The following is a 115,343-nucleotide window of genomic DNA, read 5'->3' as shown; positions in this document are numbered from 1 at the left end:
GAGAGTTTCATTTATGATTCACACATTTAATATTATTTTAATGTAAAATAATAAAAGTGAAGTATTGTACAATTAAATTTAAGGAGGATATTAATGTCTGAAGAAAAAAATTCAAAAGATAATACATTGAATGAAATTAAAAATTCAGAAAATGTAAGTTCTAAACAAGATGATGTGTCAGGTGAAAAAAATACTGATAACAAAATCAAAAAAAGAGAAATAAAATTAAGTAGTAAAAAGCTTAAAGCAATTGTAGCAATTGTTGCAGTAGGGGCAATTTGCTTGGGTGGAGGCTATGTCTCTGGAAAAGAAGCTGGAAGAAAATTACCAGCCACTTCAAAGCGTTATAATAGTAATGAAGTAGTAGCTACTATTGGGGATAAAAAAATTACAGGGGAAATGTTAAGAAAAAGAATGGAGCCATTATTTTATTTAAATGCAAAAAATACTATGAGTGATGATGAAATACGTTCATATGAATCAAATATGATTGAGACTATGATTACATCAGATATATTATCTTCAGAAGCAGCAAAAGAAAAGATAAGCATAACTAATGACGAATTAAATTCTCAATATGATAATCTAATGTCTAGCATAGAATCTGCAATGGGAATGACAAAAGAAGAGTTTCTAAAGCAATTTGACCTGACTGAGAAATATATAAAAGACGATATGAAAAAAGAACTAATAGCATCAAAATACTTAAATGAAGCATCAAAAGTAACAGATAAAGATGCACAAAGTTATTATGACAAAAACAAGAGCAATTATTTACAAGTTAGAGCTTCACATATTTTAATAAAAACTGTTGATGATAAAGGTAAACAAGTCAGTGATAGTAAAAAAGCTGAACTTAAAAAACAAGCAGAAGAAATACTTAAAAAAGCTGAAGCTGGAGAAGATTTTGCTACTCTAGCTAAAAAGTATTCTGAAGATAGTAGTGCAGAATCAGGTGGAGATTTAGGATTTTTTGGAAAAGGTCAAATGGTAGAATCTTTTGAAAAAGCTGCATTTGCTTTGAAAAAAGGAGAAATATCTAGTAAGCTTGTAGAAAGTGATTATGGATACCATATAATTAAGAAAACAGATGAAAAATATCAACCATTTGAAGAAGTAAAATCAGATTTAGTAAGTACTTTAACATCAGAAAAGCAAAACTTACTTATAAATGATTTAAAGGAAAAATACAATGTAAAAATTACAGATAAATATCAAATGAAAGCAAAGCAATAGATTAAATCAATTTATTAAAAGAAGAAAATATTAATATATATATCTAAAAGCTGTTTTTGTTCTTAAATAGAGAACTTAAACAGCTTTTATTATTTTATCATAAAATTAATTCGCCTAAAAATGAAATTATAAAAAAATAACATGCATAAATTAACAATGAAAACGTATTTTGAATTTAAATTATTTCATTGAAAATCTATATAAAATATAAAAAAAATAAATAAAAAAATTTAAAAGCTAAAAAAATACTATTCAAATATATATACTAAAGTTATTCTTTAAAAATACTTAAAAAAGAATATTTTTCATAATTTTAAAAATAATAATAAAAAAATGAAAATATTAACAATAATCTATTGAGTAATATAAAAAAAGATGCTATTATAAGTATGTGTTAAAATGATTAAGCTAATCTTAGTACTGAATTTAACTATAAAAATAATAAGGGGGCGTTTTTTTATGTCAAATACTGAAAGCGTATCTAAAAAAGCTAGTCATCCGAAGAGTTTTTGGCTTGTTTGTATGACAATTTTATGGGAAAGATTTAGTTATTATGGATTAACAGCTTTGTTGGTATTATTTTTTACAGCGAGTGTAACTCAAGGTGGTCTAGGACTTTCTACTCAAGAAGCAACTTCAATGTTTGGTTTGTTTACAGGTCTTATATATCTTACACCATTAATTGGTGGCTGGTTGGCAGATAAAGTTTTAGGTCAACAAAAATGTATATCTATAGGTGCACTTTTAATAGCAATAGGTGACTTTGTTTTGTTTGCATCATCTACATCTATTAATATGGTTTGGGTAGGTCTATCAATAATCATTTTAGGAAATGGTTTTTTTAAATCAAGTTGTTCCAATATAGTTGGTGATATATATCCTAAAACCGAGGTATCAAGAAAAGACGCAGCATATAGTTTATTCTATATGGCAGTAAATGTAGGTGCATTCATAGCTCCAATCATATGTGGACTGCTTTCTGATAATGTATTTGCAGTAAGAGGCGTAAACGGAGATATAGTGTCTTATGGATATAAGATGGCATTCTTAGTTTGTGGTATAGGTATGATGCTTGGTATGATTATATTTACACTTTTTGCGCCAAAGCTACTAAAAGAAGTTGGAAAACATCCAGTTACTAAGGGAAATAAAGGTGAAAAAATTGAGTATGGACCACTTACTAAATTAGAGAAAAATAGAATCATAGCAATGGTTGTATTATTCTTATTTGTAGTTTTATTTTGGACAGCATACTATCAAACACAAAGTTCATTTATGATTTATGTAAGAGACAATGTAAATAGAACTCTATTTGGATTTGAAATGCCAGTGGCATGGCTTACATCGTTAAATGCTATATTATGTGTAGCTTTATGCCCTGTATTAGCTGCTTTGTGGGTTAAATTATCTAACACTAAAAGAGGCGACTTTTCTATTCCAGTTAAAATGGGGTTGGGAATGATAATAATGGGTCTTGGTTTTATAGTTATGGTATTGGCCACATTAGCCAATGGTTCAGATGGGACAATAAAGGCTAGCATACTTTTTATAGTAGTAACCTATATATTTACAACTGTAGGGGAGTTATTTTTGTCTCCTATAGGTCTTGCAATGTTTAATAAATTAGCTCCAGCTAAATACGCTACATTATCTATGGGTGCATGGTATCTGACAAGTTTTTTTGCTAGTTTGTTATCAGGAAAAATTGCTGGATTTACAGCTACATTAGGTTTTTTGCAAATCTTTGGAGGAATAGCAGGAGTCTTAATAATCTTTGGTTTAATATTACTTGGATTAAGAAATATATTGACAAAATTAATGGCAATGGATTTGTTAACAGAAACAAAATAATCCACACTTAATTAGTGAAAATAAAGGAAATTACATTTGAATATAAAATCAAACGTAATTTCCTCTTTAATTATGAAAAAAAGCTTTACATAGATAGATATTGTAATTAAAATTATAATTGTGATAATTAGAGTGTATAAGATTTATATAAATTATATAAAAGGAAAATTTATGTAATAAACTTTACATACTTATATATTTAGTTATTCAAACTATTATTTTGAGGAGGTCTTGTTGTGAATATAAAAGACAGAGTAAATGAATTAAGAAGACTTATGGAAGAAAAAAATATTGATGCTTATATGATTCCGTCTTCTGACAATCATCAAAGTGAATATGTAGGAGATTACTTCAAATCAAGAGAATTTATATCAGGATTCAATGGTTCAGCTGGAACAGTTATTGTGACTAAAGATGAAGCTGGATTATGGACAGATGGAAGATACTTTATACAAGCAGAATCTCAATTAGAAGGAAGTACAATAAAATTATTTAAAATGGGACAAGAAGGTTGCCCAACTACTGATGAATATTTATATACAAATATTCCAGAAGGTGGAACTTTAGGTTTTGATGGTAAAGTTATATGTGCTAAAGAAGGAGCTACATTAGCTGAAAAATTATCTAAAAAAGGTATAAAAGTAGAATACCAATATGATTTAATAGATAGCATATGGTCAGATAGACCAGCTTTATCAGATAGTAAAGCATTTTTATTAGATGTTAAATACTGTGGAGAAAGTTTTAGTTCAAAGTTAGCTAGATTGAGAGAAAAAATGAGTGAAAAAGGTACTTCTACTCATGTAATAACAACTCTTGATGACATAGCATGGTTATTTAATATAAGAGGTGGAGATGTTAAATACAATCCAGTTGTACTTTCTTATGCAGTGATAACTTTAAAAGAAGTTTATTTATTTGTTGATGAAAGTAAATTAAATGAAGAGATATTAAATGAATTGGCTAAAGAAAATGTAAAAATAAAACCATATAATGATGTATATGATTTTGTAAAACATATAGATAAAGATGAAAAAGTTTTAGTTGATGGAACTAAGATTAACTATGCAATTTACAATAATATACCTTGTGGAGTTGAAAAAGTTGATGAGTTTAATCCAGTAATGTTCTTTAAGGCCCAAAAAAATGAGGTAGAATTAGAGAACATAAGAAATTCACATGTTAAAGATGGTGTAGCTTTCACTAAATTTATGTACTGGTTAAAGAATAATGTAGGTAAGATAGAAATAACTGAAATAAGTGCTACTGAAAAATTAGAGGGACTAAGAAGAGAACAAGAAGGATTCTTTGAACCAAGTTTCAATACAATTGCTGCATATAAAGAGCATGCTGCTATGATGCACTATAGTGCAACTCCAGAATCAAACTATAAGTTGGAAGCTGAAGGTTTATTCTTAGTAGATTCAGGTGGACAATATTATGATGGAACTACTGATATAACTAGAACTACAGTATTAGGATCTATAAGTGATGAATTAAAATTACATTTCACTTCTGTAGCAAGAGGTATGATAAATCTTTCTAAGGTTAAATTCTTACATGGTTGTAGAGGATACAACCTAGATATATTATCTAGAAGTTGTATGTGGAATATGGGAATAGATTATCAATGTGGAACTGGACATGGTATAGGATTTGTATTAAATGTTCATGAAGCTCCAAATGGATTTAGATGGAGAGTAGTTCCTGAAAGATTTGATAGTGCAGTTCTTGAAGAAGGAATGGTAACTACTAATGAACCAGGTATATATATAGAAGGTTCTCATGGTATAAGAACAGAAAATGAAATAGTAGTTAGAAAAGCTGAAAAGAATTTTTATGGTCAATTTATGGAATTTGAAGTTGTTACATTAGCTCCTATTGATTTAGATGGTATAGTTCCAGAATTAATGAATCAAGATGAAAAAGATTATTTAAACTGGTATCATAAATTAGTTTATGATAAGATATCTCCTTTCCTAACTGGTGAAGAAAGAGAATGGTTAAAAGTTTATACTAGAGCTATATAGTTTTGTAATTGAATACTATAAATAAATCGAGGCATTTTAATGCCTCGATTTTTGATATATTATCTATTAAACTTAAACATAGTTTTTACTTTGATAATTCTACAAGTTTTTTATTCATTATAAGTAATATAATTCCAAATAGCAATAAAAATGAAGGGATTACTATAAATACTTGTAACATACCAAGGTGGTCTATAATAGCCTGTGTATAACCAGATAATTTATTTGCTGCAAATTTACCTAAGAACCAAACACCCATTAAGAATGAAATATATTTTTCTGGTGAAAGTTTATTTACCATACCATATCCAACTGGAGAAAAACAAATCTCTCCTATACTTTGGAATGTTAAAAATCCAATTACCCAAAATACACTTGCTTTCTGAATTGAATTAGGGTTAGTTCCTGTTTGTATAACTGCGACTATCATGAATAAAAATGCTATAGCTAATAGTATAAACCCTAGACTCATTTTTGAAGGTACACTTAAATCGCCTTTTTTAGTCTGAGATAATTTTACCCAGACTAGAGCAGATATAGGGCCAAGGATGACACATAGAAGACCATTATATGAATCTATCCATGAGGTTGGTATTTGAAAATTACCAACAGTCAGATTTATGTGTTCTTTTGTATACAAAGCTATAGACATAGAAGCTTGATTATATGCTATCCAAAAAAATACTGTAAAAAAAGCTAATATTAATATTACTATTATTCTTTTTTTCTCAACTGAAGTTAATGGTTTTGAAGCAAGTAATTTTTTATATTCTAATGATTTCTTTATAGTTTCTTTTTGACTACTAAATTCATTACTTGAAGATTTATAAAATCTTTTGTGACCAAATATAAAGAATAATAAGCCTATTAAAACAGTAATTGAAGCAAATAAAAATACATATCTGTAACCATACATATTTATAGAAGTACCATTTTTCATAGCGAACCATTCATTAGCGACCAAACCACAGATTAAAGGACCGAATAATGTTCCCAGATTAGTAGCCATATATGTAATAGAAAAAGCGCCATCCTTTCTTGGGTCATCATTAGTATATAAGTTTCCAACTAAGGTATGTAAGTTTCCCTTATAAAAACCTATTCCTAATCCAGACAAGAATATCATGATGTTTACATCCATTTTGCTATTTGCCAGATATCCTAAAAAGTAGCCAATTGAAACCATTATCATTCCAAGCATAATACAATTTTTCGGACCTAAAAATCTATCACTAACCCATCCACCAATAACTGGAGAAAAATAAGTCCATGCTAAAAAAGATGCAAGCATTGATGCAGATTCTGCTGGTGTTAATCCCAAACCACCTTTAGATACTTGCTCAGCTAGAAATAACAATAGCACTAATTTCATACCATAGTATGCAAGTCCTACAAATGTAAATATTGAACAACAAAAATATAAATCCTTAGGCTGTTTAAGCTTTTCTTGAGTTTTTAAAATTGACATATGTCGAGAACCTCCAGACCAATAATTTAACAAAATTTTTCCACACTATATGAGTATATGTTTTTTTTATAAAGACGTCAACTTATGGCATAAGAAAACAAAGTGTTAATAATCTATAAAAATAGTATTATTTTATAGATTCAGTAATATTTTTTTACAAGAATATATGTTATTATTATATTAAAATACAACATATTATGGAAAGGATATGCCAATTTAGTAGTTAGATTGATTGTTTGGCAGGTGGGATGAGCTATGATAAGAAAGAAATCTGAATTACAAGTAGAAGTAAAAGAAAATTTAACTGGTGGGGTTGGAAAAGTTAAGCTTGAAAATATATTACAAATTGATGAGCTTAAAGGAAAAGGAAGATTATTTAAAAGAATAACTTTACCAGTAGGAAGTTCAATTGGTGTACATGACCATACAACTGATTTTGAGGTATATTATATATTAAAGGGAAAAGGTAAAGTTTTTGATAATGGGGAATTTGTAGAAGTAAATGAGGGTGATGTAATATACACTGCTGATGGTGAAGAACATTCTATAGAGAATATAGGAGAAGAAGAACTTGAATTTGTAGCAGTAGTCTTATATGTGTAAAATATGGAGGAGGAGTCATGACAAGCAAGATAGAAGAAATTAAAGACAAGATAAATAGATTTTGCAACTCCAATCTAAATCAAGAATATAAAGATATAAGTTTTAAAATCTTGCAAGACATTTTAGATAATAATAAAGAGATAATTCATTCTTCTAGAGCTGATATATGGTCTTCAGCTATACTAAACATAGTTTTGGAGCAAAATCTCTTATATAATAAGAAGCATCCATTACATATAACCAAAAAGGAATTTTCAAAAAAAATAGGTGTTTCTTTAAACACTATAAACAATAAATCATCATTGATAAAAGACGTTTGTAATATTGATTTCTTAAATCAAGATACTATTGCTATCTCTAATATTGAGTTTTGGGTAAGAGAGAGTAACTCTAAATCCAAAGCCATAGATTTAGAGTTAGAAAAGAAAAAAATACTTTATAAAAGATATATTAAACTATCACAAGAAGCTAAAAATCATATTGAGTCAATTAGGTATATGGAAGAAGCTGTAAACATTGGAAAAAGCATGATTACTAAAGAAGATAGACAACTTGGATTTTGGAAAGGTGTATCTACTAGAGCTTATATGGTAGCACTTGAGTCTCTTGCTAGGAAGTTAGAGAGTATTGATAATTTAAAGGAAGCTAGAAAGGTATTAGAGTATTTAATAGAAATCAATCCTGATGATGAGCAAGGAATAAGGTATAAATTACTCAATGTATTAATTAGGTTAAATGATAGAATAGCAATAAATAATTTATTTGAAATGTATAAAGAAGAAAAGTCTGCTACATGGATGTATAGCAAAGCTCTTTATTATTTTAAAAACAAAAATATGTTTTTAGCAAGTGATGCTATTAAAAGTGCTAAAAATAAAAATAAATATATTGGATTATATTTAATAGATTGGCGAAATGCCTTTGGTAGAGAGTTTGTTACAGCGGAAGAAAAGGGAGAAGCTGTCTATTACTATGATGAAAATATAGTACTTTGGAATGAAGTTAAAGGTTCTATGGATTGGTTACTGAAAAAAATGTTGGAATTTTCATAAAAAAAACTACTCCTTATTACTTATAAAAAAGTAAGGAGTAGTTTTTTTATTTATACATCTAATTTTAAATCTCCTGGTTTTATCATACCTTTTTTTCTCATAAATTCTGATATTATTAGAGTTACAATAGCAGGAAGTACAAAGTTAAGTAAAAGTATACCAATCCACATAGTTATTCCACCTTTTCCAGCACTTTGCATGGCAGTTACTGTTCCAAATTGTCCAACTAATCCACAAGTTCCCATACCAGAGCCAATAGGTATATTTTCCATTTTAAATATTGTTGTAGATAATGGGCCAAGTATTATTGAAGCTATTGTAGGTGGTATCCAAATTTTCCAGTTTTTTATTATATTGGGAACTTGGAGCATGGATGTACCAAGTCCTTGAGCTACAAGACCTCCTACTCCATTTTCTCTAAAACTCATAACAGCAAAACCTATCATTTGGCAACAACAACCAACAGTTGCTGCTCCACCAGCAAGACCTCCTAAACTAAGCATCATACAAATAGCTGCACTACTTATAGGTAATGTAAGAGCTATTCCAACCAGTGCAGAGACTAGAGCTCCCATTATGATGGGTTGCATAGTTGTAGCTTGCATTATTATGTTTCCAAATGAAGTCATAAATGCAGAAACAGCTGGTCCAATAAGTTCTGCCACAAGTACTCCAATTAGTATTGTTACAGCAGGTGTAACTAATATATCTACTTTTGTTTCTTTTGAAACTAATTTTCCAATCTCTACAGCAAAAAGTGTAGCGACAAATGCCCCAACAGGACCCCCTAATTCGTTACCACAAGCTCCAACAAGTGCACAAGAAAATAGCACAAGTGGAGGCGCTTGAAGTCCATACGCAATAGCCACTGCTATAGCTGGACCTGTAACTTGTTTAGCAAGAGGGCTTATAACTTCAGTAAAAAGAGAAATATTGAAGTTGTCTCCTAATGTGTTAAAAATTGTTCCAATTAAAAGGGAAGAAAAAAGACCGAGTGCCATGTAACTTAACGCATCAATAAGATACCTTTGAACAGAAATTTCAATGTTTTTTCTTTTAGCAAATGATTTGAAATCTTTTTTTTTGTAATTGATTTCCAATTTAAAGCCCTCCTTATATAATACAAGTATAAATTTCTTTTGAATTAATTATATAACTTTTTAGCTGACAAGACAAATGTTATTTCACTAAAATAAGACTATTGTAATAGTAAGAAATTAACACTAATTTTAGTTTTAAATTTTAAATTTATGGTTTATAATTAGTATAGGGATATTCTGAAATATAATACTTTTCCAGTTTATCCCAATATTTAACTTAGGTAGATTGCTTACAAAACAAATGATTATATATTAGGCTAAAGGAAGTGGATAGATGAGATTTGTAGAAAATAAGAAATACAGAAAAATTGCCATAATTATATCTATTCCTATATTGCTTGTTGCGCAGTACTACCTTTTTAAATTTGGAATACTTAGACCAATGGTAAAGGGAGTGGAAATCGAAATTGTAGATGGGGAATATGTTAAAGATTTAGATAAATATGTAGTAAAACTAAATGAAACAGTTACTTTGTCTACTGGCGAATATATCAAGGTTCCTTCATATGCTAAAGACCCAAATATTTGGTTTAATGTGTTGGATAATTCAGGGACTTTAAAAATAGATGGAAATAAGATGACAGCATTAAAGGTTGGGTATTCTTCTGTGGGTATTATGAAGAATTCAAGAGTGTTGAAAAAGGCTACTATAAAGGTAGTAGACCCAGAAGTAGAATCACTAGATATGGAGATTAATGGGGATTTAAAACATGTTGGTGATAGTGCTACTATAGAAAGTACAATAGAGGTTGATTATGACAAATTTAAAAAGTCATATAAACCTATCTATAAGAGTAGTAATGATGATGTGCTAAAAATTAAAGGAAATACAGTAAGTGCAGTTGGAGTTGGAAAAGCCACAATATATGCTAAGTGTGGAAATAAAGAAGTAGAGAGAACCTTTAGAATTCAAGCTAGAGTTGCCGAAATAAATATGAATGATGTAAAAATAGAAGTTGACCAAAATGAGAAATTAAAACCAGATATAATAACTTCTCCACCAGGTTTAGAACCACCAAAAATACACTATGAGTTGGCCGATTCAAAATTACCTGTGGAAAGAGCTATAAGTCTAAGCGGTGATGGAAGTGTAGTAGGTCTTAGAGAAGGTAAAGAAAGAGTAAGGATAACTTGTGGAGATAAGTCTAAAATAATAACTGTAACAGTAGTCAAAGAAACTATAACTAATGATTATATACAGAATTTAGTAGGTTCACATAAAATAGTAAATAACAAAGTTATTATTAAACTTGAATGGGATTATATGAAAGATGTTTTTGACTATGATATATATCTTAAAGACAAGTTGTCAGAAGAATCATTTAAGAAAATCAAATCTATAACTGTAAATGAAAGTGATTTAGGAAAATCACAAAAAGTATATGCTACTATAGAAATTGATGTAAAAGATAATCAGAGTATAGATTATGATATTTATGTTCTAGGTAAGAAAGACTCAGATACAACCAAGCCAAGTAATATAATAAACATTACTAATATGAATGGTAATGGCAACTCAGATAATAATGATAACATACAAAACATGAAGGTTGAAAATATATCCGCTAATGTTGACAGAGATAACAATGTTATTAGAGTTAACTGGAGCAGTGTATCTCATAAAGAATGTACCTATAGTATATATATAAAAAATAATACTAATGGAGATGGTGAGTTTACTTTGTATCAAAGTGATATAAAAGGGAATGAACATACTATAAGTATCCCTGAAGGAGATTTAAATTTAGATATATATGTAGTGGCAAATTACAATGGACAAAATTCTAAAAATAGTGATGTTATAAATGTAAGATAAATTTATACAAAAATTTAGAAGTGTTAGATTTATGATTTATTAATAAATCAAATCATTATAAGAAGAGGATAGTATGGGAGTAATCATACTATCCTTTCTATTTTATTGAAACATACTGGTGTTAAATTTTTAGTGTGAAAATTATTGTAAAAATGAAAACATAAAAGGCATATATATCATACCAGATTATCATAATCCAACAACGCATTCTATGTCTAACTTATCATGTAAGAAAATAGCAGAGATAGCAAAAAAGTATAATATCATAATTATTGAAGAAAGAAAAGATGAGATTATAAAAAGAAATGAAGCTACTAATAAGATTTTATCTGAGTATAATTTAATTAAATAAATAAAAATGCGGAGAAATTTATTATAATAAACCTCCGCTTTTATTATTTAATGAAATACTTTACTTTCTATTAAAATTTTAACTTTAATCATCTTGAAAATATAATCGTTTTATGGTAAAATAATTCTTAAAAATAGAAATAATTAATCATTTGTTAAAAAAAATGCATAATAAATTGTAATTTATTGACTATAGTGGGAAAATATTCACAAATGTATAAAATAACAGAAAAAATGCAAAAATAAAATCAATTTCATATGTTATAAAATCTATATGGCAAAATTAAATTTGCCTATCAGAATGATATAAACACATCAGAAAGGAGGATGCTATCAATAATGGAAATTAATTAATTTTGGTAGCTAAAAATTATGAATGAACAAACTAGAATATCCTTAGAGAGAGCTGCTGAACTAAAATCAAAAATTGATGATTATATTCAGGCTAGGAAAACAATTAACAGAGGTCTTGAAAAAGAAGAAGAGATAAATAAACGAAAACAAAACATATTAAGCATATTAAATGGAACAGAAGAAGACTGGAATAATTACAAATGGCAATTATCAAATAGAATCACAGATGTAGATACTTTATCAAAGATTATCAATCTAACTAAAAAAGAAAAAGAATATATAAAAGAAGTTGGTACTCAATTTAGATGGGCAATATCTCCATATTATTTGAGCTTGATAGACCCAGATGATATATGTGACCCTATAAAATTACTTTCTATACCGACACATATAGAATTGGAAGATGAACAAGATGATTTAGACCCAATGGGAGAAGAGTATACAAATCCAGCAGGATGTATAACTAGAAGATATCCAGATAGATTAATAATAAATGTAACAAATGAATGTGCTATGTATTGTAGACATTGCCAAAGAAGAAGAAATATTGGTCAACAAGATTCTCATAAGTCGAAAGCTGTTATACAAGAATCTATAGACTATATTAGAGAAAATGAAGAAATAAGAGATGTATTAGTAACTGGTGGAGATGCTCTTACATTAAAAGATGATTATTTGGAATGGATTCTTAGCCAACTTAAAGAAATACCACATGTTGATTATGTTAGATTAGGAACTAGAACTCTTGTTACCATGCCACAAAGAGTTACAGATGATTTTTGTAATATGCTAAAAAAATATCATCCTATATATATAAATACACATTTTAATCATCCGATGGAAATAACTAAAGAATCTAAAGAGGCTTGTGAAAAATTAGCAAATGCAGGTATACCATTAGGAAATCAAGCCGTGTTATTAAATGGTATAAATAATGATAAATTTGTAATGAGATGTTTAAATCAAGAATTACTTAAAATAAGAGTAAAACCATACTATATATTCCAAAGCAAACATGTAAAAGGAACAAAACATTTTAATACATCAGTAGATGATGGTCTTGAAATAATGGAATATCTAAGAGGATATACATCAGGAATGGCAATACCAACATATATAGTTAATGCTCCAAAAGGAGGCGGTAAGACTCCATTACTTCCACAATACCTTGTATCAAAAGGAACAGATTATGTTATGCTTAGAACATGGGAAGGCAAAGTTATAAAAATGGAAGATGAACCAGCTGTAGATATAAAGAAACTTATAAAAGAGCAAGCACAGGATTAATAAAATATTTAAATATATAAAAAGAAACAACTTTAAAATAAAAATAAAATGGATGCTAAATTTATATCAATTTGCATCCATTTTTATATTAGTTAATTATTTTATTTATTATTTTGTTGTTGATTAACCAATTCAAGGTATCCACTTGGATGGAAGTAATATATCTCAGAAGTATTTTCATTTACAAAATAACCAATGTCACCATCTGCATCTGGTAAAAATACATATCCATTAAGATTTTTAGCTTTTAATGCTTCAAAATCGCTAGCATTTCCTTGATATATGTAATCAACTTTATTGTTGTATTTTACTAAAAGTTCTTTGGCTTGCTCTTGAGTCAATTTAGTACTTTGACTTACAGGAACATTCTTTTGAGAATCAGCATAAGAAGATTCATTTACTGGTGCAGTTAATAATAAACAAGATAAAACTAATAAAGATATAAGTGCTTTTTTCATACTAAAACCCTCTTTCGTAATTAATTATATAAGATTCATTTCTTAATAATATTATATGTTTTCTATAATTAAATATTACCATTAAAGAGGATAATATTACAGTTACACAGCTGTAACCTTTGATTACAAAATCGTAATTAAATTGTATTTTTATTCCATTTGTATTTTATCATGTCTACGATTAACAAATTCACAAAAGTATATTTTTATTACACCCATAACAGGAGCAGATAGAATCATACCAGGTATACCAAAAAATCCTCCACCAACAGTAACTGCTAGTATTGTAAAGAATGGGCTAAGCCCTAGCTGTCCACCTACAATTTTTGGTTCTATAAATGCAACTTCTACTTGTTGAATTATTATTAAGTAAATTAAACAAGTTAATGCAGTTGTCGGATTGTAGAATAAGTTGATTACTACAACTGGTGCCATACCTATTACTGGGCCAAAATATGGAACCATATTCATAATACCCATTAATGTACCAAACAATAGGGCATATTCAGACTTTAAAAAGTATAGACCAATTCCAGAAAGTACTCCAACTACAAATGAATCTAAAATTTTGCCTGTAAAGTATTTACCAATATTTAAATTTAAGCTTTGACACAATTCTATTATAAAGTCTCCATATTTTTTACCTAAAGAAATATAAACAATTTTCTTTGTAAATTCTAAGAATCTTTCTTTTTCTAATAATATATAGAAACAAATTATAAAACCTAAAACAAGTTGTACTATAAATTTTCCAACAGAGAAGGTAGTACTAAAGATTCCTCCAAGTGAACCAATAAGCAAGTTACTAAACTTGGGCATTACGCTCATAATTTTATCACCATATTCTTTTAATGTATTAGGGTCTACTGATTGTAAGCTTTTTCCTAAATCAAATAAAAATTGTTCTGTCTTGTCTATATACATAGGAACTTGAGTTACCAAATCAGCCAAACTATTTACTATGGATGGAACTGTAAATAGTATAAAAGATATTAATATAACTATTAATACACCATAAGTAAGAAGCAAAGAATATATCCTTTTAAAATTAAGTTTATTTTCTAAAAACTTTACTAATGGATTAAATACATATGCTAATACAAAGGCTATTATAAATGGAGTTAGTAGTGACATCAGTAAACTTATTACTCCAAAAAAATATTTGTAATTATCAATAACTTTAATCAAAATATATGAAATAACTACAGTAAGTATAATATTTAAATGAATTTTTTTATCTTGCAAAACAACACAACCTTTCTTATATTTATTAAGTTTATATTTACTTAAATTTAAAATCAAGTTAATATTTATAGCTTATTATACAATAAAAAGTAGTATTAATATAGTGTGATTAATATTAAATTTGACAAGTGTACAATATTTTGCAAGTTTTCTCTAAATAGTGTTTTTATCTTCTCAAATTTGCATATTGCAAATAGAAACAGTTATAATTTGTTTCTAATTCTCTGTACATTTCTATTTATATAGTGCCTTCCAATATATTTGTATAAAAGATTTTTACACCATCCTATTTTTTGGTTATATTGATTGAAAAAATCATCTGGAGTATCAAAGGTTCCCAAATCATCAATTATTCCCTCTTTTTGAATAAATGTATTATTTAGATTCCAAGATATTTGAGGATTTTGCAAATCCTTAGTGGCAATGCCCCATCCCAAAAATAAGCCTTGACAGTCATTGTATTTTTGCTGAATACTTGTAAGATAATTTTTATCTAAAATAAGACCTTCTAATTGATACCATTGTTTTTCATAGTATACTTCTATCCATGTGTGAATGATTTCTGTAGGAGTAATCTTGTAAAGAACTCCTAAGAGCTCTAATTGAACTTTTTTATCTAGAGTAAAACCATGAATCCTACATGGAATGCCAACTCCTTTTAAAAGTGCCATAGCAAGTATAGTCTTTGTATTGCATTGTCCATATCCATCTTTTAGTATTTTACTTGCAGATATATTGTCACTTTCATTAAAACCAAACTTGATGTCATCTCTAACAAAATTATAAATTTGTTTGATTTTATTAAAATTATCTAATTGATTCCATTTCTTTTCGCTAATAAGCTCTTGAACATTTTTTGAATTAAAGTCTAATAATGTACTTTCTGATAAATGTCTTCTCATAAAATATAAATCTCCTTTATTTAGTGTAATTATATTTTATATCTTAGAGTAATTTGAAACTTTCAAAAACTTGCTGTTTTTTAATATACCAGAAATATTCATACCAGTCATACATTTATTGGTATATGCTAGATGTGAAGCGCTGTCAAAACCTGACATCATAGCAGCATCAGTTATAGAGTATTTACCAGATAAAAGTAAAAAATATGCTTTTTGAATTTTATGTAGGAGAATATAACTTTTTAATGGCATCCCTGTTTGTTTTTTGAATATATGGGACAGTCTACTTGGCGAAAGAAAGACCATATTAGAAATATTTTTTATAGAATGGTCATGACAGTCACACTCATTAAGTCTTTGCATTATTTTATGAATTCTTTTATCAACTACTGTGTAATTGTCTTGAGTAACATTAAGATATTCGAACATAGAATTTGTAAAATTTAAATAACTTTTTTCATCATGATTTTTGAAAAAATTAATATATTCTTTTTGTGTATGTTTATTATTATGAATATCTATAATTCCATAACCTTTAATTTTGTCAATATATTTTGACTTAAAGCTTAATGCAAGTGATGATGTTGGCTCAATTAACATAGTAAAACATATTTTTTCTCCTGTTGAAAAACAATGTTCTATATTACTATCTACAATAATACATTTACCTTCTATATCATTGCCATCTATAGTTATATTTAAACTGTCTTCAATTCCTATAAACAATTGCAACATCCAATGTTTATGCTTATTTGATTGAATAGAATTTGTAAACGAAGAAATATGATTATTTGATATAATTAATAAAATTACCTCCAAACATTTTTCTTATTGAGGAAATACAGGTTAATTGTACAGTATTTTTCAGTAAGATTAGTGAAATTTTTATTTTATTATACTTTAGATTTTAATTTTGTTCAATTATTTTAAAATTAGATTATTTTTATAATGAATTAATTTTATTTTATATAATATTGGACCTACATTAAGATATTTTAAAATATAAATTACTTATTGTAAAACTTGCATATAAAAAATAAAAATTTTATAATTATATTACAGATTATATAAAATAAAACATCAAGTCATAAGTTGAAGAAAAGAGGATGTCATGAAGTTATTTCAGCAAAAAACACAAGTTCATAAATTTAAAAATTCAAAGGAATTTATAGAAGAATTCAAAATTTGTAAATCAGATTTTATATTAACAAGTAAAAGTGCATATGATACATATTTTAAAAGTCTTGGTTTGGATGCACATGTAGAATATAAAAGTAAGTATGGAACTGGTGAACCTAATGATATAATGATGGATAAATTATTGGATGATTTTTCAAAAACTAATTGTACAAGAATTATTGCTATTGGTGGGGGAGCAGTTATTGATATGGCAAAGTTGTTAGTACTGAAAGATGGAAAGAAATCAAGTGATTTATTTCAAAAAAAGGTTCCTTTAGAAAAAATAAGAGAATTAATAGCTGTTCCTACAACTTGTGGAGCAGGTTCAGAGGTGTCAAATATTTCAATTGCAGAAATAACAGAGATGAATACGAAGTTTGGATTAGCTGTAGATGAATTATTTCCAGATTATGCAGTTTTAATTCCAGAGTTATTATTAGAGCTTCCATATTCATTTTTTGCTACAAGTGCAATCGACGCTTTAATACATGCTATAGAATCTTTTGTATCTCCAAAGGCGAGTATTTATACAGAAATTTTTAGTACCAAAGCTATAGAGAAGATTTTAAATGGATTTCAGCAAATTGTACTAAATGGAAAAGATTATAGATTTGATATTATAGAAGATTTTTTGATTGCAAGTGATTTAGCTGGTATTGCTTTTGGAAATGCTGGTACAGGAGCAGTACATGCACTTTCATACCCATTAAGTGGAGTTTATCATGTTACTCATGGTGAAGCTAATTATCAATTTTTTATAGAAGTATTTAAAGCATATAATAGATTATCACCAGATGGTAAATTAGCAAAAATAAATATGCTTTTGAGTGAAATAATGAATTGTAAAGTATCAGAGGTATATGAAAAAATGGAAGAACTACTTAATAAAATTATTACAAGAAAAAGTTTAAGAGAATATGGAATGAAAGAGTATGAGATAAATAGTTTTGCAGACAGTGTACTAGATAGTCAACAAAGGTTGCTAAATCAAAGTTATATTAAACTTAATAAAGAAGAAATAGTAAATATATACAGAACTTTATATTGATACCCCAAATATAAAAGTTAATTGTTCTATATTTAGCTATAACTCAAATTTATGAAAAGCGGTGATTTAATTAAATCATCGCTTTTTATGACTGATATTTTTATAAGATAATATATCTTGTACTTATTAAAAAATATATATTTCATTTAATTATGACAAATAAAGATAAAATTTAAATATTTTAGAGGTAATTTTATTTAGATATAGAATTTTAGAGTAATGATATACAAATGTGTTATATTACCACTTTATATCAAAAATAGTAATATAATAGTCATATACATTTAGAAAATTTATTGTTTAAAAGGAGTAGAACCTATGATAAAAAAAGAAATGGGTAATTTTAAAGGAAGCAGTGATTATGTAGTATCACCAGAATTAATGGCATCAGTTAATGTTGCTATAGCACTTGAAAAACCACTTTTAATTAAAGGAGAACCTGGAACAGGAAAAACTATGCTTGCACAAGCAATTTCAAATCAACTGCAAAAAGATTTAGTAATTTGGAACATAAAATCAACTACAAAAGCACAGGATGGTCTTTATGTATATGATACTGTTCAAAGACTTTATGATAGCCAATTTGGAGGTGAAGGAGTAGATGATATTGGTAAGTACATAAAATATGGTAAATTAGGAGAAGCATTTAGTTCAGAGCAACAAGTAATTCTTTTGATTGATGAAATAGACAAGGCAGACTTAGAGTTTCCAAACGACTTACTTTGGGAATTAGATAAAATGGAGTTTTATATAAATGAAACAAAAGAAACTGTAACAGCAAAACAAAGACCTATAGTGATTATAACTTCGAATGCAGAAAAAGAGCTTCCAGATGCTTTTTTAAGAAGATGTATATTTCATTATATAGAATTTCCTGATAGAGATATGATGGAGGAGATAGTAAAAGTACATTTTGATAAAGTTGAAGAACATTTATTGGAACAAGTAATGACTACTTTTTATTGGATTAGAAGTTTAAGAGAGATACAAAAGAAACCTAGTACATCAGAGTTAATAGACTGGATACAAGCATTGACTTTGAGTGGAATTCCAATTGAAAAAATAGAAAAAGAAGTTCCTTTTGCAGGGATACTGCTTAAAAATAACGAGGATATTGAATCTATGCAAAAACGTTTGTAGTCAATAGGAGCTGAATAATTATGTTTATTAAATTTTTTTATTTATTGAGAGCAAGAGGCCTAGATATATCTTTAAATGAGTGGATGACTCTAATTGAAGCACTAGACAAAGGGCTTTGTTATTCAAATTTTTCGAATTTTTACTATCTTTGTAGGATGATTTTAATAAAAAGTGAAAGTAATTTTGATAAATTTGATGCAGTGTTTTTGGAGTACTTTAAAGGTATAGAACACAAAGAGGAAATTCCAGAAGAGATTATGAACTGGCTTAAAAATCAAAATGTAGATTTAGAAGGATTTGAAAGATTAGAGCAAAATCCCAACATAAACCTTGATGAATTGAGAGCTAAATTAGAGGAACGTATAAAAGAACAAGATTCTCCACATAATGGAGGGAATTACTGGATAGGAACAGGGGGTACTTCTGAATTAGGTCATTCAGGCAAAGGTCAAACTGGTATACGCATAGGCGGAACTTCCACCTATGGAAGAGCTGTTCTCGAAGTTGCAGGAGAAAGAAAGTATAGGGATTTTAGAGATGATGAAGTTTTAAATATGCGTCAATTTCAAGTTGCATTAAAAAGGCTTCGTCAATTTTCTACTAGAATAGATGCTCCAAAAACAGAACTTGATTTAGATAAAACCATTGAAGAGACTTGTAATAATGCAGGGTATTTAAAACTGTTTTTCGAAAAACCAAGAAAAAATACAGTGAAGCTTTTGTTGCTTATAGATTCAGGGGGTTCAATGAGAGGATATAGTACTTTATGTAATACATTATTTCAGTCTGTAAGTAAATCAAATCACTTTAAAGATGTAAAAGTATACTATTTTCATAACTGTTTTTATGATAGATTATTTACTACACCAGAATGTTGGTTAAGTAAGTCTATTGATACTGAATGGATATTACAAAACATAGATAAAAACTATAAAGTTATAATCGTGGGTGATGCGTCTATGGCACCTTCTGAGTTACTTCATATTGGTGGTAATTATCGAGGTCCATATAACGATACACCTGGAATAGAGTGGCTTAAAAGATTCAAAAGAAAGTATAGTAAAATTGTGTGGCTAAATCCGGAACTGAGAGATGGGTGGGATTCAATCAGTTATTGGTATCAGACTCAAAGGTTAATACAAAGTGAGTTTAATATGTATCCATTAACTGTAAAAGGATTGGAAAAATCATTGAAAAATTTAATGGTCGCGAAATAATATAAAAAATGATGGTACAAATTATATAAAAAATGTACCATCATTTTTTATATTATAAATTGTATAATTGAAATTTAAAAATTATGTAGTCTAATACATTTTAGACTTACAAAAAACATATACATTAATAATAATTTTAGAAATTGAGGTGATTATAATAAATTATGAATTAATCGTAAAATACAATGGAGATATATTAAGATTAGAGCAAGAATTAGGTGTTTCAGTAGAAATACTTAATGCTTCCTATGCGATAATAACATCAAGTGATGAAGAAGATATAAATAGATTACTGACTTATCCAGAAATAGAGTTTATAGAAAAACCTTTTATATTACAAACTCAAGACATACAAAGTTTTTCAAGCACAGGGATAACAGGTTTTAAAAATAGAACAGGATTAACTGGAAAAGGAACTATAATTGGTATAATTGATTCAGGTATAGATTATACTTTGCCTGTATTTAGAGATAGCGAAGGAAAGTCCAAAATATTATACTATTGGGACCAGTCTATACAAGGAAATCCTCCAGCAGGTTTTAAAGAAGGAACCTTATATAATAATGAAGATATAAATAATGCAATAGCTGGTAATACATATATACCTATCTCAACGACTAGTCTACATGGTACACATGTTGCAGGTATTTGTTCAACCATTGCAAGCGATGCTAGGATAATAGTAGTAAGGGTTGGAAATATACAGACAGATGTTTTTTCAAGAAGTACAGAGTTTATGAGGGCGATTAAATTTATTTTAGATAGGGCATTAGAATTAAGAATGCCTGTTACATTAAATATAAGTTATGGAAGTAATGAAGGCTCACATAGAGGGACTTCTTTATTTGAGCAGTATATAGATGATATGTGTTTATTTTGGAAAAATAATATAGTGGTAGCGGCTGGTAATAATGCAGATAAGGGAGGACATAAAAGGATTAGGCTTCAAAATAATACTACAGAAGAAGTTGAGTTTGTAATTGGAGAAGGAGAGCGTATATTAAATATAAACATATGGCCAGATTTTATTGATGACTTTAGTGTACATTTAGTAAGTCCATCGAATAGCCAGACACAATCAATTTCTCTAACTTCAGGTGAAATAAGAAATACTTTAGGAGATACAAGAATTACTGGTTATTTTTATCCTATAGCACCATATTCTCTTACTAGAAGAGTTACATTGCAATTAAGTTCAAATACACAGATAAATCCTGGTCTATGGAGAATCGTATTTGAACCTATAGATATTGTAACTGGTAATGTAAACATATATCTACCAACTTCTGAGGGATTAAATAGAAACACGAGATTTTTGATTCCTACTCAAGAACTTACTGTTACAGTTCCCGGAACAGCAAGTAGAGTTATAACTGTAGGAAGTTTCAATTCAAGAACAGATATAGTATCTATATTTTCTGGCGAGGGAGATACACAATTGGGTGTATTTAAACCAGATTTATTAGCTCCAGGCGAAGATATAATATCTTTTTTACCAGGAGGTACCAGTGGAGCATTAACTGGAACGAGCATGGCCACTCCTCATGTTACAGGAGTTTGTTCGTTGTTTATGGAATGGGGAATTGTAAATGGAAATGATTTGTTTTTATATTCGCAAAAGTTAAGAGCATTGCTTCTTAGGGGAGCAAGAAGAACAAGTAATCAGTCATATCCAAATAATTCATCGGGATTTGGTTTTTTAAGTTTATCAGACATAGATTTGTATACTTTATCTAGTATAAATCAAGACTTAGAAACAGAAGACATTGGATATAGAAGCACTAATAAGTCGTTTAAAGATGAAGAAAATAATTATAGAGTTATAGAAAATTATAATTCTCAGAGAAACGATGATTTAAAGTTGGAGGATTTTATAAGTGAAAATATGGATAGACAATCAGGAACATTGGCAGGAATAAATGTAATTCATACTCCTGAATTTGAAGATGAGTTAGCCTCATTGGGTATGAGTCAAGAATTTCTTAAGCTAAGTGACTCATTTGGTGTATTATCTATAAACACTACAGACTATAATAGCATACAACGAGTTTTGGAACTTCCATCAGTTATAAGGACAGAATCAACTATAAAGATGACACTGCTTGGAGAGATTAATCAAGGTACTTTTGGTGGTGTAGTTGCAACCGAAGAAATAGGTGTAAATTTTTTTAAAAATAATCCCAATATAACAATAACAGGAAGAGGTACTCTTATAGCGATTGCTGACACAGGAATAGACTATTTACATAAAGACTTTATATATGCAGATGGAACCTCAAAAATAGCTTTTTTATGGGACCAAACAAAGAATGGAACTCCACCTGAAGGTTTTTATATTGGGACAGAATATACACGAGAAGATATTAATAGAGCAATTGCAGAAAATGATGCTAGTCTATCTCAAGATGAAGTTGGGCAAGGGACTATGATAAGTGGCATATGTGCAGGTCTTGGTAATGTAAATAAGGAATATGCAGGAATAGCTGAAGATGCTGAATTAATAATAATAAAAATTGCTAAGATAGAAGGATTTTATAATAGTGCAATGTTATTTGCTGCATCTCAGTATGCATATAAAAAATCTTTAGAACTTGGGAAACCATTAGTAATAAATATATCTTTGGGTAGCAATAGTTTAGTTGGATTGACCAATAGAAGTAATAGTGAAAAAGCATTTTTTACTAGAGGGCTGTGTATAACAGCAGGAGCTGGAAATGAGGGAAATACTCAGACACACACATCTGGAATAATACCAAATGTAGGAAGTTCCGTTGAAGTCGAGTTGGAATTAAATGAAGAAGAAGAAGAATTATCAGTTGAACTTTGGCTGAATAAACCAGATAAGGCAGATGTAATAATAGTGTCTCCCACTGGTGAAGAAAGTAAAAGTGTTGGAATATCAAGTTATAATAGGATAACAGGTTTATTTGATTTAGAAGGAACGGAGTATTCTATAACATATGTATATCCAACTACTTTTTCAGGGCAGCAGTTTACCAATGTTACTCTGAAAAATGCTAAAAGAGGAGTGTGGAAGATTAGATTAGTAGGAGTTTATATTGTAAATGGAATATATAACTTGTATCTTCCAAATAGGGCTCTTTTAAAAAGTGGAACTAGATTTAGAGAGGTTGACCCTTTTTATACAATAAATTATCCAGCTGTTCAAGATGATTTAATAACTGTAGGAGCTTATAATACTATTAATAATAGTTTGTGGCAAAGTTCATCAAGAGGGCCGACTATTGAGGATAGATTAAAGCCAGACTTAGTAGCACCAGGAGTTAATATAATAGCTGCATATCCTGGAAATACATATGCGACTATAACTGGGACAGCAGCAGCTAGTGCACATGCTGCAGGAGCCGCTGCGATGTATTTTCAATATACTTTTGTTGATAGAAGATATCCAAATCAAGCATATGTTCAAAAAATAAAAACTTTTATGCAGGCTGGAGCTAGAAAAAACCAAACTACAGAGTATCCAAATATGAGTACTGGATATGGAACTTTGGATGTTAGAGGTATGTTTGATGTGTTAAGATAGGAGGGATTTATGGAAAAATCTTATTGTATAATTTACCAAGGTGATATAGAAACTGCACTTCAAGAAAACGGAATAAATAAATATATGGTTTTAAATAGCCAGCTTGCAGTAATATATGTACCTATGGATTTTGATGAAACTATTTTAAACAATATATTACAGGTTGCTTGGTGGGAAGAATCTGCTCCAATGAGCAGTTTAATTGAAATAACTAATAATATGAATAATGGAGAAACTATTACAACAGCTACTGAAGCAGAGTATATTTATGAGAATCCATATAATGATATAACAGGAAGAGGGATTTTATTAGCAGTTATAGATTCTGGTATAGATTATTTACACCCTGACTTTATAAATGCGGATGGAACGAGTAAGGTTTTACGATTATGGGATCAGGAAGAAAATACAAATCCACCACCAGAAGGATTTATTTTTGGGAGTGAATTTACAAGAAGTGAATTAAGTTTAGCTATAAGTAGAAATGATGGAAGTTTAAGTCAAGATAATATAGGTACTGGAACTTTGGCTTCTGGTATATTAGTGGGAAATGGAAGAGTAAATTCACAATATAGAGGTATAACTACAGAGTCAGATTTGATAGTGGTTAAATTAAAATCATATACAGATACTTATTATGCTGGAAAGATAAATTATAGTGTTTCAGATTTTTTAGCAGCTATAACATATGTTACTAATATAGCAAAAACAGAAAATAAGCCTATAATAATAAATCTTACTATTGGAGTTAAGTCAGGTGCTGTAGCAACTACTTCCATATTAGATACATTTAATATATTAAGTAGTGCTGGTGTTGTTGTAGTAAGTGGTGCAGGTAATCAAGGTAATACAGATATTCATTATGCTGGAAGATTTAGTAGCTTATATGAAGTCCAAGATGTAATAATACAAGATGGTGACGATTACGCACTTGATATAACACTCAATACAAATGGTCCAGATAAGATAGGGGCACAAATAATATCTCCTTCAGGTGAGGTTAGTCATGATATAAGATATTCTCCAGACTTTTATGTATATAGAGGAAAGTTTAATCTGGAAAATACTACTTATTCAATGAGATTCATCTATCCATATATTACTTCTGGGAATGAAAGCCTAGAGATAAGACTTAGAGATATAAAACCTGGTGTGTGGACTTTGAGGCTAACTCCAGAACTTATAATAGGGGGAGAGTATGATATATATTTACCAAATAAAAACTTGATAGCACCAGATACAAGATTTTTAGACCCAGACTCAGTGGCTACAATAACTATGTATGCTGCTGGTGATGATGTAATCACAGTTGGTACATTTAATAATAAGACTGATAGTATGTGGATTGGTTCATCAAAAGGGCCAATTAGAGGAAGGGGAATTAAGCCAGATATAGTAGCGCCAGGAGTAGATATAATATCTACATATAAAAATGGAACCTACAATACAGCAACAGGTACAGGAGTTAGTAGTTCAATAGTTTGTGGAGTCTTAGCCTTATTAATGGAATATTTGGAAAAACAAGATAATATCCCAAGGTTATCGTTGTTTACACAAGTTTTAAAAACATATTTAATATTGGGAGCTACGAAGCTCGATATATATACGTATCCAAATGTTTCACAGGGATATGGTATTTTAAATTTAAAAAATACAATTCAACAGATGGCAAATACTTTATAAATAAAAAAATATGTAAATAATGGTATTTTATCTGTTATAAATTTTACTTATGAATTTAATTTGAAAAATTGCTAAAACTATTACAAAATAAATATATAGAGGTGATAGTTTTGGAAAGTAAAAAAGCAAGAGCATTAAAAGGTAACGATAACAAAAGACTTAGAAGTCCGCTTCTAGTTGGAAATGAATCAACAGCAGCTTGGGCAGATGTTGAAAAATTAAAACCTCATAGTAAAGTTTCAATACCTTCACTTAATAGTGTTGAAGAAGCAAAAGATTGGGTTGACAATGGAAGTAAATTGTAAAACTTCTATACTTGATAACAAAAATAAATAATTTATTGTATTTAAGTAAAGTAGTATTAGTTTAAAAAGCTTAAAGTTAAACTTAAGCTAATAAACAGTATACTGCTTTACTTTTTTTATAGGTGTCAGAAGGGAAAATGTAATTTACAAATATTTGAAAGGAAAATATAAATTTTTGCATATAAATATTTATAGATTATATAAGACTAGTAAATATCAATTGCATAAATTTATTGACTAAAAATTTATAAATTGGTATAATTTTGTTAATTAGCGGAAATAATAGAAGATAAATACTGTGAAGAGAAGAGTAGATATAAAATGCAGTTTTAGCGAGTTGAGGATGGTGAAAGCTCAATACAAGTTTTATATTGAAGAACATCTTGGAGTTTCTAATCGAAAGCTTATTTAGTAAGTAGACTTAGACGGAAGGCACCGTTATAGGCTTTAAGCATTGCTTAACTAAGAGGTCATTTATGACAACTAGGGTGGTACCGCGAAAGTAATAGTCTTTCGTCCCTTTATACAGGGATGAAGGGCTTTTTTTATGGAATTATATTTAGAAAAAATTACTAAAAATTAAACTAGGAGGCTTTAAAATGCAAAAGGAATTTATAACAGTAAAAGAATTGTACAGAGATAAAGAACAGTACATAGGAAAAACTGTAAAAGTAGCTGGATGGATAAGAACATCTAGAGTATCTAAAAACTTTGGATTTATAGAATTAAATGATGGAAGTTTCTTTAAAAATATGCAAATAGTATTTGATGAAAAAGTTGAAAATTTTAAAGAGATAGGTAAATTGGCAATAAGTTCATCTATACTTGTAGAAGGTGAGTTGGTATCTACAGAAGGAGCTAAACAACCAGTAGAAATACATGCAAAAAATATAGTTGTAGAAGGTGAATCAGATAGCTCATACCCACTACAAAAGAAGAGACATACACTTGAGTATTTAAGAACAATCGCACATTTAAGACCAAGAAGTAATACTTTTTCAGCTGTATTTAGAGTAAGATCAATAGCTGCATATGCAATACACAAATTCTTTCAAGAAAGAAACTTTGTATATGCACATTCTCCAATCATAACAGGTAGTGACTGTGAAGGTGCAGGAGAAATGTTTAGAATAACAACTATGGATTTAAATGATATACCAAAAACAGAAGATGGGAAAATAGACTATACACAAGATTTCTTTGGGAAAGAAGCTAATTTGACAGTTAGTGGGCAATTAAATGCCGAAATAATGGCACTTTCTTTTAGAAATGTCTATACTTTTGGACCTACATTTAGAGCTGAAAACTCTTATACAGGAAGACATGCTTCAGAATTTTGGATGATAGAGCCAGAAATAGTTTTTGCAGACCTTGAAGATAATATGGAACTTGCAGAAGATATGATAAAATATGTTATAAACTATGTTTTAGAAAACGCTCCTGAAGAAATGGAATTCTTTAATAGTTTTATAGATAAAGGATTGCTAGAAAGACTAAATAAAATAGTAAACTCTGAATTTGTTAGAATAACATATACTAAAGCAGTAGAGCTATTACTTGAATCAGGACATGAGTTTGAGTATCCAGTAGAATGGGGATGCGATCTTCAAACTGAACATGAAAGATATATAACAGAACAAATATACAATTCTCCAGTATTTGTTACAGATTATCCAAAAGATATAAAAGCTTTCTATATGAGAATGAATGAAGATGGGAAAACTGTTAGAGCAATGGATTTATTAGTTCCTGGTGTTGGAGAGATAGTTGGAGGTTCTCAAAGAGAAGAAAGAGAAGACGTACTATTAGATAGAATTCATGAAATGGGATTAAATGAAGAAGATTACTGGTGGTATTTAGAACTTAGAAAATTTGGTACTGCTACTCACTCTGGATTTGGTCTTGGATTTGAAAGAATAATTATGTATATGACAGGTATGTCTAACATAAGAGATGTTATACCTTTCCCAAGAACTTCTAAAAATGCTGAATTCTAATAATTATAACCTATAATATGATTATATAATTTTTCGATATAATAAAATAGCTTGTGTGCTATCTGATTTAGATACATACAAGTTATTTTTATTGTGTTTACAAATATATGTAGTTTGTTTATTCATATTTTATTATACAATGTAATTATAAGTTACTTATACTAGGAGGATAAATAATGTGTAGTTTTTGTTTTATTAAATTTAATGTGAATGATGTAAAAATATTTAATCGAATAAAAAATTTATTTTCATATATAGCAGATATAAAAAATGATTGTATACAAATTGAGGATTTAGAATATTATATTTTAGAAAAAGTAGACGAATTTTATAATAAAGAAGAATTAGATTATTTTTGGTGGCCAACAGAAGCAGAAAATAAAATGTTTTGGGAGAACTATAAACTACTGGATGAAGAGAATCGACAGGAATACATAAAGTCTGTTTCATGGGATTTTGAGACTGTGTTTTCTGAAATTGGACTTGGCGATTATACAATAGAAGGTTGCGAAATGATTGGTGAACAAACTGCTAAACTTTATTTTAACCCTATTGGATATCCTTATGGTGGAAATGAAGTGCTTCAAGAGGCACTAAAAGCTTTTGGAGTGACAATAGTGGGTGTGCTTGGATAACGTTTATTGTGCTATACTATAACTAGTAGAGTAATTTTTTGGAAGTTTAAATATAAATTATATTTAAGCATTATCTTTATGTAAATAGTATAAAAATATGTAAGGTGATTTAAATCTAAAAAATTATTGAATAGTATATTTATTACACAAAAAGTTTTATCATTATCATGAGGGGGAGTAATAATGTTAAAGAAAGGGTTGTTTATAGTTTTAAGTTTGGCACTTATATGTACAGGTTGCAGTTCACAAAATGATTCTAAAGGTAAGCAAGCAAACAAAGATAATTCTCTTATACTATTAAAAAATGATGAGAATAACTCAGGTGATATGACAGATGTATACATAAAGACAGAAGGTAAGGATGAAGAAAAAATAGCATCAGATGTACCTACATATACTAAAAAAGATTATATAAATGGAGAACAATCAATATTAATCCAAGATAAAGAAAATAATTTATATAAGTATAATCTAAAAAAAGAAAAGGAAAAAATAGCATCAGATTTATCTTCTGACGAAATTAATTCATATGAATTTATGCCTTCTTCAAACACTATAGCATATATATCATCAGAAAAATCCTTGTATGTAAAATACGATGGAAAAGATAAAGAAAAAATAGCCAATGATGTTGTATTGTATAGGATGTCTACAGATGGAAAATTCATATATTATATGAATACAGATGAAGAGTTATATCTATATAAAGAAGATGGAAATAAAGAAAAAATATCTACTGATATACAGAGTTTTGATATTGTAAATAATAAAGGTGATGTAATATTTATAAATAATGATGATAATCTATATTTAAAAAGTACAGATAAAAATGATAAGGTCAAAATTAGTTCAGATGTATCAAATTTATGGGGGGTAAAATCTAATGATGAAGAAATTATGTATATAAGTGAGTATAATTATAAGGATTTGAAAGGTGAATTATATTTGTACAAAAATAATGCTAGTGAAAAAATAGCATCGGATGTTAGGTCTTATAAATATAGAGATAGTAAATTTTATTTTATAAATAGTGATGATGAATTATATGAGAAAGAAATAGGTAAAGAGGTGTCTAATAAAATAAAATCAGACATTAATTATGTAAGTTTTATTAAAGATGGAATTGTATTTACAAATTCTGATGGAGATGTATATATTAAGAAAAATAATAAAGAAGAAGAAAAAATAGGCAATGATATGAAAGAAAATTCTAATGTATCTATTATTAATGATGAAAAATTACTTTATATTAAATCAAGTGGTGAGTTATTTTTAGATAAAGACAGGATAGCAAGTGATGTTGTTGGCTATTCATTTAATTCAGAGAATATAGCATATTCCACTAAAAATAAGGAAATACATTTTTATAATTTAAAAACTAAGAAAGACAATATAGAAATAAACAATGTAGGAAAATATTCAGAGATTTATTTAGGAAATAAATTGATTTACTCTAAAAATTTAGAACCAAAAGACTTAAATGGTTTTTGGAAAGCTGATGAATATAATATATTTGAATTTGAAGAGCCAAATAAGATAAAACTTTATAGTAAAAGTGAAGAAGAAAGCAATTATACAGTTAAATATGAAGTAGAAAGTTCAGATAGTAATAGCATAGTATTAAAAGGAAAAGATACTTTATCAAAGGAAAAATTTACTATAACTAAGTTTAATAGTAATGAAATTTCATTACAAGCTAATAATGTAAGTGGTACACTTAATAAAATTTCCAAAGAAGAAGCGGAGAAATTTATCAAGAGTATAAATAACAAGGAAAATAGTGAAAATACTGATAAAAAGAGTATTAAAAGTGATTCAGGTTCAAGTTCTAATTTGAAAAATAAAGAAGTAAGTTATGATGATGATTATATTATATATGATAGTGATTCTAGAGTATTAACTAAAGATGAACTTGAACTTTATAGTAAAGAGGAGTTAGCATATATAAGAAATGAAATATTTGCAAGATATGGATATGTATTTAAAGAAGAACCTTATAAAAGCTATTTTAGCAATAAGTCATGGTATCAGCCAGATTATAGTATAGGAGCGGATACAGATGTTTTAAATTCTGTAGAGAAACAAAATGTATCATTGATTAAGGAAATGGAAAACTAAGTTATAAGAAATTTTAAAATACATGTCTAAATGTAGTATAAGATAGTCTATAGACATTAAAATTGAAATGTGAATTAATTTTAAACATGAATTAATTATATATAAAATTATTAAATCTATAAGTTAGACTTAAGTATAATTTATAGATTTAATAATTATGAATCTAAAAGCTAATTTATAGGTTTACATAATATTATACAAATATTTTGAACAAAATAAATTTATTATTAAGAAAATATAAATATAAGGATTAATACTTTGTTTCTATACTCCTAATAAAACTCAACACGATTACGACCTTGTTCTTTTGCAATATATAAAGCTTTATCACAATAACTTATAAATTCATTTAAAGTTATTAATTCTTCAACTTTCTTTGTATGAACTCCGATGCTAACAGTCACACATTTTGAAGGAACGTCATCACGTTCAAAATTACAATACTCTATAATCTTACGTAAATATTCGGATTTAAGTTTAGCATTCGCCTCATCACAATTGAAAAGACATATAAAAAATTCTTCACCACCATAACGGATAGCATGTGAATTTTCAGAATTTGTAAAATCTAAAATTACTTTAGCAATATTCTGTAAACAGTAGTCACCCTTTTGATGTCCGTAAGTGTCATTAAACTGTTTAAAATAATCTATATCTATCATCATTCCTGTTATAGGTTCTTGCTTTGTATGGGTCTTTAATTTTTTTTGAAGAACATCTTCTAAATACCTACGATTATTCATTTTAGTTAGGTCATCAGTCATAACCTTAAGATTTAATAAATTGTTCATATGGGAGATTTCTTCATATTGTTGATGGATTAGCATTTTATCATAATAAGTAAATACACGACTTCTATATAACATTGTAGAAATAAAAATAGCAAGTGATGTTATAAAAAATGTGTTTACAATATTACTGAACTCATTACCTGATACAGTTTGAATTCCTGGTAAGAGTAGATTAAGAAATAAAAAACATCCTCCAAAAACTATTATTGATTGACCTAATTTTAATACTGAAAAAGCAGCAGCTGTTAACATTATATAACTGAATACACTCAAATCATTTCCGCCTAACTGGTCAAGCAAAGTAATTACACAACCCCATAAGCAGAAAAATGTTACATAAATCACCCACAAGTTTATATAATAAGTACAATGTTCCTTTTTTTTATTCCAAAGATAAGAAAAAACAAGCATAAAAATTAAAGAGATACAAAATAGTATTATATACATACAAAAATACCATTGACGTCTTGGGGTGGCAAAAGGACCACCATCTCTAGCTGATATTGATATCATCATAATTAGTTGAGATATTATTATTATGATACAAATAATTTTGCCTGTATGATAAAGATAATTGCAAAGTTCTCGTTCAACATTTTCTTTGTATTTTTTATCTAGAGGGAATCCAAAGAATTTTTTTAAATTTTCTAAGTTCATATAAGCCTCCATTAAAAATAAAACATAAAAATAAGTATTCCTCTTCTTTTCTTAGATACTCGGAATACTTTGTTTATAACTTAATTATAGCAAAATATGTTATATGTAACAATCTAAATTTGTAATAGATAGTATTTATTAGTTAAGATTAAATAAAATTTTGTATTAGTATTTTATTATAATTAAGATTAGTAAGTTATTTATTTTAGAATATTAGATAATTATAATGAAATACTAATACAAGACAAATAAAATAGATAAATATATCCAATTAAGGTATAATTAAGTTGTATTAGTTAGATTTATAATTAATATATTATATGAATTAGAGTTGCTATAAAACTGAAAGTGTTGAAATTACAACGATATAAGCGATTGTATAAAGTTAATGACTTTAGCTTTTAAAATAGATAAATGAGAGTTTGCCACCCATTTGCCACCGTAGTATATTTTTGGGTGGCAAACTAGTTTGTAATTCTTTCAAATATATCTACAGTTTCACTTTTCATTTTATCTGTTACATGTGAATAGGTATCCATTGTAGTTGATAATTGACTATGACCTAGACGATTTTGTATGTCTTTAATGTTAGCACCATTTTCTAATAGTAGGGTAGCATGTGTATGTCTTAGACAATGGAAATGGAAGTCATTATTTAAGGCTTCTCTAATTTGTCTTACTATAGTGTCCATAGTGTGAATAGTTACTTGTTGACCATTTTCTTTAGTACATACCCAATCACTATCGAAGTAAAATTCTCCATATTTTAATTTGATTTTCTTTTGGTATAGTTTATGTTCTTTTAATGCTCTTACTAAGGTATCACCTGTAAATATAGTTCTACAAGAGCTTTCTGTTTTTGGTTGGCTTAATTCAAACATTCCATTCTTCTTTTTAATCAGAGTATGTTTTACTGTGATAGTTTTATTATCAAAGTCTATATCATCCCATGTTAGTGCAATAATTTCACCTCTTCGCATACCAGTATAAAATCCAATTAGTAAGACTATACGCTGAAATGAATCTTGAGGAAATATATTTAATGTTTGATTAAATTCTTCTAGTGTAATAGTTTTAACTTTTTTAGTTTCTGTTTTAGTTTTAGTTTTTGGTATGCTTACATATTGCATGGGATTTTCTCGTATGTGCTTGTAAGGGTAGACTGCTGATTTTAATGACCTATGTAATATAGCTTTTAATACTTGTAATGTACTTTGAGAATAGTCTTCTTTGTACTTTTTGTTTATGAAGTTTTGTAGTATTGCTGGTGTTAGAGCTTTTACTTTATAAACTCCTAGCTTTGGTTTTATATGTTTTTCTATGTTTATTCGGTAGCTTTCTTGAGTGTTGTATTTACAGTTAAGTAAAACATATTCTTTGAACCAAAAGTCGAGATAGTCTGATAAGCTGATGTTGCTTTCTTCAAATACTATGCCAGAGTTTTCATATTCATTTAGTGCTTCTCTTAGTGCTTTTTCTGCTTCTTTTTTTGTACTGCCACCAACTCTTTCTACTTTTTTTCTTTTGCCTTCTACTATACCTAGGTCAAAGTAGTAATACCACTTGTTGCTTCTTTTTCTGACTCCACCTTTCATAATAATGACTCCTTTCTTTTGAGAATGTATGTTTGTTTAATATTTATATAAAAGAGCAGAACGACTGCTCTTAAATAACTAGCTTAATTATAGTGATAATGTTTATTTTATATATTTTTCTGCAATAAAAATTAATTCATCTTTTAACTCCTTTATGTCTATTACAGCATCCATATTATATTCCAAATAATCTTGATTCCCATTAGGTAAACGAATCATCTTATGAGAGCCTAATTCTATTTTACATATCCAATGCTCAAGATTATTTTTATACATGATATTAACTTCATTATTTACTTTTTTATAAGTGATTTCATTTTTATCAATATTTTCAGATAAAATATCTTGAACTATATTAATAGCTTCCAACTCATCATCCGTGATTAATATATTACATTTATCAATTTTTTCTATAGTAGGGGCTTGCTTGTCCTCTTTCTGTTTTACAAGTTCAGTATCAGTTTTACTTCTTTCTTTCTTTTTATTATCTTTTACTTTCTTTTTATCATATTCTTCATTATCATTTTCTAATAATGTTTTTAATTTCTCATTCATAAAATCATTGACAAATTGGGACATAGATCTTTTGACTATAGGTCTGAATTTTTCTACTACATTTTGTGTTTTAACACCATTGTAGAAATCATTTATTATAAACCTAACAAATTCATCTGATGGGTTTTCTAATTGTGAGTTTAACTGGGATTTTATTAGATTTGTATATTTTAATTCTGATGCTATATTAAAAATAGTATCTATATTAAAAGTACTCTTAGTAAATTTTTTCAAATGCGATATTTTATTATCATCCATATTTAATAGGTTTAACACTAAAAATGGTTTATCATCCATTTTATTTTTTTCTTCTAAGTCAGTGAAAAATTTATAAATTATTCCATTTGTAAGTATTGCAAATTTTGCTTCTGTTGCTGTAAAATATCTGAATAATTGAGCATCATGTTTTTTGAGTTTATCTGTAGCACATTTTGCTTCTATTAAAATTAAAGGTTTACCATTTTCAAGTATGGCATAATCTACTTTCTCGCCTTTTTTTACACCTACATCTGCAATAAATTCAGGCATAAATTCTAAAGGATTAAAAATATCATATTCTAATATTTGGAATAAAGGCATTATTAATGCTGTTTTTGTTGCTTCTTCTGTAACTAGACTGTCTTTTAATGTTTCAATTCTTTTGCTGAATTGTTTTATTTTATCTGAAAAATCCATATAAAATCCCCCTATCTTATTTAGTATAAAATATATTACAAATTTAGAAATACATAAAATAATTAATAAATTTTATCATAATGTTTATTTTATTAAACTTAACTTGGACTCAATAATGCCTCTAGCTAAGTAACTATTTGTTGATGAAAATTTTATATCATACTTATTTTCATCAAACAATAGATATAGAGCAAATATGTTTGCTTCATGTTCAAGTTTGGAATCAGAGGAATCAAAGTGATTTATACCTTTATGCTCTAAGATAATATGTCCTAATTCATGAGCACAAAGAATGGACTGTGATTCCTCAGTAAAATTTGAATTCAAATAAATTGTTTTTTCACCAAATACATCTGTATAATAAGCTTTCATTCCTTCTGGATTATAGTTTTTGAATTTTATAGTTACATCAAGTTTTTCGCACAATTCAAATGGATTGTTAGTTTTAAAGTCTTTTATAATAGAGTTAACTACATTAGCTATATTATTTATTCCCATTACTCCCCCTAAAAATATTATTTTTTATATTTAAAACTGATTAATTTTATTTGTTGCAATAAATCATTTGCAAAATCTATGATTTCTTCATCACTTAGTTTTTTTACATTATAATCTCCATAAGCCATAAGTGTTGGTTGCTGGAGAATGAATTTTATGGCATCATTTGCATTATCAAATGAATTTGGTAGAGATTCAGAACAATCATTATTTTTTTTGTCTGTTTTGCCTAATAAATAGTCAATACTTACATTAAAAATTTTTGATAATTCAGCAATCATATAAGCATCTGGTACTGTTTTCCCCTGCTCATAGTATCCATATGCACTTTTACTCAAGCCAATTTTTTTAGAAATATCTTCTTGTGTAAAATTAAGTTCTTTTCTTAATTCTTTTAATCTTTTTTCAAGTTTTTTATTTGGCAATATTATCAACTCCTTATATCTTATAATATACAATTAATAATCGTAAAAGTAAAGAATACAATTTTAAATTGCAGAAAAAACAATTTAAAGTTGACAAACAATTATAAATTGTTTATCATCTATTTATAAAGAAATTTCATATACTATAGTAAATATTTGATTAACTGTATTAATCTAAAATTAAAATAAATTAGAACCTTAACAAATAAATATTTAAATTTACTATATAGAAGATATTATTCAAGGTTTAAAAATTTGACAGGTTATGCTTATTATTATAGTATAAAAATAGATTAACTGTAACATATAATGTATTTAAATGCCTTAATATTTTGGTATGCTAAATTTAATTAACCGTAACATGAGATGTAAAAACACTTACTTTATTTTATAGAGTAAGTGTTTTTTGCACCAAAATATTAAGGCTGAGAGTTGCAAAAAATATATTTTTGTTTTATTATGTATATATAAGATAAATGGTTAAAATTGGCATAAAAATGAAAGTGACAGATTGTTTTGACATATATGGTTCTATAAACTAAATTTTGGAGGATTAAAAGAATGGATGAACTAAATAGGGTCGAGAAAATATTAATTTCAGAAGAATCTTGTGGAGCAGAAAAATTTAATGTAATAAAATGGATTTTGGATAATAACAACCAAAATGATTTAATTATAATTAATGCTATACAAGGTATACATAGTATAAAATGTAAAAATATAATAAAAAGTTTTGTGGATAACATAAAAAACAAGTGCTCATGATGGGCACTTGTTTTATTTAAATTCATTTACTAATTGATTTAATAAATTTACCTGTTTATCTTCTAAGATACTGATTTTCATGATTAATTCTTTTAGTTTTTTATTATCAGAATGTAGAATTTCATCAAATATATTAATAAGTACTGTGTCCTCTTCTCTAGAAATATACATTTCATTTTCACCAGCTAGGAGCCATTCTCTATTTATACTAAATTCTCTACAAATATCATCCATAGACCTTTCAGTTATTTCCCTTAATCCTTTTTCATAACAACTTATCATGCTTCTAGACAATCCTATTATTTCTCCAAAATCTTTCTGAGATAGTTTTTGTTCAGAGCTTATTTGCATAATTCTTTCACTTATAGTGTTCATATAATATCACCTATTTTTCATTAGTTCTATCTGAAATTATACCATCTATAATTGTGCACATTGCGTCTACATATATATCATCTAATTTACAAAGATTTATCACTATTTTTTTGATTTTTTCATTTTCAGACATGGTTATATCAGCAAAAGCTTCTCCTAAAAGAATGTCATCTTCTAAAGATATGTACATATCACCTATACCATTTATAAGCCACTCCTTATTAACATTGAATACATCACACATATAATTGATAAACAAAGGTTTGGGTTCAACTCTATCGTATTCTATATTACTTATAACATCTTTACTGACACCTAGTTTTTTCCCAAAAGCTGGTTGAGATAAATTAGCATCTTTTCTTATCTTTCTAATTCTTGTGCTTATAGTTTCATTAGACAATTATATCACCTCCCATAAGAGTATTATAATTTTAAGAATCTTGTTAGTCAACAAGAAAAAATAAACAAACTTTTAAAATGGTGTTGACCAACAAGGGAAAAGATGGTAATATGATGTTACAGAACAAGAAAGGTGGTAAATAATATGAGAGAGAAAAAAATATTAGATACAATTCCAAAACTTCAAACATTGACTGAGAGTGAATTAGATTTAATTATAACAGCAGTAGATTCTTGTGTTGTAGTACAAACTTTAATGAATACAAAATCTCCAAAAGATTTTACAAATAAACTATCAAATTTATTTGAAGTTGGGAGAGAAATTAAGAGAAACTAAATGGAGTAAGAACTTATGAAAAAACTATCAAATGTAACAACTAATGAAGAACTTGGAGTTAAAGTTAGGACAATTAAGTATGAAGATGGAAGTATAGGAATCAATGCAGAAGATACAGCTATAGAGTTTGGATGGTGTAAAGTTGAAAATAAAAATGGAAAAGAGTACAAATCAGTAAGATAGGAAAGAAAGAATGAATTTTACACAGAGTTTTGTTTCGACCACAAGTGGGTGAAAGATGACTGGAGTAGGTTTATTAGGCGTCGTTCAAACCGACACCAAAATAAATAATTAGGGAGGTAGAAATTATGAGTAATAATTTACAAGTATTTAAAAATAGTGATTTTGGAGAAATAAGAACAGTTGAAATTGATGGTAAACCATATTTTGTAGCCACAGATATAGCAAAATCTCTTGGATATGCAAAGCCAAATAATGCAATTGAAAGGCATTGTAGGTATACCCTAAAACAGGGAATACCTCATCCACAAAGTAAAACTAAGATATTGGAAGTAAATGTAATACCAGAAGGTGATATGTACAGATTAATTACAAATAGCGAATTACCAAGTGCTGAAAAATTTGAGAGTTGGGTATTTGATGAAGTTCTACCATCTATTCGTAAAACAGGTACATATAATAGTAGTAAAAAATCTGAAGGTAGTAAGGATGAATCAGAAATAAGATATATGAATGCTCAAGCAAGATTAAAAAATGCAAGAGCGAGAGAAGCAAAAATATACTTAGAATTAGCTGATAAAGTGTCACAAGCTGGTATACCTGAATTTGCTCAAGTAATGTACTCAAAAACGACTGAATTACTTTCTGGAGAAACATTAATACCACTTCCTAAAATGGAAAGAAAAACTTATTCTGCTACAGAGATAGGTAGGATGTTAGGTATCTCGGCTAATAAAGTTGGAGGATTCGCAAATGCTTACAATCTAAAAACAGAAGAATATGGTATTAAAGTGTGGGATAAGGCTAAGTATTCAGACAAACAAGTACCTAATTTTAGATATTATGAAAATGTTATACCAGTTTTAGAAAAAGCTTTAAATGCCTTTGAAAACTAAACTTTAAGAACTAAAAATTACAAAAATTAATAACAGAATATTTTGATAATATGGGGGTTGGATTAAACCATGGATAATTCAAATGAAATAGTTAAAAGATTAAGCAATAGCTTAAGGGCTTTAATAGAAGTTGAGATAAATAAACAAGAGACTGATAGAGTTAGGAGTCAGACGGTTGAACAAAAGGTAAAAGTACTAGAGCCTAAAGATATAGTTGTTTTTATGAAAAGAAGCTATCCAAATTATTTAATAACAATAGAAGAAGCCAGAGGCATTTTAAAGTTAGATACAGTTTTTATGCGTAGGTTAGTAAGCACAGGTCTAATAAAATCACTAGCTAGAGGTGATGGTAGAAAAATTTCAAGATATGAAGTTGATGATTTTATTGAAAGAAATCAAGGTAGAAATTTGGATGAACTTTTAGAAAGAGTAGAGAGGGGGGATGAAATTGCTGAGTCTTAATACTAATAAGAATAATATAGTAACTCTTAAAAAAGATGGCAAAATTATAGCAGATATAATATTTAAGGATATTAAAACTGGTAAGAAAATATCAGTTGGAATATTAAATAAAAAAGTGCTGGTCAAATAACCAACACACAAAAAAATAAAAAATAAAATATAACACAAACAAAGTATAACACAAAAAGGAGAGATTTAAAATGGTTGAAGTTAATGTAAATGTAAAAGTTAAAGTGGAAGCACCAGAATTTACAAATGCACTATTAGTAGTAGCAAATGCTTTAGGAGGTCTTAATTTAGGACCAGCAATGCAAATAGAACCTATAAATATAACAGATATAAAAGAAGAGAAGAAAGTTGAAACTAAGAAAGCTGAAAAGACTAAAAAGGTAGAAGTAAAAGAAAATGTTAAAGAAGAAAAAACAAAAGTCAAGGAAGAAGTAACAGAGAATAATGAAAATACAACTAGTGAGATTAAATACACAAAAGAAGAGGTAAGAAGTAAGGCAGCACAAGTAAGTAAGGCGGGTAAGAAGGATAAGCTTAAGGAGTTATTTGGTGAATTTGGAGCTAGTAAGTTAAGTGAAGTAAAAGAAGAAGATTATTCAGCTTTTATGAATAAATTAGAAATTTTATAGGGGGTACATAAATGCCATTACAACATGCAAGACTTAGTGCGAGTGGAGCCCATAGATGGCTTCACTGCACTCCTAGTATAAAATTAGAAGAAAACTATCCATCATCAACTAGTATATATGCAGAAGAAGGAACCGTTGCACATGAATTAGCAGAAACTAAATTAATGCTAGAGTATGAAAAAATAAGTAAAAAGATATATAATGCAAGAATTAAAAAGATACAGAAAAGTGAGTACTATAACTCTGAAATGGAAGATTATATACAATCTTATGTTGATAATGTAATTGAATTAGTAAATGACAGTAAAGCTATATGTGATGATGTAATAGTGATGCTAGAAGAAAGACTCGATTTTAGTGAGTGGGTTCCAGAAGGATTTGGCACAGGAGATGTTATTGTAATATCTGATGGAATACTTCAAGTTATAGATCTAAAGTATGGAAAAGGTTTAGAAGTTTCAGCCATAGAGAATCCTCAACTTAGACTATATGGTTTAGGTTCATATAACCAGTTTGAAATGCTATATGATATTGATTTAGTTAAAACAACAATAATTCAACCTAGACTTGATAATATATCAAGTGAAGAAATAGAAGTTACTAAATTACTTACATGGGGAGAAGATGTTAAAAAGAAGGCTCAAATGGCTTTTAATGGTGAAGGTGACTTTGTAAGTGGTGACCATTGTGGATTTTGTAGAGCTAAAAATGATTGTAGAAAAAGAGCTGAAGATAATCTTGAGAAAGCGAAAAAATATGATTTTGCTGATACATTTACTCTTAATGAATATGAGATTGCAGACATTTTGGGACTTGCTAAGAATGTTCAAGATTGGTTAAAGGATGTTCAAAGTTATGCACTAGAACAAGCTGAAAAACATGGTGTTAAATATCCTGGATATAAGCTTGTAGAAGGTAGAAGTAATAGAAAATATGTAGATGAACAAGAGGTTGCTAATGTTTTATTAAGTTCAGATTATGAGGAAGATAAAATTTATAAGCCAAGAGTATTAAAAGGAATTACTGATATGGAAAAAGCTATAGGTAAAAAAGACTTTGTTAATCTCTTAAATGATTTAATTATAAAACCTGTTGGCAAAGCTACTTTAGTTCTAGAAAGTGATAAAAGACCAGAAATTAATAGTATAGATTCAGCTAAAAAAGACTTTGGAATATAAATTAGGGGGTGTATTATATGTCATTAGATGAAGCTACAAAAGATAAATTGGAAGAGAGTATAAGTTTGATTTTAGACTTAAAGGAAAGAAAAAAGAGTATTGAAGAAAATTTGGTTTATGAAAAAGACAACTTGTTAGATATGTTAAAGAGATTAAATATTACAGAGTATAATTCAGTAGAAGAAAATGCAAAAGCTATAGTAATGGATTTTAAGAGAGAAAGTTTAATAAAAGATAAAGTGATGTCAACTTTCTTTGAAGTGAATGACAATCATCTTGATAGAGTGTATATACCAGAACATATAAAGGTTAGTCCAGTATGCTTTGTATCAGTAAGAGTAAAGGATAATTAAAAACATTTAATTCCTAGTAGCTATAAAGAGTATAAAAAGGGGATATAGTTTTATGGATAATCAAGAAATAATTAAACTAGTACTAGAATTCAAAAATGGAAATGAATTAGCATTTGAAACATTACTAAGAGAGTTTGATAAAGAAGTAAAGATAATAACCAATATATTGTTAAAAAACAATAAAAATAAAACTTATCTAGACAAAGATGACTTAATTCAATCTGGATATATTGGAATATATGAGGGGATAAAAAATTTGAAGACAGAAGGAGAGACTTATCCTAAAGCATACTTTAAGAAATGTATTAGATACAAAATGTATGCTTATATTAAAAGTCAGTTAAGAAAGAAACATACATTTTTAAATGAGGCAAGCTCTATAGAGCTAGAACATTATAAATTATTTTCTAGCAACGATACACTAACAGAAGATGAAGTAATAAATACAGATATTTCAAAAAAAGTGATTAATTATATTAATTATTTACCAGAAAAGCAACAAAAAGTACTGAGATTATATGCAGAAGGTTTTGAGGTTATACAGATATCTAAACTATTAAAATATAAAAGAAAAACTATAGAAAATAGGGTATACACTGCAAAAAAGAATTTAAGAGAATTATGTTTAGATAATATCTATTTATAAAATATAAAAATATTAGGAGGAAGAAAATTATGAGTAATTCAGTACAATCAACAAAGGTAGTAACAGGAAAGGTTAGATTAAGTTATTGTAACATCTTTAAAAGTAGAGCAATGGTGGAAGGTGCAGAACCTAAGTATTCAGTTTGTATTTTAATACCAAAATCAGATAAGGTGACTTTAGGAAAAATAAAGAAAGCTATTGATGCAGCCAAAGAACAAGGTAAAACTTCTAAATGGGGTGGAAAGTTACCAAGTAATTTAAAAACACCTCTTCGTGATGGAGATGCTGAAAGAGCTGATGAAGCGGAAGAATATGTAGGAATGTATTTTCTAAATGCAAATAGCACTCAAAAGCCAGGTGTAATTGACAAAAATATGAATGAAGTATTAGATGCTACAGAAGTATATAGTGGTTGTTATGGAAGAGTCAGTATAAATTTCTTCCCATATAATAGTGCAGGAAATAAGGGTATAGGTTGTGGTTTACAAAATATTCAAAAGTTGGCAGAAGGAGAAGTTCTTGGAGGAGCAAGAGCTAGTGCAGAATCAGATTTTTCAGATGAATTTGAGTATGAAGATGAAGAAGAGGATTTCTTAAGTTAATGAGGACCTTATCAATTGATATAGAAACATATAGTGATTTAGATATAAAAAAAGTTGGAGTCTACAGATATGTAGACTCTGCTAATTTTGAGATACTGTTATTTGCCTATGCTTTTGATAATGAAGAGGTAAAAGTTATTGATTTAGTAAATGATGAAGAGTTACCAAAAGAAGTAATAGAATCTTTAAATGATAATGAAGTTATAAAATCAGCATTTAATGCTAACTTTGAAAGAACAGCAATAAGTAAATTTTTAGATATTAATTTAAAACCAAATGGGTGGTCATGTACAATGATAAAAGCGTTATCACTAGGACTTCCAGGAAGCTTAGATAGTGTTTCTAAGGCTTTAAAGTTTAATGAAGATAAGCAGAAAATGAAAGAAGGTAAGTCATTAATACAATATTTCTGTAAGCCTTGTAAAGCTACAAAAGTTAACAAAGGAAGAACTAGAAATTTACCAATACATGATATGGAAAAATGGAATAAATTTAAAGAATATTGTAAACAAGATGTTGTAGTTGAAAGAGAAATAAGAAACAAACTTAGTAAGTATAAGACTACTGAAAGAGAAATTAAATTATGGTATTTAGATCAGAGAATTAATGATACTGGTATTAAAGTGGATACAGAGTTAATAGAGAATGCAATAGAATGTGATAAAAGATATACTGAAAAACTTACAAAAGAAGCAATTAAAATAACTGGTCTAAATAATCCAAATAGTCCAGCTCAATTAAAAAAATGGTTACGTGATAAAGTGGGCTTTGAAGTTACAAGTCTAACAAAAGAAAGTATTCCAGAAATATTAAAACAAGTTGAGGATGAAAATGTAATTAGGGTTTTAGAACTTAGAAAATTAATGTCTAAAACTTCTATAAAGAAGTATGAGGCTATGAAATTAGCTAAAGGTAATGATAATAGAGTAAGAGGTCTGTTACAGTTTTATGGGGCTAATAGGACTGGTAGATGGGCAGGAAGATTAGTCCAAGTACAGAATTTACCACAAAATCATATAGAAGATTTAGACCTAGCTAGAAACCTATTAAAAGAAGGTGACTTTGATTTAATAGAGCTTTTGTATGATAGTGTACCAGATGTCTTAAGTCAGTTAATAAGAACAGCTTTTATACCAAGTGAAGGACATAGATTTATAGTGTCAGATTTTAGTGCAATAGAAGCTAGGGTTATAGCTTGGCTTGCTGGTGAGAAGTGGAGATTAGATGTATTTAATTCTCATGGAAAAATATATGAAGCTAGTGCCAGTCAGATGTTTAAAATTCCAATAGAAAGTATTAAAAAAGGTGACCCACTTAGACAAAAAGGTAAGATTTCAGAGCTGGCTCTTGGATATGGAGGAAGTATAGGAGCATTAATATCAATGGGAGCTATAAAAATGGGTCTTGACGAAGATGAACTTCAACCTCTTGTAACAACATGGAGAAATGCTAATCCAAATATAACTAAATTTTGGTGGGATGTAGATAAGGCAGCTAAAAAAGCTATAAAAGATAGGACTATAGTAGAATTTCAACATGGGATTAAATTTATTTATAATCCAGGAGTTTTATTTATAGAACTACCAAGTGGTAGAAGATTATCATATTTAAGACCTAAGATAGAGCCACATACTACATTTAGTGGAGATAAGATAACATATGAAGGTATGGAACAGACAAGTAAACAGTGGAAAAGAGTAGATACCTATGGACCTAAGTTAGTTGAGAATATTGTTCAAGCTACAGCTAGAGATTGCTTAAGAGAGGCTATGTTTAATGTGACAGATGCAGGTTATGACATTGTAATGCATGTACATGATGAGCTTGTACTTGATGTAGATAAAAAATGTGGTTCTTTAGAAGAAGTTAACAGTATTATGGGAAAAGAAATATCTTGGGCTAAAGGTCTTCCGCTTAAAGCAGATGGATATGAATGTGATTATTATAAGAAAGACTAGGTGATTGATTTATGGATATAAAGGCCAGTGAAATTGAACACATAAATGTAAAACATGATGGCCAACTCATGCTGGCCATAGGAAAAAGTAAGTTAGAAACTCATTGGAAGAATAAAAGTATTTTATGGTCCGAACTTGTAAATAGGTTAAGTAAAACATTAAGAACTCAAGAGACATCTACAGAATATAAGAAGATGTCAAAGACTGAAAAAGATAGAGTGAAAGATGTTGGCGGATTTGTAGGTGGAAGCTTAAAAAATGGTAGACGAAAAGCAGAGAATATTGCAAATAGAAGTATTATAACTTTAGATATAGATTATGCAAATAAAGATATATGGGAAGATATAACATTATTAAATGATTATGCTTGCCTTATGTATTCTACTCACTCACATACTGAAAATAATCCTAGATATAGACTTGTAATACCTTTATCTAGACCAGTACTACCAGAAGAATATCAAGCAATTTCTAGGATGATAGCGGATGCTATGGGAATAGATATGTTTGATGATACTACATATCAACCTCATAGACTTATGTATTTTCCAAGTACTTCAATTGATGGAGACTATATATTTAAATTTCAAGATGGTGAATTTTTAAACCCAAATGAAATACTAGATTTATATTTGGATTGGACAGATGTAAGTTATTGGCCAGAAAGTTCAAGAGAGAGGCAAAAGTTTAATACACAATTAAAAAAGCAACAAGACCCTATTGAAAAAGATGGAATTATAGGTGCATTTTGTAGGTCCTACAGTATAACAGAATCCATAGATATTTTCTTAGATGAAGTATATATTCCTGGTATTGATGAAACTAGATACACGTATGCAGAAGGTAGTACAAGTGGTGGAGTAGTCATTTATGATGATAAGTTTTCCTATAGCCATCATGGTACAGATCCTGCAAGTGGTATCTTATGTAATGCTTTTGATTTAGTTAGGATACATAAATTTGGAGAACTTGATGAAGATACTAAACCAGAAACACCTATAAATAGATTACCTTCATTTACTCGAATGAGTGAATTTGCAAGTAGTGATACTAAAGTACGAAAGACTATAGGTAGAGAAAATATTGATAAGGCCAAAGATGATTTTGGTGATATAGATTTTAAAGATGATGAATGGTTAACTAAGTTAGAATATGACAATAAAGGAAGCTATAAGAAAACAACAAATAATATTTTAATGTTTATAGAAAATGACCCCTATTTAAAAGGAAAAATAGCTTATAATGAATTTTCAAATAGAGCTGTCGTTTTAGGTAAGTTACCTTGGAGAAGAGATGATAAATTAAATGATTGGAATGATAGTGATGATTCTGGACTTAGACATCATATAGAAACAATTTACAATATCTCATCACCATCAAAAGTAAATGATGCTCTAGTAATTGCTTTTGAAAATAATACTTTTCATCCTATAAAAGATTATTTAAATTCTTTAAAGTGGGATGGTATTAAGAGAGTGGATACACTTTTAATTGACTATTTAGGTGCAGAAGATATTCATTATACAAGAATAATAATAAGAAAAGTTTTAGTAGCAGCAGTAGCTAGAGTATTTAATCCAGGAATAAAGTTTGATAATATGATTGTTTTATCTGGTCCTCAAGGAATAGGAAAAAGTACTTTTATTAAAAAACTTGGTGGAGACTGGTATTCTGATAGTTTAACTACTGTACAAGGTAAAGAAGCATACGAACAATTACAAGGAGTATGGTTGCTTGAAATGGGTGAAATGATGGCTACTAAAAAAGCGGATATTGAGGCAGTTAAGCATTTTCTAAGTAAATCAGAGGATATATATAGGGTTGCCTATGGGAAGAGAACATCAAGGTTTTTACGACAATGTGTAGTTATAGGAACAACTAATGATAAAGAATTCTTAAGAGATAAAACTGGTAATAGAAGGTTTTGGCCAGTAGATACAGGAGTAAAGAAGATTAATAAAAATATATTTAATGGTCAACTTGATAATGAAAGAAATCAAATTTGGGCAGAAGCATTAGAATTGTATAAAGCCAATGAACGGCTATATCTATTAGATGAGGAGAAAAAAGAAGCTGAAAGACAACAAAGAGCTCACTCAGAAGAAAATGCTAAATCTGGAATTATTGAAGAGTATCTAAATAAACCTATTACTGAGAATTGGTATGATTTAAGTATTTCAGAAAAGAGAGAATATATTCATGGTTCAGATTTTGGTGATTTAAAAGAAGGAACAGTATTAAGAGAAAAAACATGTGTTATGGAGATATGGGTTGAGCTATTTAATGGAGAACCTAAACAACTCACGCCTATCTTATCAAGAGAAATTAATGACATATTAAAAGGTTTAGATGGGTGGGAGCCACACAGTAGTCATCTAAGATTTGGAAAAGTGTATGGTAAACAAAGAGCATATATTAGAACAAAATAGTGTCTACAAAGTAAGTTTTACTAAATTTATGTAAAATAGGTAGGTGTCTACAATGTCTACAGAAAAAATAGCTTTGTAGACACTTCTGTAGACACCTAAAATATAGATATTGCAATGTATAGAATACTAACGTCTACAATGTCTACAAAAATTATATATAAAGTAATAAAAGTAATATTAGGCATATACGTATATATATATGTATGCCTAATATGCATATATACATATATATAGACAATCTGTAGACATTGTAGACACCTAAATTTAAGGAAGTGATATTTTGTTAGAATCACGAATAGAAAAAAGACTTAAAAAAGAGATTGAGTTGTTAGGTGGTAAGGCTATGAAGTTTATTTCACCAGGGGAAGCAGGTGTGCCAGATAGGATTGTCTTATTACCACAAGGACATGTTATATTTGTAGAACTTAAAGCACCAGGTAAAAAGCCAAGAAAGCTTCAAAAGTATAAAATGCAAGAATTAAAAGAATTAGGATTTAAAGTTAAATGTGTAAGTACATTAAAAGAAATAGATGATTTTGTCAAGGAGGTTAAGGGATGGAATTTAAACCACATCCATACCAAGAATATACAATTAGAAAAACTATAGACAATAATAATATAGGTTTATTATTAGATATGGGATTGGGTAAAACAGTTTGTACTTTAACAGCTATAAATGAATTAATGTATGATTACTTTGATATATCAAAAGTTTTAGTTATAGCACCTCTAAGAGTCGCAAGAGATACCTGGAGTAGTGAAATAAAAAAATGGGAGCATCTAAAGCTTTTGAAAGTGTCTAAAGTTCTTGGTAGTAAATTAGATAGAGTGAAAGCTTTAAGTACAGACTCAGATATTTATATAATAAATAGGGAAATGGTATCCTGGATAGTAGATTTTTATAAAAGTAAATGGCCGTTTGATATGGTTGTTATAGATGAACTTAGTTCTTTTAAATCAAATAAAGCACAACGATTTAAGAGTCTAAAGAAAGTATTACCTTTAACTAAAAGAGTAGTTGGGCTTACTGGTACACCAGCACCAAATAGTTTAATAGATTTGTGGCCACAGATGTATTTACTTGATAGAGGTGAAAGGTTAGGCAAAACTATTACAGGATATAAAGAACGATATTTTGAACCAGGACAAAAAAATTATCAAACAGGAGCTATATATAATTGGCAGCTTAAAGTTGGAGCAGAAAAAGCAATACATGATAAAATAAAAGATATTTGTATAAGTTTAAAAGCAGAAGATTATTTGAATATTCCTAGAAAAATAGATAATAAAATTGAAATATACCTTGATAATAAAATACTTAAATATTACAAAGAACTAGAAAGAGAGAAGATATTAGAATTAGATAAAGACATAATAACCGCTTCATCATCAGCTGTAGTAGCAAATAAACTTTTACAATTAGCTAATGGTGCAATTTATGATAATGATAAAAGGGTAAAAGAAATTCATAGAGAAAAATTAGAAGCCCTAAAAGAAATCATAGATGTTTCAAATGGTAAACCTATTATAGTTTTTTATAACTATAAACATGATTATAGTCGTTTGATGAAAGAATTTAAGACTTTAAAACCAAGAACAATAGAAAACTCAAAAGATATACAAGATTGGAATAATGGCAAAATACAATTATTACTTTGTCATCCAGCAAGCACAGGACATGGACTTAATTTACAAGCAGGTGGAAGTATAATTGTTTGGTTTGGGTTAACTTGGAGCTTAGAACTGTATCTACAAGCTAACGCAAGGCTTTATAGACAGGGTCAAAGGGAAACTGTTATTATCCATCATCTAATCTGTAAAAGTACAATAGATGAACAAGTAATGGAGGCACTAGAGAATAAGGATAAAGGACAAAGTGCATTACTTGAAGCAGTTAACGCGAAATTAAAAGAATATAGGGAGTGAAAGTATGAAAGTAAAAAGAAAAGATGGAACTTATAAGCCCAGGTAAAATAGTAAGATGTGCTTGGTGTGGTAGAAGATTTTATAAGCTAGATAAATCTAAAGTTGAGTATTGCAGTAGAAGTTGTTCAAAGAGAGCAAGAGGGAGTGGTTTAAGTGGATAAAGAAAGTATAAAAGAAATTGTAAGAGAATTAAGAAAAGAAGAAAAAGAAAATAAAAAAAGGGAGGTCTTTCATAATACTAAACTTTTGCTTAAACATTATAATGATTTAAAAAGTCATATTGCAAATTCTATTAGTGACATTGAAGATGTTAAAAGTGATTATGATGATTTATTATGTTTAGATACAGAAGATTTATATATATTAAGTATCAAAAGAAGTAAGGCAAAAACCTTAATTATGGTTGCACATATAGATATGGCATTAGACACATTAAAAGTAACACAAAATAAGTTGCAGTCTTTAGAAAAATACAAAGCTTTAGAGTTATATTTTTTTAAAGAAAAAACTTATGAGGATATAGCAGAACTTTTACATTGTGGGGTAGCAACAGTGAGACGTTGGGTAAATGAAATGGTTAAAGAGCTTGGAATATACCTATTTGGAGTAGATGGTCTAAAAATAAAACTGTGATAAAATGATGATATTTTATTGTTATTTTAGATAAGTTATAATGGTAGTATGGAACAATTGTATAGAATATCCCCTTGAAAAAGGCTAAGTTACCCCCGACTTAGTCTTTTTTAATTTGTAAATAAGGAGAATAAAAACATGAATATAGTTAATTTGGAGGAAATCTTTTATAAAGCAAAGTTGTTAGATAAAAAATATATTGGTTTAAAACTGACTATAATAGGATATCCAAGTGAAGAAGTAATAATTATTCAAAATATAAACTTTGATAGTAAACTTAGATATTATAAAGAAATATATGATTATGAATTAAATCATAAATATGTAGGTGGTATAAAAATAATAGATTGTACATCTGGAAATGATTTTAAAGAGATAGAATTATCTTTAGAATGAAGACTTAAGTCAATTTTTAATAGGAAATAAAGTAAACAATATTGTAGGAACTAGTAATATTTAGAAGGAGGGTAGTAGCATGAAGAAAAAAGAAATTGAAGAACTGAGTAAAATATGCGAACCAATACTAGAATATTTGAAGAAGAAATATACTCTTTATAATAGTATTGTTATTTCAACAGATGGAATAAAATTATTATCTACAGAAATGTATATACCAATAAAACATCAAAACGACTAATTTATCAGATTAGTCGTTTCTTGTTAATTAAAGCTTATGATAAGGATGTATCTTATCAAGTCTTGATAACTCTGAACCTAAAGATGGAGAATTTAAGAAGTCTTGATATTCTGTTTCACTTACATTTAAATAAACATAAGTTACTCCATTATGAAATTGAACATATAAAGTGTTGTTTTCCCACCCAACACTTCTAATTCTCCTTGATGAAACTGGTATCATGTTCATAGTATAACACCTCCTTTCAGTAAAATTTTAGCATAAATTTGTGATGAATTCTGCTATTGTCGAACGATTGTTGGAGGAATAAAATGAAATATGTAGAATTTATTAGTTATAGAATAAAAATCATATATGGAGTGGAATCTTTATGGCTAATAGAAAAGTTATGTATTATTGTGTGGAATTGAAAAATGTCTCAAATGGAGAGAAAGTTAGTAGTGAACAAATGAAAGTTGAGTTAAATAAGATATTTGATGATAAATGCATCTCACATGAGGAGTTAAAACATTTAATTTTGAAAGATAAAAATGATGCATTTGAAAGAATAACTATGGATATAATATCAAATGAAGAGGATTATTTATTTGGAAGAGTTGGAAAATTAAAAGGAAATGGTGATATTCTGCTTAGAAATATTGATACAAATAAAGCCAATGAAATTGTAGAAAAAAATAAAAGACCTGAAATATATACATATTTTATGTTAGATTATGCACATGGCATTTTAGGGTATTTAAATAATCAATCACTTCCAAAACCAGACATGCTTAAAAGAATTTTTGATTTAAATAATAGTTGTTTTGAAATGAACATAAAAAATGTGATAAATCCTCAAACAGTTAGAGAGTTAATGACGCCGGGGTCTAAGCTAAGTAAAATTGAGTATAGTTACAAGGTACCAAGTATATATGTATTACAATCATTAGGATTAAGTAGAGAAACTGTTGCAGATTTAGAAAATACAGACTACCAAACTGTTACAATACAAATAGCGAGTGAATCGAGACAGAAACTTACAGAAAAAAGTGAAACAATAAAAAAGCTAATTAAACATTTTAGTACGAATAAGAATTTGGAAAATAAAGTGTTTAAAGGCAAAGCTCCTAATGATGCTATGCGAAATTATAAATTTGATGTAGATAATTATAGTTTGATTATAGATGTTCCCAGAGATAAAATAGAGGGTGGTAAAACAAAAATATATACATTAGATGAAATAACAGAAGAAGTGAAAATTCGTATGAAAGAAAAATATATAAATAACAGAAAGCATATATTAAGACTATGTGGGATAGAATAATATAGATTCTACTTAAGGAGTGTGAAATACATGAAAAATAAACAAGAAACAGTAAAGAAAAAAAGATTTTTATTTATGCTTGTGCTATTTTCATGTGTATACTATTTTTTAATTGTAAAGGGAAAAATAAATTTATCAATTTTAACAAATACAACAGATTTAAGTAATCATTTTAATTTTATTACTGTAAATTCAGTATTTGTAGGTTTTTTATTTAGTTCTCTATCTTTAATTTTAGGGTTGAGTGGAACTAGCTCTATAATTAGGCTTGAAAAAGCAGGCTTTATGGAGAATATATATAGAAATATAAGTATGGGTATTTTTCTTTCTTTTATTTCTATAATCTGTTCACTAAGTATGATTTTTTTGAAAAATTATATTATAAAAATACCACTTATGTTTTATATAGTAGTTCCAAGTATTGAATTGTTGAGTTTGTTATTAACACTAATAGTGTTTTTTAAAGCCACAAGAGATGTCTGGTTTATAATTAAGATTGTAAGAAATAAAATTAAAAAATCTATTCCATCAGATGATGATTTAAATGAAACAATAAGATTAATAAAATAATAAAAATTAGTTAAAGAACTCCAAATGAGTTCTTTTTTTTATTCCCAAAACGACAAACAAACGAGGTGGTGATGTGCAAGATGTCAAAGAAAAGGTAAAACAAGATTACCTAAAAGGTATGAAACAAAAGGAAATATCAGTAAAGTATGACATTAGTTTAAACACTTTAAAGTCATGGATTAAAAGATACAATTGGGCTAGTGAGAAAAAGAAGGGTGCACCTAAAAGTAAAAGGGGTGCACCCATAGGTAATACAAATGCTACTGGTCCACCTGGAAATAAGAACGCTGAAAAGTTTGGTTTCTTCTCAAAATACTTACCCAAAGAAACTCAAGACATAATCAATGAAATAAAAAATAAAGATAAATTTGATATTCTTTGGGAACAGATAACAATCCAATATGCAGCAATAATAAGAGCACAAAAGATAATGTATGTTAAAGATAAAGAAGAAATGATAAAGGAAGTTAAAAAAGAAAAAACAACAGAGTTTGGTGAAGAAATACAGTATGAATTTCAATTCTCATGGGATAGACAAGCTTCTTTTCTTAATGCTCAATCAAGAGCTATGAGTGAACTTAGAAGCCTTATAAAGCAGTATGATAGTATGATTAATAAAGATTGGAATTTAGCGACAGAAGAGCAAAAACAAAGAATTGAAATATTAAAATCTAAAATACCAAATAAAGATACTATTAATATCAATTCACAAATAACAGTCCTTGCAGATTTGATAAATAATCCAGTAGAAGAAAGGATTATAGAAAATGATTAACTATTCTCCACTAACAATAAGACAAACGGAGTACATAAAGAAAAGTAAAGATAGTTGGTTAAATGTTTTAGAGGGTGGAAAAAGAGCTGGTAAGAATATTATAAATTTGATAGCGTATTCTATGTGTTTAGAGGTTCATCCAGATAAATTACATTTAGTAGCAGGTGTTTCACTAGGAGCTGCTAAGATGAACATTATAGATAGTAATGGTTTTGGTTTGCAGTATTTATTTGAAGGTAGATGTAGAGAAGGTGAATATAAAAATAGGGATGCATTATATATTCAAACTTTAACTGGAGAGAAGATTGTTATTATTGCAGGTGGAGGAAAAGCAAATGATGCAGCAAGAATAAAAGGTAACTCATATGGAACAGTCTATATATCAGAAGTAAATGAGTGTCACCAATCATTTGTGCAAGAGGTTTTTGATAGAACACTAGCAAGTAGTAAAAGACAGTTATTCTTTGATTTAAATCCATTTTCACCAAGTCATTGGTTTTATAGAGACATATTAGATTATCAAGATGAATTGAAAAATAGTGGAGAGAATGAGGGATATAATTATTCACATTTCACTATAAAAGATAATTTAAGCATAAGTAATAATGTATTAAAAGAAGTTTTAAGAACCTATGATAAAACATCACTTTGGTATCAAGCTGATATATTAGGGAGAAGAGTAGCAGCAACAGGAAGAATATATACTGGATATAAAAAGAGTGAAGTTGTTATAGATAGAAACTATATAAAAGATAATAATATAACATTTATTGAATTTAGTATAGGTATAGATATTGGTGGTACAGATGCAACTGTAGCAACTTTAACAGGTTTTACTAAAGGATATAGAGAAGTTATAGAGTTAGATGGATATTATCATAAACAAGGGAAAAATCATGGTTATACACATGACAAATATGCAAAAGAAATAGTCGATAAGATTGAGGAGTGGTCAGATACCTATCCTCATTTTTTATTTTCTACCTATATATTCTGTGAAAGTGCAGATAAATTATTTAGACAAGCTCTAAGTAATGAATTGAAACGAAGAGGTATAAATATCCAAGTAACACCAAGCTACAAAAAAGATGGGATAGTAGATAGAATAAGGCTTGTAAATATACTAATAAATCAAGGGCGATATAAGATTATGAAACATTTAAATAAATGGATAGAAGCTATTGAAAATGCAATATGGGATGATGATGAAAAATCAAAGGGAAATTGGGTTCGTGTTGATGATGGAAGCTATCCTGTTGATTGCTTAGATAGTTCAGAGTATTCAATACAACCATTTAAAAAGAGATTGGAGGTTTAAGAATGTGGGGTGGTTAAAAGATATGGCTACTAAAACAGCTATAAAGTTACTTAATATACAACCAGCTATTGATAGGGAAATTACAATAAAAGAGCCATTAGGGTTTAATGGGAATATAATGAAGAATAGAATTTGGTATAGAGGAGAACCCTCTGAATTAGACCAATTTTTTAAAAAGACTGCCAATGATTTAGTAAGTAAGTCCAGATTCTGGGCAGCTGTACCTAGTTCTGATTTTAATGTTAGAAAAGTACATTCAGGAATTCCTGCTATGATTGCTGAGAGATTGGCAGATATAGTTGTAGCTGATATAGATAAAATAGAACTTGATACAGAAGAATTGACTAATTTGTGGACTGATATAAGTAAAGATAATCATTTTAATAAGCTTATTGGAGAATCTATTATTGAAACTTTAGTAACTGGAGATGGAGCTTTTAAAATAACAGTAGATACAGATATAACTACTAATCCAATTATAGAGTATTATAGTGGTGAAAGAGTAGAGTATAAATTTAAAAGAGGTAGATTATCTGAAGTACACTTTCTTACAGACTATTCAAAAGATAATTCAACATACACTTTAATTGAGATATTTGGAAAAGGATATATAATAAATAAATTGACTAATAGTAGAGGTCAAGAAGTTCCATTGAATACTTTAGATGAAACTATAGAGTTAAAAGATATCACCTATGAAGGTGATTTTTTAATGTCTGTACCTATGATGTTTTTTAAATCACCTAAATGGCTAGGTAGAGGGAAAAGTATCTTTGATAGTAAGTCAGATAGCTTTGATGCTTTAGATGAAACTATAAGTCAATGGGTAGATGCTATTAGAGATGGAAGAGTTAAACAATATATACCAGAAAGTCTACTTCCTAAAAATCCAGTAACAGGAGAAATTATTAAATCCAATTCATTTGATAATAAATATATAGCTATAGCATCTAGTTTAGCTGAAGATTCTCAAAATACAATAGAAATTCAGCAGCCATCAATTAATTATGAAGCATATGTAAATACCTATGCAAGCAATATAGATATGTGTTTACAGGGTATTATATCTCCTGCCACTCTTGGTATTGATTTGAAGAAAACGGATAGTGCAGAATCACAAAGAGAAAAAGAAAAAACGACTTTATATACTAGAGGTAAAATAATAGATGTTTTAAATGAAGTTATACCAGAGATAGTATCAACTGTACTTAAAGCTAATGATTTATTGTATGAAAGAACTATAGGAGAATATAATCCAGTTATAAGTTTTGGTGAATACTCAACACCAAGTTTTGATACAGTAGTTGAAACAGTAGGTAAAGCTAAAAGTTATGGAATAATGAGCACAGAAATGGCTGTAGATGAGCTTTATGGTGATACTATGAGTGATGAAAAGAAGGCAGAAGAAGTTCTTAGGATAAAAGAAGAAAATGGACTAATGGATATAGAGGAACCAGCAACTAATATAGATGGAATGAATGATGATGTAGTTAATGAGGATGTGGTCTAGTTGGCTTTAAATCCTTATGATATATCATCTATTTATAATGATATGGAACTTGATTTAGTGAAGTCAATGAAACGAAACATGAAACTTCATGAGTCTGAGGAGTTAAAAGAAGGTTTTAAGTGGGAACAATGGCAGAAAACTAAATTAAGGGAAATAAAGAAATTTCAAAAGAGAAATAAAGGTATAATAAAAGATTATCAAAAGATAATTGATGGAGAAACAGATAAGTTACTAAAATCTAGTTTTAAAAATGGGTCTAAAAGGTCAGAAAATTTTATTAGTAAGACATTAAATAAAGTAAGTTCTAAATTTAAAAACATATTTGAGCCTAAAGAAAAAAGCTTTTTTAAAATAAATGAAGAGAAGGTTTTTAATCTTATTAAATCTGTTAAAGGTGATTTACATAATGCAAATCATGCTGTACTTAGAAAAATGGATGATGTATATAGACAAACAATATTCAAATCTCAAATGTATGTAGGCAATGGAGCTATGACAGTAAATCAAGCAGTAGATATGGCTACTAAAGATTTTTTAGATAAAGGAATAAATTGTGTTACATATAAAAATGGCAGAAAAGTAAATATATCTAGTTATGCAGAGATGAGTATAAGAACAGCTAATCAACGTGTAACATTAATGGGGGAAGGCATAAAAAGAGATGAGTATGGAGTACATACAGTAATAACATCAAATCATACAAATACTTGTCCACTATGTTTACCTTGGCAAGGAAGAGTATTAATTGATGATGTATATAGTAAAGGAAGTTCAAAAGAAGGAAGATATCCTTTATTAAGTGAAGCTATGTCTCTAGGTTTTTTACATCCAAACTGTAGACATCATCCAACTACATTTTTTCCAGATATTAATGAAATTCCTAAATCTTTGACAGAAGAAGAAAAACAAGATGCTCTTGAAAGATATAATGCTGAGCAGAAACAAAGAGAAATTGAGAGAAATATAAGAAAGTGGAAAAGAATAGAAGCAGGAAGCACTGATTTAACTAATATAGCAAAAGCAAGTAATAACCTACATAAGTATGAACTAGAAATGTCTAATCATTTAAATGAATACAGCTATCTTAGAAGAGATAATTGGAGAGAAAAAATAAGAAAAGATGAAGTAGAAAGATTTAAAAATGAGTTAAAAAATGGTGAATACTTAAAAATACCAGAATCTACACTTAATCATGCAACAGTAGGAGAATTTACTAATCCTAAGAACCCGAAAAAGATAAAGCCAGGGGATATAAGATTAAAAAGTGGTGGACATAGTGAAGAAAATATTCAGCTTTTAAAAGAAAAAGGTATTGAGTATAATATAGTTAAAGAGTATGAAAATGGTGTAAGGGTAGGAAATGTACCAACACATAAACTTGCAGCAAAGAAATCTGGAACAGGCCAAGCATGGTTCCCAAAAAAATGGGGGGAAGAAGATATTGAGAATGCGGGCAATTATGTATCAAATATAGGTGATAAATCTAAATATATTTTAGAAAAAAAATATAATACTGAGGGAAAAATTACTGCTATATTCAAATTCTCAAATTATAAAAATGTAACAATATGTGTCTGTTATGATGTTAATAGAGAAAAGATAACAACTATTTTTCCAGATGAAAACCAAAGAATGTTAGGTGGTGATTAGATTGATTGATAAAAATAAGATATATAACAATATAGATTATATAGAGTCTATGACACAAAATGGAGCATCTCCTAATCTTGATGAATACTGGGATGAAATTGTTGATATACTTAGCAAAGATTTAAAAGAGACTGAAGAATTTTTACTAAATGAATGTGATGAGTGTAGCATTTGGTTTATTAGTGGATATTTTGAAGATATCTCCTATAATTTTCAAAATAAAAGTTTCATTGAAGTTCTAAAAAAACTTGAAAAAAAGTATCCCAATTCCGATTTAAAGAATGATATTCATTGGGCAGAACAAGCTATACAAGAAGATTAAGCACATACTTAAAACTAAGTAGGTGCTTTTTTTATCGCCATTTTGTTGTTTTGGGCGTTAACTATAAACTCATCACTGGGCAAGACCAGGTTAAAAAATGAAGATGAAAAGGGAGAAAGATAAAATGAATAAAGAACAATTTATTGCATTAGGGTTAACAGAAGAACTTGCTAAAAAAGCAGAATCAGAATCACTTTCAGAACTTAAAAATTACATACCTAAAACAAGATTTGATGAAGTAAATACAGCTAAAAAACAACTTGAAAATGATATACAAGATAGAGATAAACAATTAGAAAACTTAAAAATAAATAGTGGAAATTCAGAAGAATTAAAAAAGCAAATTGAAACATTACAAGAAGAAAATAAAAATAAAGATATTAAATATCAAGAAGAATTACAAGATTTAAAACTTAGTAATGCCATTAAGTTATCAATATCAGGTAAAGTTCATGATGAAGAGTTAGCAGCAGGTTTATTTGATAAATCAAAATTAATTTTGGGTGATGATGGAAAAGTTGCTGGAATAGAAGAACAACTAAAAGCTATTCAAGAATCAAAGAAATTTTTATTTAAAGAAGAGAAACAAAGTAGTCCTAAATCAGGTTTTAAATTTGGTAGTGATGGAGGAAATAATATAGATAACTCTAATCAACCAAGTAAATTGAGTATGAAAGATGCTATACAAGCAAAAATACAGTCTCAAATGGCTAAAGAGTAATTTTAAAGGAGGAAAATAAATATGGCAATTACATTAGAAGAAGCTAGTAAAAATGTACAAGATGATTTACAAATAGGTGTTATAGATGAATTTAGAAAGTCAAACTGGATTTTAGATAACTTAACATTTGATGATGCTGTTTCACCAACAGGAGGAGGGTCTACACTTACTTATTCTTATACAAGACTTAAAACTCAGCCAACAGCAGCATTTAGAGAAATAAACAAAGAATATATACCACATGAAGTAACTAAAGAAAGACATTCTGTTGATTTAAAGGTATTTGGAGGTAGCTACCAAATAGATAGAGTTATAGCTAATATGGGTGGTATTGTATCAGAAGTGGAGCTTCAACAAGCACAAAAAATAAAGGCAGCTCAAGCACTTTTTAATGATACATTTATAAATGGAGATAGTGCAGTAGATTCAAAAGCATTTGATGGTTTAGAGAAAGCTCTAGCTGGAAGTTCAACAGAATATAATTTAGGTGACAGTTCAATAGACTTATCTACTTCACAAGCTATTACAACAAATTATATGGCATTTTTAGATATGTTGGATGAGTTTTTAACAGGTCTAGATGGAACTCCATCATTTATAGCAGGAAATACTAAATTGATATCTAAGTTAAGAGCATGTGCAAGAAGAGCAAGCATGTACCAAACACAACTAAATAGTTTTGGCCAACAAATAGAATCATACGGAAATGTACCATTTGTTGATTTAGGAGCAAAGCCTGGTACAAATGATGATGTAGTAGCTACAGATACTACAAAAGGAACAACATCATTATATGTTGCAAGACTTGGTTTAGATGGTTTACATGGAGTATCAATGGCAGGTGTATCACCTGTACAAACATGGTTGCCAGATTTTACTACTTCTGGTGCAGTAAAAACAGGAGAAGTTGAAATGAGTGCAGCAATAGCTTTAAAAGCATCAAAAGCAGCTGGAGTTTTTAGAAATATAAAAGTTAAATAGGGAGGATTAGATGGCTAAAGTAATAGCACCAAATAGTCAATATAATGGTTTAAGTGCCAATGTATATTTTCAAAATGGGATTGGTGAAACCACTAATCCAATTTTGATTGAATGGTTTAATGAACATGGCTATAAGATAATAAATGATAGATTAGAAGAAAAAATAACTAAACCAAAACGTAAATAGGAAGTGATAAAGTGCCTTATGCAACAGAAGAATACTATAAAAACGATTATGGTGGAAATCTTATAGAAGATGAAAAGTTAATTAGTAAATTAGAAAGAGCATCTGACCAAATAGATGTTTTAACATTTAATAGAATTGTTACTATAGGTTTTGATAGTTTAACAGAGTTTCAAAGAGATAAAATAAAGAAAGCTGTGTGTATACAAGCTGATTTCATATATAAGTATGGAGAATATATTGATATGCCTTTAAGTGGGTATTCAGCAGGGGACATATCTTTAAGCTTTAATGCAAGTACTATAAATGGTATAACTACTACAAATGAAATAATTAACTATTTATCTCAAACAGGTCTTACTTGTAGGAAGATATAGATGAAACTACCATTTCCTAAATGGATTTTAGTTACACCTGTTAAGATATATAGTACTTATATAAGTGAAGATGGAGAGCCTATTGAAAGTTTGATACTTGATGGTATGTGTAACTATTCTGAAAAAACTAAACAAACTTTAGATAAAGAAAGAAAACTTATAACTTTAGTTGGAAAGATTATTTGTGAAGGTGATATTTATCCAAATAAAATATTGCAAGGATATATTGAAATACAAGGTAATAAAAGAGATATTTATAGAGTATCAAAACCGAGGAATCCAGATGGCTCAATTTTTTCTACTGAAATAGAATTAATTTAAAAAAAGCCCTCATTTTGTCTTAATATGTGCTATTATTTTGTTAAAAGGGGGGAGTTTTTATGATAATTTCAGATGAACAATTGAAACTAGTTAAAAAAGATGCAGGTGGATTATTGGGAGCAGTAGGTGGTACTTATGTGGATTATTGTGGTGGAGTAACTGGATTAAAAGAAAATTCAAAAGGACAATTATTAATATTAAAAAATGGATTTTCGTTTGATAGTTTGTTTCAAAAAAAACTATTTATTCCACTTGATAATGTACTTAAGGTTTATAAATACAATAATGTGATATTTATAGACTTTATAGAAGAAGAAAATCAGTATAGAGTTGAATTTAAAGCAAAAAACATTGATAAGATAAAAGAGATGACAGATGCCATTAAAAGATTAAGTGGAGATATAGAGATAGAAAAACTTCAAGCTAGAAAGCAATTAGAGGATATTCCAGTAGGAGATGAGTTTATATACTCAAATGATTCTGAAGGAATTAATGTAAAAGAATATAAAGAAGAAAAAGAATTACCCTATTTATCTCTAACAGATATAGAGATAGCTTCTATTATAGAAGAATGTGGATATAATAAAGTTAACTCTATAAAACAAATAAATAAATTAACCAGTTTAAGTTTGACTCAGTGTAAAAAGATAGTTGATGATTATTTTATAAATAATAATTTGGGGAATATAGAAAAATATGATGCAATAAAAGATTCTAATAATGAAAAAAAACATGAGGATAAAATTAAAAAGCTTCAAGAAAAACAACTTAAGCTTGAAATGAAAAATACAAAACTAAATATAAAACAACAAAAAAATGCTATAAAACAAGATAAAAAAACAGCTCGTTGCCCTAAGTGTGGCTCAACGTCTCTATCAGCACATAAAAAAGGTTTTGGTATAGGGAAAGCTGTTGTTGGAACATTAGTTACTTCTAATCTTATTGGTCTTGTTGCTGGAAATGCAAATGCTAAAAAAGTTAGAGTTACATGTCTAAAATGTGGTAAACAGTTTTGGGCATAATAATTATTAAAGAGTACTTGTTATATCAAGTACTTTTTTGTTTTGGAGTTGATGGTAATTAAAAATCCATTTAGAAGTAAATTGAGTATTGATATAAAAATAAATAATACCAAAATTAATAAATTAAAAAAAACTCAAAGAGAAGCTGTTAGAATGACAGCAGAAGCTTTAAAAACAGAAATTAATACAATGCAAGTTGTGCCAAAGCAAACAGGAGTACTTGAAGAATCTGTAAGCATAAATTTGAAGTTACTTAATAAAGGACAGCTTAAAATAATATATGATACACCATATGCTAGACGTTTATATTATCATCCTGAGTATAATTTTAGAAAAGACAAAAATAAGAACGCACAAGGTAGATGGTTAGAAGTTTTTACAGAAGGAAATAAAAAAGATTTCTCAGAAAAAGCATATTATAAATGCTATAAAAAGTTAACTGGAGTGTAAAATGTATCTTAAAGATATTAAAGAATGGTTAAAGGAAACCATAAGTAATAAAAATATTGCATTTTATATTGGTAAGATAGATGCTAATAAAGAAAAAGTAATAGGTATCTATAATAAAGATAGTAACAGTAATAAAATAGCTATAGGTGGACTTATAAATACATCAACATCCACTAAAGCTATTACAATTTTAATCCATTGGAGTAAAAACTGTGACACAACTGAAAAAATGTCTAGATGCATTTATGATTTATTTAATGGTAAAACAGTTGTCATTAATAAAGTAAATGCTTTTTTTATTATGAAAAATGATGAACCAGTATTTTTAGGTACTGATGAAAATGGAATTTATGAATATGTAATTGATTTAGATATAATTTATGAAAGGTAGTGATTAAATGGCTGGTAAAAGTGGAGTAGTACCTGTATATGACTTAACATTTGGAGTTAATACAACTGGTAGAGCTGGTGATGCAGATACTATTGTTAAAGATGCAGAATCATTAAGTGTTAGTATTGATGGAAATATAGAAGAATGGAATCCTATGGATCAAGGTGGATGGACAAGAAGGTTAATGACATCTAAGTCTTTATCAGTATCTATGGGAGGAAAAAGAAATTATGGAGACCCTGGTAATGACTATATAGCAGGGCTTGCTTTTAAAAATGGACAAGATTGTAATAGTGTATTTTCAATCAATTTTCCAGACGGAGCAACTCTTAAATTTGACTGTATAATAAATGTAACTAGCATGGGTGGAGATTCTACTGCCACAGATGCATTAGAATGGGAAGCATTAAGTGATGGTAAACCAATATATACACCTGCATCAGGTTCTAGTGAAAGCTAGAAATAATTATTAAGAGGAGTTAAAATATGTCAAATATAATAGATATATCAACAAAATTAACAAACGAAAAACCAAAAATAAAGATATCAGAAGATAAAGTATATACTGTGAATAATAGTAAAAATACTGTTCTCATAGTAAATCAGAGAATGTCTGAGAATAATTCAAATGAAATTGAGCTTATAGATGATGCTTTGAAACTATTACTTGGAGAAAAGGCATTCAAGGAAATAGATTCAATGCAACTTTCATTTGTAGATTACAAAACCATATTCATAGCAGTTATGGCTGCTATATCAGGAGAAACTTACGAAGAGACAGAAAAGCGATTTCAAAACTCAAAATAAATCTGATGGATTTTATGATTTATATGAAGATTGGGAATTAATAGAATCAAGTTTTGCAAAACAATATGGAATAAGACTCCGAACTGAGATTGATATGTCTTGGTCGGAGTTTTGTTCTTTATTGTCTGGAATTATGCCAGAGACACCTCTTGGTCAAATAGTATCAATTAGATCTGAAAAAGACCCTAAAACATTAAACAGTTTTACTAAAGAACAAAGAAAGATAAGAAATGATTGGATATTAAAACGTAATAAAAAACTTAGAGAAGATAAAAATAATTATTCTTCTTATATAAATAACTTTCAGAATTGGTGCAAGGAAACCTTTAGTTAGAAGGGAGGTGCATAGATGAGTATTAGTGTAGGTACTATAAATTTAGGTTTAAATATAAATCAGGGGACTTTTAATAAACAATTAAGTGGTATAGCAAGTGGAGCTAAATCAACAATTGGAAGTGCTTTTGGTGGATTAGGTAAAATGGTGGGAGTAGCATTAGGTGCAACTGCAATAGCAGCATTTGGAAAATCATGTATTGATTTAGGCTCTGATTTAAATGAAGTGCAGAATGTAGTAGATGTTACATTTGGAAGTATGGCACAGGATATTAATGATTTTGCTAAAACTTCTATAACTCAAATGGGTATGTCAGAAACAGCTGCTAAAAGATATACTGGAACTATGGGAGCGATGCTTAAAAGTTCTGGATTATCAACTAAACAAGCTGCTGATATGTCTAAAACTATAACACAATTATCTGCTGATATGTCTTCATTTTACAATCTTGATGCAGAGGAAGCATTTACGAAAATTAGAAGTGGTATAGCAGGAGAGATAGAACCTTTAAGACAATTAGGTATTAACATGTCAGTTGCTAATTTAGAGGCATATGCAATGTCAAAAGGAATAACTAAAGCATATCAAAATATGAGTCAATCAGAACAAACTTTACTCAGATATAATTATTTACTAAGTGTTACAAAAGATGCACAGGGCGATTTTGTCAGGACTCAAGGAGCCTGGGCAAATCAGACTAGAATACTTTCAGAGCAATTCAATGTTTTAAAAGCTACATTAGGTCAAGCTTTTATTAATATGCTTACACCAGTTGTAAAAATGCTAAATACACTTATACTTAAACTACAAGTTGTAGCACAACAATTTAAAGCTTTCACAGAATCTGTTTTTGGAGATAATGCATCATCTGGTAGTTTTGGCTCTATACCTAAAGATATTGAATCAATTGGAAATAACTCTGATGGTGCAAGTGATTCAATAAATGGTATTGGTGATGCATCAAAAGATGAAGCAAAAAAAATAAAAGGATTAATAAGTGGTTTTGATGAGATAAATACACTAACTAAAAATTCAGATACTGAGGGCTTAGGAGATATGGGAAATGTAACTTCCCCTATTAGCCCTAATATAGATACAGGAAATTTATCAAAAGTAAATCAAGAACTAAATAAAATGTTAGCAGATATGTTTAAGCCATTTCAAGATGCTTGGAGTAAAGAAGGTCAAGCAACTATTGATAGTATGAAATATGCCTTTACAAGTATAAAAGATGTAATAAAATCAATAGGTTCGTCATTTAAAGAAGTATGGACAAATGGTACAGGAACAGAAATATTAACTACTACTCTTCAGATACTTCAAAATATATTTAATGTTATAGGAGACATTAACAATGCTTTTATAATAGCTTGGGAATCTAATAATTTAGGAACTCAATTAATTCAAAGTATATCAGATGCTTTATTGAATGTATTAAGAATTATTAGAGATATAGGAAATTCTTTTATAGAAGTTTGGAATAATGGTACAGGTATTGAATTTTGTACAAATATACTTAATTTACTAAAAACAATATTTGGTATTATAGGAAGTATTGCAGGTGCATTTGATATAGCCTGGAAGAGTAATGAAACAGGAACAATATTAATACAAACTATATTTGATATGCTAAATTCTATTTTAGGGTTAATAAATAATATAGGTCAGACTTTTGTTGAAGTATGGAACAATGGCACAGGGGTAGAAATAAATACACTCATACTTCAAATATTAACAGATATCTTTGGTACTATAAATGAAATTACAGATGCATTTAGTATTGCATGGGAAAGTAATAATATCGGAAAACAAATAATTCAAGGAATATGTGATATTATAACTAATTTGCTTACATTAGTTCACAATACGCAAGAAAGTTGGAGAGAAGCTTGGGAAATTGTAGGTATTCCACTTGCAACAACTTTTTATGAAATTTTAAATGCCATTATAGGTGTAATTGAAAACTTAACAGGAAAGTTAGTAGAAGTTTGGGATAATGGAGGAGAGCATTTATATCTAGGAATTGTAAAACTAGCACAAAAAATCTTTGAACTAGTAGGATATGTTATAACAGATTTCATAGCACCTTTTGCTAATGGTCTGATAGATATACTGGCACCAGCAATTTCTTTTGTTTTAGATGTATTAGGTACTTTTGCTGATTACCTAGCTGATTTTATAGATTGGTTATTAAATGATGGTAAACCAGTTCTAGATACCATAATAATTGTTCTTGGAAGTATGGCAGTTGCTTTTGGAGTTGTAAAGGCTGCATGTACAGTATTTGATACTGTTAAAAAAGGAATAGATATATTTAATGGATTAAAAAATACGATATCAGCAGCTGGTGGAGTCATGAGGTTAATTCCACAAGTTTTAGGAACAATGTTAGGTCCATTTGGTTTAGTTGTTGTTGCAGTAGGAGCACTTATAGCAGCAGGGGTACTTTTATATAAGAATTGGGACACAATAAAAAAGAAAGCTTCAGAAATATTTGGTTATATAAAGGATTTTATAAGTGGCGTATGTAGTAAAATTGGTGGATTTTTTAATTCAATGGGAACTAAAATAAAATCAGTTATAAATAGTATACCAGGTGTGTTTAAAAAAGCATTTAATGGTTTAGCAAATATAGTAAAAGCACCACTTAATGCTGTGATAAAACTATTTAATAGCAGTTTAGGAAGTCTTAAATTTGATATTCCAGATTGGGTTCCTGGTTTTGGAGGTAATTCTTTTGGTATACCTAAAATACCTCTTCTTGCAAAGGGTGGTATCATTGAACAACCAACATTAAGTATGGTTGGAGAAAGAGGAACAGAAGCTGTAGTACCGCTTGAAAATAATACACAAGGACTTGATTTATTAGCAAGTAAAATTATGGAAAGAATGAATGGATTAGGAAGAAATAATAATACAAGTGGAGATTTAACAGTAGAATTAAAAATGGATGGAAATAAAATGGGTGAAGTTGTAATAAAAGCATTTAGACAAATGGAAAGAAAAACAGGTAAAACAATATTAGAATTATAAGGAGTGGTGATATGTTATCTATAAATGGTGTAGACATAATTGCTCCTACAGTTTTTCAAGTAGATTTAACTGATATAGATGGAGAAAGTAATAGAAATGCAAAAGGAGAGATGTGTCGAGATAGAATAGCAACTAAAAGAAAGTTAAGTTGTGAATGGGGTATTTTAGATTCAAGTGAAATATCTATACTTCTAAATCAAGTAAAAGATGTGTTTTTTAGAATAACATATCCAGACCCTGTTTTAGGGCATATAGAGACAAAGACTTTTTATGTAGGAGACAGGTCTATGCCTGTTGCGTTAAAAAAAGATAATAATATATTTTGGCAAAGTTTGAAGATGAATTTTATAGAAAAGTAAGGAGGTATATTCATGGATATAAAAATAAGTGACAGATTACTTTATCAAAAGGCTTTAAATGAGGTTGTAAAACTTCAAAACGATTTAATTATACAAAAAGCTATTAATGATGAAAAAGATACTTATATTATTGAACTACAAGAAAAATTAGCTGAGTTTGAAGAATGTGATAATAATGAAAGAAACTAGTCAAGAATATAAAAAAGCAATATTGGAAAATTCAAGGATTATAAGTTCTAGAATTATAATAAATAATCAAAAATATACTGATGAAGATATAATATCTATAAATATAGAAGAATCTATTTTAAATAATGAAAAGTTTGAACTTGGTGGAGGAATAGCTACATCAGTAAACGTAGAAATAAATAACTATTCTAACAAATTTAAAGACTATAAATTTAAAAATAAATGGTTTGACCTGTATTTTTATATAGAAATAGCAATAAATGAATATCAATCAAGAATAGAAGAAATTTATTTTGGAAAATACTATATATTCGAAACAGAGTTAAGTGGAAAAATAATAAAACTTGAATGTTATGATACCCTTATATTAACTGATAAAGCCTACAAACCAAATATAGGATTTCCAGCAACTGTTTATGATATAGTTGTAGATATAGCGAACATTTTAAATCTAAAATTAAGTGATAAGATAGTAAAACGTAGATTCAATAATAATGACTTACTTATAGAATATAAACCAAATTCAGATGAAGCTACATATAGACAAGTTTTGATGGACTGTGCAGTCATTGCAGGGTCTTTTTTGATTGTTAAATATGGTGAAATAGAATTTTTAGACTTAATAGAAACAGATGTACAAATCACAGGTAATAATTGGTTTGATGTAACTATAGGTAGTGAATCTAATAAAATAAATTTTGTTGATATAAATGGAGTAGTTGCTGGAGACCCTTTTGAAAATGGATTACAATTAAGTATTTTATTACTTGATTACAATAAGGAAAGTGAGATAAGAAAAGTTGCACAAAGCATTTTAAATAAATACAAGAATTTTGTTTATACTGGTTTTAGTATGGATTGGCAGGGTGATTTTGCACTTGATGTAGGTGATAAATTAATTATCTATGATAAAGATGATATACCAAAGACTACATTTATAAGTGATAATAATATAAATTACAATGGTGGTCTTAGTTCTACAGTTAAAGCAAAGATAGATAAAGAGGAAGTTAAAAGTGCATCAAGGACTATACAGAGGCTTGATGGTAATTTGAAAAAACTTGAGAGTGGCTTTATTCAAACAAATGAAAGTATAGAACTCTATGTAAAAGAAATTACAGATAAACAAGAAACTTTAGAATCTAAGTTTGAAATATTGTCTGGTAGTATAGAAGCTATAGTACAAAGTACAGTTGATGAAGCAGTATCAAAGATTGTAATTGACACTGAAAAAATAGTAATGGAAGTAACTAAAAAAATAGATGGTGAGTACATAGTATCAACTATTAACCAATCAGCAGAAAAGATAGAGATGTCTGCAATAAATATTGATTTGGAAGGATATGTTACTTTTAATTCTCTTGAAGATGAGGGAGAAACTAGAATAAATGGTAGCAATATAATAACAGATACTTTATCTGTTGATAAGTTAAAATCAAGTACAGATAATCCAATTATTCATTTATTTGTAAATGAGGAACGAGGTATTGATTGTTCTATTGATGCTACTGCCCAATATGAAGAGGGTATTGGAGATGCACTAAGATATAAGAGAGATTCTGAAAATTATCTATGTATTAGAGAAAATTCTTTCGGACTGTATCAAAGTGGTTATCCAGAATATGAAGTATTTAAATTTAGCAACAATGCAAATTCTTGTTTTATAGATACTGTAAATGGAAAAATATCTTTTGAAAAAGATAAGCTATATTATGAAAATGAAGGTATTAAAAAAAGAATATTGTTGGAGGGTGATGTAACTGAAGATAGTGGAGGAATTATAAAGCCATCAGAAGAAGCAAAGTTTTTTGTTAAAAATGGACAAAAAGTATCAGATGTATTTTCAGAAGGTCTTTTTGCTTTTTTTATAGGGACAATAGAAACAGAACAAGGAACTGTATATAGATTAGAATCACCAGATTTTTATAGATTTACAATACGTACTAAATGTAAATCTATGGAACTATCTGGCTATAAAATAGTAAAACTTATTGCAAATCTAGAGTATTATTCTTCAGATAGTAAAGAAGGTCAGGTAATAAGTGCAAAATTTGGATTAAGTGCAGATAGTGAAGAAAATTATACAACTTCTAAGTATAAGAAAGAACTAGTATTAGATGATATTAAAAAAACTATAGTGAATAGATATAATGTAGTATTGACTTGTCCATTTAATTTATTAAATGGATATATTAATATATGGTTTGATAATAGAAATCTTGAGTTTTTAAGAGTAAAGTTAGATATAATAAATTGGTGGATAGAATAATAAATATTTTAAATAAAAAGGTAGGTGAGTAAAAAATGAGAGATAAAACCTATACCATTGATTTGAATACTAAAATATATTCTGTTCCAATATACAAGCAATTTGACAATTTAATACCTTTTTCAATAAGATTAGTTGAAGATGGCAAAGATATAGATTTGGAGGGATATACAGCATTAGCATTTTTTCAGAATGATAAGGTACTAATCCAAAAGGATTGTGTTATAAATGGTAACATTGTAAAGGCTATTTTAGATAACAATATTCTTGCATTACCTGGATTAATTAAGGTAGAATTTCAATTTAGAAAAAATCAAGAGATAGTAACTACTTTTCAGATGAAAATACAAGTCGAAGAATCATTAGACAAAGATAATGCTATAGAATCAACACCTCAATGGGATTTATTAGGCCAAGCAATCCTTGATATTACAAATTCAATAAATGATATAAATGACACTAAAGATAATTTAATAAAGGATATAAATACTAATATAAGTACCTTAACTAGTAGGATTGATAGTTCTGTAGACTTAATGACTCAAGATATTAATATTGCTAAGGAGAATCTAGTAGACGATATATCAGAGTTAGCTACAAAAGTAGATGAACGTGTAGCACTGGAGATATTTGATGGAAATTATAATAGATTAATTAATAGACCAACTAAAGTATCTGATTTTGAAAATGATGTAGGGTATATAACAAGTTCAGACATAGATAGTTCACAAAATCATGTTCATACAAATAAGGTAGTTTTAGATGGAATTACACAAGATAAAGTGATAAGTTGGGATGCTAAAACAAACTTTGATGGTAATTATGATAGTTTAACAAATAAGCCAACTAAAGTATCTGATTTTGAAAATGATTCAGGATATATAACAAGTTCAGATATAGATACTTCACAGAATCATATTCATGAGAACAAAAAAATACTAGATGAGATTACACAAGAAAAAGTAGATAATTGGAATTCAAAGTCAGAATTTAATGGAGATTATAATAATTTAACTAATAAGCCAGACTTAAGTTCAAATGCAATAACAGGATTAAAATTTTGGACTGGGACACAAGCTGAGTATGATGAAATAATAGATAAAGAGAATACAACTTTATATATAATCAAAGAGGACATAATATTATGATGAAAACTGGAATTCAAAATGTAAATAATGTGTTTCTGGGAAATCAAAACATAAATAAGATTTTATTTGGTACTAATGAAATTTATTCCAATATGATAGGAATAAAACATAATGAAAAATACAATCCTTTTATGACAGCCAATAATAAGCCAGAACCATTTGAAGTCAACGCAAGTCAAAATACATGGGGAACATATAAAGCGTTTACTGAAACTTTAGGAGATGATTTAAACTTAACTGGTTTAAGTAAAAACACAAGTCAATGGGTTCAAATAAAACTAGATAAAGATATAAAGATATGGGCTATTAAAATGCACTTTAGAACAACTATTTCAAATCAAGATACTGCCCAAGTACCTTTTAAATTTAAAGTGTTAGGCTCCAATAATGGTGTAGATTTTATTGAAATATACAATTGCGAAAGTTGTAATCCAGATTTGTTTTGTAAATGGAAGGATGACACTTCTAAGTATGATTTTTCGGATGCTGATTTTATAGAAGTGAGTTGTAACAATAAATATCAGTATTACAGAATTGAATTTTTTAATACACAAAGTATATCAAAAGGAAAAGTAACTAATACAGAAGGAACTGAAGTTAAAATAACACTATTGAATTTATATCAGTTAGAATAGGAGGTCACTATGGAACAACTAGTAACAGAGTTAAGTAGCTTGGGAGCAATAGGTATATTATGTGCCCTTTTATTTAAGAATACTATGCAAGAGAAAAAAGAAGATAGGGATATGTATAAAAAGACTGTAGAAAATTTTATTGAACTATCTACACAACAACAAGAAATAAATAAAAACATACTTGTTGAAATGGGAACCATGAAAACTGATGTAGAAGTAATAAAAGAAGATGTAACAGATATAAAAGTTATGCTACAGAAAGAAGATGTTTAATATGAAAATATAAATGGCATAAAATGTTAATAATTAATTTTACACTCTTTATAAAGAATTAGATTTTATAAATAAATAATAATTATAATTAAAATATATATTCAAAGATAAAATCTAAGATATACTATATAATTTATATACATATAAGGAGACCAAAATGAATCGTGTACAACTTAGTGAATACCTATTTTTTAAATAAATAGTTAATAAATTAGATAAAAAAGTATTATAAGGTATAAGGAGTATAGGAATAGTTCTTTATGCCTTTTTTATGATTAAAAAATAAATGGTGGCAAAACCTAACTTGCCACCATCTTGCCACCGAAAATAAAGAATAGAATAAATTTAAATTAAGCATAATAAAACATAAACAACAAAACTGACATTAATAAATTATTGAAATACCAACACTTGTTAAAAAATAACAACAATAAACAAATAAAATAGATAAATATATCCAATTAAGGTATAATTAAGTTTTATATGATATAGTTATATTTGATAATTGACAATGGTAAAACTTGGAGGGAAAAAATGGATGAAAAAAAAATAGATAATATGAATTATTCATATAGTAACTATTCTAAAAAAACAGGTAAGCCAACTAGAAAAATAAAAAATAATAACCTTACACTTGAAACTAAAGAAGATAAACTTTGTTCTAGTTGCAACAAAGAAAATAATCCTAAAGATAATTACTGTAAATTTTGTGGAAATGAACTTTATGAAATAGTATCATTAAAATCGAGCGAAACAAAACTTGACTTAAAATCTAAAATAAAAGAACTCTCATATCACGCAAATACAAGAGGGATATTTTTAACGACTTTTTCAACTATATTCATATTGCTTGTTATTTCGTTAATATTTAAGGCTATAATTACTATTCAATTTAATGATATCAGTTACATGATAAATCCAGCACATATAATGTTAGCCCTTAATCTAGGTCAAATTAGCGTATCTATGTCTACTATGATGGGTTCTGGATTTATAAGTGCAAATATAGGATTGTTAATATTACTTATAATTCCTGTTTTAGGATTAATTATATCAAATTTAATTTTTATGAGAAAAAGATGTAAGGATTCAAAAACTACATTAGCCAATTCTCTTGGAGTGGGAATTTTCTATGGATTAATTTTAGCTATTTTATGTACTTTTACTAATGTTAAAACTAGCTCACATAGTATGCTAGAGTATGGATATGCTTTAGAGTATAGTTATGAATTTTTTAGTGCACTTTTAAATGGATTTGTATTAGGATTTATATGTACATATATAACTAATTATAGAAAAAGCTATGAAAAAGAAAATATGTATATGTCCCTTTTTTCAAATGCTATTAAAATATTCATATTAGGTTATGTTTTAGTGTTAGCAATACTTTTTATATTAACTATATCTGATAGTAGTTATTTAAATGAATTGAATATGAGTGGATATTCAAGTGGTATCGATTTATTTGCTGTATTGCCACAAATTGCTAGTTACATGTGGGCTTTTGCAAATGGAATTTCGGTAACAATAATAAATTCAACAGTTTCAATGCTTAGCTTAGGCTCATCCTCTTTATTTGGAGATACTAAATTAATGTTTTATGCAATGGGGGCTTTGTCTGCATTAATAATTTTATTAAATGGATATAAATTAAGATTTAAATATGATACAGATAATATTAAACCTGTAATAATATTTAGTATATATTATGCATTTTTAATGGGTATGTTGGCTCTATTTAGTACTTTTATACTTGATAGTAATATTAACTTCTTTAATACAACTAGCTATGGAACAACTCTAGTTATGCAATTTAAATTGTTCTCAACTATTATAATTTCATTTATATACAGTTTTGTGATATCTTTAATAGGATATAAGCTAAACTCAGCTGATTAAATATGATTGGAGGAAACTTCTGTGGAAGAAAATAATAAAAAGACAGTAGATGATAAATTTTCTAAGGTTAAGAAAAGATTTGGTAATGGAAAATTTAAGATTGAATTATATAAAGAAAAATCAAAGATAAATAGAGAAATTGATGATATTCAAGAAAAGAAGAGTAAAATCTTTTTAGAAATGGGAATGTTGACTTATCAAAAAATTAGAGAAAATTCTATTGATGATGAGTGTTTTGATAAATTCTGTGATGAGTTATTAGAACTTGATAAGATAATTTATGAAAAAAATATGGAAATTAATGATATGGAAATTGCAGAAAGCAATGTAACTTGTGAATGTGGCTATATTGGAAATATAAATGACAAATATTGCGCTGAATGTGGTAAAAAATTTGAATTAGATAATGATTGCGATAATTTTATAGTTTGTGGTTATTGTGAAAGTGAAGTAGATTCGGAATCTGAGTTTTGTCCATGTTGTGGTAGAAAAATTATTATGGATTTAGAGTAATATTGGGGAACCTATGTATTGTATACATGGGTTTTTTTATTGAAATCATTTGTATCTATATAGGAATGAAAATAAAAACCAAAAAAATGAAATAAATTTTCTTAAAACTGTGAAATATAAGGAAATACTTGGAATAAATCTATAAAAAAATAGAATTAATAAAAAAATATGAAAAAATATTGCAAAGAAAAAGTTTTCATGTTATTATTAATACATAAATTAAGAAAATAAATTTCAGAAATGAGGTAATCGAAAAAATGCTAGATAAGGTAAAGGGAAGACTAATAGTATCATGCCAAGCTTTAGAAAATGAGCCTCTTCATAGTTCTTTTATAATGGGTAGAATGGCTAAAGCTGCTCAAGAAGGCGGAGCAGTTGGCATTAGAGCTCAAGGAGTTGATGATATTATTGAAATAAAAAAAGTTACTGGACTTCCTGTTATAGGTATTATAAAGAGAAATTACGAAGATTCAGATATATATATAACACCAACTAAAAAAGAAGTAGATGAGCTTTTAGCAACAGGATGTGAGATGATAGCACTGGATGCTACTAATAGAGTTAGACCAAACAATGAAGATTTAAAAGAAATTATAAATTATATAAAAGAAAATAATGTTTTAGTAATGGCTGATATTTCAAATTATGATGAAGCTATTAAGGCGCAAGAATACGGTGTAGACTGCGTTTCAACTACATTATCTGGATACACTCCATATACAGAAATTTTAGATGGTCCAGATTTTGTATTGATGGAAAGATTGGTTAAAGATTTAAAAATACCTGTAATAGCAGAAGGAAAAGTAAATACTCCTCAAGATTTAAAGAAAGTCTTTGAAATTGGAGTTCATTCATCAGTTGTAGGTTCAGCAATAACAAGACCACAATTGATAACAGAAAAATTTGTCAAAGCAATTGAAATTAATTAAAAAATTAATTTATAAATTAAAAATTAATTATATTTAACTATATTTGAAAATTAAAATTGGAGGTAAAGATATGAGAACAACAGATATGAAAGGAATTTATTCAGCATTATTAGTTTCATTTGATAAGGAAGGAAATATAAACGAAAAAGGGTTAAGACAAATAATTAGACATAATATAGATGTTTGTAAAATAGATGGTCTTTATGTAGGAGGAAGTACAGGAGAAAACTTCATGCTTTCAACTGATGAAAAGAAAAAAATATTTGAAATAGCTAAGGACGAAGTAAAAGAAGAAATAAAGTTAATAGCTCAAGTTGGTTCAGTTAATTTAAAAGAAGCTGTAGAGCTTGCTAAATTTACAACTGATTTAGGATATGATGCTATAAGTGCTGTTACACCTTTTTATTATAAATTCGATTTTGAAGAAATAAAACATTATTACAATACAATAATAAATTCTGTAGACAATAGATTAATAATATACTCTATACCATTTTTAACTGGTGTTGATATGAGTTTAGATCAATTTGGAGAATTATTTGAAAATGAAAAAATAATAGGTGTTAAGTTTACAGCAGCAGATTTCTACTTATTAGAAAGAATGAGAAAAACATTCCCAAATAAATTAATATTTGCAGGATTTGATGAAATGATGTTACCAGCTACAGTTTTAGGTGTAGATGGGGCAATTGGTTCTACATTTAATGTAAACGGTATCAGAGCTAGACAAATATTTGAACTAACGAAGAGTGAAAAAATATCAGAAGCACTTGAAGTACAACATGTGACAAATGATTTAATAACAGATATATTAGGAAATGGTCTATATCAAACAATTAAATTACTACTTGAAGAACAAGGCGTTGAAGCTGGATACTGTAGACAACCTATGAAAGAAGCAACTGATGAAATGAAATCAAGAGCGAAAGAAATATACAGAAAGTATTTTTAATAAAAATACTTTTAGTATGGGAGGATTGGTCAAATGGTAGGATTTACTTGGATAGATTTTGCAATACTAGTAGTTTACTTATTGGCAGTTTTATTTGCAGGATTGTTATTTTCAAAGAAGGAAATGAAAGGAAAAGAGTTCTTCAAAGGTGATGGAACTATTCCATGGTGGGTTACATCAGTATCAATATTTGCCACATTATTAAGCCCAATATCATTTTTATCACTAGCAGGTAATTCTTATGGTGGAACATGGATTTTATGGTTTGCACAATTAGGTATGTTTATAGCTATACCTTTAACAATAAAATTCTTCTTACCTTTATACAGTAGATTAGAGATAGATACTGCATATGAATACTTAGAAATGAGATATGAAAGTAAAGGACTTAGAGTACTTGGAGCTTTAATGTTTATAATATACCAAATAGGACGTATGTCTATAATAATGTATCTACCATCAGTAGTTTTAGCAGGTCTTACAGGAATACCTGTAAATGTGTTAATAATAGTTATGGGGGTAATAGCAATAATTTATTCATATACAGGTGGATTAAAAGCTGTTTTATGGACTGACTTTATACAAGGTATGGTACTAATAGTAGGTGTTACAGGTACGCTATTTTATTTAATATCAAGTATAAATGGCGGATTTGGAACAGTGATGGATACTCTTACAAGTGGGCATAAGTTCTTAGCAACAAATGAAGTTATGTTTGATAAAAACATACTATCTACAAGTGCATTTATAATATTTGTTGGAGCTGGTCTTAATACTTTTTCATCATATGTATCAAGTCAAGATATAGTTCAAAGATTTACTACAACAACTGATATAAAACAACTTAACAAAATGACATATGGAAATGGTGTTTTATCAATGGGACTTGCAACAGTATTTTATCTAATTGGAACTTGTTTATTTATATACTATACTCAAAACCCAGATTTAGCACAAACAGTTCAACAAGACCAAGTATTTGCATCATATATAGCTTATGAATTACCAGTAGGTATAACAGGAATACTACTTGCAGCAATATATGCAGCATCTCAGTCAACTTTATCAACAGGGCTTAATTCAGTTGCTACAAGCTGGACTTTAGATATACAAACTATTATAACAAAAGATATGAGTATGGAAAGACAAACTAAGGTTGCACAATATATATCATTAGGAGTAGGTATACTTTCTATAGTTGTTGCAATAATCTTAGCAAATGGAGAAATAAAGTCAGCATATGAATGGTTCAATAGTTTTATGGGGCTAGTTCTAGGAGTTTTAGCAGGAATATTTGTACTTGGTGCGTTTTGTAAAAGAGCAACTAAAATGGGAGCATATATTGGATTTGCAGTATCAGCAATTTTAGTTGTTTATCTAAAATATAGAATGCCAGAAGTAACTTCTTGGGCTTATTCTCTAATAACAATAACTACTTCTGTAGTAGTAGGAACAGTATTTAGTGCAATAGAATCTAAAGTTAAAGCAAAAGTATCTTTACCAAAAGCTGAAACTACAGTTTATTATGAAAAATAATATAGAATTTAAATAAGAAATTATCCTATAGAGTGGCTAGATTAGAGTGATTAGATATATAAATAATCTAGCTACTCTATAAGAATGTATAAAGAACTGTATATGTAAAAAACCTGAAAGTAGAATATACTTAAAATTATATAGGGAGATAGTGATTATGATATTTGGAAGTATAAATCATAGTAAGACATATTCAACATTACACGAAGACTTACTTAAGTGTTTTGAATATGTTAAAGAAAATTCATTGATAGATTACGAAAAAGGGACTCATACAATAGATGGTGATGATATCTTTGTAAATATTGTTGAGTATAAAACTTGTGAAAAAGAAGAAAGATTCTGGGAAGCTCATAAGAAATATATAGATGTACACTTGATGCTAGATGGATGCGAAAGAATAGATTTGAATTTTATAGAAAATTTAGAGCAAAAGACATATGAAGAAGATAGTGACTTTTTGCCTCTTGATGGGAAAAACAATGGCTATGTTGAACTTAGAAAAGGTGATTTCTTAGTATGTTATCCAGAAGATGCACATATGACAGCAATAAAAGTTTCAGAAAAAGAAAATATAAAAAAAGCTATTTTTAAGGTTTTGGTTAGATAATGAAAATTTATATAACTACTAAGGCTGAAAATAGTGATTTAACTTTCAGCGATTAGTGATATTTCGTAAATTTTAGTTAGATTACTATTTTCAGCCTTAGTTTTTTATAAGAAAGTTTAAATAGATATTAAAAGGTTTAGAATTGTATAGAGGAGTTAATTTATGGATAAAATAGATGTATTTTTATTAATAGGACAAAGTAATGCGAGAGGTTTAGGAAATCCAAAAGACAGTGTTATTCCAAATGAGAATTGTTTTGAATACTTAAGTAGCAACGAGATTATAAACATGAGATGTGAATTAGAGACTTCTGAAGGAGATGGTACTATAGCACCTGCATTTTCAAATGAGTGGAATAGACTTACTGGTAATAAAGTTTGTTTTATACACAATGCAAAGGATGGGTCAAGAATAAAAAATTGGAATCATGATAATAACTGGTTTTTAAATGACACTATAGAAAAATTTAATGCAGGGTGTAATACTTTAAGCAAGAATTATAAAATAACAAATAAATATGTTATTTGGATTCAAGGTGAAAGTGATGCAAAGTATGGTAGTGATGTTTTATACTATAAAGAGAGTCTAAAAAAAATTGCATATAGACTAAAGGAAGAATGTATCATTGATAAAATGTTTGTTAGTTTAACTGGTTATTGGCTTGGAGAAGATGAATATTTTGTTAGAACAAGACGAATTGCAGCAGCACAAGAATTTGCTTGTAATGAATGTGACATATTAAGCATAGGAAGCAAAATTGCTATGAAATTTCATGACCAAGGTCTAACTATTGATGATGTACATTATAGTCAAGAAGGTCTTAATATGTTGGGAGAAGATTTATGTAAGAATATTTATAAATATCATATAACTGAGAAAAAAATTATATTAAAGGATACCATAGATTTATCAGAAGCGAGAAAATATATCTGTGAGTTGGAAAAAATAAATAAAAAATTCATGTAATATAAAATTTTAATTAGTAATATTGGTTATAAAAATAATTTGTATGGAGATATGTTATGAAAAATTACGTTTGTATAGATATTGGAGGTACTTCAATAAAATATGGATTTATTAAAGAAAATGGGTTAATAATCGATAAATCAAGTTTAGATACTGAAGCAAAAGAAAAAGGTGGACCAGGAATATTATCCAAAATAAAGAAAATAGTTAAAAAATATATGAAAGAAAACAATATTGATGGGATATGTATATCAACTGCAGGTATGGTTGACCCAAGTGAAGGTAGGATAGTATTTGCGTTAGAAGAATTAATTCCAAACTATAAAGGTATGGAATTAAAGAAAGAGATAGAAAAAGAATTTAATATAAAATGTGAAGTTGAAAATGATGTTAATTGTGCTGGTCTTGGTGAAATGTGGCTTGGAGCAGGTAAGGGAGCAACTTCTTCTATATGTATGACAATAGGTACTGGTATTGGTGGTTGTGTTATAATAAATAATAAGCTTATAAATGGATTTAGTAATAGTGCTGGTGAAGTAGGATATATGAATATGAATGGAAGTACTTTCCAAGAACTAGCATCAACTAGTAGTTTGGTAAAAAAATTAGCAAAAATAAAAAATATGGATGAAAATGACCTAAATGGGAAAATAATTTTTGATTTAGCAAAGAATAATGACGAAGATTGTTTAAAAGAATTGGATAATATGATAAAATCATTAGCAATTGGTATTGCAAATATATGTTATGTAATAAATCCTGAAGTTGTAATTTTAGGTGGTGGAATAATGGCACAAGAAGAATTTCTAAAACCTAAAATAGATAGAGCATTAAAGGAGATTCTTATAGAAAGAGTTTATAAAAATACTAATGTAGAATTTGCAAAGAGACAAAATGATGCAGGTATGCTTGGGGCATTGTATAATTTTTTAAACAAAATATAGAGAATAGAAGGTTTTTTAATGAGTATTTTAGAACAATTGGAATCACCAACTTTTAAAGTTACAAAGTCAGATAAATTATTGATAGCTTATATAAAGGAAAATATAGAGGATGTATTTTATAAACCAATATCACAAATTGCTAAAGAGAGTAATATTGGTGAAGCAACTATAACTAGATTTGTTAAAAAAATGAAGTTTAATGGGTTGCAAGACTTTAAAGTTACTTTAGCGCAAGAAATATCAAGTAGTAATAAAAAAAATATTATAAATAAGAATATACAAAATGATGAGCCAGCTTTAGATACAGCCAAGAAACTTTTAAACTCAAATATAACTACTTTAGAGAATACTGTTGAGATAATCAATAGTGTAGATGTTCATGACTGTGCAAGACTTATAATAAATGCTAAAAAGGTTTACTTTATTGGTATTGGATATTCAGGTATAATAGCACAAGATTCAAACTATAAGTTTATGAGAATTGGGCTTAATTGTGTAAGTTTTGATAGTAGTCATACTATGATAATGATGTCTTCTATAATGGAAGAAGGAGATTTAATAGTTGCAATTTCTCATTCTGGGGAAACTGAAGAAATTATAAAAACTGTAAAACTTGCGAGAGCTAATAATGCTAAAATTATATCTATTACTGAAAATAAAAATTCTGAATTAAAGGATATTTCAGATGTGCACTTATCTTATGTATCTGGGGAAACTGTATTGGAAACTGGTTCAATATCCTCTAAATTGGCACAATTTTTTATTATTGATTTAGTATATACACAGGTAGTAAAAGAGCTTTCAAATGAAGCTATTGAAAGAAAAATCAAGACTACAAATGCTATAAAACTGTTTAAAAATGAATAAAATCAGATATTTGTAATACTTTATGTGGTTTTCTTAAAAATTTAGTAATGGGGAGATTTTACATGTCTAAATTAAAAGACTATGATATTGACAAAGTAATACTTTTTAATAATTTATGTAGTGAAACTAAGAATCAACTTAAGGAAAAAGCTAAACTAAAAAGATTACAAAGAAAAGAAATTTTATTTTATGAAAAAGAACAATTGGACAGAGTATACGTACTTTTAGATGGAAAAGTATCTATTTTTAAGATAAGCGAAAATGGTGAGAGAAAGGTGATTTTTATATTAAATAATGGAGAAATTATAAATGACATTACCTTTGATTTTACGAAGAATTCTGCTGTTGGATGTGAGGCATTTGAAAATTCAATTGTGTCTTATTATAGCATTGAAGAATTTACAGAAATTATGAAAAATGATTTTCAGCTTACAAAAGATATTATTTCTTATATGGAGAGAAGGACAAGACGTTTATATAGACAGTTAAAAAATTCAATATCTATAAAAGTAGATAAGAAATTAGCAGCAAAATTGTATAGATTAAGTAAAGAGTTTGGAATTTATTGTGGAGAATGGACCTTATTAAATGTAAATCTTACAGTTACATATTTAGCTGATATGCTTGGCTGTAAAAGAGAGACAGTTTCTAGAATGATAAAAGTATTGCAAAAAGAAGAACTTATAAAGATTGATAATAAAGGTTTTTATGTAAAAGAAGCCGAACTATCAAAATACTTTAAAAATAATTAATTATAATTAAATAAAGATATTATTAAGAGAATCTATCCATAGATTCTTTTTTATTTATCTAAAATGATAATATTTGCCTTAAGTTTATTGAAACAGCTTAATTCTGATAGTATAATTAATTTAATATGAACAGTAAATATACAGATGTTGACACAGCTTCTATACTCAGAAAGGGATGTATCAAAATGAAAAATAAAAAATTCATAGGTTATGCTTTAGGTTTGATTTTTATATGTGTATTTGTGATGTTTTCTCTTTGGGATTTTACCTATAATGTTAATTCATTAGTAGAAAAAAGTAAAAAGATGCATTTAGAAGAGTTGTCATTGCAAAGTTCAAATACTATAAATGTTAAGCTTAACTCACTAACAAAGTTTATAAATAGTATTTCTAAAATTATTTCAGAGTCAGAGGGTATGAAGAAAGAAGATATAATGAAATTGCTAAATGATGTATCAAAGGAATCTGATTTTGAAAAAATCTATATTGCATATCCAGATGGTACAGCCTATACAGGTGATGGAAAGGTCTATAATATATCACAACATAGCTATTTTAAGAAAGCAATGAAAGGGGAAAGCAATATTTCAGAAATCATAAAATCATCTGTTAACAATGAAAATAGTTTTATAGTAGCGTCTCCTATGTACAAAAATGGTAAAGTGATAGGTGTTCTGTATGGTTCTTATTATACAAGTAAATTAAGTGAATTTATAGATGTGACTAGTTTTAATGGAGAAGGAAGTACATATATATTTGAAAAATCAGGAAATCTTGTCTTAAAATCTACTCCAGGAGAAACTGATGACACCATAAATAATGTTAGCGATTTTTTTGATTTTATTTATGTTAGAGAAGATTACAGTTATAAAAACTTTATTGAAGATATATCAAATAAGAAAAGTGGATTTTTAGAATATAAATTCAAAGGAAAAGAGGAATATGCCACGTATACTCCAGTTGGTATAAATGATTGGTATGTATTGTCTTTTATTCCAAAGACTTTGATAGTGAAAGAGATTTCTAAGATAAACAAACTTGCAATTATATTAACAACTAAAAACTTCATAGCACTTTCAATTTTGATTTTAATTGTATTTTATAAAGAGAAAAAATCCAAAGAAAAGCTTGTAAAAGCAAATCTAGAGATATCTTCACTCACTAACAATATACCAGGAGGTGTTTTTAAATGTAGTGTAGGTGAAAAATATGAATTTGTGTTTTTAAGTGATGGATTTATTAACCTGTTTGAATATACTAAAGAAGAGATAAAATCCATGTTTAATAATAATTTTTATGATGTAATTTATAAAGATGATGTAGATAGAGTGAAAAATGAATTTGCACTTCAAATATTAGAATCAAAAGTAGTTGAAATAGAGTATCGAATGATTACTAAGAGTGGGAATTTTGTGTGGGTTGTAAATAAGTGTGAGCTTATAAAAGATTCTGATGGAAAAGAGTATTTCTACTGTGTGTTGGTTGATATAACAGATTTAAAAAAAGTAGAAGAAGAACTTAAGATTAATGAAGAAAGGCTTAGAATAGCCTTATCCAAGACTTCTAACATAGTATTTGACTATTATATGCATACAAAATCTATACATGTCTCTAGTGATGTCTCTTTAATATATGGATTACAAAAAAATATTGAAAATGGCATAGAATATTTTATAGATTCTGGGATAATACATCCTGACTTTGTTGATGTGTTTAAAGAATCTTTTAATAAAATGGAAAAAGGTGAAGAAAGTGTAGTATCTGTAATAAAAACAAGACTAGTCAATGGAAAATATATATGGAATAGAATGACTCTAACGAATCTATTTAATGGAGCAGAAATTCCAATTAGAGCGATAGGTCTACTAGAAGACATAAATGAGCAAAAAAAAGCTGAAATGCAATATAATCAAGAAGAGCAATATAGAAAAGCTATGTTGTCTGAAGCAATTGCTATATATGAAATTAATTTTTCTCAAGATAAATTTATATCAAGTAATATAAAGCCTGATAACAATTTAGGCTTAAGACCTGCTGGAAAATATTCTGAAGTAATGGAGGCTATTGTTGACGATATAGTTTTTATTTCAGATAGGGAAAACTTTAAAAAAGTATTTTATTATGAAAATGTCTTAGATTCATATAATAAGGGAGTAAATGAGTTAAAGTTAGAGTATCGAAGATATGACATTAATGGTAAGATTTTATGGGAACTTTGTACAATGCATTTACTTAAAGACCCCCAAAGCAATCAACTTAAAGGATTTGCGTACATTAAAGATATAGACAAACAGAAAAAAGAAGAGATTGAGCTTAAATTTAAAGCTGAACGTGATATATTAACAGGAATTTATAATAAAGGTACAACTGAAACTCTAATAAAGAGATTTTTGAGTTTAGACAGAGTTAAAGAAAGTAGTCATGCATTTTTTATTATTGATTTAGACGATTTCAAAGCTATTAACGATAATTTAGGGCATGTCTTTGGTGATAAAGTATTAGTTGAAGTATCAAAAAAATTAACTTCTATTTTTAGAGAGGATGATATAATTGGACGTATTGGTGGAGATGAGTTTGTAGTTTTCATAAAAAATATGAAGAATATAAAATTTATTGAAAACAAAGCGATTGAGCTATGTAATGCATTTAGAAATTATTATACTGGAGAAAATAAGTCATATAAAGTTTCTTGTAGTATTGGAATATCTATTATGCCAAATCATGGAACAACTTTTATTGAATTATATGAAAAAGCAGATAAAGCTCTTTATCATTCAAAAAATCAAGGAAAAGATAGATTTATTATATTTAATGACTCTATTTAAAGTTTAAATGCAAATGGAGGGCTTAAATTTTTAATATAAAGAATATTAAGTTGAATAAGAATATTTTAACTATCTTGATATGATTTAGTTATAAATGGAGGCATATTATGAATGGAAAATATAGATTTACTATTACTATGGTTATTTTTTTACTTATATTAAATACATCATTTGTTTTAGCCACTTCTGAGAAAGAAAAAGTAAGGGTTGGATATTGGCCTAGTTATGGAATTTCTGTTACAAAAGATGGTCAGTTATATGGATATACATATGATTATATGAATGAAATCGCTAAAATAAATAATTGGAAATTAGAATATATACCTTGTGGATGGAGTCAAGGTCTAGAAATGCTTAAAGAGGGAAAAATTGATATATTTGGAGCATTGCAAAAGGATGAAGAACGTGAAGAATACTATGATTATACAAATTTAAATTTTGGATATGAATATGGAGCATTGTATGTGAACTCCAAAAACAATACAATATCTTATAATAATCTAAAAGAGATTGATGGAAAAGTAGTAGGTACAGTTTCAGATAATCATTTTAAAAGTGTATTTGATGAATACTGTAAAAAAAATAAAATATCTGTAAAATATAAGTACATAGAAGGTGCAGAAGAACTTCAAAAGGAACTTGAAAAAGGAACCATTGATATGATACTTACAGGAAGCATTAGAGATATACCAAATACAAAGGTAGTATTACGTTTTTCATCAGAGCCTATCTATTATGCAACAACTAAGGGAAACAAAAAAATACTAGATGGTTTGAATTATGCATTAAATGAGATTAAGCGAGAAGATATATATTATGATGGTAATTTATTTAATAAACATTATAAGAGTACTGCAATAGCTACAGAAGTATTTACTTTGGAGGAAAAAGAATATATAAAGAAACATCCTGTAATAAAAGTTGTATCAGGTCCTGATACGTCACCACTATCTTTTTATGATAAAAATACAAATTCCTACAAAGGTATATCAATAGATATATTAAAATCAATTTCAAATAACTCAGGTTTAAAGTTTGAGTATATAAAGGTAGATAATTTTTCAAAGGGTTTAAAAATGGTTGAAAATGGTGAGGTAGATATTTGTGCAAATATGTTTATGTCACGGAGTACTGAGTTAGAGCATAATATTATATTTACTGATGGCTACCTTGAAACTACCATGTTAGGTTTGGCAAAAAATGATATTAGAATGGATGAAAAAACTAAGGTAGCAATGATTAAATGGACAGGGATAGAATCATTCGTAAAAGAATATTATCCAAATCAAGAAGTAAGTTTTTATCCAAATGCTAGTAAATGTATTGAAGCTGTCAAGAAAGAAGAAAGTGATGTATTTATAGGAAGCAACTATATCCTAAATAATATAATTAATACTGAAGAATCTGATGGGCTTATGTTTATGCCAATAAAAAATCAAGTCGTGGATATTGGAATAGGGGTTTCTGAAAAAGCAAATCCTGCATTATTGTCAATACTCAATAAATCCATCAATAGAGTTACAGAAGAAGAGGTTGCAATTGCAGTTACAGGCAGTACGAAGTACTTAGAGCATACAGTTACTCTATTAGATTTTATACAGCATAATATTATGGCATTTATTTTGATAATATTATTTATTATATTTATAGTTTTTGGAATATTTATTGTAAATTATAAGGTACAAATGAATAAATTAAAAAAGATAGCATATGTTGATGAAGTAACAGGTATAAGAAGTCTATTGAAATTTAAAATTGATGCTAATAAGCTTTTTGAAAAATATGGAACGTATAACTTTGTTATATATTATATTAACATAGATAAATTTAAATATATAAATGATATGTTTGGTTTTGAATTTGGAGACAATATTTTAAAATATATAGCAAGAAAAATAGGTGAAAGTATTTTTAAGGATGAAATATATGCAAGATTATCAGACGATAGATTTATTGTAATGACTAAAAAAAGTAATATAGAAAATTTAAGAAAAAGAGCAAATGATTTTTTTGAGATTGTGAATAGTGATAAAGAAAATACATTTAAAATAGATATAATACTTAAATGTGGAGCGTATTTAATTGATAAAGATGATGTAAATATTGATGTAATGATTGATAGAGCTAAGATAGCTTGTCAAACAATAGAAACCAATTATAAGAGTAAAGTTGCTTTTTATGATGATAAAATAAGGCTTTCTATACTTCGTGAAAAAGAAATTGAAAATAATATGGATAATGCACTTTTAAATAAAGAGTTTGTAGTTTATTTGCAACCTAAAATTAACCTTATAACAGATGAGATTGTAGGTTCAGAGGCTCTTGTTCGTTGGATTCATCCAATTAAGGGAACTATATCGCCTAATGATTTTATTCCACTATTTGAGAAAAATGGATTTATAGAAAAACTTGATTTGTATGTTTGGGATAATGTCTTTAGTACAATGTCAAAATGGATAAAAAATGGAATAAAGCCACCACCAATTTCTATAAATGTATCAAGAATTCATTTAAATAATAGAAATATAGTAACTAGTTTAAAATCTTTAATAAATAAGCATAATATACCAGCGCATCTAATAGAACTTGAGTTAACAGAAAGTTTATTTTTGTCAAATATAAGCATGCTTTTAGATATTTTAAATGATTTGCATGATATTGGATTTATTGTATCTATGGATGATTTTGGAAGTGGATATTCTTCACTTAGTCTTTTAAAAAAATTACCAATTGATGTATTGAAGATTGATAGAGAATTTTTAAATGAGACAATTACATCTACACGTGGAGAAAAAGTTATAAAGAATATAATTACATTAGGTAAGGATTTAGATATGCTAATTGTAGCTGAAGGAATAGAAACTGAAGGTCAATTAAATTTATTAAAAAATGCAGGCTGTGATATTGGACAAGGATTTTACTTTGCAAGACCTATGGATATAGAATCATTTGAAAAGCTTGTATTTAAAAGAACAGATTTTTAATTTAAAGTTATAAATAATAAAGAAATATTACTAGAGTTTAATAAACTCTAGTAATATTTTTTTTATTATTTTTAAAACTGTGATAATTATCACAGAAGTATCTAAAATAAAGTGTTAAGATTTAAACAAGATAATAAGTAAGCAAAACTAAAATATAAGAAAGGTGATAAAAATGAAATTAAAATTAGATTCATCCAAATTCAATGAAGGTCTGAATTTCCTAAAAAAAGACTACAAAATATTTGCACCAGTCATAATGCCATTTAAAGGTACTTTTTCAGATACGGACATGATAAGATACAAGGAAGTAAATACTTTTGAAGAAATAGAATTTGCTCAAAAATCAAACTTTTCACCAAAAGAAGTAGTGCTTCCTATTAATCAAGTCTTATTTTACTTTACTGAAAAAGAATTTAAGGAAAGCGATTTAGACAATAAAAAGATTTTAATTTTTCTAAGAGCTTGTGACATAAATGGAATAAAGAGACTCGATGAAATATATTTAAATAATGGAGAAGAAAAAGATTATTTTTATAAACATATTAGAGAAAAAATAAAATTTGCACTTGTAGGATGTAAAGAGAGTTTTAGAAATTGTTTTTGTGTAAGTATGGATTCTAATAAAACTGATAACTATTCACTTGGATTGAATATAGAAGGAGAAACATTGTACTTAGACATAAAAGACAATGAATTTGAAGTATTTAATGGAGAGCCATCAGAATTTGATGTTAGTCATGTAACAGAAAATTTAATTTCTATAGATATACCAGAAAATATTGATTCTAATGAGATAATAGGAAATCCAATATGGGATGAATATGACACAAGATGTATTGGATGTGGAAGATGTAATTTTGTATGTCCAACATGCTCATGCTTTACAATGCAGGATATTTTTTATAAGGAAAATGAAAATGTAGGTGAAAGAAGAAGAGTTTGGGCTTCATGTCAAGTAGATGGATATACAGACATAGCAGGTGGAAATTCTTTCAGAAAAAAACAAGGAGAAAGAATGAGATTTAAAACTATGCATAAAATAAATGATTTCAAAAAAAGATTTGGATATAACATGTGTGTTGGATGTGGAAGATGTGATGATGCATGTCCACAATATATATCATTTTCAAAATGTATAGAAAAAATAAATGATTTAGTAACTAGTAAGGAGGAGATATAAATGAACTCATATATACCAGTAAGTGCAAAAATACTAGACATAGTTAAACATACTGATAAAGAATGGACATTCAAAGTGAATTGTGATACAAAAGGGGTTCTGCCTGGAAAATTCTATGAAATATCTATACCTAAATATGGTGAAAGTCCAATATCAGTATCAGGATATGGAGAAGATTATATTGATTTTACAATAAGAAATGTAGGTAAAGTTACTAGTGAATTATTCAATTACAAAGAAGGAGATTCGTTTTTTATAAGAGGACCTTATGGAAATGGATTTGATGTATCTTTATATGAAGGAAGAGAAATCGTAGTAGTAGCAGGAGGAAGTGCATTAGCTCCTGTAAGAGGAATAGTTGAATATTTTTATAATAATAAAGATAAGTGTGAAAAGTTTAAATTAATAGTTGGATTTAAATCACCAAAAGATGTTCTATTTGCAGAGGACTTAAAAAGATGGAGTGAAAAATTGGATATTTTAGTTACTGTGGATGGAGCTGATGAGGGTTATAGTGGAAATGTAGGATTAGTAACAAAATATATTCCAGATTTAGATATAAAAGATATAAATAATACTTCTGCAATTGTAGTTGGACCTCCAATGATGATGAAATTTACAGTAGGAGAGTTTTTAAAAAGAGATTTAGACGAAAAAAATATTTGGGTTTCTTATGAAAGAAAAATGTGTTGTGGAATAGGAAAATGTGGACACTGTAAGATGGATGATACTTATATATGTTTAGATGGACCAGTATTTGATTATTCATATGCTAAAAATCTTATTGATTAGGGGGTGGAGTTTGTGATAAGAGATTTAAATACTAAAAAAGTAATGAAAAATGCTTATAGAATTACAAAAACAAAATATAAAACTTCTTTAAGAGTTAGAGTGCCAGGAGGTCTTATTGACCCTGAAAGTTTAATCACAGTTTCTAGGATTGCAAATGAATATGGTAATGGTCAGATACACATAACTACAAGACAGGGATTTGAAATCTTAGGAATAGATATGGAAGATATGGAAGAAATAAATAATATCATACAACCTGTTATTGAAAAGATGAATATAAATCAAAGTGAGAAAAATGCAGGTTATCCAGCAGCAGGTACGAGAAACATAGCTGCATGTATAGGTAATAAAGTCTGTCCAAAAGCGCAGTATAATACAACTGAATTTGCAAAAAAAATAGAAAAAGCAATTTTTCCAAATGACTTACATTTTAAAGTGGCATTGACTGGATGTCCGAATGACTGTATAAAAGCTAGAATGAATGACTTTGGAATTATAGGAATGACCTTACCACTATATGAAAAAGATAGATGTGTGAATTGTGGAGCGTGTGTAAAAAAATGCTCAAAACTATCTGTTGGAGCATTAAAAACAGAAAATAATAAAGTAGTAAGAGATGGAGATAAATGCATAGGTTGTGGAGAATGTGTACTAAATTGCCCAACAAATGCATGGACTAGAGATGAAAAAAAATACTATAGATTAGCTATAATGGGTAGAACAGGTAAGAAAAATCCAAGACTAGCAGAAGATTTTCTTTTATGGGCAGATGAAGACAACATAATAAAAATAATACTTAATACTTACAAATATGTAGAGCAATATATAGATAAAGATGCACCAGGAGGGAAAGAGCATATAGGATATATAATTGACAGGACTGGATTCATGGAATTTAAAAAATGGGCACTTGAAGGTGTACAATTTGAAGAAATAACTAAAGTACATGAAAATATATACTGGAGTGGTGTTAAATATCTATAAGTAATAAAAAAATATATTTAAATAAATTATAAATTTAATAGAAGGAAGAGGGAATTATGCATAAAGAAACTTTGGATAAATTAACTAACGCAGCTATAAATAAAATAAATTTATTAAATACAAGTAAGATAAAATATTTAGTGTCTTCTGCTTTTGCAGGACTTTATGTAGGTATCGGTATACTTTTGATATTTACTATTGGAGGGATTTTGACAGATGCAGGTTCTCCTATGACAAAGATAATGATGGGGTTATCGTTTGCAGTAGCACTTAGTTTAGTTGTAATGACAGGAACAGAGCTGTTTACTGGAAATAATATGGTAATGTCTGTAGGTATGCTAAATAAAGGGGTAAGTATAAAAGATACTTCTAAAATATGGATATACAGTTGGGTAGGAAATTTAATAGGAGCTTTAATTTTAGGTATAATGTTTGTAGGAACTGGTTTAGTAGATAAAGGTCCTGTAGCAGAATTTTTTGCAAACACAGCAGCAGCCAAGGCATCTATGCCATTTATGTCTCTTTTCTTTAGAGGAGTTTTGTGTAATATCTTAGTTTGTGTCTCAGTTTTATGTTCATTTAGAACTAACAATGATAGTGCAAAAATAATTATGATATTCCTATGTTTATTTGCTTTCATAACAACAGGGTTTGAACATAGTGTAGCGAATATGACAATCTATAGTGTTTCATTATTTTCTCCAACAATTCAAACAGTTAGTATTGGAGGAGCTATTTATAATTTAGTAGCAGTAACACTTGGAAACATTGTTGGAGGAGCTTTATTTATGGGACTTGGTACTTACATACTAGGTAAAGAAAAAATTAAACAAGTTTGCTAGATAAATCTTACAACGTCCTCAATAAGTACAAATATTGTATTATTGAGAGCGTTGTTTTTAATTTTAAAAAAATATTTGAAAGAAAAAACGTATGCTGGCATATGAATATATATGTTATATATGATTATAAAGTTCGTTAATATATGAATTAAAATTAGAATTATAAATAGAAAAATTAGAATCCTCACGTAGAAAAGACGATTTTGAATACGATAATAAGTGTGATAAAATTGACTTTGTTGAAATTTTTAAGGAGGTATTTGATGACAAAAAAATTAATAATATCAAAAACTAAATTGTTTATTTTTATAATAGCATTTATATCTGCATTTATAGCTTTATTTGGAAGTAAAAATACACTTATAGGTGTGGCTATAGTAACAGCTATGCTAATGCTTTTGGAAAGGGATTTAACTATTTCTCCAATTAAAAATTTACTGAAATACTTGATAATAAACGTAACATTAGGAGTATTATCGTTTTTTGCAGTACAAAATATGTATTTAGGAATTTTATTAAATTTTATAGCATTATTTATAATAGGATATTTATTTAGTTATGACTTGAAAAGGGCTGTATATGTACCTTTTGGTCTTATGTATATATTTATGATAAGTATACCTGTAGGATTAAGCGAATTTCCTATAAGATTATCGGCTTTAGCTAGTGGTTCACTTGTCATAATGATTGCTCAATTTGTTATGAATAGAAATAGAATGAAAAAAATTGGTGACAAAGAATTAATATCTATATGTGATGAGTTGTTGGAAAAAATAAATCTTTTAAAAAATATTATTAACAGTGATAATTCTGTAAATAAGTCTAATATGAGAAAAATAGATAGTTGTAATTACACAATAAATTCTATATCAAAAGGTCTTAAAATGGTTATATTTGATAATAGAAAAGATGATTTTTTTATTAGTATTAAAGGAATGGATATAATAAATATCTTATTTTCATTAGAAAGAATAAGTTTAATCTTAGATAGATATAAAATAGATACTAAGGAATTTGAGGATGAAGACATAAAAAATATGCTAAAAGAAAGTAGTACAAATAGTAAAGAAGATGTTTTAGTTGTAGTATCTCAAGAAGTAAATTATATCAAGATGTGCTTAGAAAATAAAGATAAGATAACTGATAAAGAAATACTTGGGTTTAGAGACTATGTTGTCGCTCAAGATACTAAAAATATAAATTTGAAAGAAATTTATAGTGTTTTAGAAAATCTATATGAATTTTTATTAGAGTACAAAAAGGTAAAATCAAAAGAGGAAAAAAGAGTTGAAAGAAAAATAAAGATACCACATGAATTTAAAAGAATATCAATATATAAACAACATTTTAATTTAAAATCTATAAGATTTTCTTATGCAATAAAAATCGCTTTGGCTGCAGCAATCTCAGGTTTTATTATGGACTATTTTCACTTAAAAGATGGAAGATGGATAATGTTAACTGTGTTTTCATTAACACAACCTTATGCAGAGAACTGTTTGCAGAAATCCAGAAAAAGAATAGAAGGTACACTAGTAGGAGCGGTAATATTTATTGTTTCATTTTCAATAATAAAAGATAATACATTAAGGTCATTAATAGTACTTTTAGCAGGATACATAAACTCATATGTAGTTGATTATAGAAAACTGATAGTGTGTGTAACTGTTTCAGCCCTTGGTTCCGCAGCAGTTATGGGAGACCCTAATGTTTTAACTATGAGTAGAATTTCATATGTAGTATTAGGTGCAATTATTGCATTAATAATAAATAAATTTGTTTTACCATATGATGCAAAAATGGGGTATCAGCATGTTATAGATGTGTATAAAGGTATAGTTAAAAATATAATTAATGAAGTTAATAAATCTATTGAAAATTCAACCAATGTTCATTATATAAAGAATCTATTATTAGTGCCATCACTTATTGAAGATAGACTTATGCTGATAAATACTATATACAAAGATGAACATCAAGATGATTTCTTAGAAAATCAACAATTACTAATAAGTAATATGTACAATTTATATATAAATGTCAAAAAGAATAATATTAGAGATGAAGATATAGAAAGAATATTGAGAGATACTAGTTATATTTCAAATTATGATGCTGATAAATATGATGAAGGAAGAAGTGTAATTTTAGATAGTATTGAAAGTACAGTAAGTTTAGGCGATAAAATAATTTGTCTAAATTTACTTCAAACCTTAAATGGTGTAAAAGAAATGTATAGAATAAGTAATATCAGTAAAATGTTAGTGCAAGAAGTTGCATAGTTTTCTAATCTAATTAAATTATATAAAAAGTCATAGCTTTAAAATAAAGTATATGACTTTTTCTTTTATACAATGTTAACAGAAAATAGTATATTAAAAACAAAAACCATATATTTATGAATTTTGTGTGAAAAAGGTTAAAATATTGATTTTTTTCATTGGTTGAAAAAACAATTTACTTAGGATAAACTATAATAGTATTCAAATATTATGGGGGTTAGATTTATGAGTAAAGATGTAAAGGTAAAGCGCAATAAGAAATATGATACATTTAGTATAACTATGGAACTTGAAAGACCTTTACTTTATGATGAGGTTGAAAACGAAGATGATAAAAATGATAATAGAAAATTTAATATAAAAAAGAAAATATTCATGGGAATAGGTATACTGTTTGTATTGATTCTGCTTAGTTTTTTCATATGGATAAACAAAACATATGAACCTCAAAAACTAGCAAAAGAAGCATTAGTTAGCAATAGTAAAGTTGAGGTAACCATAAATGAAAATATTTCATTTACACCGAAGGGTAGAAAAGTTTCTAAAGGTCTAATTTTTTATCCAGGAGCTAAAGTAGAAATTGAATCATATGCACCACTTGCAAGAAAAATAGCAGAAAGTGGATATGAAGTGGTAATTGCAAAAATGCCACTTAATCTAGCTATACTTGGAACTAATAAAGCACAGAAAATTATGGATTCTTACAATAATATAGAACATTGGGTAATAGGAGGTCACTCATTGGGTGGAGTTGTTGCATCTAATTTTGCACGTGACAATAAATTAATTGATGGAGTTGTGTTTTTATCTTCTTATCCAATGGGCAATGAACTAAAACAGCTAGGTAAAAAGGTTATATCTATATGGGGAAGTAAAGATGGAGTAGTTAATTTTAAAAATCTTATAGAAGCAAAAGAAAAACTTCCTGATGATACAACTTATGTTGAAATTGAAGGGGGAAATCATGCACAATTTGGAGATTATGGAAAACAAAAGGGAGACAATGATGCTATTATAAGTCAAGAAAAACAGCTTAAGATTACTGCAAATAGTATTATTAAATTTTTAAATAATATATCTTAAACAAAAGCTTGAAGTTTATAATATATATAAAGTATTATTTTAAGTAAATATTATTAATATAATAAAATTAAGAGTTGATTAAAAGGGGGATTTTAATATGGAATATGATATGCCACTTTATAGACCGCCAAGTGAGGCTTATAGTCTTATAATACAAGTTACACTAGGATGTTCTCATAATAAATGTACATTTTGTAGTATGTACAAATCAAAGAAATTTAAAATAAAACCATTAGAAGTAATAAAAAATGAAATTGATATATTTAGAAGACATTATAAAAATGTAGACAGAATATTTTTAGCAGATGGAGACGCATTGATAATACCAATGGAAAAACTAAGAGATATAATATTGTATATAAAAGAAGTTTTTCCAGAGTGTGAAAGAATTACTCTATATGGCTCTCCTAAATCTATAGAGAAAAAAACTGATGATGAACTTAAAGAGTTAAAAAAACTTGGTGTTAAGATGATTTATCTAGGGCTTGAGAGTGGAAATGATGAGGTATTAGAAGATATTAAAAAGGGATTTAATAGTGAACAACTTATAAAAGTTGGTAGAAAAGTTAAGCAAAATGGTATTAAATTATCAGCTACTGTAATAGCAGGTCTTGGAGGAACTAAAAAAACGAATCAACATGGAGTTGATACAGGAAAAATGCTAGGAGCAATTTCACCAGATTATGTAGGTGTATTGAGTTTAATGGTAGAACCTAATACTGAACTTTACGATTTACTTCAATCAGGTGAATTTACAGTATTGGAAGATAAAGCTGTGCTACAAGAAATTAAAGAAATGATAAAAAATATAGATACCAATGAAAAAGTCGTATTTAGAAGTAATCATGCCTCAAATTATGTTAACTTAAAAGGAATATTACCTGAGGATAAACAACGTCTAATTGATGAGATAGATTATTATCTAAGTAACTTAAAATTAAAAAGAGAAGAGTATAGAAGACTGTAAAATTTAGCTATTCTTAATATATATGTGTAGATGTAAAATATTAAAATTATCTAGAGTTTAAGTAATCATGCTACATTAATAGTGTATCACTATTAATGTAGCATGATTTTTTTTGTTAAGAAACATAATCATAAAATTATAGAAAAAATCTATCAATAATGATGAAAATATGCACTGGTTTAATAGATTTCTACGCATTATAATAGAGACATAAATTTAAAACACAAAAACTATAAACATAAAAACGTGTGGAGGAATAGAAATGAAAATATATCAAAATATCTTTGAACCATTAACTATAAAAAGGATGAATGTAAAAAATAGAATAGTTATGCCACCAATGGGAACAAACTTTGGTGGAGAAAGTGGAGAATTTAAAGATGAACACATTAAATATTATGAACAAAGAGCTAAAGGTGGAACTGGACTTATAATTGTAGAAAATGCTTGTGTAGATTTTCCTTTAGGTTCTAATGGAACTACACAAATAAGAATAGACCATGACAGATACATACCTGCTTTATATAAGTTAACTGAGAGTCTACATAAACATGGTGCATGTGTAGCTATACAAATTAATCATTCAGGTGCTTCAGCTATGCCAGATAGAATAAATGGATTAACTCCAGTATCTTCTTCGAACATACCCTCAAAAAATGGAGGAACAATACCAAGAGAATTAAAGAAAGCAGAAATACTAGATATAGCTAAAAAATATGGAAAGGCAGCAAAAAGAGCTCAAATAGCTGGTTTTGATGCTATAGAGATACACGCTGGACACTCATATCTAATAAGTCAATTTTTATCCCCAATTTACAATAAGCGTACAGATGAATTTGGTGGAAGTCTTGAAAATAGAGCGAGATTTGCAAAACTAGTAATTGATAAAGTTAGAGACGAAGTAGGAGCCTTATTTCCTATATCTTTAAGGATAAGTGCTGATGAATTTATAGAGGGAGGAAATACTTTAGATGATACTTTAAAGCTTCTTGAATATTTAAATGAAGAAGTAGATATATATAATGTATCAGCAGCATTAAATGATTCTATACAATTTCAAATCGATACAATGACATTAGAAGATGGGTGGCGTTCATATATGTCTAAAGCAGTTAAAAAAAGATTTGGAAAAACAACAATAATAACTGGAAATATAAGGAATCCAGAGATAGCATCAAAAATACTTGAAAATAATGAAGCGGATTTTATAGGCATGGGAAGAGGCCTTATAGCTGACCCTAATTGGGCTGAAAAGGTACAAAATGGAAAAGAAGATTCAATAAGAAAGTGTATTTCATGTAATATAGGATGTGCAGGTAATAGAATTGGAGCAAATAGACCTATAAGATGTACAGTAAATCCAGACTTAATAAATGGAGAAGAATATAAACAAAGAAAAGTAAATAAGACAACAAATGTGGTTGTTATAGGTGGAGGAACGACTGGTCTCGAAGCCGCAGCCACAGCAGCAGAGGTGGGCTGTAATGTATTTTTATTAGAAGAAAAAGAAGATATAGGAGGGCTTGCTGAGACAATATCAACTTTTCCGGATAAAAGTAGAATAAATGATTTTCCAAAGTATTTAAAACAGAGAGTTAATAAATTAAAAAATTTAATTGTTTTTAAAAATACAAAGGCCGATATTAAATTTATAGAAAATTTAAAACCTGATATAATTATAAATGCTACAGGTTCAAAACCATTACTTCCACCAATAACTGGTTTGATGGATAGGATAGACCAAGAAAATGGAAAGGTGAGTTCAATATTTAAGCTATTTAATGATATAGAATATTTTAAAACAAAAGACTTAGAAAATAAGAAAGTAGTAGTTGTGGGTGGTGGAGCTGTTGGATTAGATGTTGTAGAATTTTTCTCAGAAAATAAGGCTAAAACTTCTATAGTTGAGATGTTACCAGTTGTGGGCAAAGATTTAGACCCTATAACAAAGGTGACAATGATGAAGATGTTAAAAGATTACAATGTTGATGTTTATACAAATACAGCATTATTGGAAGTTGAGGATGATAATTTTAAAGTTAAGAAGAATGAAGAAGAGTTCTTACTAAATTTTGATTATGGATTTATATGTTTAGGAATGAAATCTAATAATCCAATTTTGAATAATTTAAAGAAATATTTTGAAGCTAAAAATGTGGAAGTTCTAAATATAGGAGATAGTAAAATAGCTCGAAGAATAATCGATGGAGTTAGAGAAGGAAGAAATATAATAACAACTTTAGAAAAGTTAAATCTTTTATGATAATAAATAATAGAGATGATTTTAGAAAAGTCGAATCTCTTGTAGAGAATAAATAATAAAAGTAAAGTAATTTTAGAAAAGTTAATTTATCTTTGTTTTATAACCTTAGTACTATTTTTAATTTTAATTATATCAAGTAGGACTATTGGTAATATAGTAGATTTAAGGGAATTCCTAAAAAGATTTCCCCTAAATCTCGTTTTAAGATAAATTAGTCATAAAATATTAAACTAATCTATCAATAGCTCCTGATTGAATGTGTTGAATACTTGATTGGATTTTTTCATATGACCAATCCCACCACTTAATTTTTAATAATTTTGAAATTATATCATCATTAAATCTTTTCTTTATAATTTTTGCAGGTATTCCTCCAACAATAGAATATGGAGGGACATTATTAGTAACTACAGCTCTTGTTCCAATAATTGCTCCATCACCAATTTTTACACCTGGCATAATTACAGCATCATAGCCTATCCATACATCATTTCCAATTACAATATCACCCTTATTATCCCAAGCATCTGTTATATGATTTATGTCTAAATCCCATTCTTCATAAAAGATTGGAAATGTATAAGTAGAGAGTGATTTCACAGTGTGGTTTCCACTAGTCATTAAAAACTTTACATTACATGCAATTGAACAAAATTTTCCGATTATTAATTTATCATTGTTTATAGGATACTGATATAGTACATTATTTTTTTCAAAATCCCTTGGGTCATTATAAAAGTCGTTATATATTGTATAGTCTCCAACTTTTATATTGTCTCTTGTAATCACATTTTTAAGATATATAGTTTGATAATCATTACTTCTTGGATATATTTTATCTGAATTTGGAATAGTCATGTTTAAATCTCTCCTTTATATTATGTTGTTTTCCTGACTATCCCATTATTACAATGCATCTCTTCACAGAATCACTCCTTATATATTACTTATTTATTTATAGTTTATTGTTTTATTTTAAATAAAATATTTTTAACTAAATTGTATTTTATTACAATTGTCTATTTATTTGATTATATCAAAGTGATAAAGAATTACAAGTATTTAAGATATACTAAATATAAATCATTTTTTATTAAGTTAAATAATGCTATTATTGAATTAAACTTTAATTTTCAACAGTGATTTGACTAGAATATATTGGGTATGATAAAATTATGCTTATATAAATATTTATGTAGTATTTATGTAAATTTATTGTCTATATTATATAAATAGGTAGTATTTATATGTATTTATTTTTAGGAGGTTTTATTATGAGTCGACTAGAGAGACTCGAAATGAAGAAAGTAGAAACTAAGCATTTGCAACAATTCAATCAATTGTTACGTTATGTATTTCAAGTGACAAACCATGATTTACAACAAGTAGGTTGGGAGGAAAGAGAAATAACTCTTGCTAAACTACCTGTATTAAGACAAGCAGATGTATTTGGTTGGTTTGATGAGGATAAACTAGTATCTCAAATAGCTGTTTATCCATTTAAAATCAATATATTTGGTCAAGAATACGATATGGGTGGTCTTACTGGTGTTGGAACATATCCTGAATATTCTAATTTAGGTCTTATGGATAAATTGATGCGACAAGCATTAACAGATATGAGAGAAAGAAAACAATCTATATCTTATTTATTTCCATACTCAATTCCATATTATCGTCGTAAGGGATGGGAAATAATATCAGATAAGATATCTTTTGAAATTAAAGATACTCAGTTGCCGAAACCTAAAGCGGTATCAGGAGAAGTTGAGCGTGTAAGTATAGAACACGAAGATGTCATAAATGTTTATGAACGATTTTCTAAAAAGAGCCATGCATCTATGATTAGAAGTGAGTTGGCATGGGAAGAATACTGGCGTTGGGATTTAGATGACTTAACATGTGCAATTTATTATGATAAAAACCATGAAGCACAAGGTTATGTGTTATATTGGATTTCTGATGAAATATTCTATATTAAAGAAATGGTATTTGTAGAAGAAGAGGCACGTACAGGATTATGGAATTTTATAAGTGCTCACTTTTCAATGATAAATAAAGTGGTTGGAAATACATATACAGATGAACCATTGGCATTTTTACTTGAAGATGGAGACATAGAAGAAAATATAAAACCATACTTTATGGGTAGAATTGTTGATATAGAACAATTTATAAATCAGTATCCATTTAAAGAACAAGAAAATGAAGTAAAGTTAGTATTTCAATTAAAAGACCCTTTATTAGATTGGAATACAGGAGTATTTACACTAAGTGTTTCTAAAGAAGGTAAAGGTATACTAACCTCTGGTGGTGATAAGTATGATTTGAAGCTTGATATACAAACACTTACAACTATGTTGCTTAGTTACAAAAGACCAACTTATCTTCATAGAATAAAAAGAATTACTTGTGATAAAGAAATAGTAGATTTATTAGAAAATCTTATTGAACGTAAAAATCCATACTTCTCAGATTATTTCTAATAAACTTTAATAAATTTTAAAATGTGTCTGGGATTGTACAGAGTATTTACTCTGAAACAATCCCTTTTTAACTTGTTCTTATTCCATTTTATCAATTTGATTATTGTTTTTACTGTAATTAATAACAAAGTTTCTAAAACTATTAACAGCAGGAGTTAAATATTTATTTTTCATTGTAGCTAAATATATGTACCTTTCATGTATAGGATTTGTTATTGATAAAACCTTTACATTAAAATATTTAAGAGCAAAAATATTTGGAACAACTGCTATACCATAGTTAATAGAAACTAAACCTGCGACAGCTGTATCTTCTTCTGTTTCACATACAATTTGTGGTTTTACATCAACTTTTTCAAAGAGCTTATCAATAATTGGTCTAACTCCACTATCTTCACTAAAGAATATAAAAGGATAATCCTTTGTATCCTTTAAGTCTACACTTTCATTTGAGGCTAAAGGATGGTTATATGGCACTATTACAACCAATTCTTCCTGAAGTATAGCTGTAAAATCTATGTTGGGTTCATTTGGAACAAAAGAGCAAAATGCTAAATCGAATTTTTCATCTTTTAAACTTTGGATAATCTTTTTAGTAGTACCTTGACCAAATGAAAATGAAATATTTTTATTTGACTCTTTTTCTAAAAACTTACCAAGTATATCTGGAATGAAGTAAGCTCCCAATGTATAAATAAATCCTAAGTCTATGACACCTTTTGATATACTTGTATATTCTCTAAGCTTTTTTTCTCCTCTTTCTAATTCACTCAATGCTTTATCAACATAAGTTAAAAAAAATTTACCATATTTAGTTAAACGAACATTTCTACCTTGTTTTTCAAATAAAAAAGTTCCCAGTTCTTTTTCAAGAGCAGATATAGCATGACTTAAGCTTGGTTGAGTTATAGACAATTGTGTAGCTGCTTTTGTATAGTGCTCAACTTTGGCTAAAACTCTAAAGTAATGCAAATGATTTAGGTTCATTGATATTCAATCCCTTCATAAGTAATAAAATTCGGGTTATTTCTACAAAATTATACCATATTATACCATAATTCATAGATTAATTCTATCAATATTAAGAATAATATGTATTTTATTAATAATAATTAAGTAATATAATGAAATTACAAGAAAGAGTGTAAAAAAATTAAATGTAAGTATATAAAATGAAGTTGAAGTACTACTGTAGAATTAGTATTGTTATGACTTATAGTATTTTTACGATATAATAATATTGTGATGTAAAGAATATAAAATCTGATAAAACTTCTATATGTGTGGAGGAGAAATATGAATAATATAGTACAAGTAAAAAATATTAGAATAGGAGAAGGTATACCTAAAATCTGTGTACCAATAGTTGGAAAAACTAAAGAAGAAATTATTGAAGAAGTTAATGACTTAAAGGAAATTTGTTTGGATGTTGTAGAATGGCGTGTTGATTTCTTTGAGAATGTAGAAAATATTCAACAAGTTAAAGAAGTTATTAATGAATTAAGAAAATATATACCAGATACACCTCTATTATTTACATTTAGAAGTATAAAAGAAGGTGGACAAAAATTAATATCAAAAGATTATTATACTATTTTAAATAAGGAAATCTCTAATACAGGATTAATAGACTTAATAGATGTAGAGCTATTTATGGGAGATGAAATTGTAAATGAAATAGTCGAGTTTGCTCATGAAAAAGAAGTGAAAGTAGTCATGTCGAATCATGATTTTAATAAAACTCCCAAAAAAGAAGAGATTATATCTCGTTTATGCAAAATGCAAAAACTAGGAGCAGACTTACCTAAAATAGCTGTTATGCCAAAAAATGAAAGAGATGTTCTGGTGTTGCTTACAGCTACAAATGAAATGGTTCAAGTTTATGCAGATAGACCAATAATAACTATGTCTATGGCAGGAATGGGAGTTATAAGTCGTTTGTGTGGGGAAATATTTGGCTCAGCATTGACTTTTGGAGCAGTTAAAAAGGTTTCTGCACCAGGTCAAATGTCAGTTGAAGAACTAAATTCAATACTACGCATATTACATAAAAGTATTAATTAGTTTAAAAGACTTGAGTATATATGATAAAGGTTGATGTTGTTTCAGGTTTTTTAGGAGTAGGAAAAGCTACACTCATTAAAAAAATATTAAAGGCATAAGGTTTTGTAAATTCATCTGATGTATATTTAGAATTTAGCTATTCTTCTGGCAAAACTAATGTTTTTAAATATAGCGGAGTTAAGGATGGAAAAGTAACTATAATAGGATTAAATTTAGGTAATAAAGTTTTAAAAGAATTATTTAATTAAATAACAAAAATATATAATTCTAATTTTGATTATTAAAAGATTATTATAAGAGTCTTTACTAATATAACTAATATGTGAAATTATGGAAAAATAATAATTTTATAAAAATAGATGATAAATATAAATTAAATTATATATGTATATATTGTAGTCCAATAGTGATATAATAATATAAAAAATTTTTATAGAGAGTGAGATTACATATGCGAAGACTTGAAGAGATATTAGAGTACAATAAATCATTTGTAAAAAATAAAGAATATGAACAGTATGCAACCTCAAAACATCCAAATAAAAAAATAGTAGTCCTATCATGTATGGATACAAGATTAACTGAACTTTTACCTAAAGCCATGAATCTTAAAAATGGAGATGTTAAACTGATAAAAAATGCAGGTGCTACTATAATGCATCCATTTGGAAGTATCATGAGAAGTATTTTAGTTGCAATTTATGAATTTGATGTGGATGAAGTTATGGTTGTAGGACATCATGGATGTGGTATGTGCAATGTGGATACGGATAAATTACTAAATAAAATCTTAGATAGAGGAATATCAAATGATGTAATACTTACACTTCGTAGTGCAGGAATTGATACAAAACAATGGTTACATGGATTTGATTCAGCAGAGGATTCTGTAAAAGATAGTATTAATTTAATAAAAAATCATCCTTTAATTCCAGAGGGAATTGTTGTGCATGGGTTGATTATATCGCCAGAAACTGGAAAAATAGATGTTGTTGTAAATGGATATGAGGATAAATAATATATTTTTATAGTATATAAGTAATATATTATTAAATAAGAGGTTGTTTCAAAATTTATTTTATTTTGAAACAACCTTTTTTAATTGATAAATTTATGAAAAGGTTTATCTTAAGGTTTTAATGAAAAATATAAGTAGTTAGCTAATTAAAAAACTTATTATTAGCTATTAAAATCATAACTAATCAATAGAAAAATATTTAATAAATGAAATTTATATGAATTTTTTATAAATATATTGAAAAAAGATAGCTGTTATAGTAAAATAATCATTAGCCGACTAAGTAATATAAAAATAAGGAGGGTAAGTATGAATAGCAATTCTGAAGAAAAATTAAATGATGTTTTCTTGCAATTGATGCGAATATATTTTATAAGAACTCATTTTTATTTTGATAAATTAGGCTTGTACCAGGGTCAGCCACAAATACTTTTTTCTCTTAGGATGAAAAATGGTCAAAGTCAAAAAGAATTAGCAGATAAAAGAAAAGTAAAAGCATCTACAACGACAGTTATGATAAAAAGAATGGAAAAAACTGGGCTTGTAGAAAGAAAACAAGATGAAAAGGACCAAAGAATTTCTAGAATTTTTTTAACAGATAAAGGCCTAGAAGTATGTAAGAAAGTTGAGGAATTTAACAAAGAATTAGAAAGAGAAATCTTTTTAGGATTTAGTGAAGAAGAAAAAATAGTACTTAGAAGACTTCTAATGCAAGTTAGAGACAATTTAAAAGCAGGATGTCATAAACATGAGCATGAAAAATATTTCTAAAGTTTAAAACAATGTTTTTCAATTTAATGCTATCAGACTAATTAATATTACAGAAGGGAAGAAGTGTATGTTTAAATTAATTAAATATTTAAAGAAGTCAGCCTTATCAATAGTAATAATAGTATGCTTATTGGTAGTTCAAGCAGTATGTGACCTTTCTTTACCAAAATATACATCTAATATAGTAAATATAGGGATACAGCAAGGTGGAGTAGAAAACTCTGTTCCATCTATAATTAGAAAAAGTGAATTAGATAAGATTACTTTGTTTATGGATAAAGATAATAAGGATAAAATATTAGACAATTATACTTTATTGAATAAGGAAGATTACAGCAAGTATAAAGAGAAGTATCCAAATTTAAAAGACGAATCTCTTTATGAGTTAAATACTAAAAACAAGGATACTATAGATGAGTTAAATACTATTTTTGGTAAATCTATTTTAATTGTATCAGGGCTTGAGGGGGACAGTAAGGAAGTAAAAGCAATGAAATCTCAGATAATGAGTCAACTTCCTACACAAGGGACTCAAGGTGAAGAAGTTGATATATTTAAAGTGTTATCAATGATGCCAACAGAACAATTAGACAAATTAACTAAAGAGATGAGCAAAAGCTTTGAAAGTATGCCAGAAAGTATGATAACACAAAGTTCAGTATCATATGTAAAAGCAGAATATGAAAACATAGGTATTGATACAGAAAATATGCAAAATAATTATATATTACTTACTGGTGCAAAAATGCTTGGTATAGCTATGATTAGTATGATAGCTACAATTACAGTTGGATTTTTAGCAGCAAGAGTAGCAGCAAGCGTAGGAAGAAATTTAAGAAGTGGAGTTTTTAGAAAAGTTATGTCATTTTCAAATAGTGAAATGAATGAGTTTTCTACAGCATCATTAATCACTCGTAGTACAAATGATATTCAACAGATACAAATGTTGATGGTTATGCTACTTAGAATAGTTTTTTATGCTCCAATAATGGCTATAGGTGGAATAATAAAAGTTTTAAATACTAATACTTCAATGGCTTGGATTATAGCAGTTGCAGTAGTAGCCATTTTATCTTTAATAATTGTATTATTCTCAGTTGTTATGCCTAAGTTTAAATTGGTTCAAAAGCTTGTCGATAAGTTAAACTTAGTAAGCCGTGAGATAATTACAGGTATTCCAGTTATAAGAGCTTTTAGTACTGAAAAACATGAAGAAAAAAGATTCGATGAAGCAAATAAAAATTTAACTAAAACAAATCTTTTTGTAAATAGAGTTATGACATGTATGATGCCTGCTATGATGCTTATAATGAACCTTATTACAGTTCTTATAGTTTGGAGAGGTGCATATAGTGTTGATTCTGGAGCAATGCAAGTTGGAGATATGATGGCATTTATACAATATACAATGCAGATAATAATGTCATTCTTGATGATATCAATGATATCTATTATGCTTCCAAGAGCATCTGTTTCAGCTACACGTATAGATGAAGTGTTGGTATCAGATATAAGTATCAAAGACCCAGAAAAATCAAAAGTACAAGAATTTAAAGAAGATAAAAAAGGTCTTGTTGAATTTAAAAATGTTTCATTCATGTATCCAGATGCAGAAGAAGCTATATTGACAGATATATCCTTTACAGCAAAACCAGGAGAAACAACTGCATTTATAGGAAGTACTGGTAGTGGTAAGTCGACTCTTATAAATTTAATTCCTCGTTTCTTTGATGTTACTGAGGGAGAAATATTACTTGGTGGAGTTAATATAAAAGATGTTGTTCAACATGATTTAAGAGAAAAAATTGGATATGTACCTCAAAAAGGAATATTGTTCTCTGGTACCATAGAATCCAACTTGAAATATGGCAGAAAAGACGCAACAGATGAAGAAATGAGAGCTGCAGCTGAAATAGCTCAAGCTACAGAATTCATTGATTCTAAACCAGAAGCTTTTAAAACTGAAATTTCTCAAGGTGGAACAAATGTCTCTGGAGGTCAAAAACAAAGACTTTCTATTGCAAGAGCAATAGCAAAAAATCCAGAAGTTTATATATTTGATGATAGTTTTTCGGCTCTTGACTTAAAAACTGATGCAGCTCTTCGTAAAGCTTTAAAATCAAAAACTGCTGAAAGTACAGTATTAATAGTTGCACAAAGAATTAGTACCATCTTGCATGCAGAACAAATAGTTGTTTTAAATGAAGGAAAAATAGTTGGAATAGGAACACATAAAGAGCTTCTAAAAAATTGCGAAGTTTATGAGCAAATAGCTTTATCACAACTTTCAAAGGAGGAGCTAGCTAATGAGTAGAATGGGAAAAGGTCCTATGGGAAAATCTATAGGAGCAGGACAAAAAGCAAATGACTTTAAAGGAACCATGCGAAAACTAATTGCATACTTATCTAAATTTAAAATATCAATAATTTTGGTAATTGTATTTGCTATTGGTAGTGCATCGTTTTCTATAGTAGGTCCAAAAATTTTAGGTAAGGCGACTACAAAGATATTTGAAGGATTAGTGAGCAAAGTCTCTGGAGGCAATGTAGGTATAGATTTTGACGCAATTGGAAAAATTTTAGCATTATTACTTTGCCTTTACTTGGTAAGTGCACTATTCTCTTTTATACAAGGATTCATAATGAGTGGAATTTCTCAAAAAGTATCTTATAATTTAAGACAAGAGATTTCAGTAAAATTGGATAGATTGCCAATGAAGTATTTTGACACTAAAACACATGGTGAAATACTATCAAGAATTACAAATGATATAGATACTCTAAACCAAAGTTTAAATCAAAGTATGACACAACTTATAACATCAGTAACAACTATGATAGGTGTTTTGATAATGATGTTATCTATAAGTGGTATTATGACATTAGTGGCAATTTTAATATTACCAATATCAATGTTTGTAATTTCAAGAATAGTAAAGAAATCACAAAAATACTTTAGATCCCAACAAGAATATTTAGGGAATGTAAATGGTCAAGTTGAGGAAACTTATAGTGGTCAAACAATAGTAAAAGCATTTAATCGTGAAGAAGAAGCAATTAATGAATTTGATAAATTAAATGATAGTTTGTATAATTCAGCATGGAAATCTCAATTTTTATCTGGGATAATGCAACCACTTATGATGTTTATTGGAAACTTAGGCTATGTAATGGTATCAATCTTAGGAGGTTGGCTTGCAATTAAGAAAACAATTGAGGTTGGAGATATACAGTCATTTATACAATATGTAAGAAACTTTACACAACCAATGACTCAGATTGCACAGGTTGCTAACTTACTACAGTCAACAGCAGCAGCTTCTGAAAGAGTATTTGAGTTCTTAGAAGAGGAAGAAGAAGACCAAGTTGTTGAAAATGCAGTTTCAATAGATGGTTTAGAAGGTAAGATTGATTTTGAAAATGTTAATTTTGGATATAATTCAAATAAGACTATAATAAATGATTTCTCAGTAAATGTTAAACCTGGTCAAAAAGTTGCTATTGTTGGACCTACAGGAGCAGGTAAAACTACTATAGTTAAGCTTTTAATGAGATTTTATGATGTTAATAGTGGTTCAATACTAATTGATGGTCATAATATTAAAGATTTCAATCGTAGTGAGCTTAGAGAAATGTTTGGTATGGTTCTTCAAGATACATGGTTATTTAGTGGCTCAATTATGGAAAATATAAGATATGGTAAACTAAATGCTACAGATGAAGAAGTTATAGAAGCAGCTAAATCTGCACATGTTCATAGATTTATCAAAACATTGCCAGATGGATACAACATGAAATTAAATGAAGAAGCAAGCAATGTTTCTCAAGGTCAAAAACAATTATTGACTATAGCTCGTGCCATTTTAGCAGACCCTAAAATCTTAATATTGGATGAAGCTACAAGTTCTGTTGATACTAGAACAGAAGTATTAATTCAAAAAGCTATGGATAATCTTATGGAAGGTAGAACAAGCTTTGTTATAGCACATAGATTATCAACTATACGTGATGCTGACATGATTCTTGTTATGAATGAAGGAGATATAGTTGAACAAGGAAACCATGAGGAACTTCTAAAGAAAGGTGGATTCTATGCTAATCTTTACAATTCTCAATTTGAAGAAGATGAAGCAATGTAGTAAGAATTTACTTTAAAATATGAGTATCGTTGTAAGAGAAATATAGAATAAACTATTTAGATAAGATTATATTTTGTAAGATATAATCTTATCTATTTTTTTATGTATTTACAAAGTTATGTATTTTGTTATAATATATAATAAGGAAAATGTTGGAGGTGATTATCAAAATGTATATTTAATCGTATTCTTTAAATTTTATTAATAATAAAATTTAATTTTAATAGTTAACAATTATGTAAAGTTATCTACTTTAGTTACTTTTATTAGTTGTGTAAAAAACTACTTAAATTTAAGAATTGGGTTAAATATAATATAATAATCACATATGAGTCAATTAAATTGACATATTTTTAATATATATTTAGAATTTTAATCCTTCTTATAATGTAAGTAGATTGTTTTGTATTACTTAGATTTATAAGGAGTTTTTTTATTGAAAAAACTACATAATATAATTGAGGAGAGGTGTTTTAAAGTGATTTTTTATATAAGATTAAGAAAATAACGCACGATTATGGTTATTATAATATTAAATTAGAAGTATCATTTAAGGATAAAATTAAACAAGCAAATTCTTAATGAATTTAATTATAGAGCCATAATCTCGTGCTATATATTAAATAAAAAATAGTATATAAGGAGAATATGGATATGGCAAAAAAAGGAATAATAGTAGGACTAAACATAAATAGTAAATCTGAGGATTTCAACGAACTAATGATTGAGCTTGAAAACTTATGCTCTGCATGCAATATTGATGTTGTAGGAAGTATAACTCAAAATGCAAAGCAGGTTAATAGAGCATATTATATTGGTATAGGTAAAGTTGAAGAATTATTAAATATAATAAAGCAAGAAAAAGCAGATATAGTTGTGTTTTATAATGAGCTTTCTACATCACAACTTAAAAACCTTGAAGAAAAATTAAACTGTGAAATTATAGATAGAACAGCATTGATACTTGATATATTTGCACAAAGGGCAAAAACTAGAGAAGCCAAGCTTCAAGTGGAAGTAGCAAGTTTAAGATATATGTTACCAAGACTTATAGGCTCAAATGAAAATTTAGGGCGTCAAAGTGGAGGAGTAGGTACTAAAAATAGAGGTTCTGGTGAAAAGAAATTAGAGCTCGACCGTAGAAGAATAGAAGAAAAGATAACTTCTCTAAATAGGGAATTAGATGATTTAAAATTCCAACGAGAAACTCAAAGAAATATGAGAAAAAAATCTAATCTTCCAAATGTAGCTTTAGTTGGATATACAAATGCCGGAAAATCTTCAATAATGAATGAATTAGTTGATATATTTAAAAACTCTGAAGAAAAGAAAGTATTTGAAAAAAACATGTTATTTGCGACATTAGAAACTTCTATTAGAAGCATAGTTCTTCAAGATAATAAAGAATTTTTATTGTCTGATACAGTTGGATTTGTAAGTAATCTACCACATGATTTAGTAAAAGCATTTAGGTCGACATTAGAAGAAGTGTGCGAAGCAGATGTGTTATTACATGTTATTGACGTTTCAAATCCAAGCTATAAAAATCATATTAAAGTAACAGTAGATACTTTAAATCAAATTGGCGCAAATGATATCCCTATAATAAATATTTACAATAAAATTGATTTAGTTGATGAAGAATTATTAAATGATATTGTAGATGATATAGGCAAGGAAGGTATATTTGTTTCAGCCAAAAAAAATATAAATATAGACAAAATGGTAAAATGCATTTGTGATAGCATATTTAAAGATTATATAAGATGTAAGTTTTTGATTCCATACAGTGAAGGAAATGTAGCTTCTTATTTTAATAATAATACAAGTGTCATAAATACAGAATATATGGAAGAGGGAACTCTTTTAGATGTAGAATGTAGTAATATAGAATATAACAAGTATAAAAAGTATGTTTTAGAATAAACTTTTTAAAAGGTATTGTAATCTAGAATTTATTTAAAGTAGTTAGTTTGGAGTTAAGTTGTAAAATTATTATAAATTATAATTTGTATAAAGCGGTATAGTTATCTAAGCTATACCGCTTCATTATATATGATAAAAAATAAGATTATTGACACAAAAGTAATTAATTACTATAATATAAAGTAACTAGTTACTAATTATAGTTATTATCAAGATTAAGGAGATAATTAACATGAAAAATATAGTGATAATTTATAAAAGTAAGTATGGTTCAACAAAAAAATATGCTAAATGGCTTTCAGAATCATTAGCTTGTGATATTTTTGAAATTAAGGATGTTAATCTAGAAAAGATTATAGATTACGATACAATTATTTTAGGTGGAGGTCTTTATGCTTGTAATATAGCAGGAATTTCTTTTTTTAAAAAGCACTATGAGAAATTAGCAGGTAAAAATCTAGTTGTTTTTGGTGTAGGAGCATCTCCATATGATGATTCAGTAATAAGAAAACTGAGAGAAGTTAATTTTAAGGATAAGTTGAATAATATTCCTTGTTTTTACTGCCGTGGCGAATGGAATGAAACAAAAATGTCATGGCTTGATACCACTCTTTGTAGTTTTCTTAAAAAGTCAATAGCTAAAAAACAACGTCAAGGTTTTAATCCAATAGAAGCTCCTTTATTATTAGGAGAAGATTTTGATTGGTGTGATAAAAAGTATCTAAATCCTATACTTGATTATGTGGATAAACTTCAAAACACAAGCTTATAACTATATTGTAATTTATAGAGTAATTAATTCTTAAAAATACAATTTTTTTATTAGTTCTCCTGTATCTAAAAGGGGGGCTTTTTTTATTTGTAAATTTATGTTATATTGATATGAATTTATTATTGTATAAAAATTATATTAATAGAAATTTAAACAATTTGTTTTAAAAATAGAGTAGTCTAATTCTTAAAGAGGGGGGGTTAAATAGTGGATATAAATAAGATAGTAATGATGCAAAGGGAATACTATAATACAGGTAAAACAAGAGATGTATCATTTCGTTTAGAGCAGTTAAAAAAGCTAAAGTCAGTTATATTAAAAAATGAAGATAAAATACTTGTGGCATTAAAACAGGATTTAAATAAATCAAATTTTGAAGGATTTATGACAGAAGTAGGTATTTTATATAGTGAGTTGAATTTTGCTATAAAAAATATAAAAAAATGGAGCAAAACAAAAAGAGTTCGTTCAAGTATGGTCAATTTTCCATCTATATCTAAGGTTGTTCCTCAACCTTATGGTGTTACACTTATAATGTCACCTTGGAATTATCCATTTCAACTAGCTCTTATACCATTGGTTTGGTCATTAGCAGCAGGCAATTGTGCAATAATAAAACTTTCTGAGTACTCTGTATCAACTTCACATATAATCAAAGACATACTTGAAAGTATATTTTCAAAAGAATATATTGCAGTAGTTCAAGGTGACCAAGAAGAAAGCGAAAAAGTACTTTTAGAAAAATTCGATTATATATTTTTTACAGGAAGCACTGCGGTAGGTAAAGTAATTATGAAAGCAGCATCAAAGTATTTAACTCCTATAACTTTGGAACTAGGAGGAAAAAGTCCTTGTATTATACTAGAAGATGCAGATATAAATCTTGCTGCAAAAAGATTGACATGGGGAAAACTAATAAATGCAGGACAAACTTGTGTAGCACCAGATTATATTTTAGTACATGAGAATAAAAAAGATGAGTTAATAGAGAAAATAAAATATTATATTGAACAGTATTTTGGAGAGAATCCATGTGATAATGAGCAATTTCCTAAAATTATAAATGAAAAGCATTTTAAGCGTATAATATCCCTTATTGATATGGAAAAGGTAGTATATGGTGGTAATTATAATAACCATACATTAAAAATAGAGCCAACTATAATAGATGATGCTAGTTGGGATGATGATATAATGAAGGAGGAAATATTTGGACCAGTATTTCCTGTTTTGACATACAAAAACTTAGACGAAATTTTGCAAGAAATTATACAAAGACCAAATCCACTAGCTCTTTATATATTTACAAAAGATAAGTATTTGGAAAATAAAGTTTTAGAAATGATTCCAGCAGGAGGGTGTTGTGTAAATGATACAATTATCCATATAGCTACCAACTACTTACCATTTGGAGGTATTGGTGAAAGTGGTATGGGTTCATATCATGGTAAAGCAGGATTTGATACATTTACGCATTACAAAAGTGTATTGAAAAAATTAAATTTAGATATTCCTATTAGATATGCACCATATAATGATAAATTAATTAAAATTCTTAAAAAAATGATGTAAACTATATTGTAGAAAAAATACAAATCAAATTAAAAATATATATTTTGATTATATTTTATCAAATTAAAAATTTTAATTTGGCATATTTGTTATAAAAGTAGTAATTTTGTGATAAAATTTAATTATATAGAAATAAGGAGGAAAAAATGAAAATTAATTGGAATACAAAGTACACGACAATAGCAATTTATACGTTTATAATATCTGCTTGTAGTATTATATTCTATCTTATATCATCACAAATTGATGTATTCTCTAACAATTTAGATATTATGTTTACAACATTACAGCCATTTATAATAGGGTTTGCTATTGCATATCTTCTGAATTTTATTTTGAAATTTTATGAAGAAAGACTTTTTATCAAAAGTGAAAAATTAAAAAACCTAAAACAAAAATCAAAAAGAGGATTGGGTCTTTTATTAACATATGCAACAGCTGCATTGATACTTTACTTATTTATGCAATTCGTATTACCTCAAGTAATTGAGAGTATTGTTGGATTAGCAAATGATATACCTATGTATGTAAACAACGCAACTAAGCTTCTTGATAAATTAATGACTGATTTAAATCTTGATGAACAATACTTTAATTTAGCAGTAGATAAATGGAATGAATTTGTCACATACATTATAAAATTTGTAACAGATTTAATACCAATATTAGGAAATATGTTGAAGGATATAGCTTCTAGTATATGGAATATTGTACTAGGATTGATTGTTTCAGTATATTTGCTAATTGATAAAGAAAAATTCTATGGATTAAGTAAAAAAATAACTTATGCACTTTTTACAGAAACACAAGCTGCTAAAATTCTAGAATTAACTCACAGAAGTAACTATACATTTGGTAGATTTTTAGGTGGTAAGATACTAGATTCATTTATTATAGGTATTTTAACATTTGTAATACTTACAGTGGTAAAAATGCCATATACATTATTAATATCAGTAATAATTGGTATTACAAATATTATTCCATTCTTTGGACCACTGTTTGGAGCAATACCATCTACAATAATAGTAATGTTTGTTTCTCCAATACAAGCACTATGGTTATTGTTAATTATATTAATAATACAACAAATAGATGGAAATATTATAGGACCTAAAATACTTGGAGACTCAATTGGGATATCTGCATTTTGGATTTTATTCTCATTGTTGGTTGCAGGTAAATTATTAGGCTTTGTTGGAATGGTAATAGGAGTTCCTCTATTTGCAGTAATTTATTCTATAATTAAAGATATTATTGAGGGTAAATTAGATAAAAAAGGATTACCAACAGATACTTCTGATTATATGTAGTTAAAAATATATAAATTAATAAAATATTTAAAGCACTGAGACAATTAAAATCTTGGTGTTTTTTAGATAATAAATTCATTATAGAAGAGGTGTTTTTTGTGGCATTTATAGAATGTAAATTTAAATCAAAATATACAGGAGGAGAGACTGATATAATCGTAGTTTTACCTATAGCAAATGGAAAAGAACTATTTACTGGCAAAGAGATATATGACTTTGAAGGTAAGTTTAAAACATTGTACTTATTTCATGGGCTAGAAGATGACCAAAGTTCATGGATTAGATACACTAATGTAGAACATTATGCCAAAAGCAAAAATATAGCTTTAGTAATACCAAGGGTAGAAACTAGTTTTTACACAGATATGTTATATGGACATAAATATTTCACCTTTGTAAGTGAAGAGTTACCTAGATTTGTTAGAGCTATATTTCCTTTATCAGATAAGAGAGAAGATAATTTTGTAGCTGGAATGTCTATGGGAGGGTATGGCGCTTTAAAATTAGCACTTTCAAAACCAAATGAATTTTCAGCAGTAGCAAGTTTTTCTGGTTCACCTGATATGATTCATGAGTTGGAAAATCAGCAAATAGAAACAAATGCTGATATTCTATTCCATGACTTTGGGAAACCAGAAGATGCTAGAAATAGTGAGAATGATTTACTTTACATACTTAAGAATCTTAAAGAGAGTAATAAAGATATTCCTAAAATTTATCAATTTTGTGGTGATAGGGATTTTTTATATAAGAATAATCAAACCTTTAAAAAATATGCAGAATCTTTAGATGTTGATATTGTATATGAAGAGTGTGTTGGTGGTCATGAATGGCGTCTATGGGATTTATGGATAAAGAAATTTATAGATGCAATTGGATAAGCATTTTATTGTCATTAGAGCAAAATATTATAAAGTATTTTTAAACGTAATAAAGACTGAAATATTAAAATACAATTATGATTTCAAAATTTCAGTCTCTAAAAGTTCAATAAAATTTTATTAAGTTCTTATGCGAGTTATTATTGGCGTAAAATTATCAACTATATCTATATAGTATTTACTCAATTCTTCTAAAATATCTTCGCATAAATCAGTGCTGTGACCAAGGTTAATTAGAAACTGTTTTGTAAAATATTTTATTACAGATTGATAAGATATATCATATTTATGTGAAGTATAGACCCTAATTATCTCAGGTTTCATAGCGAGTATACCAATACAGGAAAGTATCAATTCGTCATGTTCTATAGATTCTTTTTCATTAACATATCTTTTCATGACCATTTCAGTTACACTTCGTTGATAGCTTAAAATAGCTTCCTCATAAGCTATATCCAAATAAAAGTTTCTATACGCTTCATTTTTTAAAAGAAAACAAAGGTCAGCATTCATAGCAAGAAAGAACATCATCATTGTACCTTCTTCATGATAATTATAGATTAAAGATTGCATTTCATCCCTTATATCTTCATATATTATAGCTCCTATTTCACTTTTACTTGAGAAATAATAACTTATTAAGCCTAAATTTATATTGGCTCTTTCTGCAATTTGCCTAGTGGTTGTCTTGTGATAACCTTGTTCAAAAAATAATTCTCTAGCAGCACTTATAATACTAGCTTTTGTTTCCTTACCTTTTTCTGATTTTGACATATTTACTGTGTATACCTTTCTTTTCAATCTTTTTTTGAAAATTTACTAACTATAAATATCGTAACCGAACCACCTATTATAGGTACTAAAATTCTGTCAAAGACAGTAAGGAGGCCAATGATATTTAAAAATGCTAATATTGCACTTACTATGACAGCACAGATAGCTCCTTTTTTTGTAGCACCTTTCCAGGAAAGACCAATGACAAATGGTGCAAATATCACACCTGTACATAATGGTGCTGGCCAAAATAATAGTTCTAATAAACTGTCAAACTTGAGTG

At 27.9% G+C, this 115,343-nt stretch carries 111 protein-coding genes and 1 other annotated feature (1 of these 112 cut by a window edge); of the genes, 93 read left to right on the top strand and 18 right to left on the bottom strand.

Features of this window, described 5'->3' with window-relative positions; genetic code table 11:
* The first annotated feature begins 93 nt into the window (after window positions 1–93).
* The 3 genes from IC758_RS12285 to IC758_RS12275 all read left to right on the top strand — a co-directional run bounded on the left by IC758_RS12285 (window position 94) and on the right by IC758_RS12275 (window position 5,117).
* Entirely contained in the window at window positions 94–1,236 is a 1,143-nt protein-coding gene (locus IC758_RS12285) for a peptidylprolyl isomerase (protein WP_227482760.1), read from the top strand.
* 459 nt (window positions 1,237–1,695) lie between these two features.
* Window positions 1,696–3,087, top strand: a complete 1,392-nt coding sequence (locus tag IC758_RS12280; protein WP_227437297.1) for a peptide MFS transporter — start codon at window positions 1,696–1,698, stop codon at window positions 3,085–3,087.
* 236 nt (window positions 3,088–3,323) lie between these two features.
* Window positions 3,324–5,117 carry an aminopeptidase P family protein gene (locus IC758_RS12275; RefSeq protein WP_227851577.1) on the top strand — a complete coding sequence of 598 codons (1,794 nt, stop codon included), beginning with the start codon at window positions 3,324–3,326 and terminating at the stop codon, window positions 5,115–5,117.
* Between the two features lie 85 nt (window positions 5,118–5,202).
* Here the strand turns inward: IC758_RS12275 and IC758_RS12270 are convergent, their stop codons facing one another.
* Window positions 5,203–6,585: a peptide MFS transporter gene (locus IC758_RS12270; RefSeq protein WP_227437294.1), complete on the bottom strand. Its 1,383-nt coding sequence runs from the start codon at window positions 6,583–6,585 to the stop codon at window positions 5,203–5,205.
* A gap of 255 nt (window positions 6,586–6,840) precedes the next feature.
* Between IC758_RS12270 and IC758_RS12265 the strand changes: the two genes are divergently transcribed.
* Window positions 6,841–7,188 (top strand): cupin domain-containing protein, encoded by a 348-nt coding sequence (locus IC758_RS12265; protein ID WP_227437292.1) that lies wholly within the window; start codon window positions 6,841–6,843, stop codon window positions 7,186–7,188.
* Window positions 7,189–7,205: 17 nt separating this feature from the next.
* Window positions 7,206–8,240, top strand: coding sequence for a DUF6398 domain-containing protein (locus tag IC758_RS12260; RefSeq protein ID WP_227437290.1), 1,035 nt, complete (start codon window positions 7,206–7,208; stop codon window positions 8,238–8,240).
* Window positions 8,241–8,290: 50 nt separating this feature from the next.
* Here IC758_RS12260 and IC758_RS12255 read toward each other — a convergent pair whose 3' ends face one another.
* On the bottom strand, window positions 8,291–9,340 hold the full coding sequence (locus tag IC758_RS12255) for a PTS transporter subunit IIC (protein WP_227855528.1): 1,050 nt from the start codon (window positions 9,338–9,340) through the stop codon (window positions 8,291–8,293).
* A gap of 274 nt (window positions 9,341–9,614) precedes the next feature.
* On the opposite strand from IC758_RS12255, the gene IC758_RS12250 reads away from it, so the two are divergent.
* From IC758_RS12250 to eam, 3 genes are all read left to right on the top strand, one after another.
* Entirely contained in the window at window positions 9,615–11,156 is a 1,542-nt protein-coding gene (locus tag IC758_RS12250) for a hypothetical protein (RefSeq protein ID WP_227482757.1), read from the top strand.
* A gap of 211 nt (window positions 11,157–11,367) precedes the next feature.
* On the top strand, window positions 11,368–11,508 hold the full coding sequence (locus IC758_RS12245; RefSeq protein ID WP_227482756.1) for a hypothetical protein: 141 nt from the start codon (window positions 11,368–11,370) through the stop codon (window positions 11,506–11,508).
* 371 nt (window positions 11,509–11,879) lie between these two features.
* Entirely contained in the window at window positions 11,880–13,148 is a 1,269-nt protein-coding gene (eam, locus tag IC758_RS12240) for a glutamate 2,3-aminomutase (RefSeq protein WP_227437286.1), read from the top strand.
* A 101-nt stretch (window positions 13,149–13,249) separates the two neighbouring features.
* Here the strand turns inward: eam and IC758_RS12235 are convergent, their stop codons facing one another.
* From IC758_RS12235 to IC758_RS12220, 4 genes are all read right to left on the bottom strand, one after another.
* On the bottom strand, window positions 13,250–13,606 hold the full coding sequence (locus tag IC758_RS12235; protein WP_227437284.1) for a hypothetical protein: 357 nt from the start codon (window positions 13,604–13,606) through the stop codon (window positions 13,250–13,252).
* A 150-nt stretch (window positions 13,607–13,756) separates the two neighbouring features.
* Window positions 13,757–14,851, bottom strand: coding sequence for an AI-2E family transporter (locus tag IC758_RS12230; protein ID WP_227437282.1), 1,095 nt, complete (start codon window positions 14,849–14,851; stop codon window positions 13,757–13,759).
* A gap of 203 nt (window positions 14,852–15,054) precedes the next feature.
* Window positions 15,055–15,753 (bottom strand): transglutaminase-like domain-containing protein, encoded by a 699-nt coding sequence (locus IC758_RS12225; protein WP_227860495.1) that lies wholly within the window; start codon window positions 15,751–15,753, stop codon window positions 15,055–15,057.
* A gap of 36 nt (window positions 15,754–15,789) precedes the next feature.
* On the bottom strand, window positions 15,790–16,479 hold the full coding sequence (locus IC758_RS12220) for a helix-turn-helix transcriptional regulator (protein WP_227835733.1): 690 nt from the start codon (window positions 16,477–16,479) through the stop codon (window positions 15,790–15,792).
* Window positions 16,480–16,864: 385 nt separating this feature from the next.
* Here IC758_RS12220 and IC758_RS12215 point away from each other — a divergent pair, with 385 nt between their 5' ends.
* From IC758_RS12215 to IC758_RS12175, 9 genes are all read left to right on the top strand, one after another.
* Window positions 16,865–17,980 (top strand): 4-hydroxybutyrate dehydrogenase, encoded by a 1,116-nt coding sequence (locus tag IC758_RS12215; RefSeq protein ID WP_227860494.1) that lies wholly within the window; start codon window positions 16,865–16,867, stop codon window positions 17,978–17,980.
* A gap of 318 nt (window positions 17,981–18,298) precedes the next feature.
* Window positions 18,299–19,120 (top strand): AAA family ATPase, encoded by an 822-nt coding sequence (locus IC758_RS12210; protein ID WP_227437274.1) that lies wholly within the window; start codon window positions 18,299–18,301, stop codon window positions 19,118–19,120.
* A 20-nt stretch (window positions 19,121–19,140) separates the two neighbouring features.
* The gene (locus tag IC758_RS12205; protein WP_227824052.1) at window positions 19,141–20,337 is read left to right on the top strand and encodes a vWA domain-containing protein; all 1,197 of its coding nucleotides are present in this window, start codon (window positions 19,141–19,143) and stop codon (window positions 20,335–20,337) included.
* 148 nt (window positions 20,338–20,485) lie between these two features.
* Window positions 20,486–23,884: a bifunctional germination protease/germinant receptor pseudoprotease CspBA gene (cspBA, locus tag IC758_RS12200; RefSeq protein ID WP_227437270.1), complete on the top strand. Its 3,399-nt coding sequence runs from the start codon at window positions 20,486–20,488 to the stop codon at window positions 23,882–23,884.
* 9 nt (window positions 23,885–23,893) lie between these two features.
* A complete protein-coding gene (gene cspC, locus IC758_RS12195) occupies window positions 23,894–25,567 on the top strand; it encodes a bile acid germinant receptor pseudoprotease CspC (RefSeq protein ID WP_227860493.1) in 1,674 nt (557 codons plus the stop codon).
* Between the two features lie 110 nt (window positions 25,568–25,677).
* Window positions 25,678–25,872: a CDIF630_02480 family spore surface protein gene (locus IC758_RS12190; protein WP_227437266.1), complete on the top strand. Its 195-nt coding sequence runs from the start codon at window positions 25,678–25,680 to the stop codon at window positions 25,870–25,872.
* 289 nt (window positions 25,873–26,161) lie between these two features.
* Window positions 26,162–26,396: a binding site (T-box leader), on the top strand.
* Between the two features lie 75 nt (window positions 26,397–26,471).
* Window positions 26,472–27,869 carry an asparagine--tRNA ligase gene (gene asnS / locus IC758_RS12185; protein WP_227860492.1) on the top strand — a complete coding sequence of 466 codons (1,398 nt, stop codon included), beginning with the start codon at window positions 26,472–26,474 and terminating at the stop codon, window positions 27,867–27,869.
* Window positions 27,870–28,045: 176 nt separating this feature from the next.
* Window positions 28,046–28,504, top strand: coding sequence for a hypothetical protein (locus tag IC758_RS12180; protein ID WP_227835416.1), 459 nt, complete (start codon window positions 28,046–28,048; stop codon window positions 28,502–28,504).
* Between the two features lie 183 nt (window positions 28,505–28,687).
* Window positions 28,688–30,622 carry a YARHG domain-containing protein gene (locus tag IC758_RS12175; protein ID WP_227860491.1) on the top strand — a complete coding sequence of 645 codons (1,935 nt, stop codon included), beginning with the start codon at window positions 28,688–28,690 and terminating at the stop codon, window positions 30,620–30,622.
* 272 nt (window positions 30,623–30,894) lie between these two features.
* Here the strand turns inward: IC758_RS12175 and IC758_RS12170 are convergent, their stop codons facing one another.
* The 5 genes from IC758_RS12170 to IC758_RS12150 form a co-directional block, all read right to left on the bottom strand.
* Window positions 30,895–32,070 carry a GGDEF domain-containing protein gene (locus IC758_RS12170; RefSeq protein WP_227437259.1) on the bottom strand — a complete coding sequence of 392 codons (1,176 nt, stop codon included), beginning with the start codon at window positions 32,068–32,070 and terminating at the stop codon, window positions 30,895–30,897.
* A 464-nt stretch (window positions 32,071–32,534) separates the two neighbouring features.
* The gene (locus IC758_RS12165; RefSeq protein WP_227860490.1) at window positions 32,535–33,665 is read right to left on the bottom strand and encodes a site-specific integrase; all 1,131 of its coding nucleotides are present in this window, start codon (window positions 33,663–33,665) and stop codon (window positions 32,535–32,537) included.
* 102 nt (window positions 33,666–33,767) lie between these two features.
* On the bottom strand, window positions 33,768–34,895 hold the full coding sequence (locus IC758_RS12160; RefSeq protein ID WP_227860489.1) for a type I restriction endonuclease: 1,128 nt from the start codon (window positions 34,893–34,895) through the stop codon (window positions 33,768–33,770).
* 84 nt (window positions 34,896–34,979) lie between these two features.
* The gene (locus tag IC758_RS12155; protein WP_227860488.1) at window positions 34,980–35,393 is read right to left on the bottom strand and encodes an ImmA/IrrE family metallo-endopeptidase; all 414 of its coding nucleotides are present in this window, start codon (window positions 35,391–35,393) and stop codon (window positions 34,980–34,982) included.
* Between the two features lie 17 nt (window positions 35,394–35,410).
* On the bottom strand, window positions 35,411–35,818 hold the full coding sequence (locus tag IC758_RS12150) for a helix-turn-helix domain-containing protein (protein ID WP_227860487.1): 408 nt from the start codon (window positions 35,816–35,818) through the stop codon (window positions 35,411–35,413).
* Between the two features lie 561 nt (window positions 35,819–36,379).
* On the opposite strand from IC758_RS12150, the gene IC758_RS12145 reads away from it, so the two are divergent.
* A complete protein-coding gene (locus IC758_RS12145; protein WP_227860486.1) occupies window positions 36,380–36,583 on the top strand; it encodes a hypothetical protein in 204 nt (67 codons plus the stop codon).
* 12 nt (window positions 36,584–36,595) lie between these two features.
* On the opposite strand, the gene IC758_RS12140 is transcribed toward IC758_RS12145, so the two are convergent.
* Both IC758_RS12140 and IC758_RS12135 read right to left on the bottom strand, forming a co-directional pair.
* On the bottom strand, window positions 36,596–36,958 hold the full coding sequence (locus IC758_RS12140) for a helix-turn-helix domain-containing protein (protein ID WP_227860485.1): 363 nt from the start codon (window positions 36,956–36,958) through the stop codon (window positions 36,596–36,598).
* 10 nt (window positions 36,959–36,968) lie between these two features.
* On the bottom strand, window positions 36,969–37,358 hold the full coding sequence (locus tag IC758_RS12135) for a helix-turn-helix domain-containing protein (protein WP_227860484.1): 390 nt from the start codon (window positions 37,356–37,358) through the stop codon (window positions 36,969–36,971).
* A 144-nt stretch (window positions 37,359–37,502) separates the two neighbouring features.
* Here IC758_RS12135 and IC758_RS12130 point away from each other — a divergent pair, with 144 nt between their 5' ends.
* The 18 genes from IC758_RS12130 (at window position 37,503) to IC758_RS12045 (ending at window position 50,232) form a co-directional block, all read left to right on the top strand.
* Window positions 37,503–37,694 carry a hypothetical protein gene (locus IC758_RS12130; protein ID WP_227860483.1) on the top strand — a complete coding sequence of 64 codons (192 nt, stop codon included), beginning with the start codon at window positions 37,503–37,505 and terminating at the stop codon, window positions 37,692–37,694.
* A 15-nt stretch (window positions 37,695–37,709) separates the two neighbouring features.
* Window positions 37,710–37,877 (top strand): hypothetical protein, encoded by a 168-nt coding sequence (locus IC758_RS12125; protein WP_227860482.1) that lies wholly within the window; start codon window positions 37,710–37,712, stop codon window positions 37,875–37,877.
* A gap of 125 nt (window positions 37,878–38,002) precedes the next feature.
* Window positions 38,003–38,770 (top strand): Bro-N domain-containing protein, encoded by a 768-nt coding sequence (locus IC758_RS12120; RefSeq protein WP_227860481.1) that lies wholly within the window; start codon window positions 38,003–38,005, stop codon window positions 38,768–38,770.
* A gap of 69 nt (window positions 38,771–38,839) precedes the next feature.
* Window positions 38,840–39,232: a helix-turn-helix domain-containing protein gene (locus IC758_RS12115; RefSeq protein ID WP_227860480.1), complete on the top strand. Its 393-nt coding sequence runs from the start codon at window positions 38,840–38,842 to the stop codon at window positions 39,230–39,232.
* On the top strand, window positions 39,219–39,362 hold the full coding sequence (locus IC758_RS12110) for a hypothetical protein (RefSeq protein WP_227861002.1): 144 nt from the start codon (window positions 39,219–39,221) through the stop codon (window positions 39,360–39,362). Before IC758_RS12115 ends, IC758_RS12110 begins: the two co-directional genes overlap by 14 nt.
* A 70-nt stretch (window positions 39,363–39,432) precedes the next feature.
* A complete protein-coding gene (locus IC758_RS12105; protein WP_227860479.1) occupies window positions 39,433–39,870 on the top strand; it encodes a hypothetical protein in 438 nt (145 codons plus the stop codon).
* Window positions 39,871–39,881: 11 nt separating this feature from the next.
* Window positions 39,882–41,048, top strand: coding sequence for a DUF2800 domain-containing protein (locus tag IC758_RS12100; protein WP_227860478.1), 1,167 nt, complete (start codon window positions 39,882–39,884; stop codon window positions 41,046–41,048).
* 17 nt (window positions 41,049–41,065) lie between these two features.
* A complete protein-coding gene (locus IC758_RS12095; protein WP_227851887.1) occupies window positions 41,066–41,401 on the top strand; it encodes a hypothetical protein in 336 nt (111 codons plus the stop codon).
* Between the two features lie 52 nt (window positions 41,402–41,453).
* On the top strand, window positions 41,454–42,047 hold the full coding sequence (locus IC758_RS12090; RefSeq protein WP_227860477.1) for an RNA polymerase sigma factor: 594 nt from the start codon (window positions 41,454–41,456) through the stop codon (window positions 42,045–42,047).
* A 29-nt stretch (window positions 42,048–42,076) separates the two neighbouring features.
* The gene (locus IC758_RS12085; RefSeq protein ID WP_227860476.1) at window positions 42,077–42,649 is read left to right on the top strand and encodes a DUF2815 family protein; all 573 of its coding nucleotides are present in this window, start codon (window positions 42,077–42,079) and stop codon (window positions 42,647–42,649) included.
* Window positions 42,649–44,607 carry a DNA polymerase gene (locus IC758_RS12080; RefSeq protein WP_227860475.1) on the top strand — a complete coding sequence of 653 codons (1,959 nt, stop codon included), beginning with the start codon at window positions 42,649–42,651 and terminating at the stop codon, window positions 44,605–44,607. The genes IC758_RS12085 and IC758_RS12080 overlap by 1 nt, the downstream gene beginning before the upstream one ends.
* Before the next feature lie 11 nt (window positions 44,608–44,618).
* Window positions 44,619–47,036 carry a virulence-associated E family protein gene (locus tag IC758_RS12075; RefSeq protein WP_227860474.1) on the top strand — a complete coding sequence of 806 codons (2,418 nt, stop codon included), beginning with the start codon at window positions 44,619–44,621 and terminating at the stop codon, window positions 47,034–47,036.
* A gap of 280 nt (window positions 47,037–47,316) precedes the next feature.
* Window positions 47,317–47,643 carry a VRR-NUC domain-containing protein gene (locus IC758_RS12070; protein ID WP_227860473.1) on the top strand — a complete coding sequence of 109 codons (327 nt, stop codon included), beginning with the start codon at window positions 47,317–47,319 and terminating at the stop codon, window positions 47,641–47,643.
* Entirely contained in the window at window positions 47,592–48,962 is a 1,371-nt protein-coding gene (locus IC758_RS12065) for a DEAD/DEAH box helicase (RefSeq protein ID WP_227860472.1), read from the top strand. The genes IC758_RS12070 and IC758_RS12065 overlap by 52 nt, the downstream gene beginning before the upstream one ends.
* A 23-nt stretch (window positions 48,963–48,985) precedes the next feature.
* Complete coding sequence (locus tag IC758_RS12060; protein ID WP_227855821.1) at window positions 48,986–49,123, top strand: hypothetical protein; 138 nt, start codon at window positions 48,986–48,988, stop codon at window positions 49,121–49,123.
* Window positions 49,116–49,595, top strand: a complete 480-nt coding sequence (locus IC758_RS12055) for a sigma factor-like helix-turn-helix DNA-binding protein (protein ID WP_227855822.1) — start codon at window positions 49,116–49,118, stop codon at window positions 49,593–49,595. Before IC758_RS12060 ends, IC758_RS12055 begins: the two co-directional genes overlap by 8 nt.
* Window positions 49,596–49,733: 138 nt before the next feature.
* The gene (locus tag IC758_RS12050) at window positions 49,734–49,991 is read left to right on the top strand and encodes a hypothetical protein (RefSeq protein WP_227860471.1); all 258 of its coding nucleotides are present in this window, start codon (window positions 49,734–49,736) and stop codon (window positions 49,989–49,991) included.
* A gap of 79 nt (window positions 49,992–50,070) precedes the next feature.
* On the top strand, window positions 50,071–50,232 hold the full coding sequence (locus tag IC758_RS12045; protein WP_227860470.1) for a hypothetical protein: 162 nt from the start codon (window positions 50,071–50,073) through the stop codon (window positions 50,230–50,232).
* Between the two features lie 27 nt (window positions 50,233–50,259).
* On the opposite strand, the gene IC758_RS12040 is transcribed toward IC758_RS12045, so the two are convergent.
* Window positions 50,260–50,460 carry a KTSC domain-containing protein gene (locus IC758_RS12040; protein WP_227860469.1) on the bottom strand — a complete coding sequence of 67 codons (201 nt, stop codon included), beginning with the start codon at window positions 50,458–50,460 and terminating at the stop codon, window positions 50,260–50,262.
* A 142-nt stretch (window positions 50,461–50,602) separates the two neighbouring features.
* Here IC758_RS12040 and IC758_RS12035 point away from each other — a divergent pair, with 142 nt between their 5' ends.
* The 45 genes from IC758_RS12035 to IC758_RS11815 all read left to right on the top strand — a co-directional run bounded on the left by IC758_RS12035 (window position 50,603) and on the right by IC758_RS11815 (window position 97,344).
* On the top strand, window positions 50,603–51,535 hold the full coding sequence (locus tag IC758_RS12035; RefSeq protein ID WP_074124467.1) for a hypothetical protein: 933 nt from the start codon (window positions 50,603–50,605) through the stop codon (window positions 51,533–51,535).
* A gap of 30 nt (window positions 51,536–51,565) precedes the next feature.
* Window positions 51,566–52,105, top strand: a complete 540-nt coding sequence (locus IC758_RS12030; protein ID WP_227860468.1) for a hypothetical protein — start codon at window positions 51,566–51,568, stop codon at window positions 52,103–52,105.
* A gap of 73 nt (window positions 52,106–52,178) precedes the next feature.
* Window positions 52,179–52,880: a phage terminase small subunit gene (terS, locus tag IC758_RS12025; protein ID WP_227860467.1), complete on the top strand. Its 702-nt coding sequence runs from the start codon at window positions 52,179–52,181 to the stop codon at window positions 52,878–52,880.
* On the top strand, window positions 52,873–54,198 hold the full coding sequence (locus tag IC758_RS12020; RefSeq protein WP_227860466.1) for a phage terminase large subunit: 1,326 nt from the start codon (window positions 52,873–52,875) through the stop codon (window positions 54,196–54,198). Before terS ends, IC758_RS12020 begins: the two co-directional genes overlap by 8 nt.
* Before the next feature lie 22 nt (window positions 54,199–54,220).
* The gene (locus IC758_RS12015) at window positions 54,221–55,708 is read left to right on the top strand and encodes a capsid protein (protein ID WP_227860465.1); all 1,488 of its coding nucleotides are present in this window, start codon (window positions 54,221–54,223) and stop codon (window positions 55,706–55,708) included.
* Window positions 55,709–57,358 (top strand): phage minor capsid protein, encoded by a 1,650-nt coding sequence (locus IC758_RS12010; protein ID WP_227860464.1) that lies wholly within the window; start codon window positions 55,709–55,711, stop codon window positions 57,356–57,358. It begins immediately after the preceding gene.
* Window position 57,359: 1 nt separating this feature from the next.
* Window positions 57,360–57,680, top strand: a complete 321-nt coding sequence (locus tag IC758_RS12005) for a hypothetical protein (protein ID WP_227860463.1) — start codon at window positions 57,360–57,362, stop codon at window positions 57,678–57,680.
* Window positions 57,681–57,804: 124 nt separating this feature from the next.
* Complete coding sequence (locus tag IC758_RS12000) at window positions 57,805–58,401, top strand: phage scaffolding protein (protein ID WP_227860462.1); 597 nt, start codon at window positions 57,805–57,807, stop codon at window positions 58,399–58,401.
* A gap of 21 nt (window positions 58,402–58,422) precedes the next feature.
* Window positions 58,423–59,382: a major capsid protein gene (locus IC758_RS11995; RefSeq protein ID WP_223153010.1), complete on the top strand. Its 960-nt coding sequence runs from the start codon at window positions 58,423–58,425 to the stop codon at window positions 59,380–59,382.
* Between the two features lie 10 nt (window positions 59,383–59,392).
* Window positions 59,393–59,569: a hypothetical protein gene (locus IC758_RS11990; protein ID WP_021384768.1), complete on the top strand. Its 177-nt coding sequence runs from the start codon at window positions 59,393–59,395 to the stop codon at window positions 59,567–59,569.
* Between the two features lie 11 nt (window positions 59,570–59,580).
* Window positions 59,581–59,943 carry a hypothetical protein gene (locus IC758_RS11985; RefSeq protein WP_021384765.1) on the top strand — a complete coding sequence of 121 codons (363 nt, stop codon included), beginning with the start codon at window positions 59,581–59,583 and terminating at the stop codon, window positions 59,941–59,943.
* A complete protein-coding gene (locus IC758_RS11980) occupies window positions 59,944–60,264 on the top strand; it encodes a hypothetical protein (RefSeq protein WP_219673960.1) in 321 nt (106 codons plus the stop codon).
* 59 nt (window positions 60,265–60,323) lie between these two features.
* Window positions 60,324–61,286, top strand: coding sequence for a hypothetical protein (locus tag IC758_RS11975; RefSeq protein WP_227860461.1), 963 nt, complete (start codon window positions 60,324–60,326; stop codon window positions 61,284–61,286).
* Window positions 61,287–61,337: 51 nt separating this feature from the next.
* On the top strand, window positions 61,338–61,736 hold the full coding sequence (locus IC758_RS11970) for a minor capsid protein (protein ID WP_227860460.1): 399 nt from the start codon (window positions 61,338–61,340) through the stop codon (window positions 61,734–61,736).
* A 1-nt stretch (window position 61,737) separates the two neighbouring features.
* Complete coding sequence (locus IC758_RS11965) at window positions 61,738–62,127, top strand: minor capsid protein (RefSeq protein ID WP_227860459.1); 390 nt, start codon at window positions 61,738–61,740, stop codon at window positions 62,125–62,127.
* A 7-nt stretch (window positions 62,128–62,134) separates the two neighbouring features.
* On the top strand, window positions 62,135–62,587 hold the full coding sequence (locus tag IC758_RS11960) for a phage tail tube protein (RefSeq protein ID WP_227860458.1): 453 nt from the start codon (window positions 62,135–62,137) through the stop codon (window positions 62,585–62,587).
* Window positions 62,588–62,613: 26 nt separating this feature from the next.
* Window positions 62,614–62,934, top strand: a complete 321-nt coding sequence (locus IC758_RS11955) for a hypothetical protein (protein ID WP_021384760.1) — start codon at window positions 62,614–62,616, stop codon at window positions 62,932–62,934.
* The gene (locus tag IC758_RS11950; protein ID WP_044213490.1) at window positions 62,876–63,268 is read left to right on the top strand and encodes a Gp15 family bacteriophage protein; all 393 of its coding nucleotides are present in this window, start codon (window positions 62,876–62,878) and stop codon (window positions 63,266–63,268) included. Before IC758_RS11955 ends, IC758_RS11950 begins: the two co-directional genes overlap by 59 nt.
* 15 nt (window positions 63,269–63,283) lie before the next feature.
* Window positions 63,284–66,301 carry a hypothetical protein gene (locus IC758_RS11945; protein ID WP_227860457.1) on the top strand — a complete coding sequence of 1,006 codons (3,018 nt, stop codon included), beginning with the start codon at window positions 63,284–63,286 and terminating at the stop codon, window positions 66,299–66,301.
* A gap of 11 nt (window positions 66,302–66,312) precedes the next feature.
* The gene (locus IC758_RS11940; protein ID WP_227860456.1) at window positions 66,313–66,660 is read left to right on the top strand and encodes a DUF6711 family protein; all 348 of its coding nucleotides are present in this window, start codon (window positions 66,313–66,315) and stop codon (window positions 66,658–66,660) included.
* Between the two features lie 12 nt (window positions 66,661–66,672).
* The gene (locus tag IC758_RS11935) at window positions 66,673–66,849 is read left to right on the top strand and encodes a hypothetical protein (protein WP_021384774.1); all 177 of its coding nucleotides are present in this window, start codon (window positions 66,673–66,675) and stop codon (window positions 66,847–66,849) included.
* Window positions 66,836–69,118 (top strand): gp58-like family protein, encoded by a 2,283-nt coding sequence (locus tag IC758_RS11930; RefSeq protein ID WP_227860455.1) that lies wholly within the window; start codon window positions 66,836–66,838, stop codon window positions 69,116–69,118. The genes IC758_RS11935 and IC758_RS11930 overlap by 14 nt, the downstream gene beginning before the upstream one ends.
* Before the next feature lie 35 nt (window positions 69,119–69,153).
* Window positions 69,154–70,266: a hypothetical protein gene (locus tag IC758_RS11925; protein WP_227860454.1), complete on the top strand. Its 1,113-nt coding sequence runs from the start codon at window positions 69,154–69,156 to the stop codon at window positions 70,264–70,266.
* Window positions 70,263–70,901 carry a discoidin domain-containing protein gene (locus IC758_RS11920; RefSeq protein ID WP_227860453.1) on the top strand — a complete coding sequence of 213 codons (639 nt, stop codon included), beginning with the start codon at window positions 70,263–70,265 and terminating at the stop codon, window positions 70,899–70,901. Before IC758_RS11925 ends, IC758_RS11920 begins: the two co-directional genes overlap by 4 nt.
* A 9-nt stretch (window positions 70,902–70,910) precedes the next feature.
* Window positions 70,911–71,174 (top strand): hypothetical protein, encoded by a 264-nt coding sequence (locus IC758_RS11915; RefSeq protein WP_227860452.1) that lies wholly within the window; start codon window positions 70,911–70,913, stop codon window positions 71,172–71,174.
* A gap of 534 nt (window positions 71,175–71,708) precedes the next feature.
* Window positions 71,709–73,073, top strand: coding sequence for a hypothetical protein (locus IC758_RS11910; protein WP_227835419.1), 1,365 nt, complete (start codon window positions 71,709–71,711; stop codon window positions 73,071–73,073).
* Between the two features lie 21 nt (window positions 73,074–73,094).
* Window positions 73,095–73,586 (top strand): zinc ribbon domain-containing protein, encoded by a 492-nt coding sequence (locus IC758_RS11905; protein ID WP_227434928.1) that lies wholly within the window; start codon window positions 73,095–73,097, stop codon window positions 73,584–73,586.
* A 257-nt stretch (window positions 73,587–73,843) separates the two neighbouring features.
* The gene (locus IC758_RS11900) at window positions 73,844–74,515 is read left to right on the top strand and encodes an N-acetylmannosamine-6-phosphate 2-epimerase (RefSeq protein WP_227835420.1); all 672 of its coding nucleotides are present in this window, start codon (window positions 73,844–73,846) and stop codon (window positions 74,513–74,515) included.
* Window positions 74,516–74,585: 70 nt separating this feature from the next.
* Window positions 74,586–75,467, top strand: a complete 882-nt coding sequence (locus IC758_RS11895; RefSeq protein WP_413926681.1) for an N-acetylneuraminate lyase — start codon at window positions 74,586–74,588, stop codon at window positions 75,465–75,467.
* A 33-nt stretch (window positions 75,468–75,500) separates the two neighbouring features.
* The gene (locus IC758_RS11890) at window positions 75,501–77,003 is read left to right on the top strand and encodes a sodium:solute symporter (RefSeq protein WP_227434925.1); all 1,503 of its coding nucleotides are present in this window, start codon (window positions 75,501–75,503) and stop codon (window positions 77,001–77,003) included.
* A 157-nt stretch (window positions 77,004–77,160) separates the two neighbouring features.
* Window positions 77,161–77,613, top strand: coding sequence for a YhcH/YjgK/YiaL family protein (locus tag IC758_RS11885; RefSeq protein WP_227860451.1), 453 nt, complete (start codon window positions 77,161–77,163; stop codon window positions 77,611–77,613).
* Window positions 77,614–77,775: 162 nt separating this feature from the next.
* A complete protein-coding gene (locus tag IC758_RS11880) occupies window positions 77,776–78,579 on the top strand; it encodes a sialate O-acetylesterase (RefSeq protein ID WP_227434922.1) in 804 nt (267 codons plus the stop codon).
* Window positions 78,580–78,635: 56 nt separating this feature from the next.
* Window positions 78,636–79,523, top strand: coding sequence for an ROK family protein (locus IC758_RS11875; RefSeq protein WP_227860450.1), 888 nt, complete (start codon window positions 78,636–78,638; stop codon window positions 79,521–79,523).
* Between the two features lie 18 nt (window positions 79,524–79,541).
* Window positions 79,542–80,390, top strand: coding sequence for a MurR/RpiR family transcriptional regulator (locus IC758_RS11870; RefSeq protein WP_227482491.1), 849 nt, complete (start codon window positions 79,542–79,544; stop codon window positions 80,388–80,390).
* A 62-nt stretch (window positions 80,391–80,452) separates the two neighbouring features.
* Window positions 80,453–81,142 carry a Crp/Fnr family transcriptional regulator gene (locus IC758_RS11865; RefSeq protein WP_227434918.1) on the top strand — a complete coding sequence of 230 codons (690 nt, stop codon included), beginning with the start codon at window positions 80,453–80,455 and terminating at the stop codon, window positions 81,140–81,142.
* A gap of 185 nt (window positions 81,143–81,327) precedes the next feature.
* Window positions 81,328–83,967, top strand: coding sequence for a diguanylate cyclase domain-containing protein (locus tag IC758_RS11860; protein ID WP_227434916.1), 2,640 nt, complete (start codon window positions 81,328–81,330; stop codon window positions 83,965–83,967).
* 107 nt (window positions 83,968–84,074) lie between these two features.
* The gene (locus IC758_RS11855; RefSeq protein ID WP_227860449.1) at window positions 84,075–86,951 is read left to right on the top strand and encodes an EAL domain-containing protein; all 2,877 of its coding nucleotides are present in this window, start codon (window positions 84,075–84,077) and stop codon (window positions 86,949–86,951) included.
* Between the two features lie 172 nt (window positions 86,952–87,123).
* A complete protein-coding gene (asrA, locus tag IC758_RS11850; protein WP_227860448.1) occupies window positions 87,124–88,131 on the top strand; it encodes an anaerobic sulfite reductase subunit AsrA in 1,008 nt (335 codons plus the stop codon).
* Window positions 88,132–88,923 (top strand): anaerobic sulfite reductase subunit AsrB, encoded by a 792-nt coding sequence (gene asrB, locus IC758_RS11845; RefSeq protein ID WP_227434905.1) that lies wholly within the window; start codon window positions 88,132–88,134, stop codon window positions 88,921–88,923.
* A gap of 12 nt (window positions 88,924–88,935) precedes the next feature.
* Window positions 88,936–89,907, top strand: coding sequence for a sulfite reductase subunit C (gene asrC, locus IC758_RS11840; protein ID WP_227434903.1), 972 nt, complete (start codon window positions 88,936–88,938; stop codon window positions 89,905–89,907).
* A gap of 56 nt (window positions 89,908–89,963) precedes the next feature.
* Window positions 89,964–90,749 (top strand): formate/nitrite transporter family protein, encoded by a 786-nt coding sequence (locus IC758_RS11835; protein ID WP_227434902.1) that lies wholly within the window; start codon window positions 89,964–89,966, stop codon window positions 90,747–90,749.
* Window positions 90,750–91,012: 263 nt separating this feature from the next.
* Entirely contained in the window at window positions 91,013–93,031 is a 2,019-nt protein-coding gene (locus tag IC758_RS11830) for an FUSC family protein (RefSeq protein WP_227860447.1), read from the top strand.
* A gap of 225 nt (window positions 93,032–93,256) precedes the next feature.
* A complete protein-coding gene (locus tag IC758_RS11825) occupies window positions 93,257–94,114 on the top strand; it encodes an alpha/beta hydrolase (protein ID WP_227434899.1) in 858 nt (285 codons plus the stop codon).
* A gap of 97 nt (window positions 94,115–94,211) precedes the next feature.
* Window positions 94,212–95,081 (top strand): radical SAM protein, encoded by an 870-nt coding sequence (locus tag IC758_RS11820; RefSeq protein ID WP_227434897.1) that lies wholly within the window; start codon window positions 94,212–94,214, stop codon window positions 95,079–95,081.
* A 262-nt stretch (window positions 95,082–95,343) separates the two neighbouring features.
* The gene (locus tag IC758_RS11815) at window positions 95,344–97,344 is read left to right on the top strand and encodes an FAD-dependent oxidoreductase (RefSeq protein WP_227845949.1); all 2,001 of its coding nucleotides are present in this window, start codon (window positions 95,344–95,346) and stop codon (window positions 97,342–97,344) included.
* A gap of 225 nt (window positions 97,345–97,569) precedes the next feature.
* Here the strand turns inward: IC758_RS11815 and IC758_RS11810 are convergent, their stop codons facing one another.
* A complete protein-coding gene (locus tag IC758_RS11810; RefSeq protein ID WP_227855261.1) occupies window positions 97,570–98,202 on the bottom strand; it encodes a CatB-related O-acetyltransferase in 633 nt (210 codons plus the stop codon).
* A gap of 416 nt (window positions 98,203–98,618) precedes the next feature.
* On the opposite strand from IC758_RS11810, the gene eis reads away from it, so the two are divergent.
* A complete protein-coding gene (eis, locus tag IC758_RS11805; protein WP_227855262.1) occupies window positions 98,619–99,830 on the top strand; it encodes an enhanced intracellular survival protein Eis in 1,212 nt (403 codons plus the stop codon).
* Between the two features lie 78 nt (window positions 99,831–99,908).
* Here the strand turns inward: eis and IC758_RS11800 are convergent, their stop codons facing one another.
* Complete coding sequence (locus tag IC758_RS11800; RefSeq protein ID WP_227855263.1) at window positions 99,909–100,817, bottom strand: LysR family transcriptional regulator; 909 nt, start codon at window positions 100,815–100,817, stop codon at window positions 99,909–99,911.
* 309 nt (window positions 100,818–101,126) lie between these two features.
* Between IC758_RS11800 and aroD the strand changes: the two genes are divergently transcribed.
* The 11 genes from aroD to IC758_RS11750 all read left to right on the top strand — a co-directional run bounded on the left by aroD (window position 101,127) and on the right by IC758_RS11750 (window position 114,286).
* Entirely contained in the window at window positions 101,127–101,894 is a 768-nt protein-coding gene (gene aroD, locus IC758_RS11795; RefSeq protein ID WP_227434885.1) for a type I 3-dehydroquinate dehydratase, read from the top strand.
* A gap of 20 nt (window positions 101,895–101,914) precedes the next feature.
* On the top strand, window positions 101,915–101,992 hold the full coding sequence (locus IC758_RS21240; RefSeq protein WP_413927138.1) for a GTP-binding protein: 78 nt from the start codon (window positions 101,915–101,917) through the stop codon (window positions 101,990–101,992).
* Window positions 101,993–102,345: 353 nt separating this feature from the next.
* Window positions 102,346–102,912: a beta-class carbonic anhydrase gene (locus IC758_RS11790; RefSeq protein WP_227434884.1), complete on the top strand. Its 567-nt coding sequence runs from the start codon at window positions 102,346–102,348 to the stop codon at window positions 102,910–102,912.
* 309 nt (window positions 102,913–103,221) lie between these two features.
* Window positions 103,222–103,683: a MarR family winged helix-turn-helix transcriptional regulator gene (locus tag IC758_RS11785; RefSeq protein WP_227434883.1), complete on the top strand. Its 462-nt coding sequence runs from the start codon at window positions 103,222–103,224 to the stop codon at window positions 103,681–103,683.
* Between the two features lie 67 nt (window positions 103,684–103,750).
* Window positions 103,751–105,997: an ABC transporter ATP-binding protein gene (locus IC758_RS11780; RefSeq protein WP_227830638.1), complete on the top strand. Its 2,247-nt coding sequence runs from the start codon at window positions 103,751–103,753 to the stop codon at window positions 105,995–105,997.
* The gene (locus tag IC758_RS11775) at window positions 105,990–107,822 is read left to right on the top strand and encodes an ABC transporter ATP-binding protein (RefSeq protein ID WP_227434881.1); all 1,833 of its coding nucleotides are present in this window, start codon (window positions 105,990–105,992) and stop codon (window positions 107,820–107,822) included. The genes IC758_RS11780 and IC758_RS11775 overlap by 8 nt, the downstream gene beginning before the upstream one ends.
* Before the next feature lie 654 nt (window positions 107,823–108,476).
* Window positions 108,477–109,748, top strand: a complete 1,272-nt coding sequence (hflX, locus tag IC758_RS11770; RefSeq protein WP_413927137.1) for a GTPase HflX — start codon at window positions 108,477–108,479, stop codon at window positions 109,746–109,748.
* Window positions 109,749–109,980: 232 nt separating this feature from the next.
* Complete coding sequence (locus tag IC758_RS11765; protein ID WP_227434879.1) at window positions 109,981–110,520, top strand: flavodoxin domain-containing protein; 540 nt, start codon at window positions 109,981–109,983, stop codon at window positions 110,518–110,520.
* A gap of 207 nt (window positions 110,521–110,727) precedes the next feature.
* Window positions 110,728–112,092: an aldehyde dehydrogenase gene (locus IC758_RS11760; protein ID WP_227434878.1), complete on the top strand. Its 1,365-nt coding sequence runs from the start codon at window positions 110,728–110,730 to the stop codon at window positions 112,090–112,092.
* Between the two features lie 146 nt (window positions 112,093–112,238).
* Complete coding sequence (locus IC758_RS11755) at window positions 112,239–113,405, top strand: AI-2E family transporter (RefSeq protein WP_227434877.1); 1,167 nt, start codon at window positions 112,239–112,241, stop codon at window positions 113,403–113,405.
* 98 nt (window positions 113,406–113,503) lie between these two features.
* Window positions 113,504–114,286 (top strand): alpha/beta hydrolase, encoded by a 783-nt coding sequence (locus IC758_RS11750; protein ID WP_227434876.1) that lies wholly within the window; start codon window positions 113,504–113,506, stop codon window positions 114,284–114,286.
* A 120-nt stretch (window positions 114,287–114,406) separates the two neighbouring features.
* Here IC758_RS11750 and IC758_RS11745 read toward each other — a convergent pair whose 3' ends face one another.
* Both IC758_RS11745 and IC758_RS11740 read right to left on the bottom strand, forming a co-directional pair.
* A complete protein-coding gene (locus IC758_RS11745) occupies window positions 114,407–115,060 on the bottom strand; it encodes a TetR/AcrR family transcriptional regulator (protein WP_227434875.1) in 654 nt (217 codons plus the stop codon).
* Between the two features lie 23 nt (window positions 115,061–115,083).
* Window positions 115,084–115,343, bottom strand: the 3' portion of a protein-coding gene (locus IC758_RS11740; RefSeq protein ID WP_227860446.1) for a sodium:solute symporter family protein. 1,105 nt of this gene lie beyond the right edge of the window; 260 of the gene's 1,365 nt are visible here — the last part of the coding sequence; its start codon lies off the right edge, out of view; its stop codon occupies window positions 115,084–115,086.

It is taken from the genome of Clostridioides sp. ES-W-0016-02 (assembly GCF_020641035.1).
GTDB lineage: Bacteria > Bacillota > Clostridia > Peptostreptococcales > Peptostreptococcaceae > Clostridioides.
This window is presented reverse-complemented; position numbering and strand designations above follow the sequence as displayed.

Bases quoted from the DNA above. Each gene is read 5' to 3' on its own strand.
- IC758_RS12285 (WP_227482760.1), top strand. From the start codon at position 94: ATGTCTGAAGAAAAAAATTCAAAAGATAATACATTGAATGAAATTAAA.
- IC758_RS12280 (WP_227437297.1), top strand. From the start codon at position 1,696: ATGTCAAATACTGAAAGCGTATCTAAAAAAGCTAGTCATCCGAAGAGT.
- IC758_RS12270 (WP_227437294.1), bottom strand. From the start codon at position 6,585: ATGTCAATTTTAAAAACTCAAGAAAAGCTTAAACAGCCTAAGGATTTA.
- IC758_RS12265 (WP_227437292.1), top strand. From the start codon at position 6,841: ATGATAAGAAAGAAATCTGAATTACAAGTAGAAGTAAAAGAAAATTTA.
- IC758_RS12260 (WP_227437290.1), top strand. From the start codon at position 7,206: ATGACAAGCAAGATAGAAGAAATTAAAGACAAGATAAATAGATTTTGC.
- IC758_RS12250 (WP_227482757.1), top strand. From the start codon at position 9,615: ATGAGATTTGTAGAAAATAAGAAATACAGAAAAATTGCCATAATTATA.
- IC758_RS12245 (WP_227482756.1), top strand. From the start codon at position 11,368: ATGTCTAACTTATCATGTAAGAAAATAGCAGAGATAGCAAAAAAGTAT.
- eam (WP_227437286.1), top strand. From the start codon at position 11,880: ATGAATGAACAAACTAGAATATCCTTAGAGAGAGCTGCTGAACTAAAA.
- IC758_RS12235 (WP_227437284.1), bottom strand. From the start codon at position 13,606: ATGAAAAAAGCACTTATATCTTTATTAGTTTTATCTTGTTTATTATTA.
- IC758_RS12225 (WP_227860495.1), bottom strand. From the start codon at position 15,753: ATGAGAAGACATTTATCAGAAAGTACATTATTAGACTTTAATTCAAAA.
- IC758_RS12215 (WP_227860494.1), top strand. From the start codon at position 16,865: ATGAAGTTATTTCAGCAAAAAACACAAGTTCATAAATTTAAAAATTCA.
- IC758_RS12210 (WP_227437274.1), top strand. From the start codon at position 18,299: ATGATAAAAAAAGAAATGGGTAATTTTAAAGGAAGCAGTGATTATGTA.
- IC758_RS12205 (WP_227824052.1), top strand. From the start codon at position 19,141: ATGTTTATTAAATTTTTTTATTTATTGAGAGCAAGAGGCCTAGATATA.
- cspC (WP_227860493.1), top strand. From the start codon at position 23,894: ATGGAAAAATCTTATTGTATAATTTACCAAGGTGATATAGAAACTGCA.
- asnS (WP_227860492.1), top strand. From the start codon at position 26,472: ATGCAAAAGGAATTTATAACAGTAAAAGAATTGTACAGAGATAAAGAA.
- IC758_RS12180 (WP_227835416.1), top strand. From the start codon at position 28,046: ATGTGTAGTTTTTGTTTTATTAAATTTAATGTGAATGATGTAAAAATA.
- IC758_RS12175 (WP_227860491.1), top strand. From the start codon at position 28,688: ATGTTAAAGAAAGGGTTGTTTATAGTTTTAAGTTTGGCACTTATATGT.
- IC758_RS12170 (WP_227437259.1), bottom strand. From the start codon at position 32,070: ATGAACTTAGAAAATTTAAAAAAATTCTTTGGATTCCCTCTAGATAAA.
- IC758_RS12165 (WP_227860490.1), bottom strand. From the start codon at position 33,665: ATGAAAGGTGGAGTCAGAAAAAGAAGCAACAAGTGGTATTACTACTTT.
- IC758_RS12160 (WP_227860489.1), bottom strand. From the start codon at position 34,895: ATGGATTTTTCAGATAAAATAAAACAATTCAGCAAAAGAATTGAAACA.
- IC758_RS12155 (WP_227860488.1), bottom strand. From the start codon at position 35,393: ATGGGAATAAATAATATAGCTAATGTAGTTAACTCTATTATAAAAGAC.
- IC758_RS12145 (WP_227860486.1), top strand. From the start codon at position 36,380: ATGGATGAACTAAATAGGGTCGAGAAAATATTAATTTCAGAAGAATCT.
- IC758_RS12140 (WP_227860485.1), bottom strand. From the start codon at position 36,958: ATGAACACTATAAGTGAAAGAATTATGCAAATAAGCTCTGAACAAAAA.
- IC758_RS12130 (WP_227860483.1), top strand. From the start codon at position 37,503: ATGAGAGAGAAAAAAATATTAGATACAATTCCAAAACTTCAAACATTG.
- IC758_RS12125 (WP_227860482.1), top strand. From the start codon at position 37,710: ATGAAAAAACTATCAAATGTAACAACTAATGAAGAACTTGGAGTTAAA.
- IC758_RS12120 (WP_227860481.1), top strand. From the start codon at position 38,003: ATGAGTAATAATTTACAAGTATTTAAAAATAGTGATTTTGGAGAAATA.
- IC758_RS12115 (WP_227860480.1), top strand. From the start codon at position 38,840: ATGGATAATTCAAATGAAATAGTTAAAAGATTAAGCAATAGCTTAAGG.
- IC758_RS12105 (WP_227860479.1), top strand. From the start codon at position 39,433: ATGGTTGAAGTTAATGTAAATGTAAAAGTTAAAGTGGAAGCACCAGAA.
- IC758_RS12100 (WP_227860478.1), top strand. From the start codon at position 39,882: ATGCCATTACAACATGCAAGACTTAGTGCGAGTGGAGCCCATAGATGG.
- IC758_RS12095 (WP_227851887.1), top strand. From the start codon at position 41,066: ATGTCATTAGATGAAGCTACAAAAGATAAATTGGAAGAGAGTATAAGT.
- IC758_RS12090 (WP_227860477.1), top strand. From the start codon at position 41,454: ATGGATAATCAAGAAATAATTAAACTAGTACTAGAATTCAAAAATGGA.
- IC758_RS12085 (WP_227860476.1), top strand. From the start codon at position 42,077: ATGAGTAATTCAGTACAATCAACAAAGGTAGTAACAGGAAAGGTTAGA.
- IC758_RS12080 (WP_227860475.1), top strand. From the start codon at position 42,649: ATGAGGACCTTATCAATTGATATAGAAACATATAGTGATTTAGATATA.
- IC758_RS12075 (WP_227860474.1), top strand. From the start codon at position 44,619: ATGGATATAAAGGCCAGTGAAATTGAACACATAAATGTAAAACATGAT.
- IC758_RS12065 (WP_227860472.1), top strand. From the start codon at position 47,592: ATGGAATTTAAACCACATCCATACCAAGAATATACAATTAGAAAAACT.
- IC758_RS12060 (WP_227855821.1), top strand. From the start codon at position 48,986: ATGGAACTTATAAGCCCAGGTAAAATAGTAAGATGTGCTTGGTGTGGT.
- IC758_RS12050 (WP_227860471.1), top strand. From the start codon at position 49,734: ATGAATATAGTTAATTTGGAGGAAATCTTTTATAAAGCAAAGTTGTTA.
- IC758_RS12045 (WP_227860470.1), top strand. From the start codon at position 50,071: ATGAAGAAAAAAGAAATTGAAGAACTGAGTAAAATATGCGAACCAATA.
- IC758_RS12040 (WP_227860469.1), bottom strand. From the start codon at position 50,460: ATGAACATGATACCAGTTTCATCAAGGAGAATTAGAAGTGTTGGGTGG.
- IC758_RS12035 (WP_074124467.1), top strand. From the start codon at position 50,603: ATGGCTAATAGAAAAGTTATGTATTATTGTGTGGAATTGAAAAATGTC.
- IC758_RS12030 (WP_227860468.1), top strand. From the start codon at position 51,566: ATGAAAAATAAACAAGAAACAGTAAAGAAAAAAAGATTTTTATTTATG.
- IC758_RS12020 (WP_227860466.1), top strand. From the start codon at position 52,873: ATGATTAACTATTCTCCACTAACAATAAGACAAACGGAGTACATAAAG.
- IC758_RS12015 (WP_227860465.1), top strand. From the start codon at position 54,221: ATGGCTACTAAAACAGCTATAAAGTTACTTAATATACAACCAGCTATT.
- IC758_RS12000 (WP_227860462.1), top strand. From the start codon at position 57,805: ATGAATAAAGAACAATTTATTGCATTAGGGTTAACAGAAGAACTTGCT.
- IC758_RS11995 (WP_223153010.1), top strand. From the start codon at position 58,423: ATGGCAATTACATTAGAAGAAGCTAGTAAAAATGTACAAGATGATTTA.
- IC758_RS11990 (WP_021384768.1), top strand. From the start codon at position 59,393: ATGGCTAAAGTAATAGCACCAAATAGTCAATATAATGGTTTAAGTGCC.
- IC758_RS11980 (WP_219673960.1), top strand. From the start codon at position 59,944: ATGAAACTACCATTTCCTAAATGGATTTTAGTTACACCTGTTAAGATA.
- IC758_RS11975 (WP_227860461.1), top strand. From the start codon at position 60,324: ATGATAATTTCAGATGAACAATTGAAACTAGTTAAAAAAGATGCAGGT.
- IC758_RS11970 (WP_227860460.1), top strand. From the start codon at position 61,338: ATGGTAATTAAAAATCCATTTAGAAGTAAATTGAGTATTGATATAAAA.
- IC758_RS11965 (WP_227860459.1), top strand. From the start codon at position 61,738: ATGTATCTTAAAGATATTAAAGAATGGTTAAAGGAAACCATAAGTAAT.
- IC758_RS11960 (WP_227860458.1), top strand. From the start codon at position 62,135: ATGGCTGGTAAAAGTGGAGTAGTACCTGTATATGACTTAACATTTGGA.
- IC758_RS11955 (WP_021384760.1), top strand. From the start codon at position 62,614: ATGTCAAATATAATAGATATATCAACAAAATTAACAAACGAAAAACCA.
- IC758_RS11945 (WP_227860457.1), top strand. From the start codon at position 63,284: ATGAGTATTAGTGTAGGTACTATAAATTTAGGTTTAAATATAAATCAG.
- IC758_RS11940 (WP_227860456.1), top strand. From the start codon at position 66,313: ATGTTATCTATAAATGGTGTAGACATAATTGCTCCTACAGTTTTTCAA.
- IC758_RS11935 (WP_021384774.1), top strand. From the start codon at position 66,673: ATGGATATAAAAATAAGTGACAGATTACTTTATCAAAAGGCTTTAAAT.
- IC758_RS11930 (WP_227860455.1), top strand. From the start codon at position 66,836: ATGAAAGAAACTAGTCAAGAATATAAAAAAGCAATATTGGAAAATTCA.
- IC758_RS11925 (WP_227860454.1), top strand. From the start codon at position 69,154: ATGAGAGATAAAACCTATACCATTGATTTGAATACTAAAATATATTCT.
- IC758_RS11920 (WP_227860453.1), top strand. From the start codon at position 70,263: ATGATGAAAACTGGAATTCAAAATGTAAATAATGTGTTTCTGGGAAAT.
- IC758_RS11915 (WP_227860452.1), top strand. From the start codon at position 70,911: ATGGAACAACTAGTAACAGAGTTAAGTAGCTTGGGAGCAATAGGTATA.
- IC758_RS11910 (WP_227835419.1), top strand. From the start codon at position 71,709: ATGGATGAAAAAAAAATAGATAATATGAATTATTCATATAGTAACTAT.
- IC758_RS11900 (WP_227835420.1), top strand. From the start codon at position 73,844: ATGCTAGATAAGGTAAAGGGAAGACTAATAGTATCATGCCAAGCTTTA.
- IC758_RS11895 (WP_413926681.1), top strand. From the start codon at position 74,586: ATGAGAACAACAGATATGAAAGGAATTTATTCAGCATTATTAGTTTCA.
- IC758_RS11890 (WP_227434925.1), top strand. From the start codon at position 75,501: ATGGTAGGATTTACTTGGATAGATTTTGCAATACTAGTAGTTTACTTA.
- IC758_RS11885 (WP_227860451.1), top strand. From the start codon at position 77,161: ATGATATTTGGAAGTATAAATCATAGTAAGACATATTCAACATTACAC.
- IC758_RS11880 (WP_227434922.1), top strand. From the start codon at position 77,776: ATGGATAAAATAGATGTATTTTTATTAATAGGACAAAGTAATGCGAGA.
- IC758_RS11875 (WP_227860450.1), top strand. From the start codon at position 78,636: ATGAAAAATTACGTTTGTATAGATATTGGAGGTACTTCAATAAAATAT.
- IC758_RS11870 (WP_227482491.1), top strand. From the start codon at position 79,542: ATGAGTATTTTAGAACAATTGGAATCACCAACTTTTAAAGTTACAAAG.
- IC758_RS11865 (WP_227434918.1), top strand. From the start codon at position 80,453: ATGTCTAAATTAAAAGACTATGATATTGACAAAGTAATACTTTTTAAT.
- IC758_RS11860 (WP_227434916.1), top strand. From the start codon at position 81,328: ATGAAAAATAAAAAATTCATAGGTTATGCTTTAGGTTTGATTTTTATA.
- IC758_RS11855 (WP_227860449.1), top strand. From the start codon at position 84,075: ATGAATGGAAAATATAGATTTACTATTACTATGGTTATTTTTTTACTT.
- asrA (WP_227860448.1), top strand. From the start codon at position 87,124: ATGAAATTAAAATTAGATTCATCCAAATTCAATGAAGGTCTGAATTTC.
- asrB (WP_227434905.1), top strand. From the start codon at position 88,132: ATGAACTCATATATACCAGTAAGTGCAAAAATACTAGACATAGTTAAA.
- IC758_RS11835 (WP_227434902.1), top strand. From the start codon at position 89,964: ATGCATAAAGAAACTTTGGATAAATTAACTAACGCAGCTATAAATAAA.
- IC758_RS11830 (WP_227860447.1), top strand. From the start codon at position 91,013: ATGACAAAAAAATTAATAATATCAAAAACTAAATTGTTTATTTTTATA.
- IC758_RS11825 (WP_227434899.1), top strand. From the start codon at position 93,257: ATGAGTAAAGATGTAAAGGTAAAGCGCAATAAGAAATATGATACATTT.
- IC758_RS11820 (WP_227434897.1), top strand. From the start codon at position 94,212: ATGGAATATGATATGCCACTTTATAGACCGCCAAGTGAGGCTTATAGT.
- IC758_RS11815 (WP_227845949.1), top strand. From the start codon at position 95,344: ATGAAAATATATCAAAATATCTTTGAACCATTAACTATAAAAAGGATG.
- IC758_RS11810 (WP_227855261.1), bottom strand. From the start codon at position 98,202: ATGACTATTCCAAATTCAGATAAAATATATCCAAGAAGTAATGATTAT.
- eis (WP_227855262.1), top strand. From the start codon at position 98,619: ATGAGTCGACTAGAGAGACTCGAAATGAAGAAAGTAGAAACTAAGCAT.
- IC758_RS11800 (WP_227855263.1), bottom strand. From the start codon at position 100,817: ATGAACCTAAATCATTTGCATTACTTTAGAGTTTTAGCCAAAGTTGAG.
- aroD (WP_227434885.1), top strand. From the start codon at position 101,127: ATGAATAATATAGTACAAGTAAAAAATATTAGAATAGGAGAAGGTATA.
- IC758_RS21240 (WP_413927138.1), top strand. From the start codon at position 101,915: ATGATAAAGGTTGATGTTGTTTCAGGTTTTTTAGGAGTAGGAAAAGCT.
- IC758_RS11790 (WP_227434884.1), top strand. From the start codon at position 102,346: ATGCGAAGACTTGAAGAGATATTAGAGTACAATAAATCATTTGTAAAA.
- IC758_RS11785 (WP_227434883.1), top strand. From the start codon at position 103,222: ATGAATAGCAATTCTGAAGAAAAATTAAATGATGTTTTCTTGCAATTG.
- IC758_RS11780 (WP_227830638.1), top strand. From the start codon at position 103,751: ATGTTTAAATTAATTAAATATTTAAAGAAGTCAGCCTTATCAATAGTA.
- IC758_RS11775 (WP_227434881.1), top strand. From the start codon at position 105,990: ATGAGTAGAATGGGAAAAGGTCCTATGGGAAAATCTATAGGAGCAGGA.
- hflX (WP_413927137.1), top strand. From the start codon at position 108,477: ATGGCAAAAAAAGGAATAATAGTAGGACTAAACATAAATAGTAAATCT.
- IC758_RS11765 (WP_227434879.1), top strand. From the start codon at position 109,981: ATGAAAAATATAGTGATAATTTATAAAAGTAAGTATGGTTCAACAAAA.
- IC758_RS11755 (WP_227434877.1), top strand. From the start codon at position 112,239: ATGAAAATTAATTGGAATACAAAGTACACGACAATAGCAATTTATACG.
- IC758_RS11745 (WP_227434875.1), bottom strand. From the start codon at position 115,060: ATGTCAAAATCAGAAAAAGGTAAGGAAACAAAAGCTAGTATTATAAGT.